The 113,090-nt window shown below is 60.9% G+C and carries 103 protein-coding genes, 1 tRNA gene, 3 pseudogenes and 1 riboswitch (2 of these 108 only partly in view); of the genes and pseudogenes, 40 read left to right on the forward strand and 67 right to left on the reverse strand.

All coding sequences use genetic code 11. The features are described 5' to 3' along the window. The 5 genes from ACIOU9_RS07225 to ACIOU9_RS07245 form a co-directional block, all read left to right on the forward strand. Positions 1-261, forward strand: partial view of a helix-turn-helix transcriptional regulator gene (locus ACIOU9_RS07225; RefSeq protein WP_332486659.1) — the 3' portion only. 33 nt of this gene lie to the left of the window's left edge; only the last 261 of its 294 coding nucleotides appear in the window; the start codon falls outside the window, past its left edge; the stop codon is at positions 259-261. A gap of 105 nt (positions 262-366) precedes the next feature. Beyond that, positions 367-693: a helix-turn-helix transcriptional regulator gene (locus tag ACIOU9_RS07230; RefSeq protein WP_105657301.1), complete on the forward strand. Its 327-nt coding sequence runs from the start codon at positions 367-369 to the stop codon at positions 691-693. Positions 694-709: 16 nt separating this feature from the next. After that, positions 710-1,462, forward strand: coding sequence for an NADPH-dependent F420 reductase (locus tag ACIOU9_RS07235; RefSeq protein WP_388024191.1), 753 nt, complete (start codon positions 710-712; stop codon positions 1,460-1,462). A gap of 55 nt (positions 1,463-1,517) precedes the next feature. Continuing rightward, positions 1,518-2,540 carry an LLM class flavin-dependent oxidoreductase gene (locus tag ACIOU9_RS07240; RefSeq protein WP_402696391.1) on the forward strand — a complete coding sequence of 341 codons (1,023 nt, stop codon included), beginning with the start codon at positions 1,518-1,520 and terminating at the stop codon, positions 2,538-2,540. A gap of 110 nt (positions 2,541-2,650) precedes the next feature. Next, complete coding sequence (locus tag ACIOU9_RS07245) at positions 2,651-3,088, forward strand: 6,7-dimethyl-8-ribityllumazine synthase (protein WP_105657220.1); 438 nt, start codon at positions 2,651-2,653, stop codon at positions 3,086-3,088. A gap of 93 nt (positions 3,089-3,181) precedes the next feature. On the opposite strand, the gene ACIOU9_RS07250 is transcribed toward ACIOU9_RS07245, so the two are convergent. From ACIOU9_RS07250 to ACIOU9_RS07270, 5 genes are all read right to left on the reverse strand, one after another. Then, a complete protein-coding gene (locus tag ACIOU9_RS07250; RefSeq protein ID WP_402696393.1) occupies positions 3,182-4,408 on the reverse strand; it encodes a glycerate kinase in 1,227 nt (408 codons plus the stop codon). Between the two features lie 58 nt (positions 4,409-4,466). Beyond that, positions 4,467-6,026 carry an SLC13 family permease gene (locus ACIOU9_RS07255; protein ID WP_402696395.1) on the reverse strand — a complete coding sequence of 520 codons (1,560 nt, stop codon included), beginning with the start codon at positions 6,024-6,026 and terminating at the stop codon, positions 4,467-4,469. Further along, on the reverse strand, positions 6,023-7,543 hold the full coding sequence (locus tag ACIOU9_RS07260) for an ATP-binding protein (RefSeq protein ID WP_133833005.1): 1,521 nt from the start codon (positions 7,541-7,543) through the stop codon (positions 6,023-6,025). Before ACIOU9_RS07260 ends, ACIOU9_RS07255 begins: the two co-directional genes overlap by 4 nt. Beyond that, entirely contained in the window at positions 7,536-7,727 is a 192-nt protein-coding gene (locus ACIOU9_RS07265) for a hypothetical protein (protein ID WP_133833006.1), read from the reverse strand. The genes ACIOU9_RS07260 and ACIOU9_RS07265 overlap by 8 nt, the downstream gene beginning before the upstream one ends. A 284-nt stretch (positions 7,728-8,011) precedes the next feature. After that, the gene (locus ACIOU9_RS07270; protein ID WP_166650651.1) at positions 8,012-8,821 is read right to left on the reverse strand and encodes a DUF4352 domain-containing protein; all 810 of its coding nucleotides are present in this window, start codon (positions 8,819-8,821) and stop codon (positions 8,012-8,014) included. Positions 8,822-9,157: 336 nt separating this feature from the next. Here ACIOU9_RS07270 and ACIOU9_RS07275 point away from each other — a divergent pair, with 336 nt between their 5' ends. Beyond that, on the forward strand, positions 9,158-9,985 hold the full coding sequence (locus ACIOU9_RS07275) for a hypothetical protein (protein ID WP_105657214.1): 828 nt from the start codon (positions 9,158-9,160) through the stop codon (positions 9,983-9,985). A gap of 162 nt (positions 9,986-10,147) precedes the next feature. On the opposite strand, the gene ACIOU9_RS07280 is transcribed toward ACIOU9_RS07275, so the two are convergent. The 4 genes from ACIOU9_RS07280 to dusB form a co-directional block, all read right to left on the reverse strand. Then, positions 10,148-10,220 (reverse strand) — tRNA-Asn (locus tag ACIOU9_RS07280). Positions 10,221-10,273: 53 nt separating this feature from the next. Continuing rightward, the gene (dnaG, locus tag ACIOU9_RS07285) at positions 10,274-12,154 is read right to left on the reverse strand and encodes a DNA primase (protein WP_105657213.1); all 1,881 of its coding nucleotides are present in this window, start codon (positions 12,152-12,154) and stop codon (positions 10,274-10,276) included. Positions 12,155-12,163: 9 nt separating this feature from the next. After that, a complete protein-coding gene (locus tag ACIOU9_RS07290) occupies positions 12,164-13,447 on the reverse strand; it encodes a deoxyguanosinetriphosphate triphosphohydrolase (protein ID WP_105657212.1) in 1,284 nt (427 codons plus the stop codon). 77 nt (positions 13,448-13,524) lie between these two features. After that, a complete protein-coding gene (gene dusB, locus ACIOU9_RS07295) occupies positions 13,525-14,709 on the reverse strand; it encodes a tRNA dihydrouridine synthase DusB (RefSeq protein WP_105657211.1) in 1,185 nt (394 codons plus the stop codon). 103 nt (positions 14,710-14,812) lie between these two features. Here dusB and ACIOU9_RS07300 point away from each other — a divergent pair, with 103 nt between their 5' ends. The 6 genes from ACIOU9_RS07300 to ACIOU9_RS07325 all read left to right on the forward strand — a co-directional run bounded on the left by ACIOU9_RS07300 (position 14,813) and on the right by ACIOU9_RS07325 (position 20,957). Then, positions 14,813-15,277, forward strand: coding sequence for a hypothetical protein (locus ACIOU9_RS07300; protein WP_133833007.1), 465 nt, complete (start codon positions 14,813-14,815; stop codon positions 15,275-15,277). Next, a complete protein-coding gene (locus ACIOU9_RS07305; protein ID WP_105657209.1) occupies positions 15,277-16,923 on the forward strand; it encodes a DUF5671 domain-containing protein in 1,647 nt (548 codons plus the stop codon). The genes ACIOU9_RS07300 and ACIOU9_RS07305 overlap by 1 nt, the downstream gene beginning before the upstream one ends. Before the next feature lie 135 nt (positions 16,924-17,058). Then, complete coding sequence (locus ACIOU9_RS07310; protein WP_105657208.1) at positions 17,059-18,135, forward strand: iron ABC transporter permease; 1,077 nt, start codon at positions 17,059-17,061, stop codon at positions 18,133-18,135. Then, complete coding sequence (locus tag ACIOU9_RS07315) at positions 18,132-19,178, forward strand: iron chelate uptake ABC transporter family permease subunit (protein ID WP_105657207.1); 1,047 nt, start codon at positions 18,132-18,134, stop codon at positions 19,176-19,178. Before ACIOU9_RS07310 ends, ACIOU9_RS07315 begins: the two co-directional genes overlap by 4 nt. Further along, entirely contained in the window at positions 19,175-19,975 is an 801-nt protein-coding gene (locus ACIOU9_RS07320) for an ABC transporter ATP-binding protein (protein ID WP_105657206.1), read from the forward strand. Before ACIOU9_RS07315 ends, ACIOU9_RS07320 begins: the two co-directional genes overlap by 4 nt. Before the next feature lie 13 nt (positions 19,976-19,988). Next, entirely contained in the window at positions 19,989-20,957 is a 969-nt protein-coding gene (locus tag ACIOU9_RS07325) for an ABC transporter substrate-binding protein (RefSeq protein WP_102598153.1), read from the forward strand. Positions 20,958-21,035: 78 nt separating this feature from the next. Here ACIOU9_RS07325 and chrA read toward each other — a convergent pair whose 3' ends face one another. The 4 genes from chrA to ACIOU9_RS07345 form a co-directional block, all read right to left on the reverse strand. Continuing rightward, complete coding sequence (gene chrA / locus ACIOU9_RS07330; RefSeq protein ID WP_105657205.1) at positions 21,036-22,241, reverse strand: chromate efflux transporter; 1,206 nt, start codon at positions 22,239-22,241, stop codon at positions 21,036-21,038. A 57-nt stretch (positions 22,242-22,298) separates the two neighbouring features. Next, on the reverse strand, positions 22,299-23,312 hold the full coding sequence (locus ACIOU9_RS07335; protein WP_353615990.1) for a DMT family transporter: 1,014 nt from the start codon (positions 23,310-23,312) through the stop codon (positions 22,299-22,301). 79 nt (positions 23,313-23,391) lie between these two features. After that, complete coding sequence (locus ACIOU9_RS07340; RefSeq protein WP_105657204.1) at positions 23,392-24,321, reverse strand: GNAT family N-acetyltransferase; 930 nt, start codon at positions 24,319-24,321, stop codon at positions 23,392-23,394. Positions 24,322-24,327: 6 nt separating this feature from the next. Next, entirely contained in the window at positions 24,328-25,713 is a 1,386-nt protein-coding gene (locus ACIOU9_RS07345; protein WP_105657203.1) for a glycine--tRNA ligase, read from the reverse strand. Positions 25,714-25,893: 180 nt separating this feature from the next. Between ACIOU9_RS07345 and ACIOU9_RS07350 the strand changes: the two genes are divergently transcribed. Beyond that, positions 25,894-26,124, forward strand: coding sequence for an RNA-binding S4 domain-containing protein (locus tag ACIOU9_RS07350; protein ID WP_181148825.1), 231 nt, complete (start codon positions 25,894-25,896; stop codon positions 26,122-26,124). Here the strand turns inward: ACIOU9_RS07350 and ACIOU9_RS07355 are convergent, their stop codons facing one another. Further along, positions 26,125-26,775, reverse strand: coding sequence for an alpha/beta hydrolase (locus tag ACIOU9_RS07355; protein ID WP_105657201.1), 651 nt, complete (start codon positions 26,773-26,775; stop codon positions 26,125-26,127). It lies immediately after the preceding gene. 333 nt (positions 26,776-27,108) lie between these two features. Between ACIOU9_RS07355 and ACIOU9_RS07360 the strand changes: the two genes are divergently transcribed. Together ACIOU9_RS07360 and ACIOU9_RS07365 are read left to right on the forward strand one after the other, a co-directional pair. After that, positions 27,109-27,507, forward strand: coding sequence for an SHOCT domain-containing protein (locus ACIOU9_RS07360; RefSeq protein WP_402696401.1), 399 nt, complete (start codon positions 27,109-27,111; stop codon positions 27,505-27,507). Between the two features lie 68 nt (positions 27,508-27,575). Beyond that, entirely contained in the window at positions 27,576-28,433 is an 858-nt protein-coding gene (locus ACIOU9_RS07365; RefSeq protein WP_402472421.1) for an SGNH/GDSL hydrolase family protein, read from the forward strand. Between the two features lie 82 nt (positions 28,434-28,515). On the opposite strand, the gene ACIOU9_RS07370 is transcribed toward ACIOU9_RS07365, so the two are convergent. Both ACIOU9_RS07370 and ACIOU9_RS07375 read right to left on the reverse strand, forming a co-directional pair. Continuing rightward, positions 28,516-29,661 (reverse strand): homoserine O-acetyltransferase, encoded by a 1,146-nt coding sequence (locus tag ACIOU9_RS07370; protein WP_105657197.1) that lies wholly within the window; start codon positions 29,659-29,661, stop codon positions 28,516-28,518. Between the two features lie 2 nt (positions 29,662-29,663). After that, positions 29,664-31,007, reverse strand: a complete 1,344-nt coding sequence (locus tag ACIOU9_RS07375; protein ID WP_105657299.1) for a bifunctional o-acetylhomoserine/o-acetylserine sulfhydrylase — start codon at positions 31,005-31,007, stop codon at positions 29,664-29,666. 91 nt (positions 31,008-31,098) lie between these two features. Next, positions 31,099-31,218: riboswitch (SAM riboswitch) on the reverse strand. 172 nt (positions 31,219-31,390) lie between these two features. Here ACIOU9_RS07375 and ACIOU9_RS07380 point away from each other — a divergent pair. Then, positions 31,391-32,035, forward strand: a complete 645-nt coding sequence (locus tag ACIOU9_RS07380; protein WP_105657196.1) for a VOC family protein — start codon at positions 31,391-31,393, stop codon at positions 32,033-32,035. Positions 32,036-32,096: 61 nt separating this feature from the next. On the opposite strand, the gene ACIOU9_RS07385 is transcribed toward ACIOU9_RS07380, so the two are convergent. Both ACIOU9_RS07385 and ACIOU9_RS07390 read right to left on the reverse strand, forming a co-directional pair. After that, the gene (locus tag ACIOU9_RS07385) at positions 32,097-32,513 is read right to left on the reverse strand and encodes a GNAT family acetyltransferase (protein ID WP_332502608.1); all 417 of its coding nucleotides are present in this window, start codon (positions 32,511-32,513) and stop codon (positions 32,097-32,099) included. 18 nt (positions 32,514-32,531) lie between these two features. Further along, entirely contained in the window at positions 32,532-33,314 is a 783-nt protein-coding gene (locus tag ACIOU9_RS07390; protein ID WP_402696405.1) for a CPBP family intramembrane glutamic endopeptidase, read from the reverse strand. 96 nt (positions 33,315-33,410) lie between these two features. Between ACIOU9_RS07390 and ACIOU9_RS07395 the strand changes: the two genes are divergently transcribed. Together ACIOU9_RS07395 and ACIOU9_RS07400 are read left to right on the forward strand one after the other, a co-directional pair. Continuing rightward, complete coding sequence (locus tag ACIOU9_RS07395) at positions 33,411-34,256, forward strand: phosphotransferase family protein (RefSeq protein ID WP_402696407.1); 846 nt, start codon at positions 33,411-33,413, stop codon at positions 34,254-34,256. Positions 34,257-34,345: 89 nt separating this feature from the next. Next, positions 34,346-34,780, forward strand: coding sequence for a hypothetical protein (locus ACIOU9_RS07400; RefSeq protein WP_332498750.1), 435 nt, complete (start codon positions 34,346-34,348; stop codon positions 34,778-34,780). A gap of 148 nt (positions 34,781-34,928) precedes the next feature. On the opposite strand, the gene tpx is transcribed toward ACIOU9_RS07400, so the two are convergent. Beyond that, positions 34,929-35,426 carry a thiol peroxidase gene (gene tpx, locus ACIOU9_RS07405; RefSeq protein WP_105657183.1) on the reverse strand — a complete coding sequence of 166 codons (498 nt, stop codon included), beginning with the start codon at positions 35,424-35,426 and terminating at the stop codon, positions 34,929-34,931. 98 nt (positions 35,427-35,524) lie between these two features. Between tpx and ACIOU9_RS07410 the strand changes: the two genes are divergently transcribed. After that, positions 35,525-36,226 carry a class I SAM-dependent methyltransferase gene (locus ACIOU9_RS07410; RefSeq protein ID WP_402696409.1) on the forward strand — a complete coding sequence of 234 codons (702 nt, stop codon included), beginning with the start codon at positions 35,525-35,527 and terminating at the stop codon, positions 36,224-36,226. A gap of 499 nt (positions 36,227-36,725) precedes the next feature. On the opposite strand, the gene hutI is transcribed toward ACIOU9_RS07410, so the two are convergent. From hutI to tdh, 7 genes are all read right to left on the reverse strand, one after another. After that, complete coding sequence (gene hutI, locus ACIOU9_RS07415) at positions 36,726-37,913, reverse strand: imidazolonepropionase (RefSeq protein WP_402696411.1); 1,188 nt, start codon at positions 37,911-37,913, stop codon at positions 36,726-36,728. A gap of 136 nt (positions 37,914-38,049) precedes the next feature. After that, complete coding sequence (locus tag ACIOU9_RS07420; RefSeq protein ID WP_332498752.1) at positions 38,050-38,997, reverse strand: carbohydrate ABC transporter permease; 948 nt, start codon at positions 38,995-38,997, stop codon at positions 38,050-38,052. Then, entirely contained in the window at positions 38,994-40,133 is a 1,140-nt protein-coding gene (locus ACIOU9_RS07425; RefSeq protein WP_402696413.1) for a carbohydrate ABC transporter permease, read from the reverse strand. Before ACIOU9_RS07425 ends, ACIOU9_RS07420 begins: the two co-directional genes overlap by 4 nt. Positions 40,134-40,201: 68 nt before the next feature. Continuing rightward, on the reverse strand, positions 40,202-41,560 hold the full coding sequence (locus tag ACIOU9_RS07430; RefSeq protein WP_105661765.1) for an ABC transporter substrate-binding protein: 1,359 nt from the start codon (positions 41,558-41,560) through the stop codon (positions 40,202-40,204). A 134-nt stretch (positions 41,561-41,694) separates the two neighbouring features. Further along, positions 41,695-42,711, reverse strand: coding sequence for a LacI family DNA-binding transcriptional regulator (locus ACIOU9_RS07435; protein ID WP_388024054.1), 1,017 nt, complete (start codon positions 42,709-42,711; stop codon positions 41,695-41,697). Positions 42,712-42,781: 70 nt separating this feature from the next. Continuing rightward, positions 42,782-43,981 (reverse strand): glycine C-acetyltransferase, encoded by a 1,200-nt coding sequence (locus ACIOU9_RS07440; protein WP_105657176.1) that lies wholly within the window; start codon positions 43,979-43,981, stop codon positions 42,782-42,784. Between the two features lie 31 nt (positions 43,982-44,012). Continuing rightward, a complete protein-coding gene (gene tdh, locus ACIOU9_RS07445; protein ID WP_105657175.1) occupies positions 44,013-45,065 on the reverse strand; it encodes an L-threonine 3-dehydrogenase in 1,053 nt (350 codons plus the stop codon). A gap of 135 nt (positions 45,066-45,200) precedes the next feature. Between tdh and ACIOU9_RS07450 the strand changes: the two genes are divergently transcribed. Further along, positions 45,201-46,112: a LysR family transcriptional regulator gene (locus ACIOU9_RS07450; protein ID WP_402696416.1), complete on the forward strand. Its 912-nt coding sequence runs from the start codon at positions 45,201-45,203 to the stop codon at positions 46,110-46,112. 154 nt (positions 46,113-46,266) lie between these two features. Here the strand turns inward: ACIOU9_RS07450 and ACIOU9_RS07455 are convergent, their stop codons facing one another. The 6 genes and pseudogenes from ACIOU9_RS07455 to ACIOU9_RS07480 all read right to left on the reverse strand — a co-directional run bounded on the left by ACIOU9_RS07455 (position 46,267) and on the right by ACIOU9_RS07480 (position 50,377). Beyond that, the gene (locus ACIOU9_RS07455; protein ID WP_402696418.1) at positions 46,267-47,229 is read right to left on the reverse strand and encodes a carbohydrate ABC transporter permease; all 963 of its coding nucleotides are present in this window, start codon (positions 47,227-47,229) and stop codon (positions 46,267-46,269) included. Continuing rightward, complete coding sequence (locus ACIOU9_RS07460) at positions 47,226-48,158, reverse strand: carbohydrate ABC transporter permease (protein ID WP_402696420.1); 933 nt, start codon at positions 48,156-48,158, stop codon at positions 47,226-47,228. Before ACIOU9_RS07460 ends, ACIOU9_RS07455 begins: the two co-directional genes overlap by 4 nt. A 72-nt stretch (positions 48,159-48,230) precedes the next feature. Then, positions 48,231-48,509 (reverse strand): hypothetical protein, encoded by a 279-nt coding sequence (locus tag ACIOU9_RS07465; protein WP_402696668.1) that lies wholly within the window; start codon positions 48,507-48,509, stop codon positions 48,231-48,233. Between the two features lie 93 nt (positions 48,510-48,602). Next, positions 48,603-48,734: pseudogene (locus ACIOU9_RS07470) on the reverse strand (hypothetical protein); the annotation flags it as partial. Next, positions 48,731-49,558 (reverse strand): annotated as a pseudogene (locus ACIOU9_RS07475) (ABC transporter substrate-binding protein); the annotation flags it as partial. The pseudogenes ACIOU9_RS07475 and ACIOU9_RS07470, both read right to left, overlap by 4 nt. A gap of 600 nt (positions 49,559-50,158) precedes the next feature. After that, on the reverse strand, positions 50,159-50,377 hold the full coding sequence (locus tag ACIOU9_RS07480; RefSeq protein WP_402696422.1) for a hypothetical protein: 219 nt from the start codon (positions 50,375-50,377) through the stop codon (positions 50,159-50,161). Between the two features lie 304 nt (positions 50,378-50,681). Here ACIOU9_RS07480 and ACIOU9_RS07485 point away from each other — a divergent pair, with 304 nt between their 5' ends. Further along, positions 50,682-51,746: a hypothetical protein gene (locus ACIOU9_RS07485; protein ID WP_402696424.1), complete on the forward strand. Its 1,065-nt coding sequence runs from the start codon at positions 50,682-50,684 to the stop codon at positions 51,744-51,746. Positions 51,747-52,474: 728 nt separating this feature from the next. On the opposite strand, the gene ACIOU9_RS07490 is transcribed toward ACIOU9_RS07485, so the two are convergent. Further along, on the reverse strand, positions 52,475-52,891 hold the full coding sequence (locus ACIOU9_RS07490; protein ID WP_402696426.1) for a hypothetical protein: 417 nt from the start codon (positions 52,889-52,891) through the stop codon (positions 52,475-52,477). 689 nt (positions 52,892-53,580) lie between these two features. Here ACIOU9_RS07490 and ACIOU9_RS07495 point away from each other — a divergent pair. Both ACIOU9_RS07495 and ACIOU9_RS07500 read left to right on the forward strand, forming a co-directional pair. Further along, the gene (locus ACIOU9_RS07495) at positions 53,581-53,877 is read left to right on the forward strand and encodes a hypothetical protein (protein WP_402696428.1); all 297 of its coding nucleotides are present in this window, start codon (positions 53,581-53,583) and stop codon (positions 53,875-53,877) included. A gap of 788 nt (positions 53,878-54,665) precedes the next feature. Beyond that, positions 54,666-55,031 (forward strand): hypothetical protein, encoded by a 366-nt coding sequence (locus ACIOU9_RS07500; RefSeq protein ID WP_402696430.1) that lies wholly within the window; start codon positions 54,666-54,668, stop codon positions 55,029-55,031. A 440-nt stretch (positions 55,032-55,471) separates the two neighbouring features. Here the strand turns inward: ACIOU9_RS07500 and ACIOU9_RS07505 are convergent, their stop codons facing one another. Both ACIOU9_RS07505 and ACIOU9_RS07510 read right to left on the reverse strand, forming a co-directional pair. Beyond that, a complete protein-coding gene (locus ACIOU9_RS07505; RefSeq protein ID WP_402696432.1) occupies positions 55,472-56,302 on the reverse strand; it encodes an aldo/keto reductase in 831 nt (276 codons plus the stop codon). A gap of 44 nt (positions 56,303-56,346) precedes the next feature. Continuing rightward, entirely contained in the window at positions 56,347-57,528 is a 1,182-nt protein-coding gene (locus ACIOU9_RS07510; RefSeq protein ID WP_402696434.1) for an MFS transporter, read from the reverse strand. 114 nt (positions 57,529-57,642) lie between these two features. On the opposite strand from ACIOU9_RS07510, the gene ACIOU9_RS07515 reads away from it, so the two are divergent. Next, positions 57,643-58,089, forward strand: a complete 447-nt coding sequence (locus ACIOU9_RS07515) for a MarR family transcriptional regulator (RefSeq protein WP_332503593.1) — start codon at positions 57,643-57,645, stop codon at positions 58,087-58,089. Between the two features lie 55 nt (positions 58,090-58,144). Beyond that, positions 58,145-58,798, forward strand: coding sequence for an HAD family phosphatase (locus ACIOU9_RS07520; RefSeq protein WP_332487757.1), 654 nt, complete (start codon positions 58,145-58,147; stop codon positions 58,796-58,798). A gap of 26 nt (positions 58,799-58,824) precedes the next feature. Here ACIOU9_RS07520 and ACIOU9_RS07525 read toward each other — a convergent pair whose 3' ends face one another. The 3 genes from ACIOU9_RS07525 to ACIOU9_RS07535 all read right to left on the reverse strand — a co-directional run bounded on the left by ACIOU9_RS07525 (position 58,825) and on the right by ACIOU9_RS07535 (position 61,907). Continuing rightward, the gene (locus ACIOU9_RS07525; protein ID WP_402696436.1) at positions 58,825-60,099 is read right to left on the reverse strand and encodes a low temperature requirement protein A; all 1,275 of its coding nucleotides are present in this window, start codon (positions 60,097-60,099) and stop codon (positions 58,825-58,827) included. A gap of 97 nt (positions 60,100-60,196) precedes the next feature. Then, complete coding sequence (locus tag ACIOU9_RS07530) at positions 60,197-60,841, reverse strand: isochorismatase family protein (protein ID WP_332727898.1); 645 nt, start codon at positions 60,839-60,841, stop codon at positions 60,197-60,199. 142 nt (positions 60,842-60,983) lie between these two features. After that, entirely contained in the window at positions 60,984-61,907 is a 924-nt protein-coding gene (locus ACIOU9_RS07535) for an aminoglycoside phosphotransferase family protein (protein ID WP_402696437.1), read from the reverse strand. Between the two features lie 63 nt (positions 61,908-61,970). Here ACIOU9_RS07535 and ACIOU9_RS07540 point away from each other — a divergent pair, with 63 nt between their 5' ends. Further along, positions 61,971-62,444, forward strand: coding sequence for a DUF664 domain-containing protein (locus ACIOU9_RS07540; RefSeq protein WP_332727279.1), 474 nt, complete (start codon positions 61,971-61,973; stop codon positions 62,442-62,444). 26 nt (positions 62,445-62,470) lie between these two features. On the opposite strand, the gene ACIOU9_RS07545 is transcribed toward ACIOU9_RS07540, so the two are convergent. The 3 genes from ACIOU9_RS07545 to ACIOU9_RS07555 form a co-directional block, all read right to left on the reverse strand. Continuing rightward, positions 62,471-62,644: a hypothetical protein gene (locus tag ACIOU9_RS07545; RefSeq protein ID WP_166650654.1), complete on the reverse strand. Its 174-nt coding sequence runs from the start codon at positions 62,642-62,644 to the stop codon at positions 62,471-62,473. A 119-nt stretch (positions 62,645-62,763) separates the two neighbouring features. Next, entirely contained in the window at positions 62,764-63,303 is a 540-nt protein-coding gene (locus tag ACIOU9_RS07550) for a GNAT family N-acetyltransferase (protein ID WP_402696440.1), read from the reverse strand. Positions 63,304-63,392: 89 nt separating this feature from the next. After that, positions 63,393-63,968, reverse strand: coding sequence for a cysteine hydrolase family protein (locus ACIOU9_RS07555; RefSeq protein WP_402696441.1), 576 nt, complete (start codon positions 63,966-63,968; stop codon positions 63,393-63,395). A gap of 70 nt (positions 63,969-64,038) precedes the next feature. Here ACIOU9_RS07555 and ACIOU9_RS07560 point away from each other — a divergent pair, with 70 nt between their 5' ends. After that, a complete protein-coding gene (locus ACIOU9_RS07560) occupies positions 64,039-64,986 on the forward strand; it encodes a helix-turn-helix domain-containing protein (protein ID WP_332594774.1) in 948 nt (315 codons plus the stop codon). Here the strand turns inward: ACIOU9_RS07560 and ACIOU9_RS07565 are convergent. The 6 genes from ACIOU9_RS07565 to ACIOU9_RS07590 form a co-directional block, all read right to left on the reverse strand. Then, positions 64,940-65,482 (reverse strand): GrpB family protein, encoded by a 543-nt coding sequence (locus ACIOU9_RS07565; RefSeq protein ID WP_402696444.1) that lies wholly within the window; start codon positions 65,480-65,482, stop codon positions 64,940-64,942. The two genes, ACIOU9_RS07560 and ACIOU9_RS07565, sit on opposite strands and share 47 nt — an antisense overlap. A gap of 63 nt (positions 65,483-65,545) precedes the next feature. Then, positions 65,546-66,478, reverse strand: a complete 933-nt coding sequence (locus ACIOU9_RS07570) for a hypothetical protein (protein ID WP_402696446.1) — start codon at positions 66,476-66,478, stop codon at positions 65,546-65,548. A 142-nt stretch (positions 66,479-66,620) separates the two neighbouring features. After that, a complete protein-coding gene (gatB, locus tag ACIOU9_RS07575; protein WP_402696447.1) occupies positions 66,621-68,129 on the reverse strand; it encodes an Asp-tRNA(Asn)/Glu-tRNA(Gln) amidotransferase subunit GatB in 1,509 nt (502 codons plus the stop codon). Positions 68,130-68,134: 5 nt separating this feature from the next. After that, positions 68,135-69,673 (reverse strand): Asp-tRNA(Asn)/Glu-tRNA(Gln) amidotransferase subunit GatA, encoded by a 1,539-nt coding sequence (gatA, locus tag ACIOU9_RS07580; RefSeq protein WP_402696449.1) that lies wholly within the window; start codon positions 69,671-69,673, stop codon positions 68,135-68,137. A gap of 5 nt (positions 69,674-69,678) precedes the next feature. Beyond that, positions 69,679-69,975 carry an Asp-tRNA(Asn)/Glu-tRNA(Gln) amidotransferase subunit GatC gene (gatC, locus tag ACIOU9_RS07585; RefSeq protein ID WP_038989805.1) on the reverse strand — a complete coding sequence of 99 codons (297 nt, stop codon included), beginning with the start codon at positions 69,973-69,975 and terminating at the stop codon, positions 69,679-69,681. A gap of 84 nt (positions 69,976-70,059) precedes the next feature. Beyond that, complete coding sequence (locus ACIOU9_RS07590) at positions 70,060-70,611, reverse strand: maltokinase N-terminal cap-like domain-containing protein (RefSeq protein ID WP_133833017.1); 552 nt, start codon at positions 70,609-70,611, stop codon at positions 70,060-70,062. An 85-nt stretch (positions 70,612-70,696) separates the two neighbouring features. On the opposite strand from ACIOU9_RS07590, the gene ACIOU9_RS07595 reads away from it, so the two are divergent. Then, complete coding sequence (locus ACIOU9_RS07595) at positions 70,697-71,296, forward strand: GNAT family N-acetyltransferase (protein ID WP_166650655.1); 600 nt, start codon at positions 70,697-70,699, stop codon at positions 71,294-71,296. 16 nt (positions 71,297-71,312) lie between these two features. Here the strand turns inward: ACIOU9_RS07595 and ACIOU9_RS07600 are convergent, their stop codons facing one another. Together ACIOU9_RS07600 and ACIOU9_RS07605 are read right to left on the reverse strand one after the other, a co-directional pair. Further along, positions 71,313-73,226 (reverse strand): penicillin-binding transpeptidase domain-containing protein, encoded by a 1,914-nt coding sequence (locus ACIOU9_RS07600; protein ID WP_133833019.1) that lies wholly within the window; start codon positions 73,224-73,226, stop codon positions 71,313-71,315. 63 nt (positions 73,227-73,289) lie between these two features. After that, positions 73,290-73,850, reverse strand: a complete 561-nt coding sequence (locus ACIOU9_RS07605) for a GNAT family N-acetyltransferase (protein ID WP_133833020.1) — start codon at positions 73,848-73,850, stop codon at positions 73,290-73,292. Positions 73,851-74,042: 192 nt separating this feature from the next. On the opposite strand from ACIOU9_RS07605, the gene ACIOU9_RS07610 reads away from it, so the two are divergent. The 3 genes from ACIOU9_RS07610 to ACIOU9_RS07620 all read left to right on the forward strand — a co-directional run bounded on the left by ACIOU9_RS07610 (position 74,043) and on the right by ACIOU9_RS07620 (position 76,527). Next, entirely contained in the window at positions 74,043-75,173 is a 1,131-nt protein-coding gene (locus tag ACIOU9_RS07610; RefSeq protein ID WP_166650656.1) for an ROK family transcriptional regulator, read from the forward strand. Between the two features lie 69 nt (positions 75,174-75,242). Next, positions 75,243-76,049 carry a glucosamine-6-phosphate deaminase gene (locus ACIOU9_RS07615; RefSeq protein ID WP_402696649.1) on the forward strand — a complete coding sequence of 269 codons (807 nt, stop codon included), beginning with the start codon at positions 75,243-75,245 and terminating at the stop codon, positions 76,047-76,049. 28 nt (positions 76,050-76,077) lie between these two features. Next, entirely contained in the window at positions 76,078-76,527 is a 450-nt protein-coding gene (locus ACIOU9_RS07620; RefSeq protein ID WP_133833022.1) for an SRPBCC family protein, read from the forward strand. Between the two features lie 9 nt (positions 76,528-76,536). On the opposite strand, the gene ACIOU9_RS07625 is transcribed toward ACIOU9_RS07620, so the two are convergent. Further along, positions 76,537-76,809: a hypothetical protein gene (locus ACIOU9_RS07625; protein ID WP_402696452.1), complete on the reverse strand. Its 273-nt coding sequence runs from the start codon at positions 76,807-76,809 to the stop codon at positions 76,537-76,539. Between the two features lie 157 nt (positions 76,810-76,966). On the opposite strand from ACIOU9_RS07625, the gene ACIOU9_RS07630 reads away from it, so the two are divergent. Continuing rightward, on the forward strand, positions 76,967-77,524 hold the full coding sequence (locus ACIOU9_RS07630; RefSeq protein ID WP_133833024.1) for a hypothetical protein: 558 nt from the start codon (positions 76,967-76,969) through the stop codon (positions 77,522-77,524). Here ACIOU9_RS07630 and ACIOU9_RS07635 read toward each other — a convergent pair. From ACIOU9_RS07635 to ACIOU9_RS07665, 7 genes are all read right to left on the reverse strand, one after another. Then, positions 77,521-78,309: an inositol monophosphatase family protein gene (locus ACIOU9_RS07635; RefSeq protein WP_332594782.1), complete on the reverse strand. Its 789-nt coding sequence runs from the start codon at positions 78,307-78,309 to the stop codon at positions 77,521-77,523. The two genes, ACIOU9_RS07630 and ACIOU9_RS07635, sit on opposite strands and share 4 nt — an antisense overlap. Before the next feature lie 14 nt (positions 78,310-78,323). Then, positions 78,324-80,600, reverse strand: coding sequence for an NAD-dependent DNA ligase LigA (gene ligA / locus ACIOU9_RS07640; protein ID WP_286172049.1), 2,277 nt, complete (start codon positions 80,598-80,600; stop codon positions 78,324-78,326). 47 nt (positions 80,601-80,647) lie between these two features. Beyond that, positions 80,648-81,604 (reverse strand): PP2C family protein-serine/threonine phosphatase, encoded by a 957-nt coding sequence (locus ACIOU9_RS07645; RefSeq protein WP_402696454.1) that lies wholly within the window; start codon positions 81,602-81,604, stop codon positions 80,648-80,650. Then, positions 81,604-82,815 (reverse strand): adenylate/guanylate cyclase domain-containing protein, encoded by a 1,212-nt coding sequence (locus ACIOU9_RS07650; protein WP_105657141.1) that lies wholly within the window; start codon positions 82,813-82,815, stop codon positions 81,604-81,606. The genes ACIOU9_RS07645 and ACIOU9_RS07650 overlap by 1 nt, the downstream gene beginning before the upstream one ends. Beyond that, complete coding sequence (locus tag ACIOU9_RS07655) at positions 82,812-83,360, reverse strand: hypothetical protein (RefSeq protein ID WP_133833027.1); 549 nt, start codon at positions 83,358-83,360, stop codon at positions 82,812-82,814. The genes ACIOU9_RS07650 and ACIOU9_RS07655 overlap by 4 nt, the downstream gene beginning before the upstream one ends. An 86-nt stretch (positions 83,361-83,446) precedes the next feature. Then, positions 83,447-84,313, reverse strand: coding sequence for a biotin--[acetyl-CoA-carboxylase] ligase (locus tag ACIOU9_RS07660; RefSeq protein WP_402696456.1), 867 nt, complete (start codon positions 84,311-84,313; stop codon positions 83,447-83,449). Between the two features lie 57 nt (positions 84,314-84,370). Continuing rightward, positions 84,371-85,228, reverse strand: a complete 858-nt coding sequence (locus tag ACIOU9_RS07665) for an NAD(P)-dependent oxidoreductase (protein WP_133833029.1) — start codon at positions 85,226-85,228, stop codon at positions 84,371-84,373. Positions 85,229-85,423: 195 nt separating this feature from the next. Between ACIOU9_RS07665 and ACIOU9_RS07670 the strand changes: the two genes are divergently transcribed. Both ACIOU9_RS07670 and ACIOU9_RS07675 read left to right on the forward strand, forming a co-directional pair. After that, entirely contained in the window at positions 85,424-87,034 is a 1,611-nt protein-coding gene (locus ACIOU9_RS07670; RefSeq protein ID WP_105657137.1) for an acyl-CoA carboxylase subunit beta, read from the forward strand. Between the two features lie 52 nt (positions 87,035-87,086). Continuing rightward, positions 87,087-87,305, forward strand: a complete 219-nt coding sequence (locus tag ACIOU9_RS07675; protein ID WP_105657136.1) for an acyl-CoA carboxylase subunit epsilon — start codon at positions 87,087-87,089, stop codon at positions 87,303-87,305. 79 nt (positions 87,306-87,384) lie between these two features. Here ACIOU9_RS07675 and ACIOU9_RS07680 read toward each other — a convergent pair whose 3' ends face one another. From ACIOU9_RS07680 to ACIOU9_RS07720, 9 genes are read right to left on the reverse strand one after another with little or no spacing between them, the layout of a single operon-like run. After that, a complete protein-coding gene (locus tag ACIOU9_RS07680) occupies positions 87,385-88,086 on the reverse strand; it encodes a hypothetical protein (RefSeq protein WP_133833030.1) in 702 nt (233 codons plus the stop codon). Between the two features lie 9 nt (positions 88,087-88,095). Next, positions 88,096-89,655 carry a serine/threonine-protein kinase gene (locus ACIOU9_RS07685; RefSeq protein WP_133833031.1) on the reverse strand — a complete coding sequence of 520 codons (1,560 nt, stop codon included), beginning with the start codon at positions 89,653-89,655 and terminating at the stop codon, positions 88,096-88,098. After that, a complete protein-coding gene (locus ACIOU9_RS07690) occupies positions 89,652-91,550 on the reverse strand; it encodes an FHA domain-containing protein (protein ID WP_133833032.1) in 1,899 nt (632 codons plus the stop codon). The genes ACIOU9_RS07685 and ACIOU9_RS07690 overlap by 4 nt, the downstream gene beginning before the upstream one ends. Continuing rightward, on the reverse strand, positions 91,547-92,371 hold the full coding sequence (locus tag ACIOU9_RS07695) for a PP2C family serine/threonine-protein phosphatase (protein ID WP_133833033.1): 825 nt from the start codon (positions 92,369-92,371) through the stop codon (positions 91,547-91,549). Before ACIOU9_RS07695 ends, ACIOU9_RS07690 begins: the two co-directional genes overlap by 4 nt. Further along, positions 92,368-93,465, reverse strand: coding sequence for an RDD family protein (locus tag ACIOU9_RS07700; RefSeq protein WP_133833034.1), 1,098 nt, complete (start codon positions 93,463-93,465; stop codon positions 92,368-92,370). Before ACIOU9_RS07700 ends, ACIOU9_RS07695 begins: the two co-directional genes overlap by 4 nt. Then, on the reverse strand, positions 93,456-95,810 hold the full coding sequence (locus ACIOU9_RS07705; RefSeq protein WP_402696457.1) for a DUF4129 domain-containing transglutaminase family protein: 2,355 nt from the start codon (positions 95,808-95,810) through the stop codon (positions 93,456-93,458). Before ACIOU9_RS07705 ends, ACIOU9_RS07700 begins: the two co-directional genes overlap by 10 nt. Next, the gene (locus ACIOU9_RS07710) at positions 95,807-97,126 is read right to left on the reverse strand and encodes a DUF58 domain-containing protein (protein WP_105661753.1); all 1,320 of its coding nucleotides are present in this window, start codon (positions 97,124-97,126) and stop codon (positions 95,807-95,809) included. The genes ACIOU9_RS07705 and ACIOU9_RS07710 overlap by 4 nt, the downstream gene beginning before the upstream one ends. Then, positions 97,126-98,136, reverse strand: a complete 1,011-nt coding sequence (locus tag ACIOU9_RS07715) for a MoxR family ATPase (protein WP_105661752.1) — start codon at positions 98,134-98,136, stop codon at positions 97,126-97,128. The genes ACIOU9_RS07710 and ACIOU9_RS07715 overlap by 1 nt, the downstream gene beginning before the upstream one ends. 49 nt (positions 98,137-98,185) lie before the next feature. Continuing rightward, complete coding sequence (locus tag ACIOU9_RS07720) at positions 98,186-104,380, reverse strand: Ig-like domain-containing protein (protein WP_402696458.1); 6,195 nt, start codon at positions 104,378-104,380, stop codon at positions 98,186-98,188. 351 nt (positions 104,381-104,731) lie between these two features. Here ACIOU9_RS07720 and ACIOU9_RS07725 point away from each other — a divergent pair, with 351 nt between their 5' ends. Next, the gene (locus ACIOU9_RS07725; RefSeq protein WP_402696459.1) at positions 104,732-106,399 is read left to right on the forward strand and encodes a DUF885 domain-containing protein; all 1,668 of its coding nucleotides are present in this window, start codon (positions 104,732-104,734) and stop codon (positions 106,397-106,399) included. A 53-nt stretch (positions 106,400-106,452) separates the two neighbouring features. Here ACIOU9_RS07725 and ACIOU9_RS07730 read toward each other — a convergent pair. Next, positions 106,453-106,842, reverse strand: a pseudogene (locus ACIOU9_RS07730) (VOC family protein). Here ACIOU9_RS07730 and ACIOU9_RS07735 point away from each other — a divergent pair. The 5 genes from ACIOU9_RS07735 to ACIOU9_RS07755 form a co-directional block, all read left to right on the forward strand. Further along, positions 106,753-107,004, forward strand: coding sequence for a hypothetical protein (locus ACIOU9_RS07735; RefSeq protein ID WP_402696670.1), 252 nt, complete (start codon positions 106,753-106,755; stop codon positions 107,002-107,004). The pseudogene ACIOU9_RS07730 and the gene ACIOU9_RS07735 sit on opposite strands and share 90 nt — an antisense overlap. Positions 107,005-107,031: 27 nt before the next feature. Further along, positions 107,032-107,496 (forward strand): DUF2975 domain-containing protein, encoded by a 465-nt coding sequence (locus ACIOU9_RS07740; RefSeq protein ID WP_388024122.1) that lies wholly within the window; start codon positions 107,032-107,034, stop codon positions 107,494-107,496. 246 nt (positions 107,497-107,742) lie between these two features. Continuing rightward, positions 107,743-109,119, forward strand: coding sequence for a dicarboxylate/amino acid:cation symporter (locus ACIOU9_RS07745; RefSeq protein ID WP_105661748.1), 1,377 nt, complete (start codon positions 107,743-107,745; stop codon positions 109,117-109,119). A 3-nt stretch (positions 109,120-109,122) separates the two neighbouring features. Further along, positions 109,123-109,905, forward strand: a complete 783-nt coding sequence (locus ACIOU9_RS07750; RefSeq protein WP_105661747.1) for a TetR family transcriptional regulator — start codon at positions 109,123-109,125, stop codon at positions 109,903-109,905. A gap of 4 nt (positions 109,906-109,909) precedes the next feature. Next, positions 109,910-113,090 carry the 5' portion of an MMPL family transporter gene (locus ACIOU9_RS07755; protein ID WP_105661746.1) on the forward strand. Its footprint extends 323 nt past the window's final position, so 3,181 of the gene's 3,504 nt are visible here — the first part of the coding sequence; the start codon lies at positions 109,910-109,912; the stop codon falls past the right edge of the window.

Below are 113,090 nucleotides of genomic sequence, written 5' to 3' on the forward strand. Positions count from 1 at the left end.
GAACAGGGCAAGAACCTCGGCGCGCTGCTTCGGCAGGCACGCGGCGAACGAACAATCCTCGACGTCGCGATCCAAGCCGGCCTCTCCCCCGAAACCCTGCGGAAAATCGAAACCGGCCGCGTCGCCACTCCCGCTTTTTCCACCATCGCCGCCGTCGCGGCCGCGCTGAGCCTATCGCTCGATGAGATCTGGTCAACCATCAACTCGCAGAAAACCTGCGGCTCTCCAGCACTTCACCCCTCACAGCTATCGCACCGCTAATTCGCAGGGCCTGATCCCTTCTGTATGTACATGTTGACGCGTACATAACTAGTATGTACACTTTTTTGCGTACATGCACGCCTTTCGGAGTTTAAGGAAATGAACGTGGCAAGCCGCCTCACTCGACCTCTAACCATTCCCTCCGAAGAGGAAATGGACCTATTCGAAATCATGGCCGCTCTGGCCGATCCGGTCAGGCGCGCCATCATCGCTCACATTGGCGCAACCCCCGGTGGCGCGTGCAGCAGCTCGGACTTTGGTGTCTCAAAGTCGGCACTCACCCGGCACTGGCGCATCCTCAGGGAATCCGGCTTGATCAGGCAAGAGGTTGATGGCACCCGGCACCGCAACTGGTTGCGCACCGAAGAACTGGATCATCGATTCCCTGGACTCATGGATACGGTTCGCCAGGAACTTGCCCGCACCACATAAAATTCTTCACCCTTAGATACCTCATCGACCACAAGATAAGAATTCGGAGCAACCCATGAGCACAACCAAGATCGGGATTATCGGTAGCGGAAATATCGGCCAGGCCATTGCTCGCCTAGCTGTGGCCGCTGGCGCCACCGTGGCCATCGCGAACTCACGCGGCACCGCCTCGCTCGCCGACGTGGTGGAAGAACTCGGCGACAACGCGCACGCGGCAACCGTTGCTGAAGCCGCTGAATATGGCGATATCGTCGTGTTGGCCATCCCGCTGTCGGCTTATTCGGACCTTCCAACCCAGGTGCTTGCCAACAAGACGGTCCTATCCACCGGCAACTACTACCCATCCCGCGACGGGCGCATAGAAGTTCTCGATTCCTTGAAGTCCACTACTGCGCAGTTGGAAGCATCGCTCCTTCCCGGCGCCCGCATCACCAAAGCCTTCAACAACATCGTGGCGCATCACATCCCGCTTCTGGTCAATTCAGCTCCGAGGACCGCGTTGCCAATATATGGCGATGACCTTGCTGCCAAGACCGAAGTGCTGGAACTTGTCCAAGCGTTGGGCTTCGACACGGTTAATGCCGGAACCTTGGCTGATTCGTGGCGCGCCGAGCCCGAATCCGGTGGCTACACTCACGTCTACGCCCAAGATCCCGCTAATTTCTACTCCGCGCACCTTGCCGATCGCGGTCAGCCAGTGACTATCGCGCAGCTCGAAGAGGCGCTCGCCACTGCGCATCGAGCCGACGTCGCCGCCCGCCAGTTCTAGCAGACCACGAGGCTAGGACTGGAATAACCATTCGAGACTACTTGTTGCCTCAAGCATGAAGAACATCGGATTCTTGTCCTTCGGCCACTGGACCGACCACCCGCAATCAGGCACCCGCACCGCCTCCGATGCCCTGCTGCAGGCCATCGATCTGGCGGTCGCCGCCGAGGAGCTCGGCGCGGACGGCGCCTATTTCCGCGTGCACCACTTCGCCCAGCAATACGCCTCCCCGTTCCCGCTGCTGGCTGCCATCGGCGCGCGAACCAGCCGCATCGAGATCGGTACCGGCGTCATCGACATGCGCTACGAGAACCCGCTGTACATGGCTGAGGATGCAGGCTCCGCCGACCTGATTTCCAATCGCCGCCTGCAGCTGGGCATCAGCCGTGGTTCGCCCGAGCAGGTCATTGACGGCTGGCGCCACTTCGGCTTCGAGCCGCGCGAGGGCGAATCGGATGCCGATATGGGCCGCCGGCATACCGAGCGCCTGCTCGAGGTGCTTTCCGGGGAAGGCTTCGCCGAGCCTAGCCCGAACCCGATGTTCCCCAATCCCCCGGGCCTGCTGCGCATCGAGCCGCATTCGGACACCTTGCGCGAACGCATCTGGTGGGGTTCCGGATCCAATGCCACTGCAGTGTGGGCCGCGAAGCTGGGCATGAACCTGCAGAGCTCCACGCTCAAGGACGATGAATCGGGCAAGCCCTTCCACGTCCAGCAGGCCGAGCAGATCCAGCTCTACCGCGACGCCTGGGAGGAAGCCGGCCACTCACGCGAACCGCGCGTCTCGGTGAGCCGCAGCATCTTCGCACTGACCGATGAGCGCGACTGGCAGTACTTCGGCCGTGACCGCTACAGCTCGGACCAGATCGGCAACATCGATGAGAAGACCCGTGCGGTCTTCGGCAAGTCCTATGCCGGGGAACCAGATGAACTGGCCAAGAAGCTGGCCGAAGACGAAGCCATCGCCGCGGCGGATACGCTCCTTCTCACCGTTCCAAACCAGTTGGGCGTGGACTACAACGCCCACGTCATCGAATCAGTGCTCAAGCACGTGGCCCCGCTGATGGGCTGGCGCTGAACCGGCTCATTCGTTACGCGGATCCCTTCCCCATTTATTCCATTGAGACCCACGCCACTAGGCTAGATCAAAAGCCTTAGACATTTGCACGCAGAATCAGGGAGCAACTCATGAGCAAGCCATTGAACGTCGCCTTCATCAAGGCCAGCTGGCATGCGGATATCGTCGACCAGGCCCTGGCCGGCTTCAAGGCCGAGATGGATTCTTCCGGGCAGGAATACACCATCAATGTCGTCAGCGTACCCGGCGCCTACGAAATGCCGTTGCAGGCCCAGCGCCTGGCGAAGACCGGCAAGTACGATGCAGTGGTAGCCGCAGCCCTCGTGGTTGACGGCGGCATCTACCGCCACGACTTCGTTGCCCAGGCGGTAGTGGACGGCTTGATGCGGGTCCAGCTGGATACCGATGTACCTACTTTCTCGGTCAGCCTGACCCCGCACCACTTCCACTCGAATGATGAGCACCAGGGCTTCTACTTCGAGCATTTCCTGAAGAAGGGCGCCGAGGCGGCACGCGCGGTTCAGGCCGTGGCGGCTATCGAGCTCTAGGGAATACGCGAAAAACAGGCGTGCTGCCTTGAACGCCGTTGTCAACGGTCAAGGCAGCACGCCTGTTCCTATTCAGGGCGCGACCGCTGGCTGCTACCAAGCCTCGCGCGGGCTGAGCCGGGCTGCTGCCATTGATGCACCCAGGATGATGGTGCGCATGAAACGTTCGGCCGCTTCGATCAGCAGCCGCTCCCCGTCATCCACTGCTTCTTGCAGCGTCATCGGGATGGGCATGATCGAGGCAATGGCGTCAATTCCGATATCGTGCACGTCTCGGCAGCCGCGGCCCAGAGTTCCTGCCAGGGCCACTACCGGCACCCCATGCAGCGCCGCGCGCCGTGCTACCTCCGCCGGCACCTTGCCCTTGGGCGTCTGGAAGTCGATGGCGCCTTCTGCGGTGATGACCAGATCCGCTCCGCGCAGCATCGAGTCCAGATCGATGCCGGCCAAGCCCGAGTCCAGGATCGCCTCGAAGCGAGGCAAGAGCACCGCCCCCACCGCCGCCAAGCCAGCGCCCAGCCCGCCCGAAGCACCCGTCCCCGGGGCCAAAGCGAAATCCGTGGAGCGCGAGGACTCCAGCGCATCGCGGCGCAGGATCGAGGCCCAGCGTTCGAAACCTGCTGACATGATTTCGACCTGTTCCGGAGTTGCCCCCTTCTGCGGACCGAAAACGCGGGCCACTCCGCGCGGGCCGGTCAGCACATTGTGCGGGTTCAGCGCCATGGTGATCCGGACATTCCCGGCAGCCAGGGCCGGGTGCAGGCCGGACAGATCCAACCGGTCCACCGATCCGAGGTAGTTGCCGCCGGCCTTGACCTCATGGCCGCTGGCATCAAGGATTCGTGCACCCAGCGCCTGCAATGCCCCCATGCCTCCATCCGAGGTACCCGAGTCGCCGCAGCCCACGAGGATCTTGGAGGCCCCGGCATCAATGGCGGCCGCGATCAGCTCGCCCACACCGTAGCTGGTGGTGGTTCCCGGATCCCGCTGGTCGCGGGGAACCAGCCGCAGGCCCGCAGCGGCGGCCATTTCGACGACTGCCGTTCCGGCCGCTTCGCCACCGAGCATGGCGTAGTGGGACTCGACTTGCTGGCCGACCGGACCGGTGACTGCCATTGGCACCAGGTGGCCGCCGGTAGCGCATGCCAGGGTTTCTGCGGTGCCTTCGCCGCCATCGGCGATGGGCACTGCCTTGACCGTGGCTCCGGGCAAGGCCCGGCGAACCCCGGCGCCGATGGCCGCCGCGACTGCCGCCGCGTCGAGGGATTCCTTGAATCCGGAAGGGGCTACCAGGATGCGTTGTGGAAGTGCGTGTGCCATGATTCGTTGTCCTTTTCAGTGAGGATGAATGCGATGAGATGTGAAGCTACGAGGTGGTTCAGAGGAACAGCGGCAGTCCCATGGCCGGCCAGATCCAGAAGGCGAAGACCAGGACCAGCAGGACCATGAGCGGTCCGAGCACCGCGCTCAGGCGCAGCAGGTCTGCCGGCTTATAGGTTTCGATGCCCTCGATCTCGGAGAACAGGTTCACCGGCTTCGCGCTGCTGGTCAGGGTGTGGCAGAAACCGGCGGCGGCGGTGGAAGCCAGGGCAATGGCTACCGCGTTGACCCCGACGCCCGGGGCCAGCGAGACCACCAGCGGAATCAGCACCGCTGAGCGGGCCGAACGGGACTGGATGACCAGATGCGCCGCGGCAGAGACCACCACCACGAGGACGGTGAAGACCCAGGGTGCGGCAGCGCCGAGCTGCTCGACGGGGCCAAGCACCTTGCGGGCCAGCCATTCGGCGGCTCCGCTTCCGGCGAGCGCCGTGCCCAGGGTGAGGGTCGCGGCCATGAAGATGAGCATCGACCACGGCACCGCCTTCAATGCCTTGGCCAGGCCTACAGAGCCGTATCCCGGGCTGGCTACCAGCAATGAACCAAGCAGGGCCACGATGGCGGGATGGAGCTGGTGCAGGGGCTCGGTGCACCAGAGCACCACCACAGCCGAGACCAGCAGCGCTGCCCTGGATTGCCCCACCGTGAGCGGGCCCGAGAGCGGCACCGGCGAATACTGCTGCAGCCGCTCGATGCCCACCGCCAGCGGTTCTGCGCGGTCCCCCTTGCGGGTGAACATCCACAGCACCAGTTCGGCGCACAGATGGGAGGAAACGAAAGCCAGCGGCAATCCGTAGACCAGCCAGCCGGCGAAGGAGAATCCTTCATGGCCCGCGGTGGCGAGGATCTGGCTGGTGATCAGGTGCGCTCCGGCGCCCAGATAGGATGCCACTGCCGAAAGCAGGATAACCGAGGGGAAAACCAGGGACAGGGCCAGGACGATGCGGCGGCGATCCGCCAGCGCCTTGGCCAGGGCAATGAAGACCGGAATGGCCAGGGCCGCGCGCCCGGAAGTGGACGGCACCGCGAATGCGGTAGCCACCAGCACGCCGGTAGTCAGGTGGATCAGCTGCCGCGGGGTGTTCGCCCCTGCGGCTATCCATGCTGCGGCGCGGGTAGCCAGTCCCGTGGCGGTGATCCCCGCCGCGATCACGAAGGCGGCCAGCAAGAGCCAAATGGTGTCTTCTCCCAGCGAGGAGAACAGGTCGGCTTCGGGCAGCACGCCCATGAGCACCAGCACCACTGCTGCGCCCAAGGCGATAAAGGTATCGCCTACTGGCGAGAAGACCCAGAGCCAGATGGCCAAGGCGAAGACCGCCAGGGTCAGGGCCCCTTGTGCCGGCAATGCCTGCGCTGTCCCCGCATCTGGGCCGAAGGCTCCGTAGGCGCACCAGCCGAGAAAGCCCAGCAAGACCAGTGCGGCGATGATTCGCGCTGCGTTCTGCTTGCTCCACCGGTTTCGTACCGCACCGTCGTTGCCCTGTTCCGCGGCCTGGTCCGTGGACCGCTGGGCGGTGTAGCGGAATCCCGAGCGTGGCGCAGTTGGCTTGATGCTCATGACTCACCGCCCAGGCTGCTGGCCATGGATTGGGCGAATTCTTCTTCGCAGCGGATGCCTTGTCCGGCATCAGCTTGCGGGAGGGAAAATCCGAAACTGGTCCCGTTGCCGTTTCCGGATTCCACCCAGGCCGTGCCGCCGTGGGCTTGCGCGACCGCTTTCACCACGGCCAAGCCCAAGCCCATGCCGGATCCCTGCTGGCCGGCTTCCGGGGCACTGCGATAGTTTTCCAGCAGGGCACGGGCCTGGTCCGGGTCCAACGCCGGTCCATCGTTGGCAACCCAGAAGCTGGCCATGCCCTTTGCTGCGGCAGAACCGATCCGGATGCTTTCTCCATCCTCGGTATGCGCGACGGCATTTTGAATCAGTTGGTGCATGGCCTGGGCAACGCGCAGCGGATCCAGCCACGCCTGGGCCTTGGCAGACTCGGCTATGCGGAATCGGCGGTCCGGGTAGGCGCCCGGGCGGGCGGCTGCCGCGGCAACGTCCGCCGTGACTTCGCCGACGGGCACCATTCGGCGCTGGATGAAGTCCGGGTCCGAGCTTTGCGCCAGCAATTCCAGGTCGGCAAGCGTCTGCCCCATCAGCGAAATGTGCGCCTGCGCGGTGCTGATGATCCTGCCGCGTTGCTTCCGGGGCACCTCTTCCTCGTTGAGCTTCTGCAAGGCAGCTGCCATCTTGCGTTGCGGGCTTCCCAGGTGCTCTCGTGCTTCGGCGATGAAGTGGCGTTGGGCCAGATGCGAAGCTTCAACCCGGTCAAGCATCGCATTCAGTGTCCTGGCCAGCTGCGCCAAGTCGTCGCGTCCTTCAACCGGAACGCGGGCCGAGAGGTCATTGGCGCTAATCGAGGCGGCGGTTTCGCTCATGGTGCGGATGGGACGCATGATCTGCCCAGCTGCCAACCAGGCGATCCCCGCGGTCAAGGCCAGTCCCCCGGCGGCCACGCCGAAGAGCATGGTTGCCTGCCGGTTGGCTTCTTCCTGGGCCCCGCCAATGAAGTGCGCGACGACCAGATGGGCTTGGTGCCCCGCCCCGCTGGCTCCGGAGGCATCCTTGGCCTCGGCCTTCGCCCAGCGAACCGTCCCGTGGTTGCTCTCCAGGATTCCGGAGGTCTTCGCGTCATCGAGAATACGGCCCAGGAGCACGGGGTCATCAGCCAGCCAGGTCCCGGCCTGGTTGGCTGCGGTGCCTGCGGTGAGCACCCGTCCATTGGCCTGCGCGAGAATCGCTTCGCCGGCCATCGGCTGCTGGCGGGCCAGATAGCGTTCCATCAATTCACCGATCGAGGAAAACGGGCGAGCTGTCTTCGGGTCCAGTCCCTCGGCGGCGAAGGTCCGGAACTCCTCGATTTCCTGCGCGATGCCCACGTTGGCAGCTTCGGCTACTTGGCCGGACATGATCGAACGCATCGAAACCGTTACGGCCAGCAGGGCCAGTGCAGTAGTGAGCACGATCCACCCGACAATGCGCAACCGTGCCGACACCGTTGATCCCTGGTGCTCATGGATATCAGCCATTGGCGATCAGCTCCTCAGCTTGCGCTTGTGCAGCAGCGGGCTCGGGAGCCGGTGAGAGCTGGACAATGATTGGCTGCTGATGCGGGATGGGCGGATTGGCCTTGTCGGCAAGTGCCTGGCTGGCACCGGCCAGTCCCGCTGGCACGGCCAACACCATGAGGATGAGAAGTATGCGGCGATTCATGCTTTGAACATTAAAAGACCCTTGTGAGGAGCGCATTAGGCGGTGGTGAGAGGATTATGGCGCGTCCATGAGAAGCAAATGAGAGCGAGCGAATCGCCCCGGGTTCTCGCGTATTTCCGAGGTCCGGCAGCGCGGGGAATTCCTTGAAAATTTTTCCGATCTTCCTATTTTCGGTGTTCATGTTGTGGTCGCAATCCGCGAGCTGCGGGCTTCCTCGCCGCCAGGGCAAAAGAAAAGAGGTTCCGCCACCCCTGATGGGATAGCGGAACCTCTGCGAATTCGAGCTACTTCGCAGCCCAGAGCACCGAGTCGTCAGTGAACGAGAGCGTTTCGCTCATGCGGATTTTCGCATCTGCCACGGCCTCGGCCGGCACGTCGAAGACCACCTGGTAGCTTCCCTTCCCGCCCTTGGCCAAGGTAGGAACGTCCATGCCCGGCTTGGCGGTGATCGCAGTCGCGCTGCTGGTGCTGTAGATGCTTGCATCCGAGCCCACCAGCTCTGGATTAAGGTCCAGCCATGCGTCGCCTTCTTCTTCTCCGTTGTAGACAACAGAAAGGTCCACGAGGACATACTGGCCTTCGGCCTCCTGGTTGAACTCATTTGCCTTGGCGATCTGTGCGCCGGCATCCAGGTTCACCGCACTGACATTGACCGAATACTCGCCAACAGCAGCGGCCTGCCCCAAGGCCAATACCTGTGTTTCGTCTTCGGCTTGCTCGATGATCTCAGCCGGTGCCGCCACTTCGCCGTCGGAAGCGTCGGCAATGCCGTTGGCGACCTCGTCGATCGCCTTCACATAGGCTGCCTGGGTGGCGAACACAAGAACGATGGCTACGATGGCGATGATGCTCGATGCAACGCCCAAGCCCTTGCTGCCACGGCGCTTGGAAGCGACAATGAGCGAGACGATGCCCAGTACCAGAGCAATGAAACCGAGCACGGCGGCAAAGTTGTTGACGATCGGTACCCAGCACAGGGCCAATGCAACGATGGCCACGACCAGGGCCGCAATGCCCAGGCCCTTGCCAGCTGAGCTCTTGGCAGGCGGTGCCGGTGGCACCATGTTCGGATCGACCGGATTTTGTACGGACATGAAAGCTTCCTTCGAGTGAAGACGGCGCCACGCTGGCGCCGAGGCGGATATCAGCCCAAGCGGATGAGGACTTCGGCCGAAAAGAGTCTTTGTTGACTCTTCAAGAATCATGCCAGTGCCTACGACAATTTAGCTTGTCCCGGATTCGGCTCCAGCCGAGCTGCCCAAGGCAGCTGCAGTTTCCGGAAGCCAAGTGCGGGCGATTGACGTGCACCATTCAGGTGTTCCAGCAGGTGCATCTGGCCCGCGGACCGATGCCTGCGATTCTCCCGGGAATTTTCCTGCGCTAGGCGGGCCCGTTGGCAAAACCTGGGTGATTCATTACAGAATGCACTTATGGCCACTTCCCTTGAACACTCCCCGGGCCGCAGTACATTGCGCTATGTGCGCCTCATGCTGCTCGCGGTGCCCCTGCTCCTTGTCGTTGCCATCGTCATCTATGGCATTGCCAACCAGCGCATTGAAGACTCCCTGAGTTCCTATTACCTGGGTCCAGCACGGGACTTGTTCGTTGCGATGCTGGTGACTACCGGAGTGCTGCTGGTGGTTTACACCGGAGACGAGCTGGAGGACTATGCACTGAATTTGGCCGGCTTCTACGCCATGTTCGTCGCCTTGGTTCCCACCAAGCTGGGTGAAACGCTGGCGCAGCTGCCCCTGGGCGAGCAGAGGCGGCTCATCTTCTCCGTGCAGGTATCGGTTATTGCGGTTCTCGTCGTCAGCTCGGTATTCATCTGGCTGGGAATCAGGACTAGCCGCGCTCCGCACCGCGCGCTGTTCCACAGCACCGCGACCAAAGCGCTCGGTTTGCTGAGCACCCTGCTCCTGGTCGGCTTTGTCCTGCTGCTGCTGTGGCGGACCGTTGAAGGCAAGCAGTTCGCCGGCGTGCATGCCAGCGCTGCATTCCTGCTGATCTTCTCCATGGGCATCGCCATCGCCAGCCACCTGGACCACAAGCCGCTGTGCGCGATGGACACCAGCGGAGGCAAGAAGCTGCACTACGCAATCATCCTGGTGCTGATGCTCATCGGATTGATTGCCTGGCCGATCCTGCTGGCCGCGGGCATCCAGGAGGCCCTATTCATTGTCGAATGGTTCGAGATCAGCCTTTTCTCGTATTTCTGGTATCTGGAATCCCGGCGCTTATGGAACCCGGCTGCCTGAATCCGCTAGGCAAAAAACCCGCCGCTGGTCCAGCAACTGGCCCCTGCTACCTAACTCGGCTTTTTCCTGGCGAGGCTAGTCAGGACTAGGTGCCAGAATTCCGGTTTCAGGCGAAAATAAAAGGTTCCGACTCGCGAATGCGAGCCGGAACCTTCTTGTAAGCTCCTCCAACTGGACTTGAACCAGTAACCCTTCGATTAACAGTCGAATGCTCTGCCAATTGAGCTATGGAGGATTGCAACGAGATATAACTTTACCCAAGATTCCCGCGAATGCAAAATCGGGATCCTAGGTTCCGCGAAGGATCCTCCGGCGCATCTCCAGTTCCATCAGTTCCCGGTTGATCTGGGCATATTCTTCACCCTCGGGTGCCATTTCAGCACGCTGCAAGCGGCCGATCAGCTCAGCCTTGCGGTGTGTGATTTGAAGCTCAATCAAGCCGTTGATGATATCGGCGCAGTAGCGGTTCAGGCTATGTTCGTCAGATGCCGGAATGCTGGTCACTGCGAGTTCTGAAACGAAGCTGCGCAACTGCTCGGGGACTTCGTCGCGAATGACTTCAACCCAGGAGGTCGCCGAAGCGCCTGCGCTGGACGCGGCAACGACGCCATCGTGGACAGCAGAGTGCGCCGGGGCCAGGAAGCGAGCCTCGTAGAACGCCTGCCATTGCTCGTCCTTCAACCGCTGCGGCTGCTGGATCACCACTTCCAGGGCCTGTCGTTCAAGGCGCATCACCGGGTCGCGGTGATCCGGGCGTTCAAAGGCCGCCGCCGGGATTGCCTGTTCAGCCTCCCCCGGTTGCGGGTGTGGTGCCTGCAGGTCGGCGTTCTTCGGCAACCGGGCGCGTTTGATGGAGGCGCCCACCGAGCGGTTGACGTCCTCATTATTCATTCCCAGCCAGCCGGCAAGCTCACGGGCATATGCCGGACGAATGGCCGAGTCGCGGATCTGCGCAACGATCGGAGCGGTCTGGCGCAAGGCCTGGACACGTCCTTCAACGGTGTTCAGATTGAATTTCTTCAATTCGGCACGGATGGCGAATTCAAACAGCGGACGCTTGAGCTCGATGAGCTCGCGTACAGCTTCGTCTCCGCGGTGCAAACGCAAGTCGCACGGGTCAGCACCGGTTGGTTCAACACAAACGTAAGTCTGGGCAATAAATCGCTGGTCTTCTTCGAAGGCGCGCAGCGCGGCCTTCTGGCCTGCGGCGTCACCATCGAAGGTGAAGACGACTTCGCCACCGGTGCCGTCATCCTGCAGCAGGCGACGGGCAATCTTGATGTGGTCCGTGCCGAAAGCGGTACCGCAGGTGGCCACCGCGGTGGTGATGCCAGCCAGATGGCAGGCCATCACGTCGGTGTAGCCTTCCACCACAACGATCTGGCGGCTCTTGGAAATCTGCTTCTTGGCCAGGTCCAGGCCATAGAGGACCTGGGATTTCTTGTAGAGCTGGGTCTCCGGGGTGTTCAGATACTTCGGGCCCTGGTCATCCTCGTAGAGCTTGCGTGCACCGAAGCCGATGGTGGCACCAGACAGGTCGCGGATCGGCCACATGACACGTCCTCGGAATCGGTCATAGATTCCGCGATTGCCCTCGGAGAACATGCCCGTCAGCTTCAGCTCATCATCAACGAAGCCCTTGGAGCGCAGGTGCTTGAGCAGCGAATCCCAGCCCTTGGGCGCATAGCCCACGGAGAATTGGGCTGTGACTTCCTGGTCAAAACCGCGACCGGCAAGGAACTCGCGGCCGGCGGCTCCTTCCTCGGTAGCCAGCTGCGCGCGGAAGAATTCCTCGGCGACCTTGTGCGCGTCGACCAGGCGCTGGCGCTTGCCGTAGTCTTCGCGGCGCGGTCCCGGTCCCCCGTCTTCATAGCGAAGCTCGTAATTGATCCGGGCAGCCAGAAGTTCCACAGTTTCGGTGAACGAGGAGTGGTCCATTTTCTGGATGAAGGCGATCACGTCGCCGGACTCGCCACAGCCAAAGCAGTGGAAGGTTCCTAGCTGCGGGCGAATATGGAAGGACGGACTGCGTTCGTCGTGAAAAGGGCACAGGCCCTTGAACGAGCCAATGCCCGCGGATTTGAGCGTGACATAGGATTCGACGACCTCACGGAGGTCGGTGCGGTTACGCACCTCGTCGATATCTTCACGCTTGATCAGCCCTGCCATGATTCCCTTCTAGAACAACTTTGCGTCAGGGGCTTCGCCCTTGACCAGATACGAGTGCCATTCGGTGGCTGAGACGTCAGTGAGCGAGGCGACCTGGTCAATCACCACACGCAGCTGGGCCGCTTCATCAGCGGCGTCTTCCCAGTCAGCTGCGAAGATCGGCTCCAGATTATCCCGGCCCGTTTCACAGAGCAGTTCGACCAGCTCGGTCAGCAGCGTGCGCTGATCCAGATAGAGCGGCTGGCGCACTTCCGAAGCCATCACGTAGCTGGCCGCGATGCCCTTCATCACGGCAATCTCGTGCTCGGTTTCCTCGGGCACAATCAGGTTCGCGTTATAGCGGGTGAGCTTGCCTTCCCCGAAGCGTGCCCGGGTGGCATCCATTGCGGCGGCGGCGAAGCGGCCAATGAATTGGCTGGTCATGTCCTTCAGCGCCGCCATGGAACGCCGTGAGCCGTCAAAATGCGAAACCCACTCATCGCTGATTTCCAGGCGGCGCAACGCCGCGTCGATGTCGGCCTCCCCAGTGGTCGGCAAGTACCAGTCCTTGGTCACCTGCAACGCGCGCTCGCGCTGCAGATCCTGCTTGAGCCAACGCAGTTGCAGCTTGCCGCCGACAATTGCGTCTTCCACGTCATGGACCGAGTAGGAAATGTCATCAGCCAAGTCCATGACCTGGCCTTCCATGCAGACTGCTCCGGCGGTGGCTTCCGGGACATTGCGCAACCAGTTGAAGACGGTGGCGTCATCCTCGTAGACACCGAACTTCTTGGTTTTCTTGCCGTTGACCTCTGGCGCATCGGTTTTGAGCCACGGGTACTTGCACGCTGCATCCAGGGAGGCCCGCGAAAGATTCAACCCGGCCGAATGCCCGTTGTGCCGGAAGGTCTTGGTTTCCAAGCGAGTGAGCAAACGCAAGGTCTGGGCATTGCCCTCGAATCCGCCTATGTCCTTGGCTGCCTTGTCCAGCGCCTTCTCGCCGTTGTGGCCAAAGGGCGGATGACCCAGGTCGTGCGCCAAGCAGGCGGTGTCGACAACATCCGGATCGCAGCCAAGGGCCGCACCGAGCTCGCGGCCCACCTGGGCCACTTCCAATGAGTGGGTGAGCCGGTTGCGCACGAAGTCATTCTGGTTCGGTGCCACTACCTGGGTCTTGGCGCTCAAACGGCGCAAGGCGGAGGAATGCAGCACGCGGGCACGGTCCCGCTCAAAGGCAGTACGGTAGGACTTCTTCGCTGGTTCAGGCACCCACCGCTGCTGGTCGGCTTCGGTATATCCGGGGATCTGAGTCATAGTTCCTAGTCTAGTAACTCTTTGCCGGCATTGAGGAGTTATCCACTAGTGGCGTAGCCGTGGCTATCCCGGGGTGGCTAGCCGCCGGAGATATCCAGCTCGGCGGCCTTGATCATTTCGCGGTGGGCATCGCTCATCACGCGGTTATCCAGCCAGCCGTCGGGGACGTGCGTCTTCTTCGGGTGGCCCGCACGTCCGCGGGTGCCTTCTGCGGCAACCCCCGGGTACGGCAGGTCCAGATCCAGCTGGTCCAGCAGTTCGCGCAGCACTGCCAGGGATGGCACCTGGGCCAGCTGCGAGCGGATTTCGCCGCCTACCGGGTAGCCCTTGAAGTACCAGGCAATGTGCTTGCGGATATCGCGCATGCCCTTGCCCTCGTCCTCGAAGAATTCGGCCAGCAGTTCGCCATGGCGGTATACGGTGTCGGCGACCTTGCGCACGCCCGGGCGGAAACGGTCTTCACGGCCCTCGAAGGCCGCCTGCAGGTCGCCGAAAATCCATGGCCGGCCCTGGCAGCCACGGCCTACCATGACGCCGGCGGCACCGGTCTGCTCAACCATTTCAATGGCATCCTCGGCACTGAAGATATCGCCGTTGCCCAGCACCGGCATGTCATCCATGGCTTCGCGCAAGGTCGTGATCGCGTCCCAGTCGGAGTGCCCCGCGTAGTACTGGCCGGCGGTGCGCGCGTGCAAGGTGACTGCGGCCGCACCGTGGTCCCGGGCAATTTTCGCTGATTCCAGGTAGGTCAGGTGGTCCTTGTCGATGCCGATGCGCATCTTCACGGTCAGCGGGATATCGCCCTTGGCGGCCTCTGAGGTCGCGGCTTCGATGATGGAGGTGTAGAGATCCGACTTCCAGGGCAGGGCCGAGCCGCCGCCCTTGCGGGTGACCTTTGGAACTGGGCAGCCGAAGTTCAGGTCAACGTGGTCCGCCAGGTTTTCGTCAACCACCATGCGCACGGCAGCGCGCACGGTGCCGGGGTCCACGCCGTAGATCTGGATGGAGCGGATCTCCTCGTCGGGATCGTGGGAGATGATGCGCAAGGATTCGGGGTTGCGTTCCACCAGTGCCCGGGCGGTCACCATTTCGGTCACGTACAGCCCGCCGCCATATTCGCGGCAGAGGCGGCGGAAGGCGCGGTTGGTCACCCCAGCCATCGGAGCAAGAACCACCGGGGTATCAATGGTCAGCTTGCCCAGCTGCAATGGAGGCAGCTTGAGGGTCGGGGTGTTGGTTGGCGCATCAGTCAGGGTCGTCACCCATCCATTATCCCGCACGAACGCAAAACAGTAACTGAGATCTTCATCAAATCTTGATGCCGAGGCGCTGGATTATTGTCCTGATGTGGACCAAAATGATGCAATGACAAGTAAATTTTCGGCGGCGCGGGTGGTTCTGCTGGCCCTTGCCGCCGCCATTGTGGCTTTGGTTATAGCCGCATTGCTCGTGGTTTCGCTGCGTTCGGCACCAGAGGTCCACGGGGAGAACACTCCGGAAGGGGTCGTGCAAAGATATCTGATGGCTTTCGAGGCCGAGGATTTGCCGGCCATGCAGGGCTACACCGTTGAAGGCCAATCCAGGACGCTGTGCTCTCCCGAACCCTATGCCCCGCAGCCGCTTGATGTGCAGCTGCTGCGCAGCAGCGTCGAGGAGTCCAGTGCTACCGTGCGCACCAGGTTCAATACCCGCGACGCCCAATTCCTGCCCTTGGGGAATCTGTCCTCATATGAAGAGGCGTTCGAGCTGCGCAAGATCGATGGAGCATGGCTGATTGACCGCATGCCGTGGCAGGTCGGCCTGTGCACCGCCGAGGAGATGGGTTACTGATGGCCGCAACCGCCCCGGCGTTCCACGTGCAAAGCAGCAGCGTGCTGCGTCCAGTGATCCTCCACGGCTTGCTGTTCGTGCTGTTGATGGTCTCGGCTACGGGCTTGTCTACGCTCTTTACCGCGCTCTTCCATGGTTTCGATTCCTTGCTGGTCAGCACCGAGCAGCTGGCGATGGCCTTCACCTTCACCCTGGTTGGAATCCCCTTGGCCTGGCTGTTGTGGCGTTCCATCCGCAAGCGCTTGGCCCGGCCGTCGGCCTTCGACTCAGCCATCTGGTCCTTGCAGGCCTCGGCCGCGTACCTTGCCACCCTGGCTGCCAGCAGCTGCGCCGCGCTGGCGTTCCTGGCGGGACTTGTTTCCGCAGCCCGCGACGGTGCATGGCAGTCGACGCTGGCGGTGGCCTTGGGCTGGGGCACGGTGTGCGCCTGGCAGCACCGCCAAATCACTTCATCGCGTACGGCACCGCGGCAATTCGCCCAGCTGGCGGCCACCGCGGGAAATTACTTCAGCATGGTGCTCTTCGCGCTTTCGCTGATTGCCACGCTGACGGTCGCGTTGGAAATCCTGGTCGTGCCGGAAAACACGCTGGTGGGCCCCACCGGCATGCCGAATCTGCTGATGGCGCTGGTCTGGCTGGCAGGTTCCTCGGCCCTGTGGTTCTGGCATTGGAAACTGCGCAGAGTCCAGAAGATGTCCAATCTCCTGAACAGCGTCCTGCTGGTTGTATTGGGCCTGGCCGCACCGGCGTTGGCGTTCCTGCTGGCGATCGCCGAGCTGGTTTCCTGGGTGTGGCCGCAGGCATGGACGGCGCAGGAACGCACCGAGCTGTTCCTCGACGGCGGTCCAAGCCTGCTGGCCATCATTGTGGCGGCCGCGGTTCTCTGGATTTACCACCAGTCCCAGCTGCGTTCCGGGCTGCACCCTGCCGCCGTGGTTGGCGCAGCGCACCTGGCGCTGAGCGGTGTCAGCCTGGCCGTGCTGGCTACCGGGCTGGGCATGGTGGTCAATGCGCTCTTCGCAGCACTCGGGTCCAGCGTCTCGGTGGGCTACTCCGCGGGTTTGCTGGGCCATGGTCTCGGCTTGCTCGCCTTCGGAGCCGCCGCATGGCTTTGGTACTTCAAGCCCTGGAAGCCCTTCCCGGCAGACTCGCGCAGCGCCTATTTGGTCCTGTTCTTCGGAGCCAGTTCCGTCGTCGCGCTGGTTTCCCTGCTGGTCTTCGGGTACCGGATTTTCGAGTTCTACCTGGAACCCGATTCTCGTCTTGATTCCCTCCTGGACACCGTTCGCGGCACGCTGGGCTGGCTGGTTGCGACCGCTGCCGTGGCCGGCTACCACTTTGCGCTGTGGCGTTCGGATAAGGATTCCAGAGCCGGTTCTTCCGGAGAATCCATTGCCTCTCAGGGGGCGATAACACGTCGAGCAGTGGTAATCGTTGGCCCGGCGGCTTCCGAGCCGATGGCGGCTCAGCTCAAAGCGCGCCCGGAGCTAGCGGTGACGTGGATGGCTTCGTCCGGCCCTGCATTGGACGACCGGGCCGAGGTGTCGGTGCTGGCGCGCATCGAGGAATACCTGGCAACTCATCATGATTCCTTCATGGTTCTTGCCGAAGCTGACGGGTCGGTGCGTTTTATCAATCTCGCCTAGTCGGAACGCATTCAGCACCAATTTGTAAATAGGTGCGTCTATTGTGACTTATTTTGCCCTAAACTAAAAACATCATGGTAGTGTGACTTTTTGTGCTCGCGATTCAGTGAGTGTTCCCTAATTACGGAAAGTCGCATGACCCTCCTTGCGCCGCATCAGCCCGCCAACAAGTCCGATCAAGCCAAAGCCGCCCATGGATCAGCAGGATTGGCCGCCAGCAATGCTTGGAAGTCAGCGGCGTTGGCCCTCTGCCTCGGCTTGCTCGCAGTCGCCCTCTTCGCGTCTTTGGGCATTGGAGCAAAGGCGATTGCGCCGCTGGCTGCCGGGCAGGCGCTATGGGGAATTGGCACACCCGAAACACTGGTGATCATCAACGAGCTGCGCCTGCCGCGCACCGCGATTGGGCTCCTGGCAGGAATGTCCCTGGCTGTTGGCGGCGCATTGATTCAGGCACTGACCCGCAATCCGCTGGCAGATCCCGGTATCCTCGGGGTCAATGCGGGCGCCGGATTCGCCGTCGTGCTCGCTGTGGCGTTCCTCGGCATCACCCACATTTCCCAGTACATCTGGTTCGCCTTCGCCGGAGCCGTGCTGGCCACCCTCGCGGTATACCTCATTGGATCGCGTGGCCGCGGTGGAGCGACACCGGCCAGGCTGACCTTGTCCGGCGTCGCACTGGGCGCCGTGCTGGGAGGAATTTCCAACGGGATGACCCTGCTCAACCCCGAGGCTTTTGACCGCATGCGCTATTGGGGCGCGGGAACCTTGAACAACCGCACCCTGCCCATGGTGGGCGTCATCGCCCCTTTCGTTATCCTGGGGCTGGTCTTGGCGGTGCTGTGCACCCGCTCGCTGAACACATTGGCCTTGGGCGATGAGGCCAGCCTCGCGCTGGGTACCAATATCGGCCTGACCCGCGCAGTGGTGATTGTGGCGGTCACCCTGCTCTGCGGCGCAGCGACCGCCGCCGCCGGCCCGATCGGCTTCGTGGGCTTGATGATCCCGCATATCAGCCGTTGGATCGTCGGACCGGATCAGCGATGGATCCTGTGTTTCTCGATGATCCTCGGCCCGGTGCTGTTGCTCGTTTCCGATGTGCTCGGCCGCATCGTTGTCCCGCCCGGCGAAATGCAGGTGGGGGTCGTCACGGCCTTGCTTGGCGCTCCGGTGCTGATTTGGCTGGTTCGGCGCAAGCAGGCTAGCGGACTATGAGTGCTGTGGATTTTGGCCCGGGCCACCGGGTACTGCGCATTGGACGCATCTGGTTGCGCGTGCAACCACGTCAGCTGCTTCTCGCCGCACTCCTCTCGGTGTTGGCGGCCGCCCTGGGCCTCTACGCGTTGGCCACTGGCGACTACACGCTGGGCTTGGGCGAAGTGCTCAATACCCTGGCTGGAGCCGGGGAGGCCAGCAGCCAGCGGGTGGTGCTGCAATGGCGGCTGCCCCGCGTTCTGATGGCACTGCTATTGGGCGCAGCGCTAGGCGCCAGCGGGGCAATTTTCCAATCCATGACCCGCAATCCCCTGGGTTCTCCAGACATTATCGGATTCAATACCGGTGCCTATACCGGTGCGCTGGCCGTCATGCTGGTCTTCGGCGGCGGGTATTTCCAGGTGGCACTCGGTGCATTGGCTGGTGGCTTGGCCACCGCGGCCGTGGTGTATGCCTTGTCCTTTAAGAACGGCTCTGAGGGATTCCGGCTGATCATCGTCGGGATCGCGGTCAGCGCGATCCTCGCTTCGGCCAACACCTGGCTGATCTTGCGCAGCGAGCTGGAGGACGCCATGTCCGCGGCCATCTGGGGTGCCGGCTCGCTGAATGCCATCGGCTGGGACCAGGCCATACCGGCCGCAGCGGTCGCGTTGCCTCTCGCGCTGGGCGCCATGGCCTGCACGCGCAGGATGCGCCTGCTGGAATTGGGCGATGACGCTGCTGTGGCGCTGGGCGTCAACACCGAATCCAGCAAGCTGTCCTTGCTGGTGATCGGGGTGGCGTTGACTGCCCTGGCCACCGCGGCGGCAGGCCCCATCGCCTTCATCTCGCTAGCTGCTCCGCAAATCGCGCGCCGGATCATGGGCAGCGCAGGCGTGTCGTTGGCTTACTCGGCATTGCTCGGCGCCGTGCTGCTGCTGGCCAGCGATGTGCTGGCCCAGCGCGTTTTGGAGAACACTTCCCTGCCGGTTGGCGTAGTCACCGTCAGCATCGGCGGGGTCTACCTGATCTGGCTACTACTTCGTGAGGCACGACGCCAATGAGCATGACCCATCCGCAGCTATCCGCCGACCGGCTCACCTTGGGCTACGGGCCATCGGCCATCTCCGAAAACCTCTCGCTATCCATCCCCCCGGGCTCGTTTACGGTCGTCATTGGACCCAACGCCTGCGGCAAATCGACCTTGCTGCGCGCCCTGTCCAGGGTGCTGAAGCCTTCCTCCGGCCAGGTCATCCTGGATGGCAAACCGATCCTGTCCCTGCCAGCCAAGCAGGTGGCCCAGCGGCTGGGGCTGCTGCCGCAGTCCTCCATCGCCCCGGATGGCATCACCGTTGCGGATCTGATCGCCCGCGGCCGCAGCCCGCACCAAGGCTTGTTCTCCCAATGGTCTGCCGCGGACGAGCAAGCAGTGCTCAGCGCCATGCACGCCACAGGCACCACCGGGCTCTCCCGGCGGCTGGTCGACGAACTATCCGGCGGGCAACGCCAACGCGTCTGGATCGCTATGGTACTGGCCCAGCAGACTCCTTTGCTGCTGCTCGATGAACCGACCACCTTCTTGGACATCTCCCACCAGATCGAAATCATGGAACTGTGCCGCAGGCTCAACGAGCAACAGGGCAATACGGTGGTTGCGGTGCTCCATGACTTGAACCAAGCGTGCCGCTACGCCACGCACCTGATCGCGATGAAATCCGGTGAGATCGTCGCCGCAGGACCTCCCTCGCAGATTGTCACCGAGGAACTGATCCGCGAGGTTTTCGCCTTGCCCTGCACCATCATCCAGGATCCCGTCTCGCACACACCACTCGTGATCCCGCTGGGCCACGAGGCCATCTAAGAAGGAAAAGAACATGCAACCAATGACCCGACGCGTCTTTTTCGGCGCAGCTTCGCTGGCCGCAGCCCTGGCCCTGGCCGCCTGCAGCCCGAGCACCCAGGCCGCTTCCCCTTCAAGCGGCGAAGCCAGCGCAGCGTGGAGCTTCACCGATTCCGGCTATGGAAAAACCATCTCCATGGATGCTGCACCGCAAACGCTGGTCACCGATTCCTATTCGGCTGCGGCACTCTGGGACTACGGCATCCGCCCCTCGGGCGTCTTCGGATACGGTTTGGACGAGTCGGGCAGCCTGGCCCTTGGCAGTGCGGATCCAGCAGAGATGACCATCATCGGCCAGGACGGAGAGTTCAGCCTGGAGAAGTTGCTTGGCCTCGACCCGGATCTGATCGTGGGCTTCGGCAATGCCGAAGGCACGGGCTGGACCTGGTGGGATGACAAGGTCCAGGCAGAGGCCACTGCCACGGCTCCATTCCTGGGCATCAAATTTGGCAACCGGCCTGTTCTGGAGGTCATCGAGGACTATGAATCATTGGCCAAGTCATTGGGTGGGGATATTGCGTCGCAGTCCGCCGCCAAGGCCGACTACCAAGCCAAACTTGAACAGTTGCGTGCCTTGGCCAAGGACCAGCCGTTGCGGATCATCGCGCTCAATGGGTATGACGACCTGTACGTCGGCCAGAAATCACTGGGCCAGCTGGCCCTGCTGGATGAACTCGGATTCGATATTGTCGGCCAGACCGAGGACAGCGGCTGGGCTTCAATGAGCTGGGAGAAGGTTGCCGATTACCCTGCCGATGTGGTGCTGAGCTATTCGGGCACCGCGCAGCAGGTCAAGGACCATCCCGTCTTCGCGTCTTTGCCAGCGGTAGAGGCCAGCCAGGTGGTCGAATGGGATGATAAGCGTCCGTTCACCTACAGCAGCTATGCGCAATGGTTCGACGAGCTGATCGCAGTGCTCAACACAGCCAAGAGCCTGAACTAGGGGCATTGCGCCGAGGTCCGGTACCCGGGGGCCACGAGGCGCACCGGGGTGCCGGCCCCAGCAGCTCACCGAGCCTGCCTAAGCCAGCACGCCCAGCAGCACTCCCCCGAGCGCACCGATGGCCACGACAATCCATGGGGCCATCTTCCAGGCGGTCAGCAAAACAAAGCAGAGCAAGGCCAGGACGAAAGCGGGAGCCGAAGTAATCGCCGAGGTGAAGACCGGGTTGTACAGTGCGGCGGCGAGCACCCCGACCACTGCCGCGTTGGCGCCATGCATGATGGCCCTGGCGGCAGGCCAGTGGCTCACCCGGTTCCAGAACGGCAGCACGCCGAGCAGCAGCAGGAAGCCCGGAAGGAAAATGGCAAGCAAGGCGATGAGCGCTCCGGCAGCGCCGCCGGGACCCGAGTCGACGAGGACGCCAAGGTACGCGGCGAAGGTGAAGAGCGGTCCGGGCATGGCCTGGGCCGCGCCGTAGCCGGCGAGGAATTCTTGGGAACTGATCAGCCCGGGATCCACGACTGCGCTTTGGAGCAGCGGCAGGACCACGTGCCCGCCGCCAAAGACCAGGGCGCCGGAGCGGTAGAACGCATCGATGAAGCCCAGCAGATCCCAGCCCGTTGCAAGGGCTGCCACCGGCAACCCGAAAAGCAGGATGGCGAACAGCGACAGGCAGCTGATGCCCACGGTCCTTGATACCGGAAACTGCATAGCCGCCGCTGCTCCGGCATCCTTGCCGCGGCACCAGAAATATCCTGCCAATGCGCCGAAGGCAATGGCCAGGACCTGCCCGAAGCTTCCGGCCAAAAGCAGCGCCGATCCGGCGGCGACAACCGCAATGGCGGCACGGGCACGATCCGGAGCCAGGTTCCTTGCCATGCCCAGTACCGCGTGGGCGATGATGGCGACCGCAACGATTTTCAGGCCGGCCAGCAGCCCGGTACCGATGGGACCGCTGAACAGCGAAGCGCCGAAGGCGAAGACCGCCATCACCACCGCAGAGGGCAGGGTGAACGCCAGGAATGCCGCCAGGGCACCGCGCATTCCGGCCCGGTGCAAGCCCAAGCCGAAACCGACCTGGCTGGATGCCGGGCCCGGCAGGAACTGGCTCAATGCGACCAGTTGGGCGTACTGCTGGTCATCGAGCCAGCGGCGGCGATCAACCAGTTCGGTGCGGAAGTATCCCAAGTGGGCGATGGGACCGCCAAAAGAGGTCAAGCCGAGCTTCAGGAAGACCTTGAAGACTTCCCTGGCCGAGCCCTGTGCCATGCGCTGTGGTTCCATGGATTCCAGCATAAGTCGTGGAGGAAAACGGAAGGTAAACAGCGATAGCGCGCCACGCTAATTGCGTGATGCCACCGGGATCCGGGGGCTGGTGCGCTTCGCGTTCCGCGCTCCTGAGATCGAGGCCAGGCCAACAGCGAGCAGTGTCAGCAAGGTACCCATGACAGTTGCGGCGGTGACGGACGACCCGGGAGCCGGGAAGAAAACGTCCAGGAGCAGCGAGCCCACCAGCTGGCCGCCAACGGCCGCGAGGCTGGTGACCAGCACTCCGAGCCGCTTGACCACCAGGGCGGTGATGCCGACGAACAGGCAACCGAGCAGTCCGCCGATGTAGTACCACCAGGTGCCTGGCAGCGGGTCCAGGCCGATGCCGGCAGGCAACCGCACCAGCATCACCATCGCCAGGACCACGAACCCGACGGCAAAGTTCACCAGGGTCGCCGCCGTGGCGCCGCCATAAGCCGCCGCTTGCGCGCCGTTGGCAGCTGCCTGGAAGCCCATGAGCATGCCGACGGCTGCCGAAAGCGCCATCGGCAGGAGCAACGCGGAAAGGTCCGCGTCGGCTCCGCGCGGACTGACCGCCCAAACCACGCCGATAATGGTCAGCACCACGCCGAGGATGCGCAAGGCATTGATCTTGCGCGGCGCGGCCCCGCCAAAGCCCACCCGGTCCATGAACATGGAACCGATTGCCTGGCCGGTCACCAGGCAGACGGTGAACAGCGCCACCCCAATGAGCGGCACCGCGGCGGCCTGGCTGAAGACAATCAGGGCACCTACCGCGCCGGCCACCAGGTACCAGCGCGGGAAACGGCCCTGGGCCAAGGCGCGCGGCACTTGCGCCACCGAGCCGCGCACCGCGGGAACAAAGATGGCCAGCAGTACCAATGCCGCCAAACCGACACCGAAGCTGATGGTTGATGCCGCGATGGCGTCCCCCAGCTTCGCGCCCAGCGCCCCGTTGATGCGAGACTGCACGCACAGCAGCAGGCCCGAAGCGATGGCAAGCAGGATGAACAGGATCTTTCCGCCGGAGCGGACCTGCGCGGTCATGGTGGTGCTGGTGGTCAACGGAGTTCTTTCACGAAGTGGAGGCTGGTGCAGAATGGCAAAAACGGGACCCGCCAGGCGGGTCCCGTTCTTGCTGGCATTACTTCGCCGCGTCGCTGGCGAGGATATGCGTCGTGGATATGACGGTGGCCTGGTCAACCACGGCCAACGCATCAATCAGCGAGGAGAGGATGAACATCGACGAGTCGACTTCCAGCTTCACCGGGTACTGGTGGATCAGCATGGCGACCATGTCGCGCACCGCTTCTGCCACTTCGTCATCGCTGAAGGCCGGGTTGTGGCCTACCAGCACGTCGGTCGGGGCGTTCTCGCGGGCGGGCACGTAGCTGACCGCGAAAGCCAGCGGAACACCGCCCTCGCGCTTCGGCTTGTCGCGCAGCACCAGGGCGCCCTGCGCGCCGGTGTGCTCGTCGAGCAGCATGCGCTGCGCCGAACCCACGGTCATCTTGGCTGGATCCCAACCGGTGTGCACCGCGTTGTAGAAATCCATCACCAGCTGGGTCAGCTCGACACTGCCGGTGGACAGGTCCTCGATCACCCGGTCATTGGTGTCGAAAACCGGTTCAGCCAGAGCCCCCGGCTCCAGGATGACATCGCGCGAGACCTGGATTTCTCCCAGGCCCAGCGACTGGCAGAAGCCAGCCGCCGCGGCAGCAGGATCGCCCGCGGTCACCGTGTAGCGGGCCTTGAGCTCCTGCGCCTGGCCGGCCGGGATCTGCTTGCGCAGCTGTTCCACCAGGGCGGTGCCAACGCCGGACCGGCGCTGCTCGGCGGCTACCTCGACATAGAGCCACAGGCGCTGCGGATGCAGCGAGGAAGCGAACACCACCCCGGCGCCGATAGCCACCTGGTCAACGGTGGCTACCAGAGTGCGGGAGAACGGTGCATCGCTGTTTTCGCGCAGCATGGTGCGATCCTGGTGGGCCTGCGGGGAACGCGGGTCGCCGAAGATCTGAAGCAGCTGGAGGTCGTCCCCGGAGCGCCACAGGCGGAATTCCAGTTCGTTCATCGGGCTCTAGGCTCCGTTCAGGCGCTCGGAAAGGTAAGCGGTGACCTGGTCCAGGGAAACACGTTCCTGGGACATGGTGTCGCGTTCGCGGATGGTCACGGCCTGGTCCTCGAGGGTGTCGAAGTCCACGGTGATGCAGAACGGGGTGCCGATCTCATCCTGGCGGCGGTAGCGGCGGCCAATGGCACCGGCGTCATCGAAGTCGATGTTCCAGCGCTTGCGCAGCTCGGCAGCCAGGTCCTTGGCCTTCGGGGAAAGGTTCTCATTGCGGCTCAGCGGCAGCACCGCGGCCTTGACCGGAGCCAGGCGCGGATCGAGCTTGAGCACGGTGCGCTTGTCCACGCCGCCCTTGGTGTTCGGTGCTTCGTCCTCGGTGTAGGCATCGACCAGGAAGGCCATCATGGAACGGGTCAGGCCGAAGGAAGGCTCGATCACGTAGGGGGTGTAGCGCTCACCGGTGGCCTGGTTGAAGTAGGACAGCTCGGAGCCCGAAGCCTTCGCATGGCTGGACAGGTCGTAGTCGGTGCGGTTGGCAACGCCCATGAGCTCGCCCCACTCCGAACCCTGGAAGCCGAAGCGGTACTCGAAGTCGATGGTGCCGGCCGAGTAGTGCGCGCGCTCGTCTTCTGGCACGTCGAACTGGCGCAGGTTCTCTTCCTTGATGCCCAGATCCAGGAACCATGCCCAGCAATCCTTGACCCACTGGTCGAAGAAGGCGGGGGCATCTTCCGGAGCGGTGAAGAACTCGATTTCCATCTGCTCGAACTCGCGGGTGCGGAAGATGAAGTTGCCCGGGGTGATTTCGTTGCGGAAAGCCTTGCCGATCTGGCCGATGCCGAATGGCGGCTTCTTGCGCGAGGCGGTGAGCACGTTGGCGAAGTTCACGAAGATGCCCTGGGCGGTCTCCGGACGCATGTAGGCCAGGCCGGCTTCGGTATCCACTGGGCCCAGGAAGGTCTTCATCAGGCCGGAGAACATCTGCGGCTCGGTGAACTGGCCCTTGGTGCCGCAGTCAGGGCAGGCGATCTCGCTCATCCCGTCCTTGGCCGCACGGCCCTTCTTGGCCTCGAAAGCCTCGATCAGGTGGTCCTGGCGGTGGCGCTTGTGGCACTGGATGCATTCGACCAGCGGGTCGGTGAAGGTGGCCACGTGGCCCGATGCTTCCCAGACAGCCTTGGGCAAGATGATCGACGAGTCCAGGCCAACCATGTCCTCGCGGCCGCGAACGAAGTTCTGCCACCACTCGCGCTTGATGTTTTCCTTCAGTTCGGTGCCCAGGGGACCGTAATCCCATGCCGAACGGGAACCACCGTAGATTTCACCAGCCTGGAAAACGAATCCTCGACGCTTTGCGAGGGAAATAACCTGGTCTAGCTTGGACTGTGGCGCCATATCAACTCCAATGGGAATTACGAGGCCGCTGGTTGCGGTCCGTAGAAAAATACATACCTACCAAGGGTATCGTTTCCGCGGCCTGCAGACGAAGCCGAATCAGGTAACGCCGACGTGAACTTCCACGCCTTTGGCCGATTCTAACGATGCAGCGCGCTTATTTAGGGAAGAATGGAAGCCATGAGTGCCAACGAAGCTTTTGACCTAGAAATCCGCGACGAGTCCATCCGCTTGGGCCAGTTGCTCAAGCTTGCCTCCCTGGCCGAGGATGGCATCCACGCCAAGGAAATGATTTCCGACGGAATCGTCACCGTCAACGGAGAGGTGGACACCCGTCGCGGGGCGCAGATCCGCCCCGGCGACGTGGTGTGCGTGAATGGTGAATGCGTGAAGGTCACCGCGCAGCAGTAGTCAGCTTTTCCCCAGGACGACCCTGTTGAGGAACTCGGCCACATCCTGCAGTTCTTCCATGCACACCGAGTGGCCAATCTGCCGGTAGGTTTCACTGGCCAATTCGGTGTGCCCCGGAACCCACCCCAGGGTGTATTCGATCTTGTCCCGGGTGATCACCGGGTCAGCCAGGTCGCGGCCCCAGAACAGCGGCAGCGGCTTTTCTGCCAGCTTCGCGTCGTCGAATATATCCAAGGGCCCGGGATCCACTGCGAAGCCCGAGAGCCCGACGACGGCTTCAATGGAATCGGGCTGGTAGCGTGCCAATGAAGTGGCCATGGCCATGCCCTGGGAGAAACCGAGCAGGGTGATCGAGGAGTGCTGCTTTACCAGCGGTTCCAGCAATGCCCATAGCGCTTCGACGCTGCGTGCCACCGACTCGATGGAGTAGTCGATTTCCTGGGTCAGCGGGAACCAGCTGTACCCCGGGCCTGCTTGGAGCGGTGCGCGCACCGAGAGGTAAGTGAACTCTTCGGGCAGATGCTGCGAGAGCCCCATGAGGTCTTGTTCATTCGAGCCATAGCCGTGCAGGAACACCAGCAGCGGAGTTCCAAGGCGGGATTCGTCGTTACGGGAGATGATGGCCACTGGAGCCTGGTCCGGGATAGTCATAGTTCCCCAAGACTATCGAACAGGACCTCGCTAGCTCAGCGCTTCCGCGGCCCGATTCCATCAAGTCCCCGGCCACCGGCGATGGCAGCGCCCGGGTGCAGCAGAACTTCCCCGTAATCACCGTCGAATCTCCTGAAGGCGTTGGCCGGCACTATCCTGGAACCATGGTCTTCCAAGGCCTCGAAATCCAGTTGACATGTTACAAGATTATAAATCTTCAAAAAATTGCCTAGCTTTTCAAGTTTTTCGTGTTCAACTGGACCAAGGGCCTCACGGTCCTCCGGAACGCCGCTCTCGCCGGACGAGACAGCGACAGAGTTAGGAATAGGCGCCATGGACGAAATTGAATACAGCGAAGATATTCCGGGGCAGCTGCAAGAGGATCTCGATAGTTTCGGGTACATCGAACCGGACCCGGGAAGCGCTTCGTCCCTATTCGATAACGTGGACACCGTATTTTCAGTCGGCGCTCCCCTGTTCGCCATGCTCTTTATCGCCGTTATCGGATTGATCATCTTCGTAGCGGTGCGCAATTACCGCAAAGCCAAGAGCGCCGGTTTTGATCCGCTGACCCTGGAAACCGAACTGATGGCAAGAGCCGCTAATTCAGCTATGCTGGCGCCGGAAAAATCCCTTGAGGACAAGCTTGCCGAACTCGATTCCCTGCACTCGCGAGGAATCATTACCCGCGACGAGTACTTGCAGGCGCGCCGGGACGCTTTGAGCGACTAGCACGGCGGTTCATGGAATCATCCTCGGGAATGATTGACTATAAGTTACCCTTTGGTAACAATAGATTCGTGCCAAACGATTCTGCTTCTGAACCATCAACATCCGCCAATGCCCCACTGCATCCGTGGCGCCGCTATGTCGCCATTGGGGACTCGTTCACCGAGGGCATCGGCGACCCCGACCCGTCGAGCACCGGCCGCCACCTTGGCTGGGCCGACCGCTTGGCCCATGAGCTCAGCCGCACCGTCCCGGACTTCTCGTATGCCAATCTCGCCATTCGAGGCCGGCTGATTGGCCAGATCGTTGCCGAACAGCTCGATCCCTGCATTGACCTGAAGCCCGATCTGATCTCGCTCTGCGCAGGCGGCAACGACGTCCTGCGCCCGGGCGGGGATCCAGACAAGATTGCAGATATCCTCGACAATGCGGTAGCCAAGCTCACCGATACGGGTGCCACGCTCTTGCTCTTCACCGGGCCCGATATTCGCGATACCCCGGTTTTGGGAAGCATCCGAGGCAAGGTGGCGATCTACAACGAAAACGTGCGCACCGTAGCCGCCCGCCACGACGCCATCGTGGCGGACATGTGGGCCTTGCAGGAGTTGCACCAATCCCAGATGTGGGCACCGGATCGCCTGCACTTCTCCCCCGCCGGGCACCAGCGCATTGCCGCCATGGCACTGGACTCGCTGAACGTCGCGCATCCGCTGGACACCGAAATCGTTCCGGCCGTGGATGAACGCAGCTGGCGGGAAGCCCGCAAGGAGGATCTGCAGTGGGCGCGTGAGCATCTTGCTCCCTGGGTATTGCGCCGCCTGCGCCACCAGTCCTCCGGCGACGGCATCACCCCGAAGCGGCCCTCGGCCACGCCGTTTGCGCAGACCAAGCCAAACGACTCGCTCGGCGCCGGCGACAGCGCCAAGTAGTCACGAAAAGCCTGAAGCAGTTCCACCGATTACTGGCGGAACTGCTTCAGGCTTTGAAATCTTCCCGAGCCCCTTCCGGGGCTCAGTCTCCGAACACCAAGGTCCGAAGCACGCCGTCGAGCTGCGTGGCGTCGGTCAGGAATCCATCGTGGCCAATCGGCGAATCAATGTAGTGCACCGGTTTTGGCTTGGCCAGCGACGAGGCCAGCTTCACTGACTGCTCAGGAAAGTACAACCGGTCAGTGGTTACCGCGGCAACCACCACGTTGATCTTCGCCAGTCGCGCCAAGGCGGCTTCCAGGGATTCATGGCCGCGAGCCACATCATGGCTCATCAGCGCCTCGGTGAGCACCAGGTAGCTGTTGGCGTCGAAACGATTCACCAGCTTGCTGGCCTGATGGTCAAGATAGCTTTCCACCTGGTACCGCCCGCGAGGCCCCTCGAGCAGACCCGTCGGCTTCTCGCCATCCTGCGGGTTGCGCGAGAAACGGGTTTCAAGCTCGGCCTCGGAACGATAGGTGATGTGGGCCAGGCGGCGAGCCAAGCCAAGACCGGCGTCCGGGCGGGCATCGTTGCCGTAGTAGTCGCCATTGCAGAAGTGCGGGTCCAACCGGATGGATTGGGTTTGCACCTGTGCAAAGGCAATTTGCTCGGCAGTCGCCTGCGCGCTCGAGGCCATCACTACGAGATTCTTGACCTGGTCGGGGAACTCGACGGCGTATTCCAACGCGCGCGCACCGCCCATCGAACCGCCAATGACCGCATGCCAGGAATCAATTCCCAGTTTCTTGGCCAGCCGCGCTTCAAGGCGCACCGAGTCCTTGATGGTGACGAAGGGAAAGCTCGAACCGTAGGGCAGGCCCTGGTCGCCCAAGGACGAGGGGCCGGTGGAACCATTGCAACCACCCACCATGTTGATGGACACGACAAAGTACTCATTGGTGTCAACCGTGGCGCCGGGGCCTACGAGCTCTTCCCACCAGCCGGCGCTTTGCGAATCGCCTTGCGCAACGTGGGCGTCACCGGTGAGCGCATGCATCACCAGCACCGCGTTGGAGCCATCAGCTGCTAGCGTCCCCCACGTTTCATAGGCCAGCACCACGTCCGGAAGGAATCCACCGAATTCGAAGTGGTGCTCCCCCACGGACTTACGGCGCAAAATGCCGTCTTGCCCGCCGGCGAGCTCTTCGGCGCGCAGAGTATCTTCAGTAGTCACAATGGATGCCATGCCTAGAGGGTTTCCTGCAGTTCCTTGTTCTCGAGGGCTGCAACTGCTTGGAAGCCCAGTTCCAGATCGGCCAGAATATCCTTGATATTCTCCAGTCCAACGCTCAGCCGCACCAGTCCCGGGCTCACGCCGGCCGCAACCTGCTCAGCTTCGGAGAGCTGGGCGTGGGTGGTGGAGGCCGGGTGGATGACCAATGAGCGCACGTCGCCGATGTTCGCGACATTGGAGTGCAATACCAGTGCGTCCACGAAGGCCTGGCCGGCTTCCGAACCGCCCTCCAGTTCGAACGCGATGATCGAGCCGGCGCCCTGATCGCTGTACTTCTGCGCACGCTCATGCCAAGGCGAGGACTTCAGGCCTGCGTAGGCGACCTTCTGCACTTCCTCGCGGGCTTCGAGCCAGTTGGCAACTTCTACGGCATTCTGGCCGTGGCGTTCAATGCGCAGCGACAAGGTTTCCAGGCCCTGTGCGATCAAGAACGCGTTGAACGGCGCAACCGAGGAACCCAAATCGCGCAGCAACTGCACGCGGGCCTTGAGGATGTAGGCCAGATTGGCGCCCAGGATGCCGTTGACACCCAGGTCGCGGGCGAAGACCAGGCCGTTGTAGGACTCGTCCGGGGTGTTGAAGCCCGGGAAGCGGTCGGCGTCCTTGGCGAAGTCGAAGTTGCCCGAGTCCACGATGACACCGGCAATGGCACTGCCGTGTCCGCCGAGGAACTTGGTGGCTGAATGGATCACGATATCCGCGCCCCACTCGATCGGGCGGATCAAGTACGGGGTGGCCAGGGTGTTGTCCACCAGCAGCGGCACGCCAGCTTCGTGGGCGATCGCCGAGATGCCCTCGATGTCCAGGACGTCCTGTCGCGGATTGGAGATGGTTTCCCCGAAGAAGGCCTTGGTGTTCGGACGCACCGCGGCGCGCCAATCATCCAGGTTGTCCGGGTCGGAAACGAAGGTGACCTCGATGCCCAGGCGCTTGAGCGTGTGCTTGAGCAGGTTCTGGGTTCCGCCGTACAGGCTGGGGCTGGCCACCAGGTGGTCGCCGGCTTCGGCCAAATTCAAGATGGCGAAAGTGGTGGCAGCCTGTCCCGAGGAGAGCAGCAGTGCTCCAACGCCGCCCTCCAGGTCAGCGATGCGGGTTTCCACCGCGTCGGTGGTCGGGTTGCCGATACGGGTGTAGATCGGCTCCAGTTCCTGCAGCGCGAAACGTGCAGCAGCGCTCTGGGCGCTGGGGAAGACGAAAGAGGTGGTTTGGAAAATCGGGAGAGCCCGTGCCCCGGTCGTCGGATCCGGGGTCTGGCCGGAGTGGATCTGACGGGTTTCAAATGACCAGTTATTGCTCATGGTTTCCTCCAAATAGCGTTTCATGACTATGGGGGTACGCCACTGAAAAGACACCGACAGGAAGCACCATATCGTGACGACTTCCAGGGGTAACCCGCGCTTGTCCTTGATGCCTTGTGCGTTCAAGGGCCAGGTCTTCACCCGGGGCACCCCACCGCGGTTGGAGGGTTGCCGCCCAGTAAGCCGGGGCTTGTTACTGGGACTCATGACCTGGTACCAGTTTGCCCGAAAACCGAAGATTTTTGCAACGCAAGGGCTGGTGATTGGACTCAATCGGTCATATTTCGCGAATATTGCAGGTTCATCGCAGAGTATTCGATAGCATCACGGAACTTAGGTGTGCCTAAGTAGAGACTCGCATCACATGTTGTCATGATGGGCACATGATGAGGCTAGATCACGTAAGTTATGCATGCGGCCCGGACGGGCTGTTGCCAACCGCTGAAAGAATCTCCGAGTCCCTTGGACTGGAATTCGTCAAGGGCGGCGTGCATCCACGATTCGGAACACGCAATGTCATCTTCCCGCTCAAGCATGGCCAGTACCTGGAGGTGGTTGAAGTCCTGAACCACCCGGCCAGCGACAAGGCACCCTTCGGACAGGCGGTTCGCGCCCGTTCGGAGCTCGGCGGCGGCTGGATGGGCTGGTGCGTCTCGGTGGAGGATCTATCCAGTGCCGAGGACCGCTTGGGCCGCAAGTCGGTGCCGGGCAACCGGAAGTTCCCTGATGGCCGCGAACTGACCTGGCAGCAGATTGGCATCAAGGGCCTGATCGCCGATCCGCAGTGCCCGTACCTGATTTCCTGGGATGAAGGATCCGAGGAGCTGCATCCGTCCAAGGCGCTGGAACCTGCCGGCGCCATCAGCCAGATCTCCATCGCCGGCTCGCGTGAACGGGTGCTGGATTGGCTGGGCCAGCCGCAGAACGTCAATTTGGGCGCTGTCACCATGCAATATGAAGCGCCGAATGGCACTCCGGGCATCATGTCGGTTACCTTTGAGACCGAGTCCGGAACCGTGGTGCTGTAAACAGTTCCGCAGAGATCGCAAGTAGGCGGGGACAATGGCGTCCCCACCTACTTTCTTTTCCTTAAGGCCGGTCCAGCCGCTTCCCCAGGACCACGACGTGCTGATCTTCGAAGCCCAGTCGTTCATAGAAATCGATGACGGCAGAGTTCTCCCCGCGGACCATGAGCTGCACCTTGGGCACGCCGCGATCCCGCAGCCACAGGACAGCAGCATCCACCAGCGCCCTTCCCAGGCCGTTGCCCTGCCGGCACGGATCCACCGCAACATAGTAGAGCCAACCTCGGTGGCCATCATGGCCAACCATCGCAGTAGCCATGAGTTGATCGTTCTCAACGATGGACAGCACCGTGGAAGTAGGCTCGGCCAAAGCCCGTCGGGCGTCGGCGAGCGCATCATTCCACGGACGAGTCAGCCCAGTTGCTTCCCACAATTCAACTGCTTGGCGAAGGTCCTCCTCGCGCAGCACGGTAATCTGCATTGGCTCAGCTTACCGGCGCTACTGGCCGATTCCGATGGCCGGCCCGACCAAGGCGTATCCCACGAAGCCGATGGCATCGAGCAGGAAATGCGCGATGACCAGCGGCATCACCCGCCCGTACTTCTGGTATACCCAGCCGAAGACGACGCCCATGAGCATATTGCCGATCATCGGCCCCACCCCCTGGTACAGGTGGTAGCTGCCTCGGATCATCGCAGAACCAATAATGGTGCTCCACAGGCCCAGCTTCAATTTCTTGGCGTAGGTGAACAGGAATCCGAGCATCAGCACTTCTTCGAGGATTGCATGACGTGCAGCCGACAGCAGAAGCACTGGGACGCTCCACCAATAATCGCCAAGATTCGCTGCTGACAGTGCCGTGGTGACGCCCAGTGCCCGTCCAGCGGCATAGACGCCCAGCGTTCCCACTCCCATGGCCAAGAACATCCCCGCCCCGAGCAGTGCGTCCTTGCCCGGCTTGCGCATATCGAAACCGATGTCCCGGATGGTTCGTCCGGTCGTGCGCTTCATCAGGTAGAGCGCCAGCACGACGGGTACCAAGGCAAAGAAGATGTCCAGCAGCTGGTAGGAGAAATCAAAGAACTCGCGGGTGCTCAGCGGGTTGTTCAGCGATGTAGTCTGCTCGCGCAGTGGTGCTCGGGTGACCTTGTCGGCAAAGCTCAGCAGCGAGTAGACCGCGCTTTGTCCCAACGACAGGGCAAGAACCAAGACGATCTCGAATTTGAGGGTCTTGCGGGTTGCTGTCTGCTTAACTTGTTCAGCGTTCACGTTTCCGATCATAGGCTGATCTGGCTGTGCGCGTACTGAGCAGCCACGTGGCAAACCTGCGATAGCCTGAGGTTGAGACCACCAGCAAGCTGAACGAGAAGAGTGCGAGTGAGCCGTCCTGCCACCATTGGAGAACTGCAGATTGCCCGTCAGCTCTGCCCCGATCTTTCCTGGGAAGATGCGGCGGTGAACGAAGGCGGACAATTCCACAAGGTGGTCATTGGCAATCCGCAAGCGGTGATTCGCATGGCGCGCACGCCAGCGGCCACGGAGCAGATGCCCCGTTCCGTCAAGCTGCTTTCTTTGCTGGAGGGCCAGCTCAACTACCAGATTCCGGTGGCGGTCTCCGAGATCCTGCACGTCGACGGACTCAGCTCCGTGGCCATGTCTTTCATCCCCGGCAGCGCCCATGAACCGCATTACGGGGATCCGAAGGTGCTGGGACAGCTGGTCAAGGATTTGGCCGAGCTGCCGCTGGAGCCGATCAGCGAGCATCTGGCCAAACCGTTTTCATTCCGTGGCGAATGGACCCAGGCCAGGCAGCAGCAATGCTTCGATGCGCTGCCCGAGGAACTGCGAGGGCCTGCTACCGAGCTCTGGGCCCAGCTCGATATCCTGGCGCAGGTTCCTGCGGGCTTAGTCCATGGCGACTTGGCCGGCCACAACATGCACTGGATCGGCGAGAAACTGGTTGGCATCTTGGATTGGGATCTGGCCGCTGCGTGGGACCCGGCTTTGAACACCGCTTACCTGAGCCTGTGGCATGGATTGGAAATGGCGGATTTGATTGCTCCCAGCGCAGAGGAAGCATACCGGGCCAAAATCTGGTTGGGCCTGATGAGTCTTGAACGGCTATCGGATACGCTCTCGCGCACCGACAACCCGAAAATGGGCAAGCTCATGCGCAAGATTGGTCCGCGCATCCTCACCGCTGCGCAGACGGTAAGGAGGTGAGCTCCTCGCTAACCATTCATCCCGTCGCGACAGCATTCTCACCAACCAGAATCCGATATCGAACTGTAGCTTCCTAAGCGAGGAAAAATATGACCCTGAAAAACGCATTCGCTCTCATTGCCCTCGTTGGAACTTCAATGGCGTTCACAGGTTGCTCCGTCAGCGATTCCAGCAGTCCCCCTCCACCAGGTACAGATTCGATGATGCTGCTGCAAGACCATGATCTGGCTGCCATCAGCACAGAAATTGATAGGAAGGACCAAAAGATCTCTCTTGCCATACCGCTCCGCGGCGGCGATTATGAGGTTGCGCTCGAATGCTCGGGCGAAGACATGTCGTCCAGCATCGCATGGCAAAGCGATGAGAAACGGGACAAAGGAGAAATCAGCGTTCCCTGCACCCATGAAGGCGCAAACGCCCGCGAAGAGATTTCTCTAAACGGCTACTCAAGTTCGCTCACTTTCGTCGCAAGAGAGTTGCAAGGACACGAACTTACGGTATCAATTGCCTCAAACGCGACTTAGCACTTGATGATGATCCCTCCCGATGTCTTCGTCTATCAGGATTTAGCGAAACATTATTTTGTTCAAACGCGTTGAAAAAGCAAAATGCCCACCCGAGCACGATGCTCAGGTGGGCATTTCGGCGTATCGTCTCCGATGCGAGGAATATTTAGTTCAGTGCTGAGATGGCTGCATCGTAGTCCGGCTCGGTGGTGATCTCCGGGACGATCTGGTTGTAAACAACCTGGCCGTCTTCATCCAGGACAACAACCGAACGGGCCAGCAAGCCAGCCAGTGGACCGTCAACCTGGGTCACGCCATAGTCCGAACCGAAGTCGGAACGAAAGACCGAAGCAGCGGTAACGTTCTCGATGTCTTCGGCACCGCAGAAGCGTCCCAGTGCGAATGGCAAGTCAGCAGAAACGCACACCACGGTCGTGTTCTCCAGGCCGGCAGCCAATTCGTTGAAGCGACGCACGCTGGCAGCGCAAACGCCGGTATCAACCGACGGGAAGATGTTCAGGACAACGCGACGGCCAGCCAGCGATTCGCTGGTGACATCTGCAAGGCCGGTGTCGGTGAGAGTGAAAGCTGGAGCCTGCGAGCCAACGGCCGGCAGATCACCAATAGTCTGTACAGGGGTTCCCTTGAAAGCAGTATTAGCCATAGGTCTTGTTTATCATGAATGCCTAATCCGGAGCTATATTTTCTGCCTACTAGCGCAAACAAGTCGCTCACCTCTCGTTCCTATGCAAAACTGTGGACATGGGCCCCGACTACGATTCATACGCAGCGAAGATGCGTGCTCAGACCCTTGACGGCACTGATTTGGAAGTAGTCGCCCGTTTCACCGACATGCTCTGCCGCCGCAATTCACGAATTCTCGATATCGGTTGCGGGGTAGGCAACACCGTCAACGCCTTGCGCCGCTTGGGACACCGTGGCTACGGCATAGATCCCACACCCCAAGTGCTGGATGTAGCTGCAGAGCTATTCGACGGGAGCTGGTTCCGGCAGCTATTGGCGAACCAGCTGGCCCTGGGCTCATTGGACGAGCATGACCTGCCAAGGACGTACGACGCCATATTGTTGACCGGTAATGTGCCTGCTTTCATTTCTCGCGATGAACTGCGAGGCATATTCAACTTAGCCGATCAGGTGCTCAGCGTCACGGGCGTACTCGTTGTCGGAACCACCCGCCATGCCAACGGCGGACCGGAAGACCAGGACGAACTCCGCGAAGGAACCTCGCTGCAGCTCGTGCAGCGATTCGCCGATTGCCATTTGGCTCCCTACCGTTCTGGCTCCCAATGGTCGGTGAGCGTGTACGCACGCACCGGTCAGCGTTCAGGATTCCAGAGCCCAGATGGAATATTCATTCTGCCCCCTAGCCTCGTGGCTATTTGCGAAACGCCGCCAGGTATTCAACAGTCGGCAAGCTTTTCAAGGCCTGGAATCGCTGCCTAAATGCGACCGCTGTTTCGTAGCCAACTGACTTCGCAAGGGAAGCTGCCGTTTCATCGGTTTCCACGAGCCGCCGGCAAGCCTCTTTTATTCTCAGTGACATTGGGACAGTGGGCATCCCGAAGCAGAACTGTGCTGAGCCAAGCGGGGAGAATTGCCCATGGCTCCGGGCACAAGACGCTAATTCCCCAGCGCTAGGAAGCTACCGGTCCGGGAAGGCACGGAGGCTTGCCTCGATCTCGCCAGAAGCCGCCAACAATCGTCGGGAATTGGGAGTAGCGGACCTGCGTGGCCAGCAGGGGCAGGCATTGAAGGCTTCTCATCGCTTCCATCGAGCAGTCGGACAGAATGCAGCGTCCTAGTTTTGCTTACGGCTTGGACTGCTTCAATCCGCAGCACGGCTCGGGGCCGAAGAATCCTTGCGGCCGGATTCCTGCCGTCCCTATCCCCTTCCCTGGGCGCGCGCGATCCAGACAGATTTTAAATGGGCTCCTGCAAAGATCTAGATCGCTTTGCCGGCCCGATACACGCTGTGGGTCAGGTTCATCCCGGGACGGTACGCCAGATGCGCAGCAACTGGAGCGTCAAGAACATGCAGATCCGCGCGCTTGCCGATCTCAATGGATCCCACTTGGTCGGCAACCCCCAGCGCGAGCGCCCCGCCGTAGGTTGCCGCCTCGATGGCTTCAGCCAGGGTCAGGTCCATTTGGAGCACAGCAGTAGCCACGCAGAAGTTCATGTTGCTCGTGTAGCTGGTACCCGGATTGCAGTTGCTTGCCAGTGCGATTCGCACGCCTGCATCGAGCAGTGCACGGCCCGGTGCCAACGGTTGCCGTGTCGACAGGTCGCAGGCGGGCAAGCAGGTGGCGACGGTGCCCGCAGTCCCTGTTCTTGTTGCCGTGTCCCAGCCAGCCCAGCTTCCGGCGAGCGCCTGAAGGTCCTGTTCGTCCAGGTAATTCACGTGGTCTACCGAGTGGCTGCCGAACTCTACGGCCAGCTTCACGCCCGGCCCTGGACCCAGCTGGTTTCCGTGGACCTTGGTTGCCAGTCCCTTGTTCCTTGCGGCGTCCAGGACCCGGCGCGACTGTTCTTCGGTGAATGCGCCGCGTTCGCAGAAGACATCCACGAAGTCGACGTAGGCCGCCACGGCATCCAGCATCGGTCCGGTGACCAAATCGGTGTAGTCATCGGCATCCCATCCTGCCGGTACCAGGTGAGCGCCCAGGAAAGTCAGGGAATCGACCAGCGGCTTGCCCAGCACCGAATGCCGGGTCTCTTCTTCCAGTGCCAGTCCGTAGCCGGTCTTGGTTTCCATCCAGGTGGTGCCCATCGCAAGAGCTTCACGGCGGCGATCAGCCACGAGGTCGGCCAGCGCCTTGTCCGAGAGCTGCCCGGTGGCCGATGTGGTGACCGCGATGCCTCCAGCGGCATAGGACTGGCCTGCCATGCGGGCTACGAACTCCTCGGCGCGGTCGCCGCCGAAAATCAAGTGGCTGTGGGAATCAACCCAACCGGGCAGCACCGCACGGCCGCCCAAATCGATCTCGTGTCCTGCAGCAGGTGCATGCGCCATTTTGCCGATCCATGCAACCAGTCCGTCCTCGATCAGCACCGCCGCGTCTTCCAACACGCGGCCCTTCGCGTCAACCGTAGTCAGCTGTCCAATGTTGGTAAGCAACAAGGTTGCCATGAGCGCTCCGCCTTCGTGGTATTTCCAATCCTTTAGCCAAGAGCCTACCCATGGCTTGTTGCCTGTGGGGCAGAACAACAGGGTGCCCGTCTGGGATTTCAGACTGGCACCCTTTTGTTCCCACTTCAGGCCAGGGTTACCCCTTGGTGGCACCTGCCAGCAATCCCCGCACGAAGAACCGTTGCAGGGCGAAGAAGACCGCCAGCGGAATGATCATCGAGATGAAAGCGCCTGCGGTGAGCAGCTCCCAGGATTGCCCGTAGGTACCCGAGAGGTCTTGGAGCGCTTTCGTGATCGGCAAGCCTCCACCCGAGGTGAAGACCGTCGCCACCAAGAGGTCATTCCACACCCAGAGGAACTGGAAGATTCCGAAGGACGCAATAGCCGGCATCGACAGGGGCAGGACGATCTTCGAGAAGATCTTCCCGTGCCCGGCTCCGTCAACACGCGCAGCCTCGATGACCTCATCGGGGATTTCCGAAATGAAGTTGTGCAGCATGAAGATCGCCAACGGCAAGGCGAAGATCGTGTGGGCAATCCAGACCTTGGCGTAGGCGCCATCCAGCCCGTTGACTCCCAAGCCCGGCAGGATATACAGCCCACCGATCTTCACTCCGTCCGAGAACAGCTGGAGCAGCGGAACCAGCGCCATCTGGATCGGAACGATCTGCAGGGCGAAAATGAGAACGAAGAGCGTATTGCGCCCCTTGAAGTTGATCCACGCGAAAGCGTAGGCAGCCAAGCTGGCGACAAGGATCGGCACAATTGCCGCTGGAATGGTGATGACCAGCGAATTCAGGAACGCCTTGGACAGCGGAAGGCTGTCGCCGGAGGCAAAGGCCTGCGCATAGTTATCGAGCGTGAATGAAGGGTTGGACAGGGCCGTCCACCACCCCGAGGTCTTGATGTCATCAGCCTGCCTGAAGGAGGAGACAAACAGGCCGAAGGTGGGGATGGTCCACACCGCGGCAATGATGAACGCCGCAATGGTGGCTGCGCGGGAGGTGGTGGCTTTGCGCAGTTTCCCGCTGGTTTTCTCGGTAGCTGCCAAGAGGCGTCGAGAGGACTCGCTGACGGTGCTCATCGGATTCCCCTTTGCTTCTTATGCTGGCGGACGTTGTAGATGATGATCGGCAGTACCAGGATGAACAGGATGACGGCCAGGGCCGAGCTGTAGCCGGTGCGTGCCCCGAGCTGGAACTGGCGCACCATTTCGAATGCCAGCACCGTTGTATCCGAGCGTCCGCCGGTCATCGAAGAGACGATGTCGAAGACCTTGAGCGAGGCAATGGAAATGGTGGTCAATACGACGATGACCGTGGAGCGGATCCCCGGCAGAGTGACATTGGCGAAACGCTGCCATGGGCTGGCCCCGTCCAGGGAGGCTGCTTCGATTTGCTCTGCGGGCACGCCCTTGATGGCCGCGGACAGGATGACCATGGCGAATCCCGCCTGTGTCCAGATCAGGATGACCACCAGGAACAACGTGTTCCACGGTTCGAACCCGAGCCAGTCGACCGGGGTGGCCCCGAATGCCGTGATGATCGCGTTGAGCACGCCTATTTGCTCGCCCTGGCGGATGTCGTAGAAGAACTTGAAGATGATCGATGCGCCAACGAAGGAAATCGCCATGGGCATGAACACCAGCAGCTTGAAGAACTTCTCGCCACGGCTCTTGTCGATGAATACCGCGTAGGCCAATCCGATAATAGTGGAGACCACGGGCGCCACCAGAACCCACACCAGGGTATTGAGCAGGGCGGTCAGGCCATCGGGGCTGGTGAACACCCAGCGAAAATTCCCCAGGCCGACGAAGCCGGATCCGTCGTTGGCCATGAAGGCGCTGAGCGCGGTGCGGACCGTGGGGTAGATCAAGCCGATAGCGAGCAGCAGCATGGCCGGAGCCAGGAAACCGGAGAGCTGCAGCAGCGAGCCGGCGCCGGATCGCGAGCGCCGGTCCAGGAAAAACAGCACCGCGCCGAGCACCGCGGCCAGCGCGGCCACCCACATCACGGAGTTGTACAGGCCCAGGACCAGCAGGATCGCCACCGGGACCAAGACCGCGGCGGCAAAGCGCACGACGGCGAAAACCCGTCCGCCCTTGGTCGCTATCTCGACAAAGGCGAGGATCGCTGCGATCAGGACCGCGAAGGCGACCAGGATGATCGGCACTTGGGCTAGCGGCGGAACGCCAGCCAGCCACTGGAAGAATTCAGACATGCGCTCAGGCTCCTACAATCCCGCCAACGGCCGGGACTCCCGGCCGTTGGCGATGGGCCAGATGGCGATTAGGAGTCATAGCCGGACTGGATATTTTCAAGCACTTCCTTGGTCGGCTTGCCATCGATCCAGTCCACCAGGCCCTTCCAGAAGGAGTCGGAGCCGACGCTCTTGGGCATCAGATCAGACCCGTCGAAGCGGAAGGTGGTGTTCGGATCCTGCAGCAATTCAACAGCGGAGCGCAGCAGATCGCTGCTGGCGTTCTTCGGATCAAGCCCGGAGTTCGCCGAGATCACGCCGCCGAGTCCAACGCGGCTATTGGCCCAATCCGCGCTGGCCAGGTATTCCTGGACCTTGGCGGTATCCTCATCATTGGAGAAGGCGGCAACGAATTCACCGCCGCCTACAACAGATACGGGGTCATCGGCTTTGGCTGGCGGGGCAACGAAAGCCCAGACATCCCCGTCAGGCGCCACGGTAGCCTTCTCGCCATCGGCGTTCTTGGAATCCAGGACGTATCCTTCCAGGAAGGATGCCTGGTGGGTCAGCGGGCAGGTTCCCTTGGCCACGGCCGTGCCAACATCGCCGAAGGCGGTGGCGTTGATCGACTTCACGTCGCCATATCCGGCGTTGACTTGCTCCGGGTCCAGCAGGATCTTTCCAACGGAGTCGAAGGCGCTGGTGATTTCTGGCGAAGTGAATTCCAGATCTCCCGAAACCCACTTGTCGTAGGCTTCGGTTCCGGACTGGCGCAGGACCGCGTCTTCAATCCAGTCGGTGCCCGGCCATCCCGATGCCTCGCCCGAAGCGAATCCGGCACACCAGGCCGGTTCATTGGTCTGCTTCGAGATTTCGGTGCCCAGGGTGGTCATTTCATCCCAGGTTTCCGGGACGCTCAAGCCCCACTGCTCGAACTGCTTGGGCGAGTACCAGATGTAGCCTTTCACGCTGGCCATCAGCGGCACCCCGTACTGCACCCCATCGACCTTGCCGTAGTTCTGCCAGTCTTCGGACCAGTTGCTCTGCAGCTGGGACTGCACTGCCTCGGGAAGTTGCTGCACCTTGCCCTGGGCCACGGTGGCCTGCAGCAAGCCCGGTTGCGGGAAGACGGCCAGGTCCGGGGTGTCGCCGCCCTGGACCTTGATTCCGATTTGGGATTCGAAGTTCTTGTCGCCGGTGTAGCGGATCTTGATGCCGTTCTCCTCGGACCACTTGGCCCAGGATTCTTCCAGCAGTTCCGCTTCAATGCCGGTGACCGGACCGTAGATGTCGACGACTCCGTCGGCTTGGCCCACTTGCGCTTCGCCACCGCCGGAGGCGTTGGGGTCATTGGGGTCTGCTCCGCCCGAGCAACCGGCCAGGAGCAGGCCGATTGCTGCCACCGAGATAACCGGCGCGAACTTCAGCCCGCGTTTTGCTTTAGTCATGATGCCCTCCACGTTGGGTAATGCCCTGCCGGATGAGGCGGCCTGGCACGAGTGATCCCCTCAATAGTGACGCAGGTCATCGACGCGCGTCAACAGTTATGGGAGAACACCGTGGAGAAATTGGCGCGGGCAGGTCATTGCGGTGCCGGGCCCGAGCTGTCCCGGACCACCATCAGCGGCGCGACCAGTTGCTGCACCGGCGCTTGGGAGCGCCCCTCGATCTGCTGCACCAGGGCGTCCACCGCGGCATGGGAAATGGCCTCCCCCGGCGGGGCCACCGTGGTCAGTGCCGGGGCAACCATCTCGGCCGAACGGTCCCCGACCCCCAGTGCGATCACCGAGAGGTCATCGGGGATCCGCAACGCAGCCATGCCAGCGGCGTTGACAAATCCCGCGGTGGCGAACTCCTTGAGCGCCAGCACCGCAGTGGGTCGCGGGTGCAGTTCCAGGTAGGCATTCAGCGCCGCGCGGCCGCCGCGGGCGTTGTTTTCCACCGGCACTTCCTGCATCGCCATGCCCCGATCGCGCACGGCATCGCAGATGGCCCGGGCCGTGCGGATGGCCGGGCCGTTGCCGGCTTCCTGGTCTTCCACCGATACGTTGATGTACATGATGGATTGGTGGCCGAGGCTCGCCAAATAGTCCACCGCGATGCGCCCGGCCTGGGCAAAGTCATTATCGACATAGGACAGGTCCGCGCTGTCATCGGGACGGCCAATGGAGGCAAAGGCAATGCCCGCGCGCCGCAGGACATCAAAGCGCGGGTCATTGATCGACACTTCCATCAAGAGCACCCCGGCCACCAGCTTCTGTCCGACCAGGCTTTCCAATCCCATGGCATCGGTCATCGGGTTGGACCACAACAGCATGTGGTAGCCCAGCGCGCGGGCACGCTCCATGGCGGCGGTGACGTACTCGAACTCGGTGGAAGAATAGCCGTCCAGGCTGGTGGGAAAGTGCAGGGCAAGGATGCCCCGGCGCGATCCGGCCAGGCCCTGGGCAAAGGCATCCGGGGTGTAGTTCAACTCCCGCATGGCCGCCAGGACCCTGGCCTTGGTCGCCTCGGAAATGGTGCGCCGGCCGCTGATCACGTAGGACACGGTACTAGGAGATACGCCTGCCAAGCGCGCCACGTCGTTCCTGGTAGCCATGAGCCCACCGCCTTTGGTTATTCCAACTCGTCATCCCTATTGAAACACGGCGCCGGGCAATCCCCCTGGGTCAGCGGCTGGCGACGAATGCCTGCACGCAGGCCTCGATATCCTCAGCCGAATGCGCGGCAGAAAGCTGGACGCGGATGCGCGCGGCCCCCTTGGGCACTACCGGGAAGCTGAAGGCCGTGACGAAGACGCCCTGCTCCAGCATCTTGCCTGCGACCTCTGCGGCCTTGACCGCGTCGCCGAACATCACCGGAATGATGGCGTGCTCGCCGTCGAGCAATTCGAAGCCCTCTTCGGTCATGCGGCGGCGGAAGTGCGCAGCGTTCTCGAAGAGCTTCTCGCGCAGGTCCCCGGAGTCCACCACCAGGTCCAGCGCCTTCAACGTGGCAGCGACAATCGATGGAGCCAGCGAGTTGGAGAACAGGTACGGGCGGGCCTTCTGGCGCAGCATCGCGACAACCTCGCCGCGGCCGGACACGTAGCCGCCCGAGGCGCCGCCTAATGCCTTGCCGAAGGTGCCGGTGTAGATGTCCACGCGGTCCGAGACTCCTGCATGCTCCGGAGTGCCTGCCCCGGTGGCGCCCATGAAGCCCACAGCGTGGGAGTCATCGACCATGACCAGCGCGTTGTACTTGTCAGCCAGATCGCAGATGGCCTCCAAGGGAGCCAGGTAGCCGTCCATGGAGAAGACGCCATCGGTGACGATGATGGTGCGGCGGGCGCCCGCCCCGCCGTTGAGCTGCGCGGCAGCCTGCAGCTGGGTTTCCAGGTCGGCCATGTCCTGGTTGGCGTAGCGGAAGCGCGCGGCCTTGGACAAGCGGATGCCGTCGATGATCGAGGCGTGGTTCAGCGCATCGGAGATGATGGCGTCTTCCTTGCCGAACAGCGATTCGAACACGCCGCCGTTGGCATCGAAGCAGCTGGAGAACAAGATGGTGTCCTCGGTGCCCAGGAATTTAGAGAGCTTGGCTTCCAGTTCCAGGTGCAGGTCCTGGGTGCCGCAGATGAAGCGGACCGAGGCCATGCCGAAGCCGCGCTCATCCATGGCGGTCTTGGCCGCGTCGATGATCTGCTGGTTATCGGCCAGGCCCAGGTAGTTGTTGGCGCAGAAATTCAGCACTTTCCGTGCATCGTCGCCCAGCGAGCCGGCCATGATGGAGGCGGACTGGGCCGAGTCGATGTGGCGTTCTGCCTTGAACAGGCCGGAGGACTTCAGCTCGTCCAATTCGGCGGCAAGCTGGTCTTTGAGATCCGTGTACATTGCAAATGCTCCTTGTAGATGCGGGAAATTCTTAGCCTGAGAAAACGGTCCAGTCGAGCACGACCTTGCCGCCGTGCCCGCTGCGAGCAGCTTCGAAGCCCTGCTGCCATTCGGTGGCCGGCAGGAAGTCGGTAACCACCGAGGCGATGCGTTCGCGCATCACCTCCGAGGAGGTGAGCATGGCGCTCATGGCGTACCAGGTCTCGAACATTTCGCGGCCGTAGATGCCGCGCAGGGTCAGCATGTGGGTGACAACCTTGCCCCAGTTGATGTCGATCGAGGTGCTGGGCAAGCCGAGCATGGCGATCTTGCCGCCATGGTTCATGTTCTCGATCATTTCCGGCAGGGCGGTCTTGTGCCCGGACATTTCCATGCCGTAGTCGAAGCCTTCGACCATGCCCAGCTTCTGCTGCGCTTCCTTGATGCGGGTGGTCGCGACATTCACGGCCAGATCGATGCCCATGGACTGGGCCAGTTCCAGGCGCTGCTCGGAGACATCGGTGATGGCGATGTTGCGGGCGCCGACGTGGCGAGCCACTGCCGCGGCCATCAGGCCGATGGGTCCGGCACCGGTGATCAGCACGTCCTCGCCCACCATCGGGAACTGCAGTGCGGTGTGCACGGCATTGCCGAACGGGTCGAAGATGGCGCCGAGCAGCGGGGTGATGCGCTCATCGCGGTGGATGTAGACGTTGCTTTCGGGGATCACCACGTATTCGGCGAATGCGCCGTCGCGCTGCACGCCTACCGAATCGACGTTGATGCACATCTGCTTGCGTCCGGCGCGGCAGTTGCGGCACAGGCCGCACACAACGTGGCCTTCACCCGAGACGCGGTCGCCGATCTTGACCCCGTGCACGAAGTCGCCGATTTCCACGACCTCGCCGTAGAACTCGTGGCCCGGAACCAGCGGGGTGTTGATCATGGCCTTGGCTGCATCATCGTAGGCTTCGATGTGCAGATCGGTGCCGCAGATTCCGGCGGTCATGACGCGGATCTTGACCTCGTGGGCGCCGGTCTCTGGTTCTGGGCGATCAACGAGTTCCAGCCCCGCGTGCGGGCCGGACTTGTACAGTGCTTTCATGCGGGTTCCTTTGGATTGGGCACCTGGGTGCGCGCAACACAGACATGGGGTCGCTTCAAGTGTCGCACCCGACAGCACGGTACAACACCTTAGAAGATCACTGATTTACTGATCCAACGATTTAGAATTTACTTCATGGAATTACATCAGTTGAGGATTCTGCGTGAACTCGCGGATTTGGGCAGCGTCAACGCCGTGGCGAAGGCCCTTTTTGTCTCGCCCTCGGCGGTCTCGCAGCATTTGGCCCAACTGCAGCGCAATTTCCCTGTGCCACTGACACAGAAAGAGGGACGGCGGCTAGTACTCACCAGCCAAGGAAGGATCTTGGCACAAGCCAGCGCCCAGGTTGCTTCAACTCTCGCCGAGGCAGACTCCAAGATCAGGAACTATGAAGGCAGCTTTGCCCAACCGGTACTCATCGCTGGATTTCATTCCATTGGCCAAACGATCTTCGCGCCGTTACTGAATTCCGGTGATGATGACCTGCCGCCCTTGCGTTTCTTTGATGAAGACGTTTCACAACAAGATTTTCCGGCCCTAACTTCTACATATGATCTGGTCCTCGCTCACCGAATGCCGCATACCGAGGCCTGGCCTGCCGACAGAGTTTCCATAATCCCATTGGCCTTCGAACCCCTAGATATTGCCGTGCATCAAGATCATCCACTGGCACGGTTTGAAAGTCTCTCGCCAGCTCAAGTTATCGAAGAGCCTTGGGTGGTCTCCCGCCCCGGATTCTCGCCGGCTGATGTGCTCGATACCATCGCCGCGTTGTCGGGGTCGGCTCCTCGAATTGAGCATCGGGTCAACGACTACGGCACGGCAGCCGCACTGGTACGAGCCAGTCATTGCCTGGGAATTTTGCCTCGCTTCACTTCGCGGTCCATGCTGGGCAAGGATGTGACTTTACGACCAGTTTCAGGCTTGGAATCAGGTCGACAAATCGACATCCTGGTACGCGCCGAACACCTTCACAGACCGACAGTTATTCGAGTTATCGATGCCCTCAGAGAGACGGCGCGGAAGTTGGTGGCCGAAAATCTCTAGCGCCGGGTTAGTTCGCGTTGGAGGCCATTTCCTGGGAGGCTTTTCCACTTTCCCGGACAGCTCCGAACAGCAAGGCGGCCAGCTCAACCTAGAGCGTTGAGCTGGCCGCTTTGCTGACCAATGATGTAAAAATACCGAGCCTTGGGCATTCCGCTTATTTGATGGCGCCAGCTGTCAGGCCTGCTTTCCAGAAGCGTTGCAGGAACAGGAATAGCAACAGCAACGGAATCACGGAAACCAGTGCTCCAACGACTACCAGCGACATCGGCACCTTGCCATTGGAAGCAAACCAAGCCACCAAACCCACTGTCACGGGCTGCAATGAGGAGTCATGGATGACCATTGCAGGCAACAGATAGTTATTCCAGATTTCTACAAAATTGAACAAGAAGATGGTCACCAGCGCGGGCGTCATCATGCGCACACCCACGCGGAAGAAGATCCCAACTTCACTTACCCCGTCAAGACGCGCTGCTTCAATTAGTTCGTCAGGTACGGACTGCGCGGCGAAGACTCGCGAAAGGTATACACCGAAGGGGCTGACGATACTGGGCAGCAGGACAGCCAATGGATTATTGATCAATCCCAGCTCTGAAAACATGAGGTACAGGGGCAAAGTGAAAAGAATCTTGGGAATTAGTACCGCTGCTAGCACCACACTGAAAACTACTTCGCGTCCACGAAAGCGGTATTTGGCCATGGCATAGCCAGCCATCGATGCCAGTAACGTCCCAACCAGGGCGCCGATCCCGGCATGAAATACGGAATTCATAATCCACCGCAGGAAAATTCCGTCGCGTGCCGCCAACAACTCGGCGATGTTGTTCCCCAGGTGCGTTCCGTTGAACCAAAAACCTGGAGCAGCAAACTGCTCGCCCATCGGTTTTGAAGCCGACACCAGTAACCACCATATTGGTGCTAGGAAATAAATCGCAAAGCATCCCAACACGATGGTGACAATCAGCCGACTCAACAACGTAGTTTCACGATTTGATTGAACCGGTTTCACGGATACGAGCTTTCCCAGTCTGGATTTAGCAATCGTCGAGCCCGTCTCAGACTGATTGCGGTCCTGCGCGGTAGAAGTACTTATTTTCGAATCTACATGGACGCTCATGAATCGGATCCTCGACTCGTAATTTTAAAGAATGTTATGGATAAGGCACCCACCAGGACTGCCAATACCACCGAGGTTGCGGCTGCATACGGGTAGTTCTGCGCGGCCGTTGCGGCTTGAGCAGCCATGATTGGCGTGAATGATGAGTCGATGGATCCGCCGGAAATGCTTTGAAGCACTTTGGGCTCGTTGTAAAGCTGGGCAGTTCCGATGATGGAAAATACTGTCGTCAGAATCAATGCTGGTCGAACCATCGGGATCTTAATATGCCACGCGATCTTCCACGCAGACGCTCCATCAATCTTCGCTGCTTGCAAAATCTCCTCAGGAATTGACTGCAAAGCGGAGTAAATAATGATCATGTTGTAGCCAGCCCAGCCCCAAGTTACGATATTGGCTACGGACCACAACACCATGTCTTCGCTGAGAAACGGAAGCGCAACCCCCAGTGGCTCCAGCAAGGCATTGATCGGACTGGAACTTTTCGAGTATAAAAATGACCACATTAACGCGGCGATGACACCCGGAATCGCATACGGGAGAAAGCTCGTTAGCCTGAAGAACCCTTTGGCTCGGACCGAACGAGTATCAATCAAAAGCGCTAAGCCGGTAGCCAACCCCAACATCGCAGGAACCTGGACGACGTCAAATAGCAGCACGCGTCCTAAGGATTCGATAAACAATGGGTCAGTGGATGCCTTGAGGTAATTCGCCAGCGGGTCGAAAACCATGGTTGGAGCACTCAGGCCCAGACCATCTCGCTTGAGAACAAATAGGCTGCGATAGACCGCAAAACACAAAGGTGCCAGATACATGGCAACAAAGAACACCACGAATGGCGCCAAGAGCAATGCTGCCGTTCGTGCCGAGCGACTCTTGAATTTTGGTTTTCTCGGTGAGGAGATGTTTCGCGTAACCGCACTCGTCATGCCGCTGCCTTCCGAAAGGTAAGGTTAAAAATGAATCCCGTGGCGCTCGGGCGAGTCGCCACGGGAATCGGATCAATCAGTAACGCTGATGCCTTGGCCAGTCATGTCCTCGATGGTTGCTTGCTCGGCAACACCAAGCGCATCGACGAGTTGGCCATTTCCGGACCATGCCTTGTTAAGCTCATCGTCAAGTTTCGTTGTGGTCAGAGGCATATTAGGTCCCCAAGTCCATTCAGGGTTGACTTTCAGCGCCTCGACGTTGAATACCTCAAAAATCTTCTGATTCGAGAAATATGAATCTTCCTTTGTCAGCTGGGGAAGATCCAGAAGTTCCTTGGCAGCAGGATACAAGGCACCCTTTTCAATGAGATTTCCATAGCTGTCTGCATCGGTGGAAAGGAAGTTGGCAAACTGCCACGCCTCCTCTGGGTATTTGCAACCCTTGAGCACTGCGGTTGCCGATCCGCCAACATTTCCGACAGATGGGCTCTCAGTGTCCCACTGGGGCATGGGAGCAACAGCCCATTTACCTTCACCGGCCGCAGCATCGCCCTTGATAACGCCGGCTCTTGCCATACGGCCCCCACGACAGTGGCGATGCTTCCATCGCCCAAGCCCTTGAACCAAGCCGGGTCATACATCGGTGCGGTTGCAATGACCTCCGCATCAACGAGCGACTGCCAATAGGAGGTGACTTCTCGGTTCATATCGGAATCAACATCAATCTTCCAGCTGTCGCCTTCGATGGAGAACCATGGTGCGCCTGCTTGCAAGGATAGCCCTGCAAAGTCGTAGTTCGCATAAGGCGAGCTGATCTTGACCTTGGGATCTGCATCCTTCAGTTCGAGGGCCGCTTTTCTGTATTCATCCCAGGTTGTTGGAATTGCAATATCGTGCTTTTCGAACAGCTCTTTGTTGTAGAACAGGGCCATGGGTCCGGTGTCCACAGGTGCGCCGTACACTGCGTCACCGATTCGGACGCTGTTCCATGCGAAGTCAACATATTCGTCTTGATTCTTAGACGCAAAAGCCGTCACATCTTCAAGAGCACCCTGAGCTGCGAAGCTTGTCAGGGTTTCATATCCGACTTGTCCCAAACACGCAGAGTTTCCGGCCTGGACTGCGTTGAGCATTTTCTCGTAGCCGCCTCGCGACCCAGGCTGGATCTCCCCAAACTTCACCTTGATGTCAGATTGCGATGCGTTAAAGGCTTTCGCGCTGTCGGCATACCCTGGGGACCATCCCCAGAAGGTTAGCTCAACTGGTGAAGATGCGGACTTGTCGTTTGTTTCTGACACAGAATCCGCAGAGCTTGCGTTGCCACCTCCGCAGGAGCTCAAAGCGAGTGCGGCTATCAGGGAGCCAGCAGTGGCAATTCCCCAACGCTTGAAGTTTTTCATTTTTCCTCCACTGCTACCACCGACTGAAATATCAACCTGGACGAACGTTTATGAAGCTGCTGCCAAAGTGATCTTGGCGATTTGGATGACCGTTACTTCCTCAAATGGAATCCGATGTGAATCGCGCAACAGCTAGCGTAGAATCCAGAGCTGGTTCTGGAGCTAATCGCGTTGGGGGGGAGATTCGAAAGGGCCGGATGTGGTGTTGGTGAAGATGCGATAGTAACTGGATTCGGCCGGTGCATCGTGTGGGACCCGTGTGCATTAGCTGCCGGTGGAGACTCTGGCGTACCCGAGAAGACGTCCCATAAGCCTAAATGTATCAATACTCGCGGAACGGTGACTGTTTCGAATCATAGTTTGTGGCACAGAGTTTTGCGATGAAACCTGCTTGAAAATCTGTTGATTTTTCAACTGTCTGGAGTTTTAGGCAATGCTAGTGGTCCGGTATGTCATAAACGACCATTACCGGACATCGAATCGTTAGCGTCGGATATTTGAGGAATTCACCCCCAAATCTCGGCCAGCATTTAGAAGGGCTGAACCCAATTAAGTGGTTCACCCTTCCAAAAGCTGTGTTTCATCTTCTTGGATGCCTAACTAGATGTGAAGACTGACCATTACTTGAGCAAGGCCTGACGCGTCGAAGTCTAAGGTATGAGCTTTAACCTCACCGTGCTTTCCGCTTGGCAGATTGACCTGTGTTCCCACGGGCGGGAACACATCAGCCTTGAGCCGTCCAACTTTGTCCCCATCCTGATCGAGGAACAATGTGCCACCAGTGTTGCGTGCATCGAATTCAAAGCTTCCTTCGTCCATCATCTACTCCTGTTCTACTGTCTGAACGATTCAGACTTACCCCACGGATATCAGGATTCGCACCACGTGTGTGGGATGCATCAGGTGTCAAAACTGATGTTTGAAAAGTATTCTCAAGTGCGTTGGCTGGTACGTTCACTGATAGCTACAGCTTTGTAGTATGCATGAGTTGGTTCACGTCCTCGGCATAGGACTTTTGAGAGAAACGTTCCAACTCGATCAAACAGGCTGGCATGCCCGACCTGCGCAGGATGTCATACTGTGGGCATGAAAACAGGGGAGACATCGATGAGAGGCTCTACATATGGCTGTGACGATTGAACCGCACGAGTTGGAGCCGTTTCGCGCGGTCATGAGGGACCTGCAAACTGGTGCCGCTTGGTACTATGCGCAGACAGCTTCGGGCGGTGAACTTGGTTCGACGGTTCGGTCATTTATGGCGAACTGTCAGGTCCTCAACGACTGGTTTGTAAACGCGATCGACGATGCTGCATCTTACAAGGCTCTCTTTGACCAGCCACGACGTACTGGCGCAGACGTCATCGACGCCATGAAGTACGTCCGAAACGTCTCACAGCATGTACTCCATGTAGTCAAGCCTAGCGACACGGCAGTACTGGTCGGAGGGCAGTTCGGATTAAGGGGCTATTTCCAGTGGGAAGCAATTCCCGAAGAAGTGCATGCCAAGTTACGCAAAGGAACGCAGGCACTCAGGCCTACCTACGAGGCCAATCTTAGTGGCAAGGAACTACTGGGCACCATGATGGAAGTGTTGCGTTTCTACGCTGACGTCGCTCCGAGCATCGTTCACCGCGACGAACACGGTGAATGGACAGGATTCCCGCTTATGAGTCAGCCAGGGATTTTAGACCCTATACACCCTGAGGAGCCACGCTGGGATATTGCGCAAGCGAGGGTTTGGATGGACATCCGCGGGCCAGGCGGTGATGCTCGAGTGATCTGCGGTCAGGTCACGATCGACGAGGTGCCGTACTTCTTTGGCTACACGTTCGTGGGCCGCCTGTCGTTCGCGCCATTCGTCGAGACTGCCATGCAAATCAACAAGGATATTGCGATTGGATTCCCTTACCTCGAAGGCAACCTGGCTGCGAATGTGTTCGACGTAAGCGGTGAGCATGTCGATGCGCGTCAGGGGCGGGTCTACAGGAGCAGTGAGGACCTTGCAACCTGGACAACAAGAAGCGCTCAGGTCGAAGCCCGTGAAGACTGGTGCTCCCCCGGTTTCGATCTCGATAGCTGGCGCATACCGTGCGCCCTCGAGGGCGGCGGTTTGACTCCAGATTATGTGGCCCACGGTGTAAGACGGGCTCGACGCCTCAATGCGCTAGTGCCCCCTCGACACCTGTAGCGCTCAAAGTGCTGTCGCCCTCGTCCTGGGCTTGGCGCTCATTTTGTCCCCGTTACTACTACTGGTCGCAAGTTCACCTGATGAAAGATACATTCACCTGATGTAAGTGGTGGAAGTTAGGCCGTCGATGGTGGTTTCGGCCAGACTTCGGCTTCACGGGTGGGAACCAACAGGGGCGGGCTCGCCTTCTGCCAGTGACCCTTATTTTCGGCAGTAATCAGGCACGGACTGCGGGATGCGGCGGACAAAACGCGTTACATGCCATTAAGGTGGCCGCTAAGCATTCCTCTGTTGGGAGCGCAAGTTGCGGTGTTTAGCGTTGCGATCCGAACGTTTATTGTTAGTAACCCTGGCGGGCTGGACCGGCATTGGGATTGCTTCCGAGTAAACGTACAAGAGCTGCTTTTCGCGGCGCCCCGAACGGTTTCTCGGGCTCTGAGTCCGTTTCTGCGAACAGTTCGAAGGGTCGCCCATTCGCGTGCTCCTCTACCCAACGGAGCGCCTCTGATACGTCCTGCACCTCAATCAGTACAAAAGCATCTAGGTTCCAGCCGTACCCAGGACGAGCTCGTTCCCAAAAATTGACTCGATAACAGGGTGAATCAACCGAGTCGTGTGGTTCCGGGTGAACTGTTTCTATGGCGCGCATGGGACCAATATACAACCATACTCCAGTACGTTATTGGGGAATCCTGTCACTCTAGTTGCCGTGGACTACGGATATTTTTCTACAGATAGGGAACTACACAGTGGTTTCTACCTAGGCGCCATTCCAGGCCATCCACATCGATTATGACGAGAGGAATAAGATCCCTTCGAAACAAGCGTTTGCGATGTTCGATATGAGCTCCTCCTTCAAGATAGACGCGGGTAGCAATGCACAGCCTTCGAAGATCATCTTCTTTGTCCTCTTGCACGTCCCCGTAGTCGAACATAGTTGCACCTACCCGCAACTCGGGAATCCAGACATCCACCCACTCATAAGTGGCACGGAAAATAGCTGCGCGTTCAGTTCCTAACGTGGATTTCACTTGGATAACGTGCAGATAACCGTTGCCTAGAGAATCCTCGGGTTTTACGATGAAATTCTGATCAAAGGTTTGAGCAGTAATTCGGTAGAGCATGGTTTGGATGTCAAGGGTCACGCTCAAAGCCTCTCACGCAATACGTAGGATTCCTTACCTTGCAAAAATCGGAATCAATAATTTCCAGAACTGATCGTATTTGGTGTCCCAGTCAAGGTTCCCTTTATGGCCCGGATTGCGGGACCGGGAATTTCCAAGCCAGGCACCCCTTGCAGAATGCCAGTGATTGCTTATCGGGATATTGCCTCATGCTCTGCAATGGCAGCAAGGGCCGAATCAGCCACGCTCAACATCACGCTGCTGTCCCGGCGATCAAAGAGGTGCATAGTGATCGTCCGGCCGTTGGAATTCCAAATGCAGGGAAGCGTTTCAACGTCGTCCCAGGGATGCTCTGGCTTTCCGAAGAGCTCAGTGAGTTGGATCCGTAGTTCGCTGAAACCACTTCGAGTAGCTGGGTCACAGGATTCTGGGGTGCTGTAGAGATGGACAGTTACTCCCAGGAACTGACCGTCGTACGTGTCCCATGAACTAAAGGGTCGTCTGCCTAAGCCCGTATCCAGTCTAGTGATCTGGTGAGGCGATTCATCACTCCCTGGCTCGACCCGAACACCAGATTAGAGTCCAAGGCGAGCGAAGAGATTCTCACGTTCTTCATCGCGTCGTGGCCAAGGCTCGTCGATCAATTGTCCGATAAGTTCCACTACAGTGCACGGCACCGGATTCCTCCATATTCATGGAGAATGAACAGCATGAAAGATGGATTCTATTTCGACCTTGTGGATTACTCCGACGTCATAAATAGCTCCACAGGGACGTACATAGTCGTACGCCACGTGTGGGAGATTACGGACAGCATGCCGGAGGTGAGAAATTCCATCATCCTCGATGAAGCAATAACACGCGTTCAAGCTTTGGGCATGGAACCAACTCTTATCGGTCTTCCGGGATGGCAGGGAAAATTGGATAGTCCGGCAACATCTCTCGCCTGGTTTTTCAACAACGGCTTCTATGTATTCGAAATAGATGGAGACCTAAGGCAGTCCTGACAGTTAGCCGTTCTGTATTCCCTGCCCCGATGCAAGTGTCCCAGACGAAGATCCCCCTACCGTCCAACCTTGAAATCGTTCGCTAAAAGGCACTCTGCCGAATGCGAACTATCCGCACATGTGCGGGCGACAAACCAACCTTAACTGCAAACCTGCCGATATTGTCGGCTTCATGGGTGAGCACATTGTGTGCATTCAATTTAAGACCGGATATGACGCCGATCGCGGACCTGCATGGATTAGCCGCGTCGGTTGCTCAAAGTCGTGGAGGATAGCCCACTTCCACGATCTTTCTCTTTGCAAACTATCGGGAATCTTTGACGCCAATTTCGTCGATTTAAAGACTAGCTACAAGCATTGGGTTTCCGTGCGAAACGAGACTGTACTGATGGACGCGACAGTAATGTCCAGCCTCTAGTTGATGCATATGTGGTGGATGAATACGAGGCTTCCCTTGCGGGCGCTCCGTCGCCAGGTAGGGTAAAGGCTGAGCGGATCCAACCTCTCCCAGCGTACGTCACCTCTTTGAGACAAAGCGCGCCCAGATTCACGGCCTTTGAACTTTCTACATTGTGCGCCTAAAACCAAACACGTTCAAACACCAGCCGTGCCGTAGCTCTGACAGTCCGGTTACACCAAAGTTTCATTCTTCAGTCACCTTGATAGTATGGCTTCAAATGGTTAAACGTCTTTCTCCGGTCATCATGCCAACTGTCCTTATTATCGGGTTGGCCTCTTGCTCGTCGATGCCTGAGGTCGATTGGAATCAGTCACAAAACGAGGCAAGTATGTTCCTGGAGGCAGCCACGTCTGCAAAGGGATCCCTCGGTGGGGGCACCCTGCGCGTTGGCCAAGGTACTCCGGGAGATACTGATTCGGGCATCGTTCTCAACTATGACTCCGGCGCCCGGATCACGGGGATCCGCGTCAGTTGCTTCGGAGAGGGAACGCTTCGACTCGGATTCGCTACCCAGACTGGGTCCAATTGGAGCGGCAACGATACTGTCGAAGTCATCTGCAATGGCGAGGAGAACAACGTATCGGTTTCAGAGATCCTGTCTACGGCACAGGTCGATGCGGTGCAATTCAACGGCATCCTCGGTGAGGGAACGGGTGGAGTCCTCGCCGTGGCTATCTCCGGGGTGGCGAACTAACGCCCGCTGCAGTTGCAAGTTCGGCATTCGAAATCTCCAAAGGCGAACTTACGGCGCTGATAGGCATGATTCTCAAGCAAGTACGCGCCGTTGCGTTCTCCAACCGTGACTGCGGCAGAAAAAAATTTGCCGTACCAGCAGGATGCCGAACCGGAGACAGCACGCGTCGCCGATCTGTCTCCATTTGACTGTATAGCTGGCCGACGGGCGAAACATGATTTCTACCTACATTTTTCCGCAGAGCATTGATCAATGGAAACTGTACGATCCGCCGTATAGCTGTATCAGACGCATAGTCGTCCGTCACTCCATAATGCTTGTGGCCAGCCGGCGCCAGTGCAGAAAGTCCACATCCGAACAAATCCTCGGACTATCCAAGCCATAGATGCTGCCCGTGGCCCGATGAGAGCACAGGCAGCATCTTGGTTGTTGTCATCAAATCAGCCGTTAAAGGTGTCCGGGTTTGGGCCGGTGCGTCCATCACGATCAAGGGCATCAATGCTTGCCAGTTCGCCGCTGGTCAATTCGAAGCCGAACAGGTCCAAGTTGGCGATGATGCGTGATTCAGTCACAGACTTCGGGATGATCACCCGGCCCTGCTGCAGATGCCAGCGCAGGATGACCTGTGCCGCGGACACCTCATGTGCCTGAGCGATGCCCACGATGGTTTCATCGCTGAGCATTGCACCCTGAGCCAGCGGGCTCCATGCTTCGGTGACGATACCGTGCTGCGCGTTAGCTGCAACGACTTCGCGGTTCTGCAAGGCAGGGTGGAGTTCCACCTGGTTCACGGCCGGAACGATGGTTCCTTCGGCGACCAGCTGCTCCAGGTGCTCAGGCTGGAAGTTGGAAACCCCGATGGCGCGGATCTTCTTCTCTGCATACAGCCTCTCCAGCGCCTTCCACGTCTCAATGTAGAGATTCTTTTCCGGGGCTGGCCAGTGAATCAAGTACAGGTCCAGGTAGTCCAGGCCCAAGCGCTCAAGACTGGCGTCAAAGGCTTCCAGCGTCTGCTCGTAACCCATGTCTGCGATCCAGATCTTGGAGGTGATGAACAGGTCTTCGCGGGCAATACCGGACTGGGCCAGTGCAGCGCCCACGCCTTCCTCATTGCCGTAGATCGCGGCGGTATCGATGCTGCGGTAGCCGGCCTTGAGCGCTGAACTCACTGCGACAGTGGTCTCTTCGTTGGGAACCTGGAAGACTCCAAAACCTACCTGGGGCATTTCAACGCCATTGTTCAGGGTGACGGTTGGGATTGCGGTAGTCATATCTAACTCCTAGAAATTGGTTGGGGACTGAACAAAACTGTGGATTAGCCAGCTGTAACCAGCTGGGGTGATGCTGCCGAAGACTTCTTGGCCAAGCCCATGGCCAGGAGAATAACGACCAGTGCGACGAGGGTAATCAGTGCGCCGACCCAGATCGGCGAGGTGTAGCCCAAGCCTGCCGCAATGCCCAGGCCGCCGGCCCATGCGCCCAGCGCGTTGCCGACATTGAACGCACCGATATTAGCGCCGGATGCCAGGGTCGGCGCATTGCCGGCGTACTGCATGATGCGGCTTTGCAGACCGGGAACGGTTCCGAAGCCGAAGCCGCCCATCAGCAGCAAAGCGATAACGGTGGCGATCTGGTTGCTCGCGAAGAATCCGAAGAGGACAAGGACCACCAGCAGTGCCGAGATGAAGATGAGCAGAGTGCGGTCGATGCTCTTATCAGCCATGCGGCCACCGATCCAGTTGCCTGCGAACAGGCCGGCGCCGAAGAGCATCAGCAACCACGGAACGCTGGTCCCGTTGAATCCGGTGACCTCGGTCAGGGTGTAGGCGATGTAGGTGAAGGCGCCGAACATGCCACCGTAGCCAAGGACCGTGACACCTAGGGACAGCCAGACCTGCAGCGAGGTGAAGGCCCCGAGTTCTTTGCGCAGGGAGATGCCTTCGGCTGCGTGCTTGATGGCTGGCACCAGCACGAGGATGCCGATCAGGGCGATAATGCCAATGCCGGAGATGGCCCAGAAAGTCGAGCGCCAGCCGGAATGCTGCCCCAGCAGGGTACCGAAGGGAACACCCAGTACGTTGGCGGCGGTCAGCCCGGTGAACATGATGGCAATGGCGCCAGCCTTCTTGTTGGCCGGGACCAGGTCAGCTGCCACGACCGCGCCGATACCGAAGAAGGCACCGTGGCACAGGGCGGCGATGACGCGGCCGATCATGGCCACTTCGTACGTTGCGGCCATCGCGGTAAGCGAGTTGCCGATGATGAAAAGTACCAGCAACCCGACGAGCACCGGCTTGCGCGGCCAGCGGACGGTGGCTGCGGTCAGGCCGAGGGCGCCGGCCACCACGCTCAATGCGTATCCGGAAATGAGCCAGCCAGCTGCGGCCTCGCTGACGCCGAAGTCGGCCGCCACATCCGGCAACAAGCCCATGATGACAAATTCGGTAAGCCCGATGCCGAAGGCACCGATGGCCAACGCAATAAGACCGAGCGGCATAGCGTTACTCCTGATAGACTAGATAAATTAGTTGCACACGCTTGTTATTGCGCGATGAACACTATCGTTGCACACGCAACTAACCAGCGCAAGCAAGTACTTTTGGAGGAACCCATGGGAATCGCAGATGATGCTGTCGAAATTCGGGCAAGAGGGTGGCGCACTTTGGCGTCGTTGCACGGATTAATCGATACTGCACTTGAAAAGGACCTGACGGCGCAAGTGGGGCTCTCTGTGGTCGAGTACACACTTCTGGATGCCCTGAATCGTCAGGATGGCTGGCATATGCGCATGGCGCAGCTGGCCCGCGCCACGGCACTGAGCCCCAGCGCAACGACGCGACTGGTTACCAGGCTCGAAGACCGCAATCTGCTCTCGCGGGTGCTGTGCGCCGATGACCGCCGCGGCATTTACACCGAGCTCACTGCCACTGGCCACGAGCTGTACCAGAAGGCCAAGCCCATTCACGATGCCACGCTGGAACGCGTGTTGAAGCAGGCAGAAGAGCAGCCTGAGCTGGCGCCGCTGGCCCGCATTCTCCACGAGTTCTCTGCCGCGTAGCCAATTGCTGAATCCTTGGAAGGGACCGTCCTTGCTGCATCCGAAATTTTCCGCCGTGCTTTTCGATTGCGATGGCGTCCTGGTGGATTCCGAGTCCATCACCAATTCCGTGCTCCGCCAGATGCTCATAGAGCTGGGCTGGGAGATCAGCCCCGAGCAATGCATCGAGATCTTCATCGGCAAGGCGTTGAAAGACCAGTGGCAACCCATTCTCGACCAGACCGGATTCCGCATCGACGACCAGTGGATTAGCCAGTTCCGCGCACGCCGCGACGAAGCGCTGCGCTCGGAGTTGCAGCCGATCCCCGGAGCGCTGGAAGCAGTCAAGCAGATTTCCTCGGTCTACGGCCAGAACATTGCCTGCGCCACCGGCGCAGACCGGGCCAAGGTCGAAATGCAGCTGGCCCTGGCCGGGTTCACCGAGTACTTCGGAGACCGGGTCTTCAGCGGCATGGAATGCCCACGCAGCAAACCGGCACCGGATGTCTACCTGGCCGCAGCCGCGTCACTGGGCATTGACCCAGCTGGCGCACTGGTTATCGAGGACACTGCCACCGGGGTGGCTGCCGGGATCGCGGCCGGCGCGACGGTGTACGGCTATTCCAACGGCGGACCCACGAGCACTTCGCCCGAGCTGCTGCGCGCGGCCGGAGCAACCCATGTGTTCAGCAGCATGGACGCACTGCCCGGCATGGCTTCCGGAGCATAATTGACGGCTGGGCTGATCGAGTACCGCTACCCCGCCGGCCGGACCAGGACCCTGTCCAGGGATACTGCCAGCTTGCGCCAATACCCCAGCTCGTAGACGATGATCACGGTCAGCGGGGAGCACAGCAGCACCAGCAAGCAGGCCCACACCGGAACGCCTAGTTGGCTGAGCCCGGCCGCGGCCAGCGGCATCAGGAATGTGGGCAAATGCGCCCAGGTGAACATCGGGGCACCGAGCAACCAGGTCAGCAGCAGGGTAATGATGACCATGAAGGCGAAAACCGGAATCGCCAGAGCCACGATGACCACCACGGGGTCAGTAGCGGCTTCGGGATCATAGGCGTAGCCGATGGTATGCAGCCCGGCGCCGATCGCGGCAATGGACGTGAAAAGCGCAATATGCCCGAAGATCCACGCCGCGGCCTTGTCCCGCCGCAAATGGAGCACCGGTCCGGAGGGCAGCTGGAAGTACGCCCACCACAGCGAGAAAGAAATCAGCACGCCCGCGGCGACCACCACGATGCTCTCGAAATTCCAGTTCGCCCCTTGGGAGATCGTCCGGGCAGCTGCCAAGGTTCCCACGATGCATTCGCCCAGGGCAATGATCGACATGAGCGAATAGCGTTCCGCCAGATGGTGGGCGTGCCAGGGAATACCCGATTCGCCATGGGAACGGGCCACCCGCTCCGCAATCAGCGGTGCGCTGAAATCGATGATCCAGAAGACCGCCAGGCAGCACAACGCCGGAACCAGCGAGAGCGGAAGGAAGAGGAATGAGGTCCAGCCCAGCTGGGCAATGCCCACCCCGATAGCATTGCCGCGCGCTGCCATCCGGTGCTGCGGATCGTGCCGGGCCACCCGCAGCCACTGTCCGATCAGCGCCACGCGCATGATGATGTAGCCGGCGACCATCACATTGGCATCAAGCACCGCCCCCTGATCGATGGAGGCGAACATCATCGGGATGCCGACCGCCAGCACGATGACGCCCGCCATCTGCACCAAGGTCAGGCTCCGGAACAGCCAGTCGTCGTTGTCGAAGGCCGAGGCCAGCCACGCGTAATTGGCCCAGGCCCAGATGATCGACAAGCACGCGATGGCAAAGGAGATGATGGCCGGCGCATAGTGCCCCACCTCGATGCCGTGGGCCAGCTCGCTGCCGGCAACTCCGAAGGCGGTGACAAATGTCAGGTCGAAGAACAGTTCCAGGGTGGTGGCGGTCCGGTTCTGCTCCTGCGGATCGCGTCCGCGCATGCGGCGCAGGCCGTGCTGATAGAAATCAAGACCCGTGCTGTCGGACATCGTGCGGCTTTCTCGAAAACTCAACGGAGGACATTCACAAGAATAGGTAACCGCCAGCTGGAATTATCGCATTGACGCCTCGGCAAATCCGCGGGGCCTACTTCCCAGCCGAATCCAGTTCATGCTTCAGCGGGAAGTACCAGCGCATGATCTTGCGCAATTTGTCAGAATCATCGCGGGCCCAGTTGCGCATGAGCTCGCCTCCGAAGGAAATGGCCGTGACCGGCTGGGCGCCGGCGGCGATCATCCGTTCGAAGGCGAAGTCGTGCGCCGCCTGGGATATGCCGCCCACCGCGTCGGCTACAGGATAGACCTCGTAGCCTTCGGAAAGCATGTCCAGGGTGGGAAAGGCGAGGCAGACCTCGGTCCACAACCCGGCCATGACCACCTTGCGCCGGCCGCTGCTTTCGATGGCCTCCCTGAACTCGGCATCCTCCCAGGCGTTGACTCCGCTGCGGTCGATTTCCTTGACCCCGGGCAGCTCGTCCTTGATCACCTGCGCGGTGCCTTGGTTGACTCCCATGTCCACGCCCACGGTCGAGAGCACCACCGGAATCCCGTACTCAGTAGCCAGCCGGCACAGCGCCACGACATTCAGATCGATCCGCTCGCGAGTGGTGGAAGTGACCGTGCCATACTGCTCGGGCTGGAAGTCGATCAACGCCAGCACGCAATTCTCCGGCGTGAGCAAGTGATCTGCGCGCTGATCGCGAACCGGTTCCGGCGAGGTTTTCTTGGGCATGTCCAGCTCCTCATGGATCGATGAAGTTGCAAGAAACTTCGTGCGTGGCTTCAGGCTATCGCCGGCAACCGGGCCCGGCCAGCGCCCGGAGCAAGTCCCCGGGGACTTCCAAGAATCCCGATCCGCGCCGGCCGGTTGCTGCTCATTTCCGGCACTGGCCGCCGGCGAGCAGCAGTTGCAGTGTCTGGCGCCCGATGCGGCCCAGCGGATCCTCCTCGGTAAGCGTTGCGGTAAGCATGGCGTAGCGCAGCGCCCATCCCCTGGACCGCTGCCACAGGTCGCTGCCCGGTTGGGCGCCGTAGCCTTCGAAAGCCGAGGCGGTGGCTTCGGCGCTGAAGTGCATCCACAGCATGCCCAGATCCGAGGCCGGGTCCCCGGCACACAAATCCCCGAAATCGATCAGCGCCGCTAGCTGGCAGCGGCCGTGCTGCTCAGTGATGACCGTATTATGCGGATGCGGATCACCGTGCAACCACAGCGGTGCCTTATCATGCGGCGCGGCGGACAGTGCTTGGGACCAGAGTACCTGCGCCGGACCTTGCAGCGGGGAGTCCAGCGCCGCAATCTGGCCGCGGGTTTTCGCATCGAGTGCGGCCAGCCCCACGCCCCGGAATTCGCTGCTGGGCGCCGCGGCTCCGGCAGGCTGGTGCAGCCGGTACAAGTACTGCGCGAATTCTCCGGCGTAGCCATCGCGCCTGCGGCGGTCCACCGTCGCGGCGCTGCGACCCGGGACATAGGGGCAAATGGAGAACGTGAAGGGGTACTGCGGTGCGGGCCGTCCAACGAAGACCGGCATGGCGATGGGCAGGCCGGTCTCGGCGGCCAATTGAGGCAGCCAACGCCGTTCCTTGAGTCCAATGGCCTCGCCTAGTTCCCGGCGAGGCAGGCGCACCACCAGCTCAGCACCCAGCCGGTACACCTCGTTATCCCACCCGGTAGCCAGATAGGCAATGTCCTGGTTCGCCCAGTTCGGCGCCTGGCTAGCCAGCAGGTGCCTGACCAGCTCCGCGTTAATTTCAACTTCGGCTGGCGGCATTCCCTTATCCGTGGAGACAGAAGAAGTCATTGCTCAATGCTAGTGCACCCCGCATGGCTCACCCTGCCGCGCGAATCGTTCTAGAATCGGTGCATGGACTCCCCTGCACCCGGCGAGCAGATCCTCGCCACGCTCCTGCTGGAGAAATTCGACCAGCTTACCGAAACCTTGGCGAGCATTCCGCAGGAACAGGCCAATAGCGTCCTGCCCGTTCACGGCAGCAATTCGCCGGTGCAGCTGGTGCTGCATTGCTGCGGGATGATGCGCCGCTGGTCTTCCACGGTCAATCTCGGCATCGAGGTCCCCCGCGATCGGGCCGCCGAGTTCACCGCGGTGATGGACAAGGAGACTGCCCTGCAACTGGCGCATGAGGCCAGGAAGGCGTTCGCCAACGACCTGGCGTTCACTGCCATGCATGATGCTCCCGTTGCGGCCCCGCCAGGCAGGGAGGGCGAATACTGGATGTCCACCTGCCAGGGCGTGCTGCTGCATGTGCTCGAAGAGCTCTGCCAGCACTTGGGGCATCTGGAAATCACCCGGGATCACTTGGCCAAAGACGCGTCGTGAAAGGCATCCGGCAGGTCACAGCTGGCCTACCCATGGCCTTTCCCGGGGCCTGAAGAGCGTCCGCGCGCAGAGCCGTCCCAAACGAGCAAGGCTCCTGCAGCAGGCAAGAACAAGAGAGCTGGAAGCCACTGGAATGCCATCAATGCCACCATGGCGGCCAGCAGCATGGCCAGCGCCGCGATTCTGGGCCATGCAGCCATGGCTACCCTCCTAGAAGCCTTCTACCGCTCAGCGGTAGTTGATTTGGTGTGAAACCCTAGCAGGATCAGTGCGCAGTTGCCAGAGGCGCCAAATCAAATGCCGCAGGACCGCGCGCCGCTCACAGGTCCAGATCTTCCCAATCGAAGCGGGTAGCGGTCCCGGATTCCCAATCCTGGCGCAGGATCGCGTAGGCAACCGAGGCGAGATGGCGCCCGTCGCCGGTGGGCCACGCCATCCGGTAATGCGCCTCCTTGAGGAAACCGGCGCGAAGAAAAGTCTTGCGCATCGCGATGTTGTCTTCCCTGGTTTGGCCTTCGAAGCGCAAGGTGCCGGGGAAATCAGTGAACACCTTGGCGGTCAATTCCCTCAGTACGAGGGTACCCAGGCCTGATCCCCGGTGCTTTTCCGCCAAGCGCAGGTCAAGCATGGGAGTGTCGTCTTCCAGATCTTCGAGTACTGCCATTCCCAAGCATTCTCCCTCGCCAATAATCCAGAATCCTTGGCGCTCGCTGTTCCAATATCTTCCGCTATCGACTAGTCGTCTCAGCTCCGGCTCTGTCCAGTTCCGACGGACATGGAATGGGAAGCTGTTGCTTGATAGAAAAGCGGCGATGGCACGGCTGTCTTCCGGTGCCATTGCTGTGAACGAGATATTCATGGGGCCAGCCTATAGAAGACATGCCGGATCCAGTCAGCGTAAACATGAATCCGGTGGCGACAGCACCCGGCCGAATATCTGCTTCCATGTCAGGCCGCTTTCAATGAATCCAGAATCTCTTGCGTCGAAACCACCAGCGCAAAGCCGTCTCCGTGAAGATTGGTCGCCGTAACCTGCATCAGAGTGGCTGCCGGTATTACCGTGCCGTCAGGTCCTGCCAGATCAAAAGTTCGTGTGGCATCGAGAGGCACAATGACGTCAAATCCCAGATTTCCGCCCATCCGGGCGGTGGTTTCTACACACAAGTTGGTTTGGATTCCGCAAACCACGATCTTTTTGATCTGATTGGACCTCAGCCACTGGCCCAAATCCGGGGAGCCATAAAATGATGAGTTCACTGACTTGGTTACGAACAGATCAGGGGTGACCGCTTGCACCGATTCGTGAAGATTATTGCCGGGACTTTCCACGAACAAGGGCGAGTCCGAATTTCGGCTATCGTGCCTGACGATCACTATCGGCATGTTCTTTTGGGACCACTCCGAGAGAAGCCGATCAACGTTGTTCTCGCATTGCGGGTAGTTGGTTGTCGGGCCCCATGAGGTGTCGTAGAAACCCTGCTGCATGTCAACCACGATCAATGCGGTCTTTGTACTTGTCATCATGCTTCTACTTCATCAGGGATAGAGCTACCCAACCAGTGGCATAAATGACATGGTTCGATAAGATTGCGCCATGACCATTGTGGGGATTCTAGTTGGGCCGGGCCGTCGAGCATTTGATATCGAAGTTGCACGTGAGGTGTACGACGACCGAACCGACCGTGGTCTCCCCCGGCCCGCAGTTCGAATCCTCGCAGCAACCACGGTCACCGCTCTTGACCCGGTTCGCTCAATACGGCGCACACATCCGCTTGCTTCGGTGGAGGAACTCGACATGATGGTGGTTCCAGGAAGCGAGAATCCGCTCGCAGAACCTCACCCGCAGGAAGTGGCAGCAGTTGCACGAGCTGCTTCCTCCGGGGTCCTTGTCGCCTCATTGTGTACCGGCGCATTCACACTCGCCGCTGCAGGACTGCTCGATGGGCGAAGCGCGACGACCCACTGGCGTTTTGCCAATGAACTTGCAAGGCGTTATCCAGAGGTCAACGTCAAGTCGAGGGATTTGTATTGTGGCGAGGACAAAGTATGGACTTCGGCTGGAGTCACCGCAGGAGTTGATCTATTACTCCATCTAGTACGTCTGGACTGGGGAACCAGCGCTGCAGAAACTATCGCGAAGGCCATGGTCACCCCTGTTTTCAGACCGGGAACCCAAGCGCAATACGCGGATACCAGCATCCCTGGGAATTCATCGCCGTCAGTTGAACAACTGCATCTGGCAGTCAGCCAAGATCTTCAACGGCATTGGAACGTCCAAGAACTAGCAGCGGTCTGCGCAATGTCACCACGGACTTTTCACCGGTGGTTCTCAGACGCGGTCGGGACAACACCTATTGCATGGCTCAATGATCTTCGAGTCAGCGAGGCCCAACGCCTACTGGAACAAAGCGACCTGTCGGTTGGCGCCGTTGCCCGTCAGGTTGGCTTTGCTTCTGATGATCTGCTGCGCAAGCATTTCTCGTCGCGATTGGGGATCACGCCGACTGGCCATGCAGCGGCTTTCCGTCGACAACGTCCTTGATGAATTGCGCCTTGCCTCGCGCATAAGCGATCCTGTCATCCCCGACCCTCGTGGCCAAGTCCTGTTTCAGCTCGGCATATGCGGTAGCAACATTGGCGTCTTCCCTCAGTCGATCGCGGAACACCAGATGCTCGCGTTCCCAGACCGAACCGAGTTGGCACACGTGAACATGCACTGTTCGGGGCTCTCCCGCGGGCGGACGAAAGAAGAGATGGCCGGTCTCCCGTTGCCGCAGCACTAGCCCCAGCGCTTCGAGGCCGCTGCGGTACGCGGACTCTTCTGAAATATCCGGAACAGCTATTTGGAGGTCGAGAACTGGTTTGGCGATGAGGCCCGGAACTGCTGTCGACCCGATATGCTCTGCAGATGCCGCGTCAGGACCAATGGCGGCCTTGATGCGCAGCATCCAATCAGCGGCCTGGACGGCCCACGACGGATCATGCTCGACAAGATGGACAGGTTCACCACCGGGCTTATCGAACCATTCGCTATTCATCTATCCAGTATGTCTCGATGCCGGAAGCCGGAAGGTGCAATTCCAGGCAGGTTCCACTTCGCCCTATCCAGCCGGCTGGCCGTTTTCACCCAGCACCGCTTCCCCGTCGGTATGCAGCGGGTTTTTCATCGTCGGCATCCACGCGCAGCGCGTCTGCATGCCCGACTCCGCTTGCCCATCCCTGACCAGCACCGTGCCCAGCATCCACTGCCCGTCGTCGGTGACTTCCTCCATGGCTTCCGGTCCGGCCAGGTAGCCCATCATTTCTTGATCGTCCAGAGGCATCTCGCTCTTGGCGTTCGGGGCAGAATAGACGGGGATCGACACGGAAATGGTGTCGCCCTTTGCCTCCGGGTGGCAGTATCCACCGTCGCCTCCAAGAGCGTCCGTGCGCACGAGGTAGTACTGGTCATCGCCGGAATACTGTTTTACGCCTACCGTTCGAACCTGTTCCAGCGGGCCATTTTCCGCGCAGGCAGTATTCTGGAAATCGCTGCGCAGGTACTCAGTGACCTTGACGCCCTGCGTGGCTGGCACCACGCTCGCAACGGTGGATCCGCAATTATGCGAATAAGCGATCTCGCCGGGAACCTGGACTGGCCCCTCCTCCGTCGCAACCCAGGCAACGAAGTGCTCCCAATAGGCATTGCCGGACGTGCTGATGAACGATGCGACGGCATCGTCTACGCCGTCGCCGTCCAGATCCGCGTAGACGATCTTGCCCAGCTCATAGCTGTTGAATTCATCGCTGGCTTTCGAATTCTCAAGACGGATCTTCGAGGGTTTGCCATCGAGCGCCATCGGATCCATCCAGGTTGCGTTTCCAAGATCCGCATCTCGCAGGGATTCGATCCCAGGTTCTTCCTTGCTCGGCGAAGGAACTGCCGTTGGCGTTGAGGATTCCAGGTCCGGCTCTGGTTCGCTGCACCCAGTGAGCAGCAGCCCAACCGCGGCCACCGTGCTGAAAATTCTTGCTCCACGAGATGCATCGATCATGTTCAGATGATAACTGAATATAAAAACGACTCATAAAAACTTGTGCCATCAAGACCGCTTGCGCGTAATGCTTGATAAAAAACGCCAGCCTCGGACTTCACGCTTGGAAGTCCGAGGCTGGCGCCAGGGCTGGAGTCCGGGACTAGAGTCCCAGCTTCTCCATCACGATTTCGCGCACGCGGCCGGCGTCGGCCTGTCCGCGGGTGGCCTTCATGACAGGGCCCATCAGCGCACCGATGGCCTGCATCTTGCCGCCCTTGATCTTCTCGACCACATCAGGCATGGCAGCCATGGCATCATCCACGGCCTTGCCCAAGGCATCATCGTCATTCACAACAGCCAAGCTGCGCTTCTCGACGATTTCGCTTGGGGTGCCTTCGCCGGCGATGGCGAATTCCAGCACCTGGCGGGCGATCTTGTCGTTGATCTTTTTCGCCTCGATCAGCGAGTTCAGCTCAACGATGGTCGCAGCGCTCACGCCCAGATCGGCGATGTCCTTGTCCGCGGCCTTGGCCAGGCGGGCGATCTCGCCCATCCACCACTTGCGGGCCACAGCGGCGCTGGCGCCAGCGGCAATGGTCTGCTCGATCTCGTCGAGCACACCGGCGTTGACCACGTCGCGGAATTCCTTGTCCGCGTAGCCCCACTCGGCCTTCAGGCGCTTGCGGCGCTCGGCTGGCGGTTCCGGCAGGCGGCCGCGCAGCTCTTCGACCCATTCGGCGGTGGTGACGATAGGCACCAGATCCGGCTCCGGGAAGTAGCGGTAGTCATCGGCATCCGACTTCGGGCGGCCCGAGGTGGTCGAACGGGTGTCCTCATGCCAGTGGCGGGTTTCCTGGACGATCTTCGCACCGGAGTCCAGCACCGCGGCGTGGCGCTCGATCTCGAAGTGCACGGCGTGCTCCACGGTGCGCAAGCTATTCACGTTCTTGGTTTCGGTACGGGTGCCGAACTTCTGGGCGCCCTTGGGCATCAGCGAGACGTTGGCATCGCAACGCACGTTGCCGCGTTCCATCTTGGCATCCGAAACGCCCAGGTTCTTCACGATTTCGCGCACGGCGGCCACGTAGGCCTTGGCCAACTCGGGAGCGCGCTTGCCGGCACCCGTGATTGGCTTGGTCACGATCTCCACCAGCGGAACGCCAGCACGGTTGTAGTCAACCAGCGAGTAGTCCGCACCCTGGATGCGTCCGGCAGCGCCACCCATGTGGGTCAGCTTGCCGGCATCTTCTTCCATGTGGGCGCGTTCGATCTCGACGCGGAAGACTTCGCCGTCTTCCAGCTCGATGTCCAGGTAGCCGTCGAAGGCAATTGGATCATCGTACTGGGAGGTCTGGAAGTTCTTCGGGGTATCCGGGTAGAAGTAGTTCTTGCGGGCGAAGCCGCACTTCTGCGCGATCTGGCAGTTCAGTGCCAGGCCGATCAGGATGGAGTACTCCACGGCGGTCTTGTTGACCACCGGCAGCACGCCGGGCAGGCCCAGGTCTACCGGGGTGACGTTGGTGTTCGGGGCATCGCCAAAAGCGTTCGGCGCGTCGGAGAACATCTTGGTCTTGGTGTTCAGCTCGACGTGGACCTCGAAGCCCAGGACCGGGTCGTAGCGATCCAGTGCCTCGTCGAAGTCGACCAGTTCATCGGTGTAGTTGCTCATGGTGCCTAGGCCTCCTGCGCGATCGAAGCGGTGTCAATGGCTGGTGCCTGCGAGATCAGCGAGTGGCCCCACTGCTTCTCGAGCAGGGTTTCCAGTGCTGCGCCGGCACGGTACAAGCGGGCATCCTCGTAGGCCGGGGCCAGGAACTGGATGCCTACCGGCAGGTTCTCGGACAGGCCGCCCGGGACGGTGATGCCCGGAACGCCAGCGAGGTTGGCCGGGATGGTGGCCACGTCGTTGAGGTACATGGCCAGCGGGTCGTTGTCGTTCGCGCCCAGCTCGAAGGCGACGGTCGGCGCGGTGGGGGAAATCAGCACGTCGGCCTGCTCGAAAGCGGCCTCGAAGTCGCGCTGGATCAGCGTGCGGACCTTCTGCGCCGAGCCGTAGTAGGCGTCGTAGTAGCCGGCGGACAGGGCGTAGGTGCCCAGGATGATGCGGCGCTTGACCTCGTCGCCGAAGCCGGCGGCACGGGTGGAGCCCATGACGCGCTCGATGGTCATCGGGCCCTCTTCCGGAAGCACGCGGTGGCCGTAGCGCACACCATCGAACTTGGCCAGGTTGGAGGAAACTTCCGACGGCATGATCAGGTAGTAGGCGCCCAGCGCGTACTTGAAGTTCGGGCAGGAAACCTCGACGATTTCTGCACCGGCGGCCTTGAGCAGTTCCAGCGACTCGTTGAAGCGTGCCTGGACACCCTCCTGGTAGCCTTCGCCGGTCAGTTCCTTGATGACGCCAATGCGCAGGCCCTTGATATCCCCGGTGGCGCCGGATTCAGCGGCGGCAACCAGGCCTTCGAGCGGGTTGGGCAGCGAGGTGGAATCCTTGGGATCGTGCCCGCCGATCAGTTCCTGCAGGTAGGCCGAGTCCAGCACGGTACGGGAGACCGGGCCGATCTGGTCCAGCGAGGAGGCCATGGCGATCGCGCCGTAGCGCGAGACAGCACCGTAGGTCGGCTTCACGCCGACGGTACCGGTGACGGCGCCTGGCTGGCGGATGGAGCCGCCGGTGTCGGTGCCCAGTGCCAGCGGAGCTTCGAAGGAGGCCACGGCTGCGGCCGAGCCGCCGCCGGACCCGCCCGGAATGCGGTTCAGGTTCCACGGGTTGCGCGTCACGCCGTAGGCGGAGTGCTCGGTGGAGGAACCCATGGCGAATTCATCCAGGTTGGTCTTGCCCAGCATCGGCAGCTTGGCAGCGCGGATCTTCTCGATCACGGTCGCGTCGTAGGGGCTCATCCAGCCTTCGAGCATCTTCGATGCCGCGGTGGTCGGCTGGCCCTTGGTGACGATCAGGTCCTTGATCGCGATGGGCACGCCGGCCAGCGGGTGCAGGGCTTCGGCCTGCGCGCCGCCGGCGGCACGGATGGCGTCAACTTCGGCTGCGACGGCGAGCGCTTCTTCGGCGTTCACGTGCAGGAAGGCATTCAGTGCGCCGTCAACCTCGGCGATGCGGTCCAGGTGGGCCTGGACTGCTTGAACGGAGGTGGCTTCGCCGGCGCGCAGCTTGGCGGCCAGCTCGGTGGCGGAAAGCTTAATCAGTTCATTCACTTGGATTATTCACCATCCAGAATAGCCGGGACCTTGAAGCGGTCCGAGTCCGAATCAGGCGCGTTGAGCAGAACTTCTTCAATGCTCAGCGTCTGCCCCACCGTATCTTCGCGCAACACGTTGGTCAGCGGGATCGGGTGGCTGGTGGCTGGGACGTCGGAGGCGGCGACTTCGCTGACGGACGCGATGGCACCGACGATAGCGTCGAGTTCACCGGTCATTTTGTCCAGCTCTGCGTCGCTCATCTCGATGTGGGCAAGGTGTGCCAGATGCACAACGTCCTCACGGCTGATGGCAGACATGTATCTCCCTAGAATGGCGGTTGGGTTTCATAGACAAGTCTATCCCTTACGCGCCTGCCCCAATGCCTATATGCGGGGCATTAGTTATGCTGTGCGCAATACCAAACCGCTCAGGTCCTGGCCGAGGGCGTTCTCCCAGATCCCGATAACACCGGCTTCGGCGGGATCGCCGGCTACCGGTTTGCGGATGATCACCGCGTCTTTGCCCCGACTCTCGCCGCGGACCAGGATCCGCGGATCCGCGGTAAAGGACTCGGACCGGTGCTGCGGCGTGGCATTCCCGGCCAGCAGTTCACGTGCCTGGGCGATGAAAATGGGGTCGCCGGCGGCGTCATAGACAAAGCGGGTGCCCAGAATCGCGTGCTCGCTCGTTCCCAGGAGGTAGCGTTCCGCACCGTCAACCGGGGCATCCCGATAGGTCAGCGGAACGTGGTAAATCACGTCAGAGGTATCGCTGTGGTCAGCGTAGAAGCTCAGCTCGATACCGACTTCACCCTGCGGGTCTTCCAGACGGAATCCGCCAACACTTTCAAGTTTCGGCGCGCCCTGGCCGGTGTAGAACTCCTGCTTGGCCAACCAGGCTGCCACCAACTCGGTCTTAGTTGGAGACATGGTGGTGTTGTAGACGATTCCCATGAGCTTAGTCTGTCAATTGCTGGTATTAGGCACAAGTGTTAGCGCAACGGTTCTTTGGCCAGCCGATAGCTCCTACGATGGTTTCATGCACACACATGAGCCATGGGATGAAGTTCAGCAGGCGCAGCAGTACGGGCAGAACCTGCTGCGGGATGCCGCCATTGAACTGCGCGAGTCCGAGCACGAGGACTTCTCGGTCATGGCCGGGTGGTGGAACGATCCGGCCTGGGCGGTGCTCCAGCAACGAACCATCAAACCGCGTCCCGGGGCTCCGCTCGTGGAAATGTTCGCACAGTGGAGCGAGAACAAGCCCTCTTCCGGCGATGCCGGCTTCAGCATCTTCGAGCGCGGCAGCGGAACCTTCATCGGGCACATCACGCTGCATGGCGGCCAGTTGCCCCATCGCGCCGCTGAAATGGCGGTGATGATCGGCCCGGACTTCGTCGGCCAGGGTTTCGGCACCCGTGCCACCGCGTTGATGTCCGGCTATGGTTTCCGCGAGTTGGGACTGCACCGGATTAGCCTGTGCGTTGCCGCCTTCAACCAGCGGGCCATCCGGGCTTATGAGAAAGCCGGGTATACCCAGGAGGGGCGCCAACGCGAGGTGTACTTCCACAATGGCGTATTCCACGACCAGGTGCAGCTGAGCCTGCTCGCCGGCGAATACTTCGCCCAGCGGGGCTGAGCAGCACCCCGCGGTACTATTTGGCCGCTTCCTCCAGCATGGACTTCACCAGCGGTCCCGCCGTCTGGGCTCCGCCGTCTCCATCCTCGACGAACGCGGCAACCGCCAGATCGCCTTGGGCGGCGATGGCCCAGGCATGCGCGTTCTTTTCGCCGTCGTATTCGGCGGTGCCGCTCTTGCCGATGATCTTTCCGCTGCCTACTGCCTTCAGGTCCTCCAGGGTTCCGTGGTCCACGACCTCGGCCATCATGGTGGACAGCTGCCCTGCTTCCTCTTCGCTCAGCGTGGAAGCCGGCTTGGCAGGTGCCTGGGGTTCTGGCGCCAGGATCAGCTTGGGCTGCACTGTGGACTTCGCCTGGATCGATGCCATCACGGTGGCCATGCCCAGTGGCGATGCTTCCACCACGCCCTGGCCAATCATGTTCGCGGCCTGGGTGGTGCCTTCAGAATCTTCGGGCACCGAACCGAACACTGCGCCGGCACCGGTTCCGTCCTCTGCCAGCAAGCCGAGAGCAGCCGCGGCTTCAGCCAGGTTCTTGCCGCCAATTTCCGTTCCCTGATTCACAAAGACCGTGTTGCATGACTGCGCGATTGCTTCGGATAGCGGGATGGTGCCTACGGCGGCAGCAGGATAGCCGTCATAGTTCTTGAAGCTCTTGCCATCCACCACCGTGGTTGCCGGGCACTTGACCTCGGTGCCCGGTGTCGCTCCGTCACGCAGCATCGCCAAGGCGCTCACGACCTTGAAGGAAGAACCCGGTGCATAGGAAGCTTGCAAGGAGGTGTTCAGCCCGGAAGAAACCGGGCCCGAGGAGGCCGCGAGGACGCTGCCGTCAGAGGGCCGAATGACCACGATGGCAGAGTTCGATTCGGCTTCGGCCAGCAGTTCATCCGCGGTTTCCTGCAGTCCGGTGTCCAAAGTGGTCTTCAGGTCCTTGCCTGCTACCGGGGCTGCGGTGATCAGTTCCGCTACCGCTTCATCTTCAGCGTTGTACTGCGATACCGAGACTCCTGCAGTTCCCGCGAGGGTGTCATTGTAGGCGGCTTGCAATCCTGATTGGCCTACCTGGTCACCGGCCTTGACCTTGCCTTCAGACTTCTCGATATTCTCGGCGGTGGCCTTGCCAACGCTGCCTAGCAGCGGGCGGGCGAAGGAGCGAGTGGGTGCCAAGGGCAGCTCGTCGTTGTGGAAGCCGGCACCCGGAATGCCCTTGATTTCCTCGTCGGTGACTTCCCGCGTTGCGTCATCGCGCAAGACAATAGCTTCCACCCAGGCTTTGTCGCCAGCGGCCATCACTCGTTGCGCATAGGCCTGTTCATCGATGTCCACGAGCTTGGCCAGTTTCTTCGCCGAGCTTTCCCAGTTTTCTTTTCCGGTGTGGGTCTTATCCATGCCAACACGAATCACCGGCCGATTGGAGACAATGCTTTCGCCTTCAGCATCGGTGATGCTGCCTCGTGCTGCAGGGTCGAAGGCCGCTTTGAGGTAGTCGCCGGTTTCGAACTCAGGGGCAAGAATTGACGGGTCAAAGCGCAGTTTCCAGGAATCGGATTCCTTGTCGAATTCCCACACAGCCTGGGTGTCGTAGCTCAGATCCTTGTCCGACTTGTCGATATCCCATACCGTGGTGATGCTCGCGGTAGCTGTCTTGACCCCATCTTGCTCTTCTTCGTCTTCGGCCACCGAACGAACGGTGCTCGTGTGCTTGATTTCGCCCATGGCGCCAAAGGCAGTTTCCTGGGCTTTCGCTGCATCTTTCGGGCTGGTCCCAGCGAATTGCACTGAGCCGAAATCGCCGCTATTCATGGCGGATACCAGTGCATCGGCCGAAGGCGCCGGGTCTGGCGCGCCAGCGCTGCAGGCACTTAGTGCGCCCATGGCCAGGGACGCAACGGACAGGGCGGCAACACTTCGGCGAATAGCACTCATGGCGCCATTCTATTCACGCGCTCGGACAGACCACAACGTGTGTCCGCCGAAGTCATGGGCGGTTCACCTGGATCCAGGCTGAATCCTTCTTGGCTGCAGGCTATAGGCGTAGACAACCAATTCGATATCGGTGTTCGGCACAAACCAGTCGCGTTCGGGATAGTGGATGAATCCGAGGGATTCATACAGTCCCCGGGCAGAATCCCAGCTGCTGCCGGTAGTCAGGGAGACGGCATTGATTCCGGGAATGAGCCGGGCGCGCTCGATGGCGGCCTGCACCATGCTCCGGCCAACACCCCTGCGCTGCGCGGCCGGATCAACGCTGAGCATGCGGATTTCCAGCTCGTCCGCTCTGGCAATGTCCGCATAGTCGCTGCCCGCCCGGATCAAGGTCATGGAACCGATGATCTCTTCTTCCCGGCGCACCACGTAGATTTCGGTCTGGGCTGCACGCTCGGCCACCTTGCGCACGAAGTCCAGGTACTCGTTATCCGGGCTGTCGAAATGCCCAGCGGCAAAATAGGACTCTGCGGTCAGCTCCCCCACATGCTGGTAGTGCTCGGGAGCAGCCAGTTCAATCGACAAGTCGCCAATGCTGGTTGAAAAAGTTTGCGTGTCAGTCATGATGCTCCAAGTGTGCCACGAGCTCAGGGGGTTCCTGCACGTCACCGAGCCCAAGGCAAATGATGCTCTGGCTGAAATTTTTGCTGAGCAATTCTTCTCTGATCTGCAGTGATTCGCGGTGGGAAATAGCGCCTTGCGAATAACTGGGAGAAAAACTTGCCCGCAAGTTTGTTAATGGAGTTAACTAACCCTGTGACTTCCCCACGCAAGGACTGGAATGTGCTGTCGCACGGCAGCGCTATTTTGCCGTCCCATGGAAGGGAGCACAACCTCTCTCTGGTTCTGCAAACACTTTCGGACCAAGGCGCTTCGAGCCGTGCCGATCTGGCACGCGCTACCGGCCTGACACGTGTCACCGTCTCGGAACTGGTCGCGGAATTGATCAACCGCTCGCACGTCATTGAGACCGGGCAGCAAGAGCAAAAACGCCCCGGCAAGCCCTCCACCCTCGTCGATTTGAATCGCCCGGGGCTCAGGATCATCGGCGTGGACTTATCCGGCGTTGTCCCGTTCCGGGCGGCCATCATGGATCTGGATGGCGCCATCCTCAAGAGTTTTTCTGCCCAGGCACGTGAAGCAACCGGTGAGGCCGCGACGGTCCAGCTCCTGGAGCTGCTCGACACCGCACTAGCCGAATGCGACGCACCGGTTCTGGGCGTGGGCATTGGCTCGCCCGGCGTAGTGACCGATCGGGGAATTGTCCTCGCAGCCGAAAAGTTCGGTTGGCGCGACTACGACCTGCGATCTGCGGTCGAGCAGGCTACCGGCCTGGCCGCTCATGTCCTCAATGACGCCGACTGCGCCATCCTTTCCGAGCACACTTTCGGCCAAGGCAGCGACCACATGATCTTGCTGCGCCTGGGGCGCGGTGTAGGCTGCGGCGTCATCACCCACAACACCCTGGTGCGCGGCTCGGATTTCGCCGCCGGCGAGCTGGGCCATGTCCGCCAGCGTGCGCAGGACACTGTCTTATGCAGCTGCGGGCAAATCGGCTGCCTGGAAGCCTATGCTTCCGTTCCTGCAATCTGGAAGTCCCTGGCCGAGGGGGAACCAAAGGAACAGCTGGATCAGCGGATCGCCGCGTATCTTGCTGGCGCACTTGCCCCGCTTCTTTCGGTACTCGACATTCGCGATGTCATTTTCACCGGGACCCCGGAAGTCGTGGATCAGCCTCTCGCGCAAGCGCTACGCGAAGCACTGGCCCTGCGCTCGCATACGGCACGCGCCGAGAACTTCCGGCTTTCGCTGAGCGAAGATCCAGAGCATCTGGTGCTCCGAGGTTGCGCGGTCAACGTGCTATTCCATGAACTGGGGATCACCTAGCGGGGCCGCCCGGTTTCTCCATACCTGTATTCCACTAATCATCACTGCCAAGATCGGAGAGTGCCCACCATGCGAGTGCTCATTGGTTCATCCCCTGAAGAAGTTGCACGCATCGCTGCCGACAACGTGTTGGCCGGCCTGGCCCACCACAGCGCTGGAGCCCCCTCGAATTTGGGGCTTGCCACAGGTTCGTCTCCGTTGGGCCTGTACCGTGAACTTTCCCGTGCGGTCCAGGAAGGCCGTGCCGATTTCACCGATACCCAGGGTTTCGCCTTGGATGAGTACATCGGGATCCCGGACACCCACGAACAGTCCTACCGCCAGACGCTGATCAACGAGGTCTGCAATGTCATCGGCTTGCCTGCCCGCTGCCTGCATGTACCGCAGGGCATGGCCGCATCCGTGGAAGCCATCGAGACGGCGGCCCGGGCGTACGATGCCTCCATCGCCCAGGCCGGTGGCATCCACGTACAGATTCTGGGTATCGGATCCAATGGGCATCTGGGCTTCAACGAACCAGGCAGCGCGCTGCGAAGCCGCACCCGCATCAAGCGCCTCGCGGCCAATACCCGTGAAGACAACGCCCGGTTCTTCGACGGCATCGAGCACGTTCCCACCCACTGCGTCACCCAGGGACTAGGTACTATTCTTGACGCCAGCCGCTTGGTCCTGGTGGCTGTAGGCGCGGGCAAGGCCCGAGCCATTGCCGCTGCCGTAGAAGGGCCGCTGTCAGCTTCCTGCCCGGCATCCGTCCTGCAGCTGCACCAGGATGCCGTGGTAGTAGTTGATGAAGCGGCAGCCAAGGGGCTGAAACTGCGTGAATACTACGATGACGCGGCTGAGGAACTGACCGTCGTAGACCTCGTGGTCAGCTAAACCGCCCAGCCAATGGCATACTGAAGCCATGGCCGTCTACTTTGAATGCGTTACGCTTTGCGGTGCTTCACGTGCCGACCTCTTCGAGAAATCGCTCAGCATCGACGCGCACGCCGGTTCAATGGCCGATTCGCAGGAAAAGGCCGTGGCGGGGGTTACCAGCGGCACTATCGGATTAGGCGAGCAGGTCACCTGGCGTGCCAAGCATTTCGGCATCCCCTTCCGGATGACCTCGAGGATTTCCGACCTGGATGCCCCGCACACGTTCACCGACCAGCAGGAGCGAGGGCCTTTCAAGTCCTTCCACCACGTCCATGAATTCTACGAGTCGGACCAGGGGACGTTGATGGTGGACAAGATCCGCTTCAGCGCTCCATTGGGTCCCTTGGGCTGGCTAGCCGAGCGGCTCGTGCTTGGCTGGTACCTGCCCAAGCTCATCCGGATCCGCAACGACTACCTGGTCAACGCGCAAGGCTAATCCTGCTCGCTAGCGGTCCTGTGGCTCGATGACCACAGCCCACTGGCGCACCGCGCAGGAGTCGGATTCCCCGCATTCTCCGGTCAGCGGCTGCGCCTGGACTATGACGGCCATCGGGCTGGGCAATTCATTGGGAACCACCGGAGGCACATGGCTGAACGAACCGTCGGCGTTAACCGGGATCTTCAGATCCGGGCCTTGATCCGATATGGCTTCGCCCCGCTCCAAGATGACGGAGTACACGGTTGCAGTGCGGATTGGAAGTTGGATCCGAGGGCTCATCGCCGTCGGCCTGCGAGGGGAATTATTGACGGCTCCACGTGTACAGTGGATTAGTCGCCACGACGGCAGTAAACCGCTACCCCTATCAAGGCCAATGACCCCGATGCAGCAGACCTCGACAGCCAGCTCACCTCTTTCGGTGCGAAAAATCGCCTTAGTGGTTTCGCACGTGCTCTCCCCCATTATCCTGGCCACCGTGTTGCTGTTGGCAACGCCATGGCGGGATTCCTCAGTGCGCTGGACCGAGTCGATTGTTGCCGCCTTGTTCACCACGATTATTCCGTGGCTGATCCTGGCCGGGGCGAAACTGCGCGGCAAGGTCACCGATATGCACGTGACCGTACGGCGTCAGCGGCATGGGATCTATGCCTATACCGCAGGATTGATCCTGTGCGGCCTGCTCGTGCTGCGGGTCATGGATGCCGGTTCCGGGATCTTCCTCGAAGTGCTCAGCATCCTGCTTGGATTGGCGCTTGTTGCCGTGATCAATTTGTGGTGGAAGGTCTCGGTGCACCTGGCTGTGGGCACCTACGTTGTTTTGCAGGTGGCGGGACAGCAGGCCGAGCTGATGCCGCTAGTGGTGTTCTTCCTTGCGGTGCTTTCCTGGGCCCGGATCCGCAGCTGCCAGCACACCGCCACACAGGTGTGCGGCGGTGTAGCTGTGGGCATCGCCATCCATTACGCGCATCAGTGGATAGCAGCTTTGCTTCCCTAGGCGCTAGGCTCCGCGAGCTTGGCTGGATCCACCAATCCGGCGTACTGCCAGCCCGGGTTGCTGCTGGGCCTGCCTACCTGGCATCCGGCTTCCTCTGCAATCAGCGCGCCGGCAGCCCAGTCATACTCCTGGGTGCCATATTCGGCGTAGGCGTCCAAAGACCCCTCGGCCACCAGGCACAGGTCCAGCGCGGCCGAGCCGAGTCGGCGCACATTGACGTAGTCCTGGAGCATCTGCCCGAGCACTTGGGCTTGGAACTGGCGGCGCTGGGAATCATAGCCGAAGCCAGTTGCCAGGATCCTGGTCTCGGATTCGGCCGGCCCGGTGAGCTGTGTGAGCTTCCCGGATCGCAGATCAAGCTTCCATGCACCCAATCCCTTTCCGGCGAAGTATTCCACCTGCAATGCAGGGGCGACGATGGCCGCGGCTACCCAGGTCTCGCTGCCATCCTCGTTGCGTTGGCAGACGCCCACCGAGGAGCAGTAATAGGCGATGTTGCGCACGAAGTTCGTGGTGCCATCCAGCGGATCAATGCTCCAGCGCAAGCCGCTCGGGTTCGCAGGCTTGGCACTTGGATATTCCTCGCCGGTCAATTCGTCGTTGGGCCGGGAGGTCAGGATGGCCGCGCGAATTGCTTCCTCGGCGGCACGGTCGAAGTCGGTCACCCAGTCCCCGGCCGCCGATTTGTCGGTGAGGTTGAACTGCGATTCATCGCGGCGGTTGAGTACTTCGGCGCCGGCGGCGGCGGCCCGGCGGGCAACCATTACCAGCGGATCATGAGTCACTGCGCGGTCCATTTCTAGCCTTCCGTTAGTGCGGCGAGGGCTACCTCGCGCGCTGCGTCTGGGCCCTGTTCAAGCAGGACGCCGAATCCGGTTTCGTCCAGTACCGGAACACCCAGGGACTGGGCTTTGTCCAGCTTTGACCCTGCGGCTTCGCCGGCCACCAGGAAGTCCGTCTTCTTCGAAACGCTGCCGGTGGCCTTGCCGCCACGGACAATGATCGCTTCCTTGGCGGTATCGCGGGAATAGTGTTCCAAGGTACCGGTCACCACAATGGCCAAGCCTTCGAGGTTCTTGGTGATGTTCGCATCTTGCTCGTCTTCCATCTTCACCCCAGCGGCCTGCCAGGAGGAGACAATTTCACGGTGCCAATCCACCTTGAACCAGTCCACCAGCGCGTCGGCAATGATTGATCCGACGGAATCGATTTCGCTCAGTTCAGCCTCGGCGTTGCCCGAGTCAAGGACCTCGAGCAGGGCATCCATGGAGCCGTAGCGGGTGGCAATGGCCCGCGAAGCGTTCGGGCCAACGTGGCGGATGGACAGTGCCACCAGCACGCGCCACAGCGGGTTGCCCTTGGCCTTTTCCAGCTCATCGAGCAGCTTCATGGTGCTCTTGGTTGGTTCTGACGGCTTCTTGGCGGTGGCCTTGGAGTAGAAGTACGGGACGAGCTCGAAAATGCCGGTGCCTTCCCCCTTGGAACGCTTTTCCCGCCATACCTTCACCTCGCCAAGCTCGTCGAGCATGTCCTTGAGGTTGAACAGTTCGGCTTCATTCTTCAGCGGGCCGGAGCCAGCAGGCAGAATGATGCCGCCCTGGGTGGCAGGGTCCTCGCCCGGACCGCTGGTCAGGGCCGCTGCTGCTTCGTAGCCCAGCGCCTCGATATCAAGGGCGCTGCGTCCGCCGAGGTAGGCCACGCGTTCGGTGAGCTGGGCCGGGCAGGATTCAGCGTTGAGGCAACGAATGTCCACATCGCCTTCCTTGGCCGGCGCCAGTGGCTGCCCGCAGGATGGGCATTCGACAGGCATGACGAAATCACGCAGGTCATCGTTGCCCTCACGCAGTGGCAGCACCGGGCCAACAATTTCAGGAATGACGTCTCCCGCCTTGCGCAGGATAATGGTGTCGCCAATCTTGACGTTCTTCGCCTTGACGACTTCCTGGTTGTGCAGGGTCGCGCGGGCAACGGTGGAGCCAGCGACGAGGACCGGTTCCATCACGCCGAAAGGCGTCACGCGGCCGGTGCGCCCCACCTGGACCTGGATGTCCAGCAGCTTGGTGTGCACTTCTTCTGGCGGGTACTTGTAGGCGACAGCCCAGCGTGGAACACGCGAGGTGTAGCCCAGCTGTTCCTGGGTGGCCAGGTCATCGACCTTGATGACGATGCCATCGATGTCATGGATCAAGTCGTGGCGCTTCTCGCCGTGCTCGGCAATGTAGTCCTTGGCTTCCTGGCGGCTGCCGACAACGCGGCCGTAGGGCGAAACCGGAAGACCCCAGTTGCGCATCAGCTCGTAAGCCTGGGACTGTTCAGCAAGGTTGAAATCGCGGCTGCGGCCCAGTCCGTGCACGAACATGCGCAGCGGACGCTTGGCAGTCTGTTCCGGGTCCTTCTGGCGCAAGGACCCGGCGGCCGCGTTGCGCGGGTTGGCCAGGGGCGCCTTGCCCTGGGCAATCAACGCTTCGTTGAACTTGTTGAAGTCATCGGTGGCAATGAAAACTTCGCCGCGGACTTCGAATTCTTCGGGCCAGCCGGTGCCGGACAACTCCTGCGGGATGTCGCCGATGGTCAGCGCATTGTGGGTAACGTCTTCACCGGTGGTGCCGTCGCCGCGGGTAGCTGCACGCACCAGCTTGCCCTGGCGGTAGGTCAGGTTCAGTGCCAGGCCATCGATTTTGACTTCGCACAGCCACTTGACCGGGGTTTGCGGGTGCAGGCGTTCGGCATTGACCTGGGCACGTTCGAGCCACGCTTCGAGTTCATCAAGTGAGAAAACGTCTTCCAGCGAGTACATGCGGCTTGCGTGGGTGACCGATGCGAAGGCGGCGGAAACTTCGCCGCCGACTTCCTGCGTGGGCGAATCCTGTCCAGCCAGGATGGGATAGGTTGCCTCGAGCAGCTGGAGCTCATGGAACAACGCATCGTATTGCGCGTCGGAGACCAGAGGAGCATCGTTTTGGTAGTACGCCTCGCGGTGGGCACGGATCTGCTCGACCAGCTGTTCATAGCGGGACTTGTCAGCTTCTGGCGGAACGTTGGTGGCCTCAACTGGTGTTACGTCTTTTTCACTCACGTATTCAATTGTGCCCCACCGGCGGACAGTTTAGCTGGCTTGGAGCCCTAGTTCCCGGGTGCGTCAATTTGCGCGGACTCGGCTGCCAGCACATCAAGGACAATCACCGCGATGTTGTCCCGGCCGCCAGCTTCCAGTGCGGCCCCGGTGAGAATCCGGGCCGCTTCGGTGCGGTCCTTGTAGTTCACCAGCAAGGTCTGCAAGATGTCTTCGGTCAGTTCGCCCGAGAGCCCGTCGCTGCACAGCATGTAGCGGTCGCCGATGCGCGGCTGCAAGACGGTGAGATCCGGCTGGCTTTCGGCGCCGGCGCCAAGCGCACGGGTAATCAGATTCCGGTGCGGATGATTGCGGGCTTCCAACTCGGTGATCTGCCCGGCATCCACCATTTCCTGCACGGCCGAGTGGTCACGGGTCAGCTGCTGCAGGGCGCCATCACGCAACCGGTATCCGCGCGAGTCCCCCACATTGACCAGCAACAGGCTCGGGATTTCATCGGCGACTACCGGGATCGGCTCGGTAGCTGGAGCCAAACTGGCGCGGTGGTTCTCCAGCATTTGCGGAGTGATCTTGGAGATGACATCGGTGTTCTGCGTCATCGCGAAACTTGAGGTCCAGGGCGGCACCGCGGCCAGTGGAGCGGTCACATTGTCCCGGCCTTTGCCCGGGGTCTTGATCTGCACCATTGCGCACAAGGTAGTGCCGCCACGTGATTCAAGCGCTTCGCGAATGCGGTCATCAGCCAGTTGCACCTGGCGCTGGACATCCGGCACGGATGGCAGTTTCCGAACCGACGTCTTATTGGCGAAGGTGCAGATTTCCTGCATGGTTTCCACCGCAAGCTGGCTGGCCACCTCGCCAGCTTCGTGACCGCCCATGCCGTCGGCTACCGCATACACGATGTCGTGCATCAGGATGCGGTCCTGGTTTTGCGTTCGTTTCCGGCCCACGTCCGTCAGCCCTGCCGCGGCGAGGATGAACGGTACCGGTGCTGGTTCTTTAGCCACTAGTCAATCACCAGTCCTGCTCCCTCGCCTGCGGAGAGCTCATAGGGTTGAATGTCTCCAAAGCCGCGCACCGCGGTGATTTCCTGGGCGGTGAGCACAAAGCGTGCGTCATTGCGCAGGGTGTTTGCGGTAATCGCGTCGGTCAGCACGGTGCCCGGTTCCGCCAGCGAGGTCAGCCGAGCCGCCATGTTCACCGTAGGACCATAGATATCGCCCAGGCGTGAGAGCAGCCGGCCCCAGACCACCGCGCCGCGGGTTTGCGGGAAGAGCTCGTCCTTGGCCAGCTCGCGCGACAAGGACAGCGCAATCTCGGCGCCGGCCTGCGGGGTTTCGGCCACGTAGAGCACTTCATCGCCAATGGTCTTGACCAGGCGGCCACCGCCCACGGAAATGACTTCGGCGCATTTGGCTTCGAAGCGCTGCACCAGCTGGGCCAGGGTGCGCTCGTTCATGCGGCGCGACAGCGAAGTGTAGGAGACCAGGTCGGCAAAGCCCACCGCACGGGCCAGTGGCAGCGGGGTGCCGCCATCTTCGTCGCCACGGTCTTGGTTGTAGGCAGCCACTCCGGTTTCCACCCGCAATGCCATGCGGTGCACGGCAGAGTTCAGCTGGCGGCGCCATGAGTAGAGCAGCAGGTCTTCAATCGCTGGAATGATTTCGGGCAGCAGGCCGAAAAGCTGGCGGCGCGCCTGGCGATCCGACATGTTCTGGTTGGCGATCATGTCCTCAACCAGTGCTTCGATCTGCCACACCACCATGCGGTCAGTCATCTGGCCAACCGAACGCATCAGGGAAATGGCGGTTTCTTCGGTCAGCTTGCCTTCGCGGACCATCCCCACCATGGTGCCCAGGGCTTCCTTGTCGGCCTGGGTGAAGAACACTTCATCATCGCTGAGTTCAGGGAAGCCGATGGCGCGCCAGAGCTTGCGCGCGGAGTGCAGGGAAACACCGGCCTCGGAAGCGACCTCGCGGCGACGGAATTCGCGTTGGCCGCCGATGAGCCGCCTTTCCAGCGAAGCGACGGTGTCGCGGACAGCGTCGGGGGTGTGGGCCGGAATGCGCAAGGGGCCTTCCATGGCCTGCGCAAGTTCGAAAATTGGATCCGACTCGGCCGGTGTGGCCACAGGGGGGTGCTGGCGGGCGCCGCGGACAGCCTCGGCGGCGGACTGCGGAGAGTCTGCTCGGGGTGTGTTGGTGTGCTCGGTGCTCATGCCCCCATGCCCTCACTGTTCGTCGTTTCGGTGTGCGCCGCATTCTGGTTGCTGCGCAGGTTCGCCATCGCCTCCATTGCCAGGGAACGGAAATACGGTACCGAGGGGACATGTGAGAGTCTCACGTATCCCTGGTTCAGCACGATATCCAAGGTTCCCGCACGCGTCATGGTGTTCTTCGCCTTGCTGTGCGCGACGAGGTCGCGAACTGTAAATAATCCTACAGATTGCAGCTTGCCATCGTTGTATGTGGGCCGGAACATGATCCGCTCGGTGGTCAAGACGATTTGGCTGCGTAGCCACCGGGCCCAGGGAATCACGCTCCAGATCAGCACCAGTGCGGCCCAGAGAACCACCGAAACGACCATCCACACATTCGCGTTGCCAGCTAGCCAGTCCGAGAGATCGTCCCGGGAGAGATAGCCCAACGAGAAGGTGCACACGGCAGTCAATACGAGGAAGGCTCCCACGGGCTGGCGCAGCACTCGCGAATGTTCACGAGTTTTGATAATCACTCGTTCCCTTTCATGCAGCGGCAACTTCATCGTGTTGTTCCTCGCCCCTCCTGTTCTCGACTCCGTGTTTCGGTCATCATCTCCAATAATAGTCCCGGGCCAAGACCCAAGTCTGGTTAGGCATACTTTCCGTCGGCGCGCCGTACGTGGTGCACGTCCCCTGCCATCACGTGCTTCCGCTGCCCGGTTCCATATTCCAGGACCAACGAGCCGTCTGCGCCCAACTCGACCGCGTTGCCAACCAGCGTGGATCCATCGGGGAATTCCACACGCACTTCATGTCCCAGTGTGGCCAGCTTGTCGCTGACGAGCTGGCGCAAAGATTTTCCATTATTTCCCGGCAACGGCATCTGCGCAAAGCCGCCGACCCGGCGGAAACCCTGATCCAGTGCTGCGAATTGCTTCAGGTACTCAGCCAGCAGTTCGGTGCGGTCCAAGTTCTGGGCGCCAGCCAAACGCAGGGACGTCGCGGTGGGCACCGGAAGCTCTTCCCGGTTCTGGTTCACGTTGATTCCGGTGCCAACCACTACCCCGTAGCCGTTGCCAGTTGGAACCATTTGCGCCAGTATGCCGCAGACTTTCTGCTCTCCGGCCAACAAATCGTTGGGCCATTTGATGCCCAAGGGAACGCCGCCGATATTCTCGGCGGCTCGGCTCCAGGCCAAGGCCGCAAGCATGGTGTACCAAGACAGGGATTCGGCAGGGAAGCTGGGACCGGGCACCGCCAAGACACTGACGGTCAGGGAGGATCCTGCCGGAGTTACCCATTCACGGCCCAAACGCCCTTTGCCTGCCTGCTGGTGCTCCGTGAAGTACACGCTGAGGTGGCCGGCATCCCCATTGCCAGCCAGTTGCGCCAACTCGGTATTGGTTGAACCGGAGGTTGGCTTGATATTAACCAGCCCCAATTCCAGCTGGGCGGTGAGCTCGGTGAAGAGCCGGGAATCGAGAACTGCGCGGTCGGTGCCATGCGGGTTTTCCATACCTCCAACCCTATGGCACCGGCCGATGATTATGCTTAGTACTGCCTCGTCATCTGCCTAGAGGAAGATGTCTTCAACCAGCGGGACTTCGGGGTTCAAGGTGTACTTCTCCAGGTCCGTCTCGCCAGCCAGCGTCAGCACCTGTCCATCCGTGAAGAAGTTTCCGCTGACTCCGGCTGGCGGGCTGGCAAGAATGGCCATGGCGGCATCTGCCACGACCGAAGCATCGCGCGCTCCCTGAACCATTTCCTGTCCGCCCGGCAGGTTCCGGATGGCTGCGGTATCGATCAGGGTTTCGGGCCAGAGCGAGTTCACGCCGACGCCATCGTCCTTCAGCTCTTCGGCCAGGCCAAGGGTGGTCAGCGACATGCCGTATTTGGCCATGGTGTAGGCCAAATGCCGTCCAGCCCACTTCGGTTCCAGGTTCAATGGCGGGGAGAGGGTGAGTACATGGGCATGCTCGGAGGCGCGCAGGTACGGGAGCGCGGACTTTGAGAGCAGGAAGGTGCCGCGGACGTTGATGTCCTGCATCAGGTCGTAGCGCTTCATATCAAGCTGATCGGTCTTGGCCAGGTTGATGGCCGAGGCGTTGTTGACCACAATGTCGATGCCGCCGAACTTTGCCACGGCCTCTTCCACCGCGCGCTGCACATCGGCGTCCACGCGGACATCGCCAACTACGGCCAGGCCCTTGCCACCTGCTTCTTCGATTTGCGCAACGGCGGTGTGGATGGTCCCTTCCAGTGCCGGATGCGGCGTATCGGTCTTGGACAGCAGGACCACATTGGCCCCATGCTTGGCTGCGGCCAGGGCGATAGCCAGGCCGATGCCGCGGCTACCGCCGCTCATCAGGATGGTGCGGTTTTCCAGGTTCCCGGGAACAGGTGCGATAAGAGTGCGCGATTCACTAGTCATGTGATATAGATTACGCGATAGTCCGCCACTAAGCTACTGTTCAGTAACTTATTCTGGCGTGCCACGCACCAGATATCGGGCCATTTTGTAAGATTCCTACAAACAAATGAGCTGTTTGCCCAGCTAGACTGGCTTAGTTGGCATTTTTCTTGTGCCATTCCTACACATTGAAGACAACTCGAGGGAGTCGAAGGCATGACGCAGGGCAGAACCGAGGCAGCCGAGTCAATCGACCTGTCCACCACCGCCGGAAAGCTTGCTGAGTTCCGCCGCCGCCAGAAGCTCTCTAAAGCGCCAAGTGGCGAAGCAGCGATTGAAAAGCAGCACTCCCGCGGCAAGCACACTGCCCGCGAACGCATTGAAATGCTCATGGACGAGGATTCCTTCGTTGAGTTCGACGCCCTCGCAGTCCACCGCTCCACCGCCTTCGGCATGGAGAAGAAGAAGCCATTAGGCGATGGCCTGGTCTCCGGCTACGGCACCGTCGATGGCCGCCTGGTGGCTGTCTACTCCCAGGACTTCACCGTCTACGGCGGCTCCCTGTCCCAGGTCAATGGCGAGAAAATCGTCAAGGTCCAGGAATTTGCGCTGCGCAACGGCTGCCCAGTTGTCGGCATCCTGGATGGCGGAGGTGCCCGCATCCAAGAAGGCGTCGCTTCCCTGGCCATGTTCGCCGACATCTTCCGCAACAATGTCCATGCCTCGGGCGTTGTCCCGCAGATCTCGCTGATCATGGGCCCATCGGCCGGTGGTGCAGCGTACTCCCCTGCACTGACCGACTACGTGATCATGGTCGACAAGACCAGCCACATGTTCATCACCGGTCCGGACGTCATCAAGACGGTTACCGGCGAGGAAATCGACATGGAAACCCTGGGCGGCGCCCGCCAGCACAACGCCAATACCGGTACCGCCACCTATCTTGCGTCCGATGAAGAAGACGCCGTGGAGTTCTGCAAGGAACTGCTGGACTTCCTCCCGTCGTCCAACCTCTCGGATCCGCTGATTGCCGAATTCGATGAAGAGCTGGATATCACTGCCGAGGACCTGGAGCTCGATACGCTCATCCCGGACTCCGCCAACCAGCCTTATGACATGCGCACGGTCATCGAGTCGGTTGTCGACGACGAGCATTTCTTTGAAATGCAGTCGCTGTACGCACCGAACGTGATGATTGGCTACGCCCGCATCGAAGGGCGCACCGTGGGCATCGTCGCCAACCAGCCAATGCAGTTCGCTGGCACCTTGGATATCGCCGCCTCGGAAAAAGCTGCCCGCTTCGTGCGCAACTGCGACGCCTTCAACATCCCGATCCTCACCTTCGTGGACGTGCCAGGCTTCCTGCCGGGCAAGGACCAGGAATTCCAGGGCATCATCCGCCGCGGTGCGAAGCTGCTCTACGCCTACGCCGAGGCCACGGTGCCGAAGCTGACCGTGATCACCCGCAAGGCCTACGGCGGAGCGTACATCGTGATGGGTTCGAAGAAGCTGGGCGCGGACCTGAACCTGGCTTGGCCTACCGCGCAAATCGGCGTGATGGGTGCCCAGGGCGCAGTGAACATCCTCTACCGCCGCGATCTGGCCGCAGTGGAAGCCGAAGGCGGAGACGTCGAGGCCCGCCGCAAGCAGATTATCGACGACTACGAGGCCGAACTGCTCAACCCCTACCAGGCGGCGGAGCTGGGTTACGTGGATGCGGTCATCGCCCCGAGCGAGACCCGCTTCCAGCTGGTTCGCGGCCTGCGCGCGCTGCGCGAGAAGCACGTTAGCCTGCCTCCGAAGAAGCATGGCAACATCCCGCTGTAAGCAGCAGTGCCTGCCCGCCTAGTACCAGCTAAAACCAATAAGGAGCACTCCCATGGAACAGAACGCTGCGTTGCCTGTTGCCCCGCAGATCCGCGTCACCAAGGGAAACCCCAGTGACGAGGAAGTGGCGGTAGTTACCGCGCTGCTCGCTGCCATGGGCAATACTCCGGCTCCTGCACCAGAAGCCGCAGAGCCCAAAAAGCGTGTAGCCCGGATCCGCAGGCGCCGGGCGCTGGCCCCGCGTTTGGGCTGGACTATTGGCCGGCGCTAAGGCCTGCTGAAAGCGATGGCCCGGAACGTTCCCTAGCGGAATTTTCCGGGCCATTGCTCTGTGCAGCGCCGCTGGCAACCTAGTCTTCGTCGGGAACTTCGAAGTCCAAGATGGCTAGGTCTGCACGAGTCACCAGATGCGAACTCACAGCATGTTCCACCAGTCGCGCCCTGCGGTTGGTGGCCAATTTTCCAGGCCCCCCGCGCAGCCCGGCCACGCCGGCCTTGTCCAATTTGTCGCAGACGTTATCGAGTTTGCGATTGAACTTCGTAATTCCCCACCCCAGCCGGGCGGCGGCAGCGGCACTCGTGGGAATTGAACTCAAGCCAGTGCCTTCACGGCGCAGCATCGGCTCAGCCAGGACAACGACCAAGGCCCGCTGGGCACTGGTCAGCAGCACCGGGCCAATGGTAGTCTCGCCCGAAGCGTCGTAGTCCATGTAGGCCTGCCGGAATGCCGGCTGCGCAACATGAATCGATAGCTCGTAGGTGGTGGGACCGGCGGTGAAAACCACGCCCACCCGGTTCAGCACCAGGGGCAGGCTCGATTCCGGCGAGAGCCAGGCCTGCAGTCCGCCGGTACGGTCAGCAATCGTCGCGGTCAGCCGGCTACCGACGTTATTAAGCCACCACAGCCCGCTTTGCTTGGTAATCGTCAAGAAGTGCCGGTGCAAGTAGGGATTGTCGTCGATGGCCAGATCGCCTTCTCGGCCGATGGTGAAGGGCTTGGCGTCTTGGACAGGATAATACTGTCCGCAGTACTCGATAGTTACTTCACTCATCTCTCTTGCCTACTTTCCTGAACCTGCGGCGGTGCAGAACCGTGCTCCATCCGAGATACGTCCATCATCGCGCACGAGCTTGACCTCGATACAGGTTTGTCCGCCTTTCCCGATCTCGGTAGTGGCGCTTGGGGACATCGTCTGCTTGTATTCTCCCGTTTCCGTGGCGGTAATTGGAGCCCACCGGTAATGGTCTGCCTTATTCGGTTCTGGGTTGGACCAACGGAAAGTTACAGTTTCTCCGACCGTGGAGTACGCAAAATTATCCACCTTCGGCACAGTGCCGCCAACCAATGCATCCTTGGGCCCGTCCGTCGCTGTAATAGGCGGGCCAGAACGCTGTGCAGCATTTTGGTCGGGCAAGTACATGTTGGCAATGACAGCGCCGCCAACCAGGAGAAATAGCACAAGGCCCACTGCGATGAAGACCTTCGGCAGTCCCTGGCGCGGCTTCGGTTCTGCCGGCGCGTCCACCGGCGTTCCTGATTCGCCTGGAGCTGCGCTCTGCTGGCCCGGAGCCGAAATGGAATCCTTCGGCATTTCCAGCCGCGGTATTGGAACTGACGGTCCTGCCTGCCGCAGCCGTTGCCCGGGAACGGAGGAAATCATCGGTGGGGTAGGCAGCGGACGCTGCGCATCGCTAATCGAAGTAACATTGCGAACGCGAGTGCTCTCGCCGTGATCTTCGTCAACCGCTTCTGCAGGTTCTTCAAGTACTTCAAAGGGCGTGACCGAGAAGCCCAGCTCGATCTGGATTCGTTGCATCGAGCGGGCCAGTTCGGCAGCCGAGCCGAATCGCGACGCCGGGTTCTTCGCCATGGCTACCGCCAGCGCCTGGCTCAATGATTCAGGAACATCAAGCCGTTCCAACGGCACCAACGGCGTATTGCAAATCCGCTCAATGAGTACTGCCTGCGAATTATCCTGTCCAGGACGGACGAATGGCGAATGCCCGGCCAAGATCGTATAGATCGTGGCACCGAGCGAGTACACATCCATGCGCACACCCGGAGGCATGCCATCGCCGAAGGCTTCCGGTGCGGACCATGGCACCGAAAGCCCAGCGGTGTGTGAACCGATAGTTCCCGAGATGCCGAAGTCGGTCAGCGCCGGCCTGTTGTAGTCGGTGGTCAGCACGTTTCCCGGCTTGATATCGCGATGCACAATGCCAGCAAGATGCGCAGTATGCACCGCTGAACACAACTGGATCGCCAGGGACAGCGTTTCATCAATGCTCAGGACGCCACGACGGTATCGGACGTCCAAAGAAGGCCGGGAACAATACTCCATGGCCAAATAGGAACGTCCGTCTTCGGTGATCTCCGCTTGGTAGATCGTGACAATATACGGATGGGTGGACAGCTGGGCCATCAAGTTGGCTTCCGCCTCGAATCGCTGGCGGGCTTCCTCATCGCTGACATCCGCCAGCAGCACCTTCACCGCCACCTTGCGGTTGGGCCGGTGCTGCTCGTACAGGTAGACATCGGAAAATCCGCCCGTGCCCAGCGGCTTGACGTAGGTGAATCCCGGGATCTGCGGTGCCGGAGCTGGCGCGCGCCGCAGGCTCACGCCAGATCCTCGAAGCGTATGCTCACGCCATCGCCCAGATCAGCAACATCGCCGTTGATCAGCATGATCTCCTGGTGCCGGGACAGGCGCCGTGGCCGCTGCCCTTCGCGCAGGAGCACGGTGCCATTAGTCGCACCCAGGTCAACCAGCTGCACATGCCATCCTTCCACTCGCACATGCAGGTGCGAACGGGAGATATCACCGCTTGGGCTTTCCACCTTCAGCAGGCGGGGTTCGGTGTCGGATTTGATGGCTGCTGCGCTTGGCTGGCGCCCCAGGATCACCGAGCGGTTCAGTTCATGGGCGTATTCGCGGGCGCCACTGTGATCGCTGACAATCATGCGCCCCATGGCCGGTTTGCGAACTTGCTGCGCTTGGCCGGTGAGGCGCTCGCCGCATTCCCGGCAGGTCGAGGCAGTTGGAGGGTTGGGATGCCGCTTGGAGCAAGAGCGGGCCAAGATGAATTCATTCAGCGACACCGAATTTTCGGTGCCGTCCTTGGCGTCCAAACCTGAAGCGGCGCTGGATTTCGGAACACTGGAGCCGCGGATGATCGTGTGCTCGTCGTCGGCTGGTTCAACCGGCCGCGCCGAAGAGGCAGGACTTCCCGGGCGCGGTTTGATAATCGTGTCCAGATCATCGCCCTGGCCGGTATCGTAGACGGTCTCTGCTGCACCTCTGGCGCCCAGCAGCTGTCCGCCCAGCGATAGTTCCTCCGAGTAGGCTTCCTGCTCGTATTGTGCTGGATCCTGAGTTTCTTCCGAGACTTCGGTCGGCGGCAGCGCATAACTCGTTGCCGTGCCATCTGTCTGCTCATCCCCGGCACCCTGTGCAGATACCTTGGCCGCGTCGGCTGCCTTGGCTGCTCGTGCCAGCACAGCTGCGGGGCCCTTGGGATCTCCTGCTTCTTTGGACGGCGCGGCGGCGCCCGGGTCGGATGCCGGCTTGGCGGCAGTTGGCGCTGGTTCTTTCGCTGCCGCTGGGGCCTTTGCCGGCGCGGGCGCAGCAGCAGGCTGGGCCGCGGTTGCTGCGGGGGTCTTTGCCTGCGCGGGCGCCGCCGCAGGCTTAGCCGCAGCTGGCACTGGTTCTTTCGCTGCCGCTGGAGCTTTTGCCGGAGCAGCCGCCGGCTTGGCAACAGCGGGGGCCGCCGCAGGCTTAGCCGCAGCTGGCGCTGGCTCTTTCGCTGCCGCTGGAGCTTTTGCCGGAGCAGCCGCCGGCTTGGCAACAGCGGGGGCCGCCGCAGGCTTAGCCGCCGTTGCTGCGGGGGCTTTTGCCTGCGCGGGCGCAGCAGCAGGCTTAGCCGCAGTTGGCGCTGGCGCCTTTGCCGGAGCCGCAGCAGGCTTGGCCGCAGCGGCGGCAGGCGCCATCACGCTTGGAGCTGCTTTGGCCGGAGCAGAAGGGGTGGCAGGTGATTTGGATGCGGCACCGGCGGGCGCACCAGCAGCGGCGTCCCCTTCGGTGCCCCACTCAAGGCTTGATACTCGAACAATGCCTTCGCTAATTGGCAGCGCGAACGCAGCTTCAGGATTCGCCGAACCGGTGCTCAAAGTCCATGACTTCGACTCGCCAAGTTTGCGTTCGGTCCAGGTCGCAATGCCGGCACCGCTGACCAGCTCGTCACCGGCAGCTGTCCGTGCGGTAAATTCTGGGGCTCCCCGCAAGACCAGATGCGGTGCCCTGTCCCGGGAAACCAAAGCGAAGTTCGGCAGCTCGGCAATGTTCATCTGGTAAAGCGGCAACAGCTCTGAGAGCAGTGCTTCCACCGTCGTCTTCCCAACGAGGTTGGACCACAAAACGTTGACCTGTTCGGCGCTGGCGCTGGCAGGAAGCAGGACGATGTGCTGGTTATTCACCAGGGCGTACCAGTCTCCGGGAATGTAACTCAGGCCGTTCATGATTTCTCCTCTTGGTGGCTCGTGGTCGATATGCGTGGGATTGTAATGCCAACATCATCGGGGTGCCCATACTGCACGTCGGCGACGATCACGCTGATATTATCGCGTCCTCCGGCGTCGATGGCCGCTTGGACCAGTTCCTCGGACGCCTGCTGCGGATCCGGGAAACGCGAGAGGATCTCCTGGATTGCGGCGTCGCCGACTTCGCTGCTCAGCCCATCTGAGCAGACCAGAATGCGTTCGTGCCCTGCTAGTGGCACCAGCCAGTAATCGGGTTGGCTGTTGGCGTTGATCCCCAATGCGCGGGTGATGACGTGCCGGCGCGGATGGGTGGCCGCTTGCGCGGCGTCCAGCTGGCCGATATCCATCAGCTCCTGCACTTCGGAGTGATCGATGCTGACCTGTTGCAGCAATCCTTGGGCCCACAGGTAGGTGCGCGAGTCGCCCACGTTGAAGACCAGCAGTTCGGGTTGTTCTTCCTGCCCGCTGGAGGTCCTTGCATCAATCAGCACGGCCCCGGTGAGTGTGGTTCCGGCTCGGCCGGAGCCTGCCTCCACAATGCTGCGGTCAGCTTCAAGCAGCAGCGCGTCCAGGGTTTCCGGATCGAGATTGGTGCCGGCGTCTTGGAATCCTGCACTCAGGATCTTGAGGCACAGGGCGCTAGCTATTTCACCGGCCTCATGCCCGCCCATGCCATCGGCAATGGCCAGCAACCGTTCCGAGGCCAGCAAGCTGTCCTCGTTCAGGGCGCGGCGCAGTCCACGGTCAGTTGCCTGGCCGTGGCTGAATCTGAGGCTGGCTGCCGGGCTAGTATCTGTCATGGACGTTCCACCTGGAAGTAGCGGTCACCGAAGTACACCGTATGGCCAATCATTGCCTGTTCCGGCTTGCCCGGGACAAGTTCGCGCACGTTTCCGTCTTCATCGACAATGGATGAGCCGTTGCCCGAATCCCGGTCCGTAACCCAGACACTGCCTACTCCCGGCTCGATCAGCAGATGCGTTTTGGAGACGGTGCGTTCCGGATCATCCACCACGGCCAGGTGAACACCTGCATCGCCCTCTGCGTAGGAAGGGTTGCGTCCGATCAAGATGCTGCCAGCAAGGTCAAGGCACCGGCTATCGTCAAAGAGCAGATGCAAGGCATCAGGCGATTGCGAACGAATCTGCGTGTGACCGAGATCTGCATCCGGGTCACCACCGGACTTGGACGAAGCGACTTCAACGATCTTCGCCTCCGGCTTAGGCTGCGAGGCAGGACGGGGACGAGACGCTTTGAGCGCCTCAGGCGCAGTGGCGCGCACGGCGCCTGGCACCGAATCGATGACTCCCGAGGACTTGCCGGGCTCTTCTTCTGGTTCGCCCACGAAGCGACGGCCCGGAGCATACTGCGGCTCAGGCGCGAAAGACCCCGGTCCCCCGGTACCACCGGTAGTCAGCGGATCCCGTCCAGCCTTGATATCCAGTACCAGCGTCCCGGCCGCCTTATCGTGCCATCCCTGCTTCTTGCCGTTCGCGTCGAATTGGTTGGAGATCACCATAAGCACCGGTCCCAGGATCGGAACGATACCCGCGACGGCTATCAGCAAACGGCGAATAATGGTCTTGCCCCAGCCCGGGCGCTCGCCTGACACAGTAGCGGTGCGTAACCCGAGGAGCACATTGCCAAGACTCTTGCCTGCAGCAGCTTCCCACCACCACAAGAACACCGTGTAGGCCAGAGCCAGGACGCCGTACAGGATGTACGTTCCGGCGATCTCGCCCATGATCTGCGGCGCATCCAGCGAGTTCACCATCCTGGATCCGATCATCGGCAGGAAAATAGCCGAGAGGACCAGTACTGGCAGGAAGTCGACGAGCCACGAAAGCAGCCGCTGCGCAGTTCGGGCATCTACCAGGTCCATTTTTACCGCCATGGCTTGCTCCTGTTTTTCCGTTGCAATGTTCGTGCCCTGGTGACCGTTTTAGCCGCCAACTCGTGTATCAGAGAGCGTGGAGAGTATTTCACCCGCATCTTGCCGAAGAAGCCCAGCGGCTCCTGCATCTTCTGGGTCTGCGCAATGACATCCTCCCAGTACTTCCGCACTTGCTCTTCGGTCGGTTCTTCAAGCGCGAAGTTCGCCGCATCCGCACGCTGCGCCAGCGACTGCACCGGGCTGGACAGCGCCGGGAAACCGTCGGCCAGCACGCCGGCACTTTCCCGCCGGGTCGCACCGCTGGCAGTCGCGATTCGGTGGTCAGTGGCATGGCTGAGCAATTCCTGCCAGCCACCGCTCACGCGGTCACCGGCGCTGCCGGTTTGAGAACGCTTCTGCCTGCGGCGCAGCTTCAGCAAGGCAACCAGCAGCAGCGGCGAGAGCACAAGCAGCACCGAACCCAGCGAAATGCCGGCGACAATGATGACCTGGCCCCAGCGTTCCCAGAAGGTTTTCGGTTCCTCTTCGACTTCCTGCGGCTCCGGTGCAGTTTGCGGAGGCAAATCCGCTTCTTCCTGCGCCGGTGGTGGCGGTTGCAGCACCTGCGGCTGCGGCACAGCCTTGGGTTCCTGTTCCGGAGGAGTGGGCTGCTCGTCTTCATTCGGCGTCGGGTTGAAAGCAACCCAGCCTATTTCCTCGAAAGCGATCTCCACCCAGGCATGAACATCGGACCCCTTGATTTCAACGGCTTTCCCCGGCGCGTATTCCTCCGGGTAGAAACCCATGACTACGCGCGCAGGGATCCCTTGCTCGCGGGCCATCAGCGCCATCGCGACAGCATACTGCTCGTCATCGCCGATCATCTGCTCGGCATCGAGCAGGCTGGTGATACGTCCCGCTCCGTGCCCGGAGAGCGAGGGAACCTGGCTCTCGGTGCCGTTGGAGAAGAATCCGGTTCCGGAAAGCATGGCTTCAATGCTCCGCACGCGCTGCAGGTCGCCGCGTGCCGTACCGGTGAATTCGGCGGCCTTGGCTCCCGCCGTGGCTGGCACATTGGCCAGCTCTGGCATGCGGAACTGCGCCAAATCCAGTTCATTGAGCTGGTCATCGCTCGGCTTGGCGGGGAAGAGCACCTTAGCCGTGTAGGCATCGCCCTTCTCCAGGCCAATGGAGCTCAGCGCGCTTTCAGAGGTATCGCTGTAGAACAGGGAACGGGCCAGTTCATCTTCACGACCGCCGGCCAGATCCAAGCCCATGAGCTTGCCTCCGGAAGGAACCCACACCCCTTCATAGTCCTGGATCGAGATTTCAAGTTCAGCCGCTTCGCGGCCTTCCAGCGTCTGGGCAGAACGAATATCGCTGGCATCACCCACGGGGGCAAAACTGCCACCAGCGGAAGGATCCACGTTGATGACCATGCCGTTGTAGGAATCCAATGCGGCCAAGCGGATGCGCTCGTCCTTTGGCAAGCCCTTGACGGTCAGCAGGGTGTCGTCAGCCATTGTCTTCACATACTTGCGGAAACTCGTCAGCGGGCTTGGATAATCGTAGAGATCCACCGGTGGTTCCAACGCATCGCGCAACACCTGGCGCGGGGTTTCGGGGGCCAGCAGCGGAGTGGCCGCGGCGGTCGCTACGCCGGCTCCGGCCAGCACCAGGGCTCCGGCGATGATGCGGCGCAGCAACATCTGCTGGCCGCCATGGGAATCAAGCTGCTCGTGGTTCACCGAGCTGAATCCGCCGGAAATGCGCGTGTCCATGAAGCGCCGCCAGGCAAGCCAACCGACCAATACCGCAATCAAGGCGACGCCACGGGCGATCGGCATCGGCACGTCGCGGGTGCCGAAAACAATACCCAGCACGAACATCGCCAGCAGCGGCAGCAAAGTCCAATACGGCGAGCGCAAATGCCAGGCCGCCAATCCGGCCAGCAGTGCGGTGAGCAGCGCGGAAAGGAAGGCCACGATCAGTACGCCGCCGTAGGAGCCTACCGGTGGCGCCACGGTGAGCATGTCTTTCCAGCTGAAGACCAGGCCGGTCAGCAAGGTGCGCAGGGATTGCCCGGTGGGCAAGATTCCGAAGGCAGCCTCGCGTGGAGTCGCCAACGGCGTGCCCAGCACGAGGTACAGCAGTGCGAACAGGGCCATGGTCCGCCAAGTACCCAGCTTGAAGTGCACATTGGCCCAGGCCAATGCAAGACCGGCAACAATTCCGCCGACGGCAGCCAGGATGAAGTTCAAGCTCGCGCCGTAGGCGTCCAGGAGACCCAGGGCACCAAGGACCAGGGCCAATCCCAGACAGATCGCGTCAACGCCGAAGCGCCAGAGGGGCAAAGACTGTTTCATGCCACGGCCTTTCGCAGCATCAAGCCGAGTTCTTCCAGCTTGCCCAGGCTCAGTACCGTCAGCTCGCCAATGTTCGAGCGCGTCGGCTCCATGCCGGTCTCGCACCTGATAGCGATGGCGCGCACTCCGGCAGGCACATGCATCCAGGCTTCACGCAGCGACTTTGCACTGGTCCTGGTGCCGGTGAGGAAGAAAAGCACCGACGCTCCGGGCACGATATCGGCGGTGTGGCGAACCACCTGCACCAGGTTCTCGCGCTGGCCAGCGGCTGCTTCGATGCGGGTCAGCGAGTCCATCATCATGCGGCCGCTGTCGGTGCGCACCGGACCTTGCTGGGTCACGATGGCCAGCTTGCGCTGTTCCGCCACTGCCTGCTGCCCGATGGAGGCAGCGACCGAAATAGCCAGTTCGAAATCTTCCTCTGCGTGCGCCTCGCAGTACTCGTCCAGATTGGTGCTCAGGCTCAGTGCCAGGTGCGAACGCCGGGTCTCTTCGAACTGGCGGACCATCAATTCACCGGTACGCGCCGTTGACTTCCAGTGGATATGGCGGCGGTCGTCTCCTGCCTGGTATTCGCGCAGGGCGTGGAAGGACACATCGGAGTTCGAGAGATCCGAAGTGGGCATGCCTTCGAGGTCGCGGATGAAACCAGCAGAGGAGCCATCGAGCGCGGTGGTGCGCGGATGGATGAACAGCTCGTAGCGGTCGGTCCATTTCACCTGCCGGCGCAGAATGGCGAAGGGGTCCTGGCGGACCGAGCGGACCGGCCCCACCTCCAGCACCTGGCGGCGCTGGGTCGGGATGGTGAACAGGTCTTCGTGCGTTCCTTGCGGCTCCAGGCGCGGGATCCGGAACTGGGCGGCACCATGGCCTACCGGAAGTTCCATCATCACCGGCGCTGCGCTGCGCGAGGCCTGGTTGGCCACCTGCAGGGCGCCAACGGCGCGGTCCCCCACAGCGACACGGGTGCGGTGCAGGTCCAGGTCCACGCTGAAATCATTGCGGCCCAGGATGAATCCCACGGAAGCCAGCAGCAGCAAGGTGGCCATGAAGGCGCCGAGCAGGGCCTCCTGCCAGCCGAAACTGGCGCCCAGGATCCACAGGAGAATCGCTGTACCCAGCAGCACGAAGCCCAGCGGCGAAATGACCGTGGTGACCGGTGCGAGGAAACGGGTGCTGAATTCCTTGACCCGCGCTGTTGCAGGGCGCAGGTATTCGCGCAGCACCTGCATTGCTTCGCTGGCCATGGTCAGCGACATTTCGGCCCTGCGATTCAGCCTGGTGCTCCGTGCAGAACGCTTAGCTCGTCTGCTCATTAATGCTCGTCCTGGTCCTTGCCGGCGGCCGGAGCGGAGTCTTCATTGCCACGGCGGGTTGGGGCCGGGACCTTGCGCAGCACCGAGGTGATGACCTGGGCGGAGGTGGTGCCGGTGAATTCCGCTTCCGGGTCCAGCACCAGGCGATGGGTGAAGATATAGGGCGCCAATTCCTTGATGTCATCCGGCAGCACGTAGTTCCGTCCCTGGCTGGCAGCCCACACCTTGGCCGCGCGCACCATCGCCAGGGCTCCGCGGACCGAAACTCCCAAACGGGTTTCCGGAACTTCGCGGGTCGCTTCGCACAGCGCCGCGACGTACTCCAGCACGGCGGTGTCCACATGCACGGTGGTTGCCAGCTCGGCCATTTCCACCACTGCTTCGGTAGTGATGATGGCGCTCAGCGCGGTCGAGCGGTCACGCTGGGTGCTGCCCGAAAGCAGCGCCACGGTGGCTTCCCGGTCCGGATACCCGATGGAGGTCTTGATCAGGAAACGGTCCAGCTGGGCTTCGGGCAGCCGGTAGGTACCGGCCTGCTCGATCGGGTTCTGGGTGGCAATCACCATGAACGGGCGAGCCTGCGGGTAGGTGGTGCCATCGACGGTGACCCGCCCTTCTTCCATGACTTCCAGCAACGCCGACTGGGTCTTTGGAGACGCGCGGTTGATCTCATCGGCCAGCACGAGGTTGGCGAAGATCGGTCCATGGTGGAAGTCGAACTGCCCGCTGCGCTGGTCGTAGATGGTGATGCCGGTGACGTCCGAGGGCAACAGGTCCGGGGTGAATTGGATGCGCGAGTTGCTGCCCCGCACCGTGGCGGCCAGCGAGCGGGCCAGCATGGTCTTGCCGGTGCCCGGTGCGTCTTCGAGCAGCACGTGCCCTTCGGTGAGCATGGCAGTTAGCACCAGCTTGATGGCCTGGTCCTTGCCCAGCACGGACAGTCCGACATTGGACACCAATTTGGCGAAGGTATCGCAGAACCAGTTGGCCTGCTCGGTGCTCATGGTCATGGCAGTGTTTGTTCTTTCTGTACGTCTTGATGCTCGGCCGATGCCGCGCTTATCTGAAATTAACCCGGTCGGATTCCGTGCCGTCGATTTTCGCGAAGTACGGCTGGGCATATCCCGATTCGATCACGCATGGCAAGTCCTTGGAGGCCCGGCCATTGCCGTCGACGTTGAAGGTCACGTAATTATCCGAGAACATTCCCTTGGAGTGGTAGCACTGCGCCAGGTAGGTGTGGGTGCCCGGGTCGAAGTCGTAGAGCTCCACGTGGTACTTGTAGCAGTTCGGCGGGCAGGTGGAGTTCGCGTAGCCGTTGTACAACGGTCCTTCGGACAGCTTCACCGAACGGGCCGGCTTAGGATTGGTCTGATCCGTTTTGGACCAGGACTTGCTCTGGCCTTCGGTATCCGTTGCCACGATCTTGAGGGTGCGGCTCGTGGAGTAGCCCAGGTTGCTGACCTTCTCCGTACCGTCGTTAGCCGTGTTAGACCCGCCAATGGCTACCGTCTGGGTGACCTTGCGTCCGTTGGATTCGCCGGCGGCTGTATTCCAGCTGAAGGAAATCCAATTATCGCCATGCGACGAGGAAATCTTCGCGTTATCGCGCAGCGGACCGTAGGCGCTGGTCTGGTTGCTGGCCGGGCTGGGGTCTCCCGGGCCGGCAGCATTCAAGGCACGCACGCGCCAGGTATGCGCGGTGCCGTTGGAACCGGTGTCGATCACCGAGCCGGGGCCGCCGAAGGACTGCCACCCTCCGCCATCGGCGGAGTACTGGTATCCGGTGATCTTCGAGCCGTTGGCCGCAGGAGCCTGGAAGCCCAGTTGCACCATGCGATTGGCGCCGGTGGCCTTGGCGCTCACGCTGGACACGGCCTTTGGACGCCCGTACGGGGTCACCGCCACCGAATTCGAGCTCTGTTCCGAGCTGCCCTTGCGGTTGGTTGCCGCGATGGTGAAGGTGTAGGAACCCGAGGTGCTCAGGCCGGTGACCGACTGGCTGGTCTGGTTGGCCGCAATGGAGCCAATGGTCTTCTCCAGGGTTCCGGACTTGTAGACGCGCAGGGCATAGCCGGTGATCGGTGCGCCATTGGTGCCCGGTGCGTTCCAGGCGACGTTGACCACGCCGCCATCCACCGCGGATTCCTTGCGGGCCGCGGTGGGGGCGGACGGCTTGAACGGCTTGCCAGCCGGGGTCACGGCTGCCGAGTAGGCGCTGAAGGCCGATGGCTTGGACGCCTTGTTCACCGCACGCACGCGGACCTGGTAATCGGTGCCGTTCTTCAGGCCCTTCCAGGTATAGGAAGTGCCGGTAATGCCGGTGACCTGGGTGACGCCGTTGGCCGGTGCCGGGGAGATCTCCAAGGTGTAGCTCTGGATGGCCGAACCCCGGCTGGCGGGGGCAGTCCACTTGAAGGCCGCCTGCTGGTCGCCGTCGGTGCCGGTCGGGGCGGCAGGCTGTTCGGGTTCCACGTCCGGTCGGGCATCGGCTGACGGCGCCGAGGCCGGGGACTGGCCGATCTCGTTGGCGGCGGTCACCGTGAAGTTGTACACGGTGTCGTTGGCCAGCGGGGTGATGGTGCAAGTAGTGGTGGCGCACCGCTGGGTGTGCCCGCCGCCGGTCACGGTGTAGTGGGTGATCTGCGAGCCGTTGTTGGCCGGTGGATCCCACTGCAGCACAGCCTTCTCATCCCCGGTGGACTGGACGCGTGGCAGGCCCGGGGCTTCCGGGGCGCCCTTGACGTTCAGCGTCACGGTACCGATGACGTTGCGTGCCACGTCTTCGGTGACATCGCCAATGGTGTATTCCACCCGCATGGTGCCCACGAAGTTGTCCTTCGGGGTGATGGATACCTTGTCGCCGCTCGTTTCCACTTCCCCGGTGTCTTCCAGGGCGCGGGCGTTGATCAGGCGCAGCGGGCCTTCATCCGCGTACGGGTTGTGGTCGTTGGCCAGCACATCGACCACTTCGGTCTTGCCCTGGGCCGCATCGGCCACGTTATCGGCCACAGCTACCGGCAGCTCGCGGACCGAGCCGGTCACGGTGATGTTCATGGCGGCCGGAACCGGCGGGTTCACACCGTCGCTGACCGTGACGGTGACGGTACCGGTGGTGCCCTTCGGGGTCGAAGCTCCGGCGCTGACCTTCAGGTTATGCTCTTCGACCAGTTCGGCCTGGACACCTTGGATATCCACCGAAGAGATGGCGAACTTCAACTTCGGAACGTCGTCTTCATTGGCATCGTTGGCGGCCATGCGCAGGTCCAGGAAGGCTGGCTCCTCGCCCTGGCCCACGGCCAAGGCATTGGCCTGCAGGGTCGGAGCGAAGTTCTCCTCCTGCGGCTGCTCTTCTTCCTCTTCCTCTGGCTCTTCCTCCTCCGGCTGGCCTTCTTCGTTCTGGTTCTGGCGCTCGTCGGGATCATCCTGGCGTGGAGCCGGGGTGACATTGATTGGCAGGGTCAGCTTGGACTTCAGGCCCATTTCATCGTCGGGGCCGGTGCCGTCGGTGACTTCGAAGCTGACGGTAGCCGAGCCGTCGAAATCAACCGGTGCACGGAAGGACAGTTCTGTGGCGGACTTGACCAGCTCGCCGTCGTTCTGCGGCATCGAGGCCACCGACTCTTCGGTGGTCAAGCGCGGGGTGCGGCCCTCGCGGACGAGAACCAAGTCATCCAGGTTCAGTGGCAGGACCTGTCCCGCCTCGACCTGCAGATTCAGCCCGCTGCGCAGGATTGGCCGCGCTCCAGCGGTGCCTGGCACATGGACGAAGGCAGTGGACGCCAGTTCGTCGGGGTCGGTCAGCGTGTAGGCAATGATCTGCGCGTCCTCGGTGGCGGTGACGACCAGGCCATCTTCGGTGACTTGGGCAGTAGGCGGGTTATCCGGCAAGCTGATCTCCAATTCGCTGGAGCTGCCATCCGGGTCCTCGTCATTGCGCAAGATATCTACGGTCACTTGTTCATCGCCGATGACTTCTTCCAAGGAAACCCGGTCATCGCGGGCAATGGGCGCCAGCAGCTGGGCCTCTGGATCGGACTTGATGCTCAGCGTGCCCGCCGCGGTGCCGCCGCGGCCGTCGGAAATCATGTAGCGCACCGAAACGTTGCCGTCTTCCGGGGGCGAGGTCAGGGTGACGCGGCCGTCAATGACTTCCACCTCCATGCTGGCTTCGGTGGAGACTTCGCTCATCAAGGCGATCGGGTCGCCATCCGGGTCGGTGTCGTTGTCCATCACGTCCACCGCCACCGGGCGGTTGGGGCGCACGGTCAAGAAGTCGTTGACGGCAACCGGGGAATTATTCGATTCGGCAAGCGGTGCCACGCCGATCTTGATCGTGCCGGTGGCGCGGGCACCCAAACGGTCTTCCACCACGTAGCTGAATTCATCGGTGCCCGAGGCATCGGGGTTGGCCGTGTAGTCGATGGAGGCCCCGCGGATCTTCGCGGTGCCCATGCGCGGGGAATCGCCGAATTGCACGAGGGAGACCGAGTCGCCATCGGGGTCGATAGCGTCAATCGGGATCAGCACGTTGGTGCTGGAGCCGGCGAAGACCCGCCCGGTGACTGGTTCCGGGTTCGGCGGGGTGTTCTTTTCCAGGTCATTGGCTTCTGCCTCGGGCAGGACGTTGAAGGTGACGCTGGCGCTGGTTTCCTGGCCATCAGGTCCTGCCACGGTGTAGACCGCGGAAACCTGCTTGGCCTTGCCGCCAAAGTCGCCGGCGCGGAATCGAATCGTTTCGTCGGCAACCGAGATCAGGGACCCTTCTCCCAGATCATCAGCTTCTTCCAGCTCGGGACGCAAGAGCAGCTCTCCGCCGTTCGGGTGGATGTCGTTTTCCAGAACCTTGACGGTGGCCACGTCGTTCTCGCGGACGGTGACGGTGTCCGGGTTGGCCTGCGGCGGATCCATGCGTGGTGGTGCCGGAATCGGAATCACGCGGATGGAACCGGTCGCTTCACGAGAGCCATTGGACACGGTGTAGCTAATGGTGGTCGGGTCGGTGAGGCCGCGCACGTCGGTGATGCGGACAAAGGTATTGCGTTCTACGGAGGTGGAGAACGGCTTGTCGCTGGCGGTCTGCACGCCGGTTACCACCAGTACGCCACCGGCCGGGTCGGTGTCGTTGCCCAGCACGTTGACCAGTACATCCTGGCCGGCAGGCAGCAAGGCGACATCGCGTACCGCGATCGGATCCTCGGCATTTTCTTCCGGCTTCTTGATATCGATGCGGGCCAGGCCCGGGGCGCTGGCCGGGCCGTTGGTGGCCATGTATTCAACGTAGTAGGTTCCGGCGCGTTCGGCGCGCGCGGTCACGGTTCCGGTCTGTGCGTTGGTTTTGATTTCCAACCCGGGAACATCATCCACCCCGGCCAGCCGCAGTCCGTCTCCGCTGGGATCAGTGTCATTGTCCAGCGGGGAGAAACTGGCGGATTCATTGATATTGGCCACCACATGATCGGTCGCGGTCACCGGTTTCACGGTGGCGTCGGCCAAGACCTCGATCAGTACCCGGCCCTTGGTGCCCTCCTGCCCGTCGGAAACCTGGATGGCCAATTCCTTTTGCCCCAGCTTCTTTCCGTCATCCTGGAAGGTCAAGGTGCCATCGGGTTGGACGCGGATCACGTCATCGCCATCGGAGGTTCCACCGAGCAAGCGGAGGTCATCGCCTTCCGCGTCGGTCCAGTCAGCGAGCACGTTGTGGCTGACTGACTCGCCCTGCTGCACGCGCAGCACGGTGGTGCGCTTTTGTTCCGGAGCCTTGTTGGTTTCATCGTCCACCACGTTCAGCTTGACGGTCGCGGTGTCCTGTCCCCCGCGGCCGTCTTTGGTGGTGTAGGAAAAACTCGCGCCGCCCCTGGCATCTTCGGGGACCACAATCTGGAATCCGGTGCCGTCATGGACCGGCTGCACGGCACCTACCGAGGGCGCAGCGCCTTCCAGGTTCGCGGTCAGCAAATCGCCGTCCGGATCCACGTCGTTATAGAGCACCGGCAGCAAGGTGGTGCGGCCGGGGCGTACCGAATAGCTGTCGTCCTCGGCGATCGGCTTCTTGTTTTCCTCGGTGCGGTTAGGCAGCTCGATGGCGTCGGTGATTTCCTTGGTTTCTTCTTCCTTGGCTTCGCCCTTGCCAGCAGGCGGTTCCAGATCACTCCAGTTGCTGACGATTTCCATGCCTTCATTGGCCAACCAGACTTGCCCCGAATGCACGTCGTTGAGCACGACCACGTCCCGGTTGACGCGGAACGCCAGTTCAGCGCCTTCTGGCATTTCCGGAATTGCGGTGCTCTGGTTATGTGCCGGGTCATCGCAGAAGCGCAGATACTCGCCACTGGTCTGCCAGGCCGCGTAGGTGCACGTTCCCACGCGCACCGGCTGGATAGGGGTGCCAGCGGTTTCCAGCTGCTCATAGTTGGTGGCTTTGCCGGACAGGCTCACCGTTGCCAGCGACTGGTCCAGGGCCACAGCAATGTTCTCGGCTTCCGGGCCCGGAGACTGGATCCGGGCGTTGGCAGGATTCTCGAGAATTGCGGAGTTGCCCTCCGAGGTGACCAGTTCGCCGGTGGCTTCATCGAAGACCACGCCGATCTTGCCGACGGCCGAAAGCTGCGGCTCCTTCATCTCGGCCAGTTCCGGAATTTCGAATTCCTGGGCGAGTTCGGCTTTCCCGTCGTCGTCCAGGGTGAAGCTGGAAAGGGTTCCTGCGCCGAGGTCAGCGGCCCAGATGGTGTCGTCGGCGCCAACCACGGCGGCGACTTCGCCCTTGGACTCGATCAGCGGTTCGGCGCCTTCGCCCTTGAAATCGGCAATCTGTTCGAGGTTGCTGGCCTGGACAGTTCCGTGTTCCGCGTCGGTGACGGCGACAACGGACGCACCGAAGGAGAAGGATGAGTTGGCTGGCAGGTTGTTATCGCCAGCAAATTGCACCATCGCGGGGTCAATAGTGGTCAGCGAGGCCTGTTCCAGGTTGCGTACCAGCACGCTTTCTTCATGCTGCACCAGGTCATAGTTGGCCAGCGGGGTGGCAACGCCACCGTCGATGGTGCGCGACTGGTAGTTGACATGCCCGATCTTGCCTTCGGACTGATTGACTACCCAGACACCACCGTCGTTGAGTTCCACGTCAGCTGTTTCGAAGCCCGGATAGATAATGGCGCCGGTGACGGCAAGGGCCGCCACGACTGGGATCGCAGTCACCTTGAACCCGGTGCTTTTGAGCAGTCCGGTCCATCCGGTCGAAGCGGCTTTGGCCATCTAGAGGTCAGTCCTTGGTTTGCTGGTACGAGTGTGCGCCAGAATCCGGCCTTATTCCCCATAGCCAGACTCAACGCCCTCCAATTCTAACGAACTGACAAAACCTCCGCCATGGAGAGTTCTCCCCATGGGCACTGACTGGGCGATTCATCAACGCAATACAATTCGCGTGCTTCATCTTCATCAGCGGGAACCGCCTATGCGACCGCAGATGCCCTTTGATTCCTTTTCGGCAGGTCCAGCGGCATAACCCGCGCCTGGAAGCACCTGCTAGACGACCGCGGAAGCAGTTCAGAACGAACCTGCGCAAAAGTCTTCAACAAATCTTTCATATCAACTACTGTTAGTTACATGACATCCTCTGCACCGCACCGCGAGCCTTCGGCAATCGACCAGATCTCCGAAGCCTTCTTCGCCAAGTCCCTTGAACTGACCCCGGAATGGGGAGTTTCCCTTGGCTTGCCAGGCTACGAGACCACCTATGGCGACTACTCCCCTGCTGGCACCACCCAGCAGATCAGCTTACTGCGGGAGACTTTGGGCGCATTGGCCAACGCCACTGCGGTCGACGCAATTGACGAAGTCTCGCTTGACGCGATGACCGAGCGATTGAGCCTCGAACTGGAAATCCTGTTCACCGGGCGCACCGAGCTGAACAATATCGCCAGCGCGGCACAGGAAATCCGCTCAATCATCGATTTGATGCCGCAGGAGTCCTCCGAGGACTACGCTTTCATCGCCCAGCGAATGTCCAACATTCCGGCTGCGATTGACGGCTACATCGCATCTTTGCGTGATTCCGCTTCAAATGATCTGGTTGCGGCGCAGCGCCAAGTGTCCATAGTGATCACGCAAACCACCGATTACGCCAAGGATGGCGGATTCTTCGACCAGTTGGCCACCTCCGGCACCGCAGTGGATACCACTTTGCAAGCACAGCTGGAAGCCGGAGCCGAAGCCGCGAAGAAGGCCTACCGCAAACTCACCGCGTACTTGCAAGATGAACTCCTGGCACAGGCACCGGCCGAAGACGCGGTGGGCCGAGAGTACTACTCGCTGATGTCCCGCCGTTTCCTGGGCGCCGCAGTGGATTTGGAAGAGACCTATGCCTGGGGCGTCGGCGAACTCGATGCCATCATCGCCGAGCAGCGGCGCGTCGCCCAGCAGATCAAGCCGGGCTCCACGATCGAGGAAGCCAAGAAGATCCTCAACGAGGATCCGGCGCGCAAGCTCTCAGGCACCGACGCCTTGCGGGAGTGGATGCAGGGCAAGGCTGACCAGGCCATGGCGGACTTGTCGGGCAAGCACTTTGACATCCCGGCGCCAATGGACCGCATCGAATGCATGATCGCTCCGACCCAGGATGGCGGCGTGTACTACACCGGCCCATCAGAAGACTTCAGCCGCCCGGGACGGATGTGGTGGTCGGTTCCGCCTGGAGAAGATGAATTCACCACGTGGGCCGAGCTCACCACCGTCTATCACGAGGGCGTTCCCGGCCATCACCTGCAGATCGGTACAGCCCAAATGCAGGCTTCCACGCTCAACAGCTGGCGCCGATTGATGTGCTGGGTTTCCGGCCAGGGCGAAGGCTGGGCGCTGTACTCCGAACGCCTCATGCACCAGCTGGGCTACCTCGATGACCCGGGCGATTACATGGGCATGCTCGATGCGCAACGCATTCGAGCCGCGCGAGTGGTCTTTGATATAGGAGTTCACCTGGGCTTGGAAGTTCCTGCGCAGTGGGGCACCGGCACCTGGAACGCCGAAAACGGCTATGAGTTCCTGGAGAAGAATCTGGACATGTCCACGGGTCAGCTGGACTTCGAGTACAACCGCTATTTGGGATGGCCAGGCCAGGCTCCGTCCTACAAGATCGGCCAACGGCTCTGGGAGCAGATCCGCGACGATCTCGCGGCCGCCGAGGGCGAGGACTTCTCGCTCAAGGAATTCCATACCGCGGCGTTGAAGCTCGGTTCAGTTGGCCTGGATACCTTGAAGCGCGCCCTAGTGAAGTAGCCTCCAGGAAATCGGCTTGGCGGTCCTGCTTATTGGCAGGACCGCCATTCGTTTTATCCCTTGTAGCTGGAAATCTGGATCAGATTGCCACACGTGTCATCAAAGGTCGCAACCACGACGGGTCCGGCATCCGTCGGTTCTTGCGTGAACTTCACGCCCAGTGAGCTAAGACGCTCGAATTCCACCTGGACATCATCAACGGCAAAGGAAGTTGCCGGGATGCCGTCTGCTTTCAGTGCTGAACGGTACGGCCCAACGGCAGGGTGTGCTGAAGGCTCCAGAAGCACTTCAGGACCTTGCTCCTGGTCCGCTGCAACAAGGGTCAGCTAGCTGTATTCGCCCACAGGGATATCGTGCTTGACCTTGAAGCCCAGCACCTCGGTATAGAACGCTTTAGCTTTCGCCTGATCATCCACGCACACACTAGTGATATAAACCCGCATTATTTCCTTCTTTCAGTTCCGGCCCATGCAGCAACCAGGGATTTCCCACGCCTTGCTGGCTTCTACCTTTCCATATGGTTCCGACAGGTCAAGATCACGGAAGCAGCACTGAAGAGCCCAGCTCTATATTCCAGGGAAAAACAACAAGAAATTATTGATTAACGATAGGTAATAGCCGAAAATCATTAGATGACCAGTCTCGCAGTTTTACCCGCCCGAATCGCGCTCATCGCAATCTTCCTCGGGGTGCTCCTTGGCCAAGTGCTGATTTTGCCGATGTTCATCGAGGAGACCATCTACATTCATCCCGAAGTGGCCCATCTGGCGACCCCGTACCGGTGCGCAGTGACGGCCGGGCTTGCTTGCCTGCAGATTGTCCTCATTTGTTTTTGGATCCTCATATCGAAGCTTCGGCGCCGAACCTTCTACCAGGCCAGCTCACTGCACTGGTTCAGCATCGCCAGTTGCGCCGCCGCTGCAGCAACCCTGCTGGTCCTGGGACTCGGAATTCACCTCTTGGGGTTTATCGGCGCTGGCGGTCCCGGTGTCGTCCTTGCCGTTGCCGGCGGGGCGGCACTGGGAGGAACTGCCACTTGCTTGCTGGTCGCCCTGCGCGGCATGCTCGCGTCCAGGATACGAAAGCAAACTGCGTGAAGTGAGCGATGCTTCTTCAAGCACAGTCACGGCGATTAGTCCAGCAACAATGGCACGGAGCCAAAAATTCCCATGTGAAGATCTGTGTCCCCGCACCGAAGTCTTCGCACAAATCGTGCGCCATTTCGCCGGTCCAGTGACCCTAGACACCGCTTTTCAGTGCAATAAAGCACAAACGGCGAAATACCGTCATGTTGCGTAACAAAAACTGCCGCCGGCGAAGAAAAGCGCCCTAATCTTGAACGCATGTCTACTACCGCGCCTTCATCTAAGCTTCCACGCTGGATGACCAATTTCGGCCCGCAGATCATTGCGGCGCTGATTGTTGGTCTTCTACTGGGTCTCCTAGCCAAGTACACCGGCAGCACCGCCGAGGAACCCAACGGGCTGGGTGAAGCCCTGTCGATCATTGGTTCCAGCTACGTTGCGTTGCTGCGCACTGCAGTGATCCCACTGATCTTCTTTGCGGTTGTCGCCTCAATTGCCAATTTGGCCAAGGTCACCAATGCGGCACGCCTTGCGTGGCAGACCCTGCTCTGGTTTGCCATCACTGCCTTGATCTCGGTAATCATCGGCATGGTTCTTGGCACCGTTTTCCGCCCCGGAGCGAATACCGGCCAGGGCATGCCAGATGAATACGATGGCAAGACCGGCGACTGGCTCGGCTTCCTCACTGGCCTGGTCCCAGCCAACTTCCTGGGTCTGGGCGCGAGCACCAAGCTGGTTGATGAAGCAACCGCTTCCACCTCGATCAGCTTCAACGTCCTGCAGATACTGGTCATTGCCATCGCCGTGGGCGTCGCTGCCCTCAAGGTTGGCAAGACGGCCGAACCATTCCTCGCGTTCTCGGCCTCTATCCTGGCGATCATCCAGAAGGTCCTCTGGTGGATCATCCGCATCGCGCCGATCGGCACGGTTGGCCTGATCGGCAACGCTGTTGCCACCTATGGCTGGGACACTATTGGCGCACTGGGCAAGTTCACCGTTGCAATCTACGTCGGCTTGGCACTGGTGCTATTCGCGCTCTACCCGGTACTGGTCCGCGCACATGGCCTGTCAATCAAGCAGTACTTCTCGGGTGTATGGCCTGCAGTACAGCTGGCCTTCGTTTCACGCTCTTCGATTGGCACCCTGCCATTGACCCAGCGCGTGACCGAACGCAACCTCGGGGTGCCTTCGGGCTACGCTTCCTTCGCAGTGCCGCTGGGCGCGACTACCAAGATGGACGGCTGCGCTGCCATCTATCCGGCGATCGCAGCAATCTTCGTTGCCCAGTTCTTCGGTATTGAGCTGTCCCTCACCGATTACTTCTTGATTGCGCTGGTTTCCGTATTGGGCTCGGCAGCAACCGCAGGCACTACCGGCGCCATCGTCATGCTGACGCTGACCCTTTCCACCCTGGGCCTGCCGCTGGCAGGCGTTGGCCTGCTGATGGCCGTTGACCCGATCATTGATATGGGCCGCACCGCGGTAAATGTCGCCGGCCAAGCACTGATTCCAACCATTGTCGCCAAGCGCGAGGGCATCTTGGACATTGACATGTACAACGCACCACGCAATGGCAACCCCTTCGCTGATGAAAGCATCTCAGCGGCAGATGCTGAGGCAGCTGCAACCAAGTAGGCATTGCTGAAAGAAATCGGCGCACGAGCACTACTGCTCGTGCGCCGATTTCCGGTTAAAGGTCACACGGATTCACTTTGCACAGGGTGCAACTTTGCACGTAGTGTAAGTTATGTGACTTCCCCGAGTACCGGCACCCGCCGCGAACTAAACAAACGAGCAACGAAACAAGCCATCGTTGAAGCCGTCGCGGACCTGCTTCGCAAAGGCTCTGCCACGGCGCTTACCGCTACGCAGATCGCTGAAGCGGCCGGTGTTTCGCGCCGTACACTCTTCAACTACTTTCCATCAGTAGATGCGGTCTTCTCCTATCCCCTGCACCAGGTTCTGGGAACCATGGTGGATTCCATTAGCGACCTGACCGACTCCATGCCTCTGGTCGAAGCGATCATCGAATCGCTCAAGTCTGATGACGTGTCGCAGATGCTCGGGCAAGTGGCCCAGTTTGGTGCATTCTTGCGAACGGAAGAAGCCAACTGCGGCTTCCCCGCCACGATGAACGAATGGCGGACAGCCACCACGGAAGTCATCGAAAAAGTCGCCCGCCGTTATCCGCAGGCCGACAGTTTTTCCATCAGAGTCTTTACCCATGCTCTGCTCGGCGCAGGCCAAGCAGCATTTGATGAGTGGATCGAGCGTCTGCCAGCTACCGAAACTCACGGTCTGGATATTTCCCCCGAGCTCATCTCCGTCTTCCATTCCTTGATTACCCAGGCCATGAAAACCCTTGACCAGGGTTTTACCGCCTTGCCGCTGACCAGCACTAGCACCTTGAAGGACATCTAAGCTCATGGCTTCCCTCCTCTACCGCCTCGCTCGATGGGCACACCTGCACCGCTACCGCGTCATTTCAATGTGGCTGGCGGCCTTCATCTTCATCGGCCTGTGCGCCAGCTTGTTCATGGGCCAGCTATCGAATACCTTCACCCTGCCCGGAACTGAAACCCAGCGCACCCTCGACCGAATGAAGGAAGAGCTCCCGGATCTCGCCGGCGGCTCTGGCTCGATTGTGTTCCGTGAAAGCTCGAACCGGCCGCTGAACGAAACCCAGAAGCAGGCCGTCGCCGAGTCCCTGGAACAGCTGGCCATGCAGTCCCAGGTAGTCGAAGCCATGAGCCCCTTCGAACTGCAGGAACAGCTCGATAAGGCGCAGCCAGAGCTGGAGAAAGCGCAGCAGGAACTCGTTGACGGCCAGGAAAAGCTTGACGATGCCAAGGTGCAGATTGCCGATGGCAAGGTGCAGCTCAAGGAAGGCCGCGAGGAACTCACCGATGGCTGGGCACAGTACTTTGACGGCCAGAAGGAAATCCAGGCTGCCGAGCCGCAAATTGCCGCCGCCGAAAAGCAGCTCGCCGATAGCCGCGCGCAGCTGGAAACCGGCCAGCGCGAGCTGACTTCGGGTCGTGCCCAGCTGGAAGCTGGCGAAGCGAAGTACAACGCCGGATTAGCCCAGTACAAGGACGGAACGGCCGAATACAACGCTGGCCGCGCAAAGTTCGACGCTGGCGAGCAGAAGCTCGATGCCGCTGACGCCAAGCTCGCCGCGGGCGAGAAGGAGTACCAGGCTGGCATGGAACAGCTGCTGGGCGACTCTTCCCGCGAAGAATTCGACGCAACCCTGTCGGCAGGCAAGGAAGAAGCCACCACGGGTCTGAAGTCAGCTGAAGATGGCCTGGCCGCCGCACAGGCCGGACTGGCCGAGGCTGAAGCCGCTATCGATGATCTGAAGATCCAGATTGCAGGCGTGCAACAGCAGCTTGATGCCGCTGAAGAAGCCGGCAATGAAAAGGAAATCTCCGAATACACCGCTGCGTTGAACGCCTTGCAGGGTGGTCTCGCCGAAGCCGAAGCCGGCAAAACCTCGGCTGAATCCGGCATCGCCCAAGCGACCGCCGGTAAGCAGCAGGCCACCGCCGCACTGGGGCAGATCGCCAAGGCCGAAGCCGGCTTGAAGCAGCTTGACGCCGCCCGCAAGGAACTCGACGCTGGACAGGCCCAGGCCAAGGCCGGCCATCAGGAACTGGAGGCGAACCGCAGCCAGCTTAGCGCCGCCAAAACCCAGCTGGACGACGCCAAGGCGCAGCTGGATGCAGCGAAAACTGAGATCGCCAGCAACAAGGTGAAGCTGAGCGAAGGCCAGGCCGAGCTCGATGCCGGCAGGGCCAAGCTGGAGGCCGGGCAACGTGAATTCGATGCCAAGAAGGCCCAGTTCCTTGCAGGCAAGGCCGAGCTGGCAGAAGCCAAGAAGCAGCTTGAAGACGGCGAAAAAACCATCAAGGAAAAGACCGCCGAGCTTGAGCAGGGCGAGAAGGACATAGAGCAAGGCCTGAAGGATCTGGAATCCGGCCGAGCTGAACTGGAATTCGCTTCGCGCCAGGTGGGCGCAAGCTCCGATATGCGTTTCGTTTCCGAAGACGGCAGTACTGCAGTTTCGCAGGTGACCTTCAAGGTCCAGACCGACGCTTTGACTCCCGATGACCGCGAGCAGATCAAGGCTATCGCCGCAGGTCCACAGGCTAACGGCGTTGAGGTGCTGTTCTCCAAGGAGATCATGCAGGACATGTCCCAGGTCTTCGGAGCCTCGGAAATCATTGGTGTGGTCATCGCTGCCATTGTCCTGATTGCCATGCTCGGCACCTTGGTCGCCGCCGGCCTGCCGCTGTTGCTGGCGATCCTCGGTGTGGGCGCTGGCGTGGGCACTACGATGGCGTTCTCCTCGCTGATTGACATGGCCTCGATTACCCCTGCCCTGGCTCTCATGCTGGGCCTTGCGGTGGGCATTGACTATGCGCTGTTCATCATCCACCGCCACCGTTCGCAGCTGTTGTCCGGCATGGAGGTCGGAGAGTCGATTGCACGCGCCGTGGGAACCAGCGGCAACGCGGTGGTCTTCGCCGGGCTGACCGTGATCATCGCACTGGCCGCACTGGCTGTTCCAGGGCTTCCGTTCCTGACCGTCTTGGGCCTGTCGGCCGCGTTCACCGTGTTCTGCTCGGTGCTGCTGAACATCACTTTGCTGCCAGCACTGCTGTCCCTGGCCGGCACCAAATTGGTTTCCAAGCGGGCCCGCAAGAAGGCAGCCGCGGATGCCGCGATTCCCCACATCAAGGAATCGTTCTCCATTCGCTGGGTTCGCATGGTCACCAAGATCGCTGTTCCGGTGACCCTGCTGGTGATACTCGTCCTGGGTGCCATCGCCCTGCCGGCCACGCAGATGCGAACCGCTTTGCCTGATGGCAGTGCAGAACCTGCCGATTCGCAGGCCTTCCAGGCCTACGAGCAAACCAGCGACAAGTTCGGTTCCGGCTACAACGGCCCGCTGCTGGTCTTAGCTGATCTGCCTGCAGGGCTCAGCGAGCGCGAAGCTGAGGAAACTAGCCTCGATGTGGCCGAGAAACTGCGCGAATACAACGGCGTGGTGGCCGCAATTCCAGTCACCATGACCGAAGACCGCACCTTGGCAGCCATCCAGGTGATCCCTACCGATGGCCCTTCCTCGGAAGCCACCGAAGCGCTGGTGCACCAGCTGCGTGCGGACTACTCGGAGTTCTCCGAGGCCACGGGTGCCGACATTGCCGTGACCGGCCAGGTTGCCGCGCAGATTGACGTCTCCGAAAAGGTCACCGCCGCCCTGGTACCGTACCTGAGCATCGTGGTTGGCCTGTCGCTGATCCTGCTGCTGCTGGTCTTCCGTTCGGTCGTGGTTCCATTGCTGGCCACCGGTGGCTTCCTGCTCTCGCTGGCCGCGGCCTTCGGCGCCAGCGTCATGGTTTACCAGTTCGGCTGGTTCTCCGGCCTCTTCGATGTGAACGTTCCCGGTCCGCTGCTCAGCTTCCTGCCGATCCTGCTCACCGGCATCCTGTTCGGGCTGGCCATGGACTACCAGGTCTTCCTGGTCTCGGCGATGCGTGAACGCTACGCTCACGGCGAGCCGGCCAAGGACGCGGTCCGTTCCGGCTTCTCGATGGCAG

Origin of the sequence: Glutamicibacter sp. NPDC087583 (assembly GCF_044743685.1) — a bacterium.
In the GTDB taxonomy this organism is placed as follows: domain Bacteria; phylum Actinomycetota; class Actinomycetes; order Actinomycetales; family Micrococcaceae; genus Glutamicibacter.

Excerpts from the sequence above, each read along its gene's own strand:
- ACIOU9_RS07240 (WP_402696391.1), top strand. The coding sequence starts at position 1,518 with ATGAAGAACATCGGATTCTTGTCCTTCGGCCACTGGACCGACCACCCG.
- ACIOU9_RS07245 (WP_105657220.1), top strand. The coding sequence starts at position 2,651 with ATGAGCAAGCCATTGAACGTCGCCTTCATCAAGGCCAGCTGGCATGCG.
- ACIOU9_RS07250 (WP_402696393.1), bottom strand. The coding sequence starts at position 4,408 with ATGGCACACGCACTTCCACAACGCATCCTGGTAGCCCCTTCCGGATTC.
- ACIOU9_RS07255 (WP_402696395.1), bottom strand. The coding sequence starts at position 6,026 with ATGAGCATCAAGCCAACTGCGCCACGCTCGGGATTCCGCTACACCGCC.
- ACIOU9_RS07260 (WP_133833005.1), bottom strand. The coding sequence starts at position 7,543 with ATGGCTGATATCCATGAGCACCAGGGATCAACGGTGTCGGCACGGTTG.
- ACIOU9_RS07265 (WP_133833006.1), bottom strand. The coding sequence starts at position 7,727 with ATGAATCGCCGCATACTTCTCATCCTCATGGTGTTGGCCGTGCCAGCG.
- ACIOU9_RS07270 (WP_166650651.1), bottom strand. The coding sequence starts at position 8,821 with ATGTCCGTACAAAATCCGGTCGATCCGAACATGGTGCCACCGGCACCG.
- ACIOU9_RS07275 (WP_105657214.1), top strand. The coding sequence starts at position 9,158 with ATGGCCACTTCCCTTGAACACTCCCCGGGCCGCAGTACATTGCGCTAT.
- dnaG (WP_105657213.1), bottom strand. The coding sequence starts at position 12,154 with ATGGCAGGGCTGATCAAGCGTGAAGATATCGACGAGGTGCGTAACCGC.
- ACIOU9_RS07290 (WP_105657212.1), bottom strand. The coding sequence starts at position 13,447 with ATGACTCAGATCCCCGGATATACCGAAGCCGACCAGCAGCGGTGGGTG.
- ACIOU9_RS07300 (WP_133833007.1), top strand. The coding sequence starts at position 14,813 with ATGACAAGTAAATTTTCGGCGGCGCGGGTGGTTCTGCTGGCCCTTGCC.
- ACIOU9_RS07305 (WP_105657209.1), top strand. The coding sequence starts at position 15,277 with ATGGCCGCAACCGCCCCGGCGTTCCACGTGCAAAGCAGCAGCGTGCTG.
- ACIOU9_RS07310 (WP_105657208.1), top strand. The coding sequence starts at position 17,059 with ATGACCCTCCTTGCGCCGCATCAGCCCGCCAACAAGTCCGATCAAGCC.
- ACIOU9_RS07315 (WP_105657207.1), top strand. The coding sequence starts at position 18,132 with ATGAGTGCTGTGGATTTTGGCCCGGGCCACCGGGTACTGCGCATTGGA.
- ACIOU9_RS07320 (WP_105657206.1), top strand. The coding sequence starts at position 19,175 with ATGAGCATGACCCATCCGCAGCTATCCGCCGACCGGCTCACCTTGGGC.
- ACIOU9_RS07325 (WP_102598153.1), top strand. The coding sequence starts at position 19,989 with ATGCAACCAATGACCCGACGCGTCTTTTTCGGCGCAGCTTCGCTGGCC.
- chrA (WP_105657205.1), bottom strand. The coding sequence starts at position 22,241 with ATGGAACCACAGCGCATGGCACAGGGCTCGGCCAGGGAAGTCTTCAAG.
- ACIOU9_RS07340 (WP_105657204.1), bottom strand. The coding sequence starts at position 24,321 with ATGAACGAACTGGAATTCCGCCTGTGGCGCTCCGGGGACGACCTCCAG.
- ACIOU9_RS07345 (WP_105657203.1), bottom strand. The coding sequence starts at position 25,713 with ATGGCGCCACAGTCCAAGCTAGACCAGGTTATTTCCCTCGCAAAGCGT.
- ACIOU9_RS07350 (WP_181148825.1), top strand. The coding sequence starts at position 25,894 with ATGAGTGCCAACGAAGCTTTTGACCTAGAAATCCGCGACGAGTCCATC.
- ACIOU9_RS07355 (WP_105657201.1), bottom strand. The coding sequence starts at position 26,775 with ATGACTATCCCGGACCAGGCTCCAGTGGCCATCATCTCCCGTAACGAC.
- ACIOU9_RS07360 (WP_402696401.1), top strand. The coding sequence starts at position 27,109 with ATGGACGAAATTGAATACAGCGAAGATATTCCGGGGCAGCTGCAAGAG.
- ACIOU9_RS07370 (WP_105657197.1), bottom strand. The coding sequence starts at position 29,661 with ATGGCATCCATTGTGACTACTGAAGATACTCTGCGCGCCGAAGAGCTC.
- ACIOU9_RS07375 (WP_105657299.1), bottom strand. The coding sequence starts at position 31,007 with ATGAGCAATAACTGGTCATTTGAAACCCGTCAGATCCACTCCGGCCAG.
- ACIOU9_RS07380 (WP_105657196.1), top strand. The coding sequence starts at position 31,391 with ATGATGAGGCTAGATCACGTAAGTTATGCATGCGGCCCGGACGGGCTG.
- ACIOU9_RS07385 (WP_332502608.1), bottom strand. The coding sequence starts at position 32,513 with ATGCAGATTACCGTGCTGCGCGAGGAGGACCTTCGCCAAGCAGTTGAA.
- ACIOU9_RS07390 (WP_402696405.1), bottom strand. The coding sequence starts at position 33,314 with ATGATCGGAAACGTGAACGCTGAACAAGTTAAGCAGACAGCAACCCGC.
- ACIOU9_RS07400 (WP_332498750.1), top strand. The coding sequence starts at position 34,346 with ATGACCCTGAAAAACGCATTCGCTCTCATTGCCCTCGTTGGAACTTCA.
- tpx (WP_105657183.1), bottom strand. The coding sequence starts at position 35,426 with ATGGCTAATACTGCTTTCAAGGGAACCCCTGTACAGACTATTGGTGAT.
- ACIOU9_RS07410 (WP_402696409.1), top strand. The coding sequence starts at position 35,525 with ATGGGCCCCGACTACGATTCATACGCAGCGAAGATGCGTGCTCAGACC.
- hutI (WP_402696411.1), bottom strand. The coding sequence starts at position 37,913 with ATGGCAACCTTGTTGCTTACCAACATTGGACAGCTGACTACGGTTGAC.
- ACIOU9_RS07420 (WP_332498752.1), bottom strand. The coding sequence starts at position 38,997 with ATGAGCACCGTCAGCGAGTCCTCTCGACGCCTCTTGGCAGCTACCGAG.
- ACIOU9_RS07425 (WP_402696413.1), bottom strand. The coding sequence starts at position 40,133 with ATGTCTGAATTCTTCCAGTGGCTGGCTGGCGTTCCGCCGCTAGCCCAA.
- ACIOU9_RS07430 (WP_105661765.1), bottom strand. The coding sequence starts at position 41,560 with ATGACTAAAGCAAAACGCGGGCTGAAGTTCGCGCCGGTTATCTCGGTG.
- ACIOU9_RS07435 (WP_388024054.1), bottom strand. The coding sequence starts at position 42,711 with ATGGCTACCAGGAACGACGTGGCGCGCTTGGCAGGCGTATCTCCTAGT.
- ACIOU9_RS07440 (WP_105657176.1), bottom strand. The coding sequence starts at position 43,981 with ATGTACACGGATCTCAAAGACCAGCTTGCCGCCGAATTGGACGAGCTG.
- tdh (WP_105657175.1), bottom strand. The coding sequence starts at position 45,065 with ATGAAAGCACTGTACAAGTCCGGCCCGCACGCGGGGCTGGAACTCGTT.
- ACIOU9_RS07450 (WP_402696416.1), top strand. The coding sequence starts at position 45,201 with ATGGAATTACATCAGTTGAGGATTCTGCGTGAACTCGCGGATTTGGGC.
- ACIOU9_RS07455 (WP_402696418.1), bottom strand. The coding sequence starts at position 47,229 with ATGAGCGTCCATGTAGATTCGAAAATAAGTACTTCTACCGCGCAGGAC.
- ACIOU9_RS07460 (WP_402696420.1), bottom strand. The coding sequence starts at position 48,158 with ATGACGAGTGCGGTTACGCGAAACATCTCCTCACCGAGAAAACCAAAA.
- ACIOU9_RS07480 (WP_402696422.1), bottom strand. The coding sequence starts at position 50,377 with ATGGACGAAGGAAGCTTTGAATTCGATGCACGCAACACTGGTGGCACA.
- ACIOU9_RS07485 (WP_402696424.1), top strand. The coding sequence starts at position 50,682 with ATGGCTGTGACGATTGAACCGCACGAGTTGGAGCCGTTTCGCGCGGTC.
- ACIOU9_RS07495 (WP_402696428.1), top strand. The coding sequence starts at position 53,581 with ATGAAAGATGGATTCTATTTCGACCTTGTGGATTACTCCGACGTCATA.
- ACIOU9_RS07500 (WP_402696430.1), top strand. The coding sequence starts at position 54,666 with ATGTTCCTGGAGGCAGCCACGTCTGCAAAGGGATCCCTCGGTGGGGGC.
- ACIOU9_RS07505 (WP_402696432.1), bottom strand. The coding sequence starts at position 56,302 with ATGACTACCGCAATCCCAACCGTCACCCTGAACAATGGCGTTGAAATG.
- ACIOU9_RS07510 (WP_402696434.1), bottom strand. The coding sequence starts at position 57,528 with ATGCCGCTCGGTCTTATTGCGTTGGCCATCGGTGCCTTCGGCATCGGG.
- ACIOU9_RS07515 (WP_332503593.1), top strand. The coding sequence starts at position 57,643 with ATGGGAATCGCAGATGATGCTGTCGAAATTCGGGCAAGAGGGTGGCGC.
- ACIOU9_RS07525 (WP_402696436.1), bottom strand. The coding sequence starts at position 60,099 with ATGTCCGACAGCACGGGTCTTGATTTCTATCAGCACGGCCTGCGCCGC.
- ACIOU9_RS07530 (WP_332727898.1), bottom strand. The coding sequence starts at position 60,841 with ATGCCCAAGAAAACCTCGCCGGAACCGGTTCGCGATCAGCGCGCAGAT.
- ACIOU9_RS07535 (WP_402696437.1), bottom strand. The coding sequence starts at position 61,907 with ATGACTTCTTCTGTCTCCACGGATAAGGGAATGCCGCCAGCCGAAGTT.
- ACIOU9_RS07540 (WP_332727279.1), top strand. The coding sequence starts at position 61,971 with ATGGACTCCCCTGCACCCGGCGAGCAGATCCTCGCCACGCTCCTGCTG.
- ACIOU9_RS07545 (WP_166650654.1), bottom strand. The coding sequence starts at position 62,644 with ATGGCTGCATGGCCCAGAATCGCGGCGCTGGCCATGCTGCTGGCCGCC.
- ACIOU9_RS07550 (WP_402696440.1), bottom strand. The coding sequence starts at position 63,303 with ATGAATATCTCGTTCACAGCAATGGCACCGGAAGACAGCCGTGCCATC.
- ACIOU9_RS07555 (WP_402696441.1), bottom strand. The coding sequence starts at position 63,968 with ATGATGACAAGTACAAAGACCGCATTGATCGTGGTTGACATGCAGCAG.
- ACIOU9_RS07560 (WP_332594774.1), top strand. The coding sequence starts at position 64,039 with ATGACCATTGTGGGGATTCTAGTTGGGCCGGGCCGTCGAGCATTTGAT.
- ACIOU9_RS07565 (WP_402696444.1), bottom strand. The coding sequence starts at position 65,482 with ATGAATAGCGAATGGTTCGATAAGCCCGGTGGTGAACCTGTCCATCTT.
- ACIOU9_RS07570 (WP_402696446.1), bottom strand. The coding sequence starts at position 66,478 with ATGATCGATGCATCTCGTGGAGCAAGAATTTTCAGCACGGTGGCCGCG.
- gatB (WP_402696447.1), bottom strand. The coding sequence starts at position 68,129 with ATGAGCAACTACACCGATGAACTGGTCGACTTCGACGAGGCACTGGAT.
- gatC (WP_038989805.1), bottom strand. The coding sequence starts at position 69,975 with ATGTCTGCCATCAGCCGTGAGGACGTTGTGCATCTGGCACACCTTGCC.
- ACIOU9_RS07590 (WP_133833017.1), bottom strand. The coding sequence starts at position 70,611 with ATGGGAATCGTCTACAACACCACCATGTCTCCAACTAAGACCGAGTTG.
- ACIOU9_RS07595 (WP_166650655.1), top strand. The coding sequence starts at position 70,697 with ATGCACACACATGAGCCATGGGATGAAGTTCAGCAGGCGCAGCAGTAC.
- ACIOU9_RS07600 (WP_133833019.1), bottom strand. The coding sequence starts at position 73,226 with ATGAGTGCTATTCGCCGAAGTGTTGCCGCCCTGTCCGTTGCGTCCCTG.
- ACIOU9_RS07605 (WP_133833020.1), bottom strand. The coding sequence starts at position 73,850 with ATGACTGACACGCAAACTTTTTCAACCAGCATTGGCGACTTGTCGATT.
- ACIOU9_RS07615 (WP_402696649.1), top strand. The coding sequence starts at position 75,243 with ATGCGAGTGCTCATTGGTTCATCCCCTGAAGAAGTTGCACGCATCGCT.
- ACIOU9_RS07620 (WP_133833022.1), top strand. The coding sequence starts at position 76,078 with ATGGCCGTCTACTTTGAATGCGTTACGCTTTGCGGTGCTTCACGTGCC.
- ACIOU9_RS07625 (WP_402696452.1), bottom strand. The coding sequence starts at position 76,809 with ATGAGCCCTCGGATCCAACTTCCAATCCGCACTGCAACCGTGTACTCC.
- ACIOU9_RS07650 (WP_105657141.1), bottom strand. The coding sequence starts at position 82,815 with ATGAGCACCGAGCACACCAACACACCCCGAGCAGACTCTCCGCAGTCC.
- ACIOU9_RS07655 (WP_133833027.1), bottom strand. The coding sequence starts at position 83,360 with ATGAAGTTGCCGCTGCATGAAAGGGAACGAGTGATTATCAAAACTCGT.
- ACIOU9_RS07660 (WP_402696456.1), bottom strand. The coding sequence starts at position 84,313 with ATGGAAAACCCGCATGGCACCGACCGCGCAGTTCTCGATTCCCGGCTC.
- ACIOU9_RS07665 (WP_133833029.1), bottom strand. The coding sequence starts at position 85,228 with ATGACTAGTGAATCGCGCACTCTTATCGCACCTGTTCCCGGGAACCTG.
- ACIOU9_RS07670 (WP_105657137.1), top strand. The coding sequence starts at position 85,424 with ATGACGCAGGGCAGAACCGAGGCAGCCGAGTCAATCGACCTGTCCACC.
- ACIOU9_RS07675 (WP_105657136.1), top strand. The coding sequence starts at position 87,087 with ATGGAACAGAACGCTGCGTTGCCTGTTGCCCCGCAGATCCGCGTCACC.
- ACIOU9_RS07680 (WP_133833030.1), bottom strand. The coding sequence starts at position 88,086 with ATGAGTGAAGTAACTATCGAGTACTGCGGACAGTATTATCCTGTCCAA.
- ACIOU9_RS07690 (WP_133833032.1), bottom strand. The coding sequence starts at position 91,550 with ATGAACGGCCTGAGTTACATTCCCGGAGACTGGTACGCCCTGGTGAAT.
- ACIOU9_RS07695 (WP_133833033.1), bottom strand. The coding sequence starts at position 92,371 with ATGACAGATACTAGCCCGGCAGCCAGCCTCAGATTCAGCCACGGCCAG.
- ACIOU9_RS07700 (WP_133833034.1), bottom strand. The coding sequence starts at position 93,465 with ATGGCGGTAAAAATGGACCTGGTAGATGCCCGAACTGCGCAGCGGCTG.
- ACIOU9_RS07705 (WP_402696457.1), bottom strand. The coding sequence starts at position 95,810 with ATGAAACAGTCTTTGCCCCTCTGGCGCTTCGGCGTTGACGCGATCTGT.
- ACIOU9_RS07710 (WP_105661753.1), bottom strand. The coding sequence starts at position 97,126 with ATGAGCAGACGAGCTAAGCGTTCTGCACGGAGCACCAGGCTGAATCGC.
- ACIOU9_RS07715 (WP_105661752.1), bottom strand. The coding sequence starts at position 98,136 with ATGACCATGAGCACCGAGCAGGCCAACTGGTTCTGCGATACCTTCGCC.
- ACIOU9_RS07720 (WP_402696458.1), bottom strand. The coding sequence starts at position 104,380 with ATGGCCAAAGCCGCTTCGACCGGATGGACCGGACTGCTCAAAAGCACC.
- ACIOU9_RS07725 (WP_402696459.1), top strand. The coding sequence starts at position 104,732 with ATGACATCCTCTGCACCGCACCGCGAGCCTTCGGCAATCGACCAGATC.
- ACIOU9_RS07740 (WP_388024122.1), top strand. The coding sequence starts at position 107,032 with ATGACCAGTCTCGCAGTTTTACCCGCCCGAATCGCGCTCATCGCAATC.
- ACIOU9_RS07745 (WP_105661748.1), top strand. The coding sequence starts at position 107,743 with ATGTCTACTACCGCGCCTTCATCTAAGCTTCCACGCTGGATGACCAAT.